General features: G+C 57.9%; 112 protein-coding genes and 1 tRNA gene (2 of these 113 only partly in view). 73 read left to right on the top strand and 40 right to left on the bottom strand.

Features of this window, described 5'->3' with window-relative positions; translation table 11 throughout:
• Positions 1-139 carry the end of a 4-hydroxythreonine-4-phosphate dehydrogenase PdxA gene (gene pdxA / locus ASB66_RS10885; RefSeq protein WP_060715853.1) on the top strand. It extends 902 nt beyond the left edge of the window, so 139 of the gene's 1,041 nt are visible here — the last part of the coding sequence; the start codon falls outside the window, past its left edge; its stop codon occupies positions 137-139.
• Entirely contained in the window at positions 139-966 is an 828-nt protein-coding gene (gene rsmA, locus ASB66_RS10880) for a 16S rRNA (adenine(1518)-N(6)/adenine(1519)-N(6))-dimethyltransferase RsmA (protein ID WP_060715854.1), read from the top strand. Before pdxA ends, rsmA begins: the two co-directional genes overlap by 1 nt.
• Before the next feature lie 28 nt (positions 967-994).
• On the opposite strand, the gene ASB66_RS10875 is transcribed toward rsmA, so the two are convergent.
• The 8 genes from ASB66_RS10875 to fabD all read right to left on the bottom strand — a co-directional run bounded on the left by ASB66_RS10875 (position 995) and on the right by fabD (position 8,763).
• Entirely contained in the window at positions 995-1,675 is a 681-nt protein-coding gene (locus ASB66_RS10875; RefSeq protein WP_060715855.1) for a class I SAM-dependent methyltransferase, read from the bottom strand.
• Between the two features lie 68 nt (positions 1,676-1,743).
• A complete protein-coding gene (gmk, locus tag ASB66_RS10870; RefSeq protein ID WP_060715856.1) occupies positions 1,744-2,406 on the bottom strand; it encodes a guanylate kinase in 663 nt (220 codons plus the stop codon).
• A 3-nt stretch (positions 2,407-2,409) separates the two neighbouring features.
• Positions 2,410-3,300 carry a YicC/YloC family endoribonuclease gene (locus ASB66_RS10865; RefSeq protein ID WP_060715857.1) on the bottom strand — a complete coding sequence of 297 codons (891 nt, stop codon included), beginning with the start codon at positions 3,298-3,300 and terminating at the stop codon, positions 2,410-2,412.
• A 55-nt stretch (positions 3,301-3,355) separates the two neighbouring features.
• Positions 3,356-4,600, bottom strand: a complete 1,245-nt coding sequence (mltG, locus tag ASB66_RS10860) for an endolytic transglycosylase MltG (RefSeq protein ID WP_411910048.1) — start codon at positions 4,598-4,600, stop codon at positions 3,356-3,358.
• 325 nt (positions 4,601-4,925) lie between these two features.
• Entirely contained in the window at positions 4,926-6,188 is a 1,263-nt protein-coding gene (gene fabF, locus ASB66_RS10855; protein WP_060715858.1) for a beta-ketoacyl-ACP synthase II, read from the bottom strand.
• Positions 6,189-6,431: 243 nt separating this feature from the next.
• A complete protein-coding gene (locus ASB66_RS10850) occupies positions 6,432-6,668 on the bottom strand; it encodes an acyl carrier protein (RefSeq protein WP_015915517.1) in 237 nt (78 codons plus the stop codon).
• Between the two features lie 295 nt (positions 6,669-6,963).
• Positions 6,964-7,701 (bottom strand): 3-oxoacyl-[acyl-carrier-protein] reductase, encoded by a 738-nt coding sequence (gene fabG / locus ASB66_RS10845; protein ID WP_015915516.1) that lies wholly within the window; start codon positions 7,699-7,701, stop codon positions 6,964-6,966.
• Positions 7,702-7,818: 117 nt separating this feature from the next.
• A complete protein-coding gene (gene fabD / locus ASB66_RS10840; protein ID WP_060715859.1) occupies positions 7,819-8,763 on the bottom strand; it encodes an ACP S-malonyltransferase in 945 nt (314 codons plus the stop codon).
• A gap of 206 nt (positions 8,764-8,969) precedes the next feature.
• On the opposite strand from fabD, the gene ASB66_RS10835 reads away from it, so the two are divergent.
• From ASB66_RS10835 to ASB66_RS10775, 12 genes are all read left to right on the top strand, one after another.
• Entirely contained in the window at positions 8,970-10,013 is a 1,044-nt protein-coding gene (locus tag ASB66_RS10835; RefSeq protein WP_060715860.1) for an aldo/keto reductase, read from the top strand.
• Between the two features lie 156 nt (positions 10,014-10,169).
• Positions 10,170-11,075, top strand: coding sequence for a hypothetical protein (locus ASB66_RS10830; RefSeq protein ID WP_060715861.1), 906 nt, complete (start codon positions 10,170-10,172; stop codon positions 11,073-11,075).
• Positions 11,076-11,230: 155 nt separating this feature from the next.
• A complete protein-coding gene (locus tag ASB66_RS10825; RefSeq protein WP_060716030.1) occupies positions 11,231-12,274 on the top strand; it encodes a M4 family metallopeptidase in 1,044 nt (347 codons plus the stop codon).
• A gap of 54 nt (positions 12,275-12,328) precedes the next feature.
• Positions 12,329-12,613 (top strand): protealysin inhibitor emfourin, encoded by a 285-nt coding sequence (locus ASB66_RS10820; RefSeq protein ID WP_060715862.1) that lies wholly within the window; start codon positions 12,329-12,331, stop codon positions 12,611-12,613.
• Positions 12,614-12,918: 305 nt separating this feature from the next.
• Entirely contained in the window at positions 12,919-13,380 is a 462-nt protein-coding gene (gene rpsF / locus ASB66_RS10810) for a 30S ribosomal protein S6 (protein ID WP_015915511.1), read from the top strand.
• Positions 13,381-13,392: 12 nt separating this feature from the next.
• Positions 13,393-13,641, top strand: coding sequence for a 30S ribosomal protein S18 (rpsR, locus tag ASB66_RS10805; RefSeq protein WP_015915510.1), 249 nt, complete (start codon positions 13,393-13,395; stop codon positions 13,639-13,641).
• Positions 13,642-13,784: 143 nt separating this feature from the next.
• Complete coding sequence (locus ASB66_RS10800) at positions 13,785-14,786, top strand: DUF2232 domain-containing protein (protein WP_114386534.1); 1,002 nt, start codon at positions 13,785-13,787, stop codon at positions 14,784-14,786.
• 45 nt (positions 14,787-14,831) lie between these two features.
• On the top strand, positions 14,832-15,407 hold the full coding sequence (rplI, locus tag ASB66_RS10795) for a 50S ribosomal protein L9 (protein ID WP_060715864.1): 576 nt from the start codon (positions 14,832-14,834) through the stop codon (positions 15,405-15,407).
• 252 nt (positions 15,408-15,659) lie between these two features.
• Complete coding sequence (locus tag ASB66_RS10790) at positions 15,660-17,156, top strand: replicative DNA helicase (protein ID WP_060715865.1); 1,497 nt, start codon at positions 15,660-15,662, stop codon at positions 17,154-17,156.
• Between the two features lie 148 nt (positions 17,157-17,304).
• Positions 17,305-18,087, top strand: a complete 783-nt coding sequence (locus ASB66_RS10785) for a transporter substrate-binding domain-containing protein (protein ID WP_060715866.1) — start codon at positions 17,305-17,307, stop codon at positions 18,085-18,087.
• A gap of 136 nt (positions 18,088-18,223) precedes the next feature.
• Positions 18,224-18,895 carry an amino acid ABC transporter permease gene (locus tag ASB66_RS10780; protein ID WP_060715867.1) on the top strand — a complete coding sequence of 224 codons (672 nt, stop codon included), beginning with the start codon at positions 18,224-18,226 and terminating at the stop codon, positions 18,893-18,895.
• Positions 18,892-19,551: an amino acid ABC transporter permease gene (locus ASB66_RS10775; protein WP_060715868.1), complete on the top strand. Its 660-nt coding sequence runs from the start codon at positions 18,892-18,894 to the stop codon at positions 19,549-19,551. Before ASB66_RS10780 ends, ASB66_RS10775 begins: the two co-directional genes overlap by 4 nt.
• 23 nt (positions 19,552-19,574) lie before the next feature.
• Here the strand turns inward: ASB66_RS10775 and ASB66_RS10770 are convergent, their stop codons facing one another.
• Positions 19,575-20,423, bottom strand: a complete 849-nt coding sequence (locus ASB66_RS10770; RefSeq protein ID WP_411910049.1) for an AraC family transcriptional regulator — start codon at positions 20,421-20,423, stop codon at positions 19,575-19,577.
• Between the two features lie 92 nt (positions 20,424-20,515).
• On the opposite strand from ASB66_RS10770, the gene alr reads away from it, so the two are divergent.
• From alr to ASB66_RS10730, 8 genes are all read left to right on the top strand, one after another.
• Complete coding sequence (gene alr, locus ASB66_RS10765; RefSeq protein WP_060715869.1) at positions 20,516-21,679, top strand: alanine racemase; 1,164 nt, start codon at positions 20,516-20,518, stop codon at positions 21,677-21,679.
• Between the two features lie 127 nt (positions 21,680-21,806).
• Complete coding sequence (gene radA, locus ASB66_RS10760; protein ID WP_015915501.1) at positions 21,807-23,207, top strand: DNA repair protein RadA; 1,401 nt, start codon at positions 21,807-21,809, stop codon at positions 23,205-23,207.
• A gap of 137 nt (positions 23,208-23,344) precedes the next feature.
• A complete protein-coding gene (locus ASB66_RS10755; protein WP_114386532.1) occupies positions 23,345-24,340 on the top strand; it encodes a UDP-glucuronic acid decarboxylase family protein in 996 nt (331 codons plus the stop codon).
• Positions 24,337-25,311: a UDP-glucose 4-epimerase GalE gene (galE, locus tag ASB66_RS10750; RefSeq protein WP_060715871.1), complete on the top strand. Its 975-nt coding sequence runs from the start codon at positions 24,337-24,339 to the stop codon at positions 25,309-25,311. Before ASB66_RS10755 ends, galE begins: the two co-directional genes overlap by 4 nt.
• 111 nt (positions 25,312-25,422) lie before the next feature.
• Positions 25,423-26,739, top strand: a complete 1,317-nt coding sequence (locus ASB66_RS10745; protein ID WP_060715872.1) for a UDP-glucose dehydrogenase family protein — start codon at positions 25,423-25,425, stop codon at positions 26,737-26,739.
• A gap of 190 nt (positions 26,740-26,929) precedes the next feature.
• A complete protein-coding gene (locus tag ASB66_RS10740; RefSeq protein ID WP_060715873.1) occupies positions 26,930-27,541 on the top strand; it encodes a CvpA family protein in 612 nt (203 codons plus the stop codon).
• A gap of 203 nt (positions 27,542-27,744) precedes the next feature.
• Entirely contained in the window at positions 27,745-29,235 is a 1,491-nt protein-coding gene (purF, locus tag ASB66_RS10735) for an amidophosphoribosyltransferase (protein ID WP_114386530.1), read from the top strand.
• Between the two features lie 187 nt (positions 29,236-29,422).
• Positions 29,423-30,163, top strand: a complete 741-nt coding sequence (locus ASB66_RS10730; RefSeq protein WP_060715875.1) for an SDR family NAD(P)-dependent oxidoreductase — start codon at positions 29,423-29,425, stop codon at positions 30,161-30,163.
• Positions 30,164-30,223: 60 nt separating this feature from the next.
• Here ASB66_RS10730 and ASB66_RS10725 read toward each other — a convergent pair whose 3' ends face one another.
• From ASB66_RS10725 to ASB66_RS10695, 7 genes are all read right to left on the bottom strand, one after another.
• On the bottom strand, positions 30,224-31,306 hold the full coding sequence (locus ASB66_RS10725) for a glycosyltransferase family protein (RefSeq protein ID WP_060715876.1): 1,083 nt from the start codon (positions 31,304-31,306) through the stop codon (positions 30,224-30,226).
• Positions 31,303-33,252: a glycosyltransferase family 2 protein gene (locus tag ASB66_RS10720; protein ID WP_147274034.1), complete on the bottom strand. Its 1,950-nt coding sequence runs from the start codon at positions 33,250-33,252 to the stop codon at positions 31,303-31,305. Before ASB66_RS10720 ends, ASB66_RS10725 begins: the two co-directional genes overlap by 4 nt.
• A 241-nt stretch (positions 33,253-33,493) precedes the next feature.
• On the bottom strand, positions 33,494-34,357 hold the full coding sequence (gene rfbA, locus ASB66_RS10715) for a glucose-1-phosphate thymidylyltransferase RfbA (protein ID WP_060715878.1): 864 nt from the start codon (positions 34,355-34,357) through the stop codon (positions 33,494-33,496).
• Between the two features lie 77 nt (positions 34,358-34,434).
• Positions 34,435-35,340, bottom strand: a complete 906-nt coding sequence (gene rfbD, locus ASB66_RS10710; RefSeq protein WP_060715879.1) for a dTDP-4-dehydrorhamnose reductase — start codon at positions 35,338-35,340, stop codon at positions 34,435-34,437.
• Entirely contained in the window at positions 35,337-36,395 is a 1,059-nt protein-coding gene (rfbB, locus tag ASB66_RS10705; protein ID WP_060715880.1) for a dTDP-glucose 4,6-dehydratase, read from the bottom strand. Before rfbB ends, rfbD begins: the two co-directional genes overlap by 4 nt.
• A 69-nt stretch (positions 36,396-36,464) precedes the next feature.
• On the bottom strand, positions 36,465-37,028 hold the full coding sequence (rfbC, locus tag ASB66_RS10700; protein WP_060715881.1) for a dTDP-4-dehydrorhamnose 3,5-epimerase: 564 nt from the start codon (positions 37,026-37,028) through the stop codon (positions 36,465-36,467).
• 183 nt (positions 37,029-37,211) lie between these two features.
• Positions 37,212-38,846, bottom strand: coding sequence for a glycoside hydrolase family 28 protein (locus ASB66_RS10695; protein WP_060716032.1), 1,635 nt, complete (start codon positions 38,844-38,846; stop codon positions 37,212-37,214).
• Between the two features lie 344 nt (positions 38,847-39,190).
• Here ASB66_RS10695 and cysS point away from each other — a divergent pair, with 344 nt between their 5' ends.
• The 10 genes from cysS (at position 39,191) to rarD (ending at position 46,988) form a co-directional block, all read left to right on the top strand.
• Positions 39,191-40,576 (top strand): cysteine--tRNA ligase, encoded by a 1,386-nt coding sequence (cysS, locus tag ASB66_RS10690; protein WP_060715882.1) that lies wholly within the window; start codon positions 39,191-39,193, stop codon positions 40,574-40,576.
• A gap of 130 nt (positions 40,577-40,706) precedes the next feature.
• Positions 40,707-41,099: a VOC family protein gene (locus ASB66_RS10685; RefSeq protein ID WP_060716033.1), complete on the top strand. Its 393-nt coding sequence runs from the start codon at positions 40,707-40,709 to the stop codon at positions 41,097-41,099.
• 81 nt (positions 41,100-41,180) lie between these two features.
• Complete coding sequence (locus ASB66_RS10680) at positions 41,181-41,438, top strand: antitoxin (protein WP_411910050.1); 258 nt, start codon at positions 41,181-41,183, stop codon at positions 41,436-41,438.
• On the top strand, positions 41,438-41,854 hold the full coding sequence (locus tag ASB66_RS10675; RefSeq protein ID WP_060715884.1) for a type II toxin-antitoxin system VapC family toxin: 417 nt from the start codon (positions 41,438-41,440) through the stop codon (positions 41,852-41,854). Before ASB66_RS10680 ends, ASB66_RS10675 begins: the two co-directional genes overlap by 1 nt.
• Positions 41,855-41,857: 3 nt before the next feature.
• The gene (locus ASB66_RS10670; RefSeq protein WP_060715885.1) at positions 41,858-42,346 is read left to right on the top strand and encodes a GFA family protein; all 489 of its coding nucleotides are present in this window, start codon (positions 41,858-41,860) and stop codon (positions 42,344-42,346) included.
• Positions 42,343-42,810 carry a GFA family protein gene (locus tag ASB66_RS10665; RefSeq protein ID WP_060715886.1) on the top strand — a complete coding sequence of 156 codons (468 nt, stop codon included), beginning with the start codon at positions 42,343-42,345 and terminating at the stop codon, positions 42,808-42,810. The genes ASB66_RS10670 and ASB66_RS10665 overlap by 4 nt, the downstream gene beginning before the upstream one ends.
• Positions 42,807-43,319, top strand: coding sequence for a GFA family protein (locus ASB66_RS10660; protein ID WP_060715887.1), 513 nt, complete (start codon positions 42,807-42,809; stop codon positions 43,317-43,319). Before ASB66_RS10665 ends, ASB66_RS10660 begins: the two co-directional genes overlap by 4 nt.
• On the top strand, positions 43,312-44,277 hold the full coding sequence (gene pip / locus ASB66_RS10655; RefSeq protein WP_060715888.1) for a prolyl aminopeptidase: 966 nt from the start codon (positions 43,312-43,314) through the stop codon (positions 44,275-44,277). The genes ASB66_RS10660 and pip overlap by 8 nt, the downstream gene beginning before the upstream one ends.
• Positions 44,278-44,300: 23 nt before the next feature.
• Positions 44,301-45,917 (top strand): citramalate synthase, encoded by a 1,617-nt coding sequence (gene cimA, locus ASB66_RS10650; protein WP_114386528.1) that lies wholly within the window; start codon positions 44,301-44,303, stop codon positions 45,915-45,917.
• 147 nt (positions 45,918-46,064) lie between these two features.
• Positions 46,065-46,988, top strand: a complete 924-nt coding sequence (gene rarD, locus ASB66_RS10645; RefSeq protein WP_156544980.1) for an EamA family transporter RarD — start codon at positions 46,065-46,067, stop codon at positions 46,986-46,988.
• On the opposite strand, the gene ASB66_RS10640 is transcribed toward rarD, so the two are convergent.
• On the bottom strand, positions 46,977-47,597 hold the full coding sequence (locus tag ASB66_RS10640; protein WP_060715891.1) for an LOG family protein: 621 nt from the start codon (positions 47,595-47,597) through the stop codon (positions 46,977-46,979). The two genes, rarD and ASB66_RS10640, sit on opposite strands and share 12 nt — an antisense overlap.
• Positions 47,598-47,945: 348 nt before the next feature.
• Between ASB66_RS10640 and ASB66_RS10635 the strand changes: the two genes are divergently transcribed.
• The 5 genes from ASB66_RS10635 (at position 47,946) to ASB66_RS26465 (ending at position 54,169) form a co-directional block, all read left to right on the top strand.
• Positions 47,946-49,937 carry an Ig-like domain-containing protein gene (locus tag ASB66_RS10635; protein ID WP_114386526.1) on the top strand — a complete coding sequence of 664 codons (1,992 nt, stop codon included), beginning with the start codon at positions 47,946-47,948 and terminating at the stop codon, positions 49,935-49,937.
• Between the two features lie 180 nt (positions 49,938-50,117).
• Positions 50,118-52,004 (top strand): ABCB family ABC transporter ATP-binding protein/permease, encoded by a 1,887-nt coding sequence (locus tag ASB66_RS10630; protein ID WP_060715893.1) that lies wholly within the window; start codon positions 50,118-50,120, stop codon positions 52,002-52,004.
• 121 nt (positions 52,005-52,125) lie between these two features.
• Positions 52,126-52,824, top strand: coding sequence for a phosphatidylserine decarboxylase (locus ASB66_RS10625; RefSeq protein WP_015915474.1), 699 nt, complete (start codon positions 52,126-52,128; stop codon positions 52,822-52,824).
• A gap of 37 nt (positions 52,825-52,861) precedes the next feature.
• Positions 52,862-53,770: a CDP-alcohol phosphatidyltransferase family protein gene (locus ASB66_RS10620; RefSeq protein WP_060715894.1), complete on the top strand. Its 909-nt coding sequence runs from the start codon at positions 52,862-52,864 to the stop codon at positions 53,768-53,770.
• A 258-nt stretch (positions 53,771-54,028) separates the two neighbouring features.
• Positions 54,029-54,169, top strand: coding sequence for a hypothetical protein (locus ASB66_RS26465; protein WP_171430955.1), 141 nt, complete (start codon positions 54,029-54,031; stop codon positions 54,167-54,169).
• A gap of 23 nt (positions 54,170-54,192) precedes the next feature.
• Here the strand turns inward: ASB66_RS26465 and ASB66_RS10615 are convergent, their stop codons facing one another.
• Positions 54,193-54,948, bottom strand: a complete 756-nt coding sequence (locus ASB66_RS10615) for an SOS response-associated peptidase (protein ID WP_060716034.1) — start codon at positions 54,946-54,948, stop codon at positions 54,193-54,195.
• Between the two features lie 90 nt (positions 54,949-55,038).
• On the opposite strand from ASB66_RS10615, the gene ASB66_RS10610 reads away from it, so the two are divergent.
• From ASB66_RS10610 to ASB66_RS10580, 7 genes are all read left to right on the top strand, one after another.
• Positions 55,039-55,479, top strand: coding sequence for an NUDIX hydrolase (locus ASB66_RS10610; RefSeq protein ID WP_060715895.1), 441 nt, complete (start codon positions 55,039-55,041; stop codon positions 55,477-55,479).
• A gap of 69 nt (positions 55,480-55,548) precedes the next feature.
• The gene (locus tag ASB66_RS10605; RefSeq protein ID WP_234612490.1) at positions 55,549-55,983 is read left to right on the top strand and encodes a TIGR02301 family protein; all 435 of its coding nucleotides are present in this window, start codon (positions 55,549-55,551) and stop codon (positions 55,981-55,983) included.
• 99 nt (positions 55,984-56,082) lie between these two features.
• The gene (locus ASB66_RS10600; RefSeq protein WP_015915468.1) at positions 56,083-56,340 is read left to right on the top strand and encodes a hypothetical protein; all 258 of its coding nucleotides are present in this window, start codon (positions 56,083-56,085) and stop codon (positions 56,338-56,340) included.
• 17 nt (positions 56,341-56,357) lie between these two features.
• The gene (locus ASB66_RS10595) at positions 56,358-57,134 is read left to right on the top strand and encodes a hypothetical protein (protein ID WP_060715897.1); all 777 of its coding nucleotides are present in this window, start codon (positions 56,358-56,360) and stop codon (positions 57,132-57,134) included.
• Between the two features lie 177 nt (positions 57,135-57,311).
• Complete coding sequence (ygfZ, locus tag ASB66_RS10590; RefSeq protein WP_060715898.1) at positions 57,312-58,151, top strand: CAF17-like 4Fe-4S cluster assembly/insertion protein YgfZ; 840 nt, start codon at positions 57,312-57,314, stop codon at positions 58,149-58,151.
• Between the two features lies 1 nt (position 58,152).
• Positions 58,153-58,800 (top strand): YfbR-like 5'-deoxynucleotidase, encoded by a 648-nt coding sequence (locus ASB66_RS10585; RefSeq protein WP_060715899.1) that lies wholly within the window; start codon positions 58,153-58,155, stop codon positions 58,798-58,800.
• Positions 58,797-59,339 carry a tyrosine phosphatase family protein gene (locus ASB66_RS10580; RefSeq protein WP_060715900.1) on the top strand — a complete coding sequence of 181 codons (543 nt, stop codon included), beginning with the start codon at positions 58,797-58,799 and terminating at the stop codon, positions 59,337-59,339. The genes ASB66_RS10585 and ASB66_RS10580 overlap by 4 nt, the downstream gene beginning before the upstream one ends.
• A gap of 249 nt (positions 59,340-59,588) precedes the next feature.
• Here the strand turns inward: ASB66_RS10580 and ASB66_RS10575 are convergent, their stop codons facing one another.
• Complete coding sequence (locus ASB66_RS10575; protein ID WP_060715901.1) at positions 59,589-60,209, bottom strand: EF-hand domain-containing protein; 621 nt, start codon at positions 60,207-60,209, stop codon at positions 59,589-59,591.
• 360 nt (positions 60,210-60,569) lie between these two features.
• Here ASB66_RS10575 and ASB66_RS10570 point away from each other — a divergent pair, with 360 nt between their 5' ends.
• Both ASB66_RS10570 and ASB66_RS10565 read left to right on the top strand, forming a co-directional pair.
• On the top strand, positions 60,570-61,214 hold the full coding sequence (locus ASB66_RS10570) for an HD domain-containing protein (protein WP_060715902.1): 645 nt from the start codon (positions 60,570-60,572) through the stop codon (positions 61,212-61,214).
• A gap of 4 nt (positions 61,215-61,218) precedes the next feature.
• Positions 61,219-62,070 (top strand): MOSC domain-containing protein, encoded by an 852-nt coding sequence (locus ASB66_RS10565; RefSeq protein ID WP_060715903.1) that lies wholly within the window; start codon positions 61,219-61,221, stop codon positions 62,068-62,070.
• A gap of 398 nt (positions 62,071-62,468) precedes the next feature.
• Here ASB66_RS10565 and ASB66_RS26215 read toward each other — a convergent pair whose 3' ends face one another.
• Together ASB66_RS26215 and recO are read right to left on the bottom strand one after the other, a co-directional pair.
• Positions 62,469-62,759, bottom strand: coding sequence for a hypothetical protein (locus ASB66_RS26215; protein ID WP_156544978.1), 291 nt, complete (start codon positions 62,757-62,759; stop codon positions 62,469-62,471).
• Positions 62,760-62,782: 23 nt separating this feature from the next.
• Positions 62,783-63,577 carry a DNA repair protein RecO gene (gene recO, locus ASB66_RS10555; RefSeq protein ID WP_060715905.1) on the bottom strand — a complete coding sequence of 265 codons (795 nt, stop codon included), beginning with the start codon at positions 63,575-63,577 and terminating at the stop codon, positions 62,783-62,785.
• Positions 63,578-63,809: 232 nt separating this feature from the next.
• On the opposite strand from recO, the gene ASB66_RS10550 reads away from it, so the two are divergent.
• Positions 63,810-64,910, top strand: coding sequence for an AbrB family transcriptional regulator (locus ASB66_RS10550; protein ID WP_234612492.1), 1,101 nt, complete (start codon positions 63,810-63,812; stop codon positions 64,908-64,910).
• 12 nt (positions 64,911-64,922) lie between these two features.
• Here the strand turns inward: ASB66_RS10550 and era are convergent, their stop codons facing one another.
• From era to rpoZ, 6 genes are all read right to left on the bottom strand, one after another.
• Entirely contained in the window at positions 64,923-65,906 is a 984-nt protein-coding gene (gene era, locus ASB66_RS10545; RefSeq protein ID WP_060716035.1) for a GTPase Era, read from the bottom strand.
• Positions 65,907-65,916: 10 nt separating this feature from the next.
• Positions 65,917-66,636, bottom strand: a complete 720-nt coding sequence (gene rnc / locus ASB66_RS10540; RefSeq protein ID WP_060715907.1) for a ribonuclease III — start codon at positions 66,634-66,636, stop codon at positions 65,917-65,919.
• A complete protein-coding gene (lepB, locus tag ASB66_RS10535) occupies positions 66,633-67,376 on the bottom strand; it encodes a signal peptidase I (RefSeq protein WP_060716036.1) in 744 nt (247 codons plus the stop codon). Before lepB ends, rnc begins: the two co-directional genes overlap by 4 nt.
• Before the next feature lie 562 nt (positions 67,377-67,938).
• Complete coding sequence (locus ASB66_RS10530; protein WP_015915454.1) at positions 67,939-68,091, bottom strand: DUF3563 family protein; 153 nt, start codon at positions 68,089-68,091, stop codon at positions 67,939-67,941.
• A gap of 301 nt (positions 68,092-68,392) precedes the next feature.
• Positions 68,393-70,633 (bottom strand): RelA/SpoT family protein, encoded by a 2,241-nt coding sequence (locus tag ASB66_RS10525; RefSeq protein WP_060715908.1) that lies wholly within the window; start codon positions 70,631-70,633, stop codon positions 68,393-68,395.
• Between the two features lie 157 nt (positions 70,634-70,790).
• On the bottom strand, positions 70,791-71,189 hold the full coding sequence (gene rpoZ / locus ASB66_RS10520) for a DNA-directed RNA polymerase subunit omega (RefSeq protein ID WP_060715909.1): 399 nt from the start codon (positions 71,187-71,189) through the stop codon (positions 70,791-70,793).
• 311 nt (positions 71,190-71,500) lie between these two features.
• On the opposite strand from rpoZ, the gene ASB66_RS10515 reads away from it, so the two are divergent.
• The 4 genes from ASB66_RS10515 to ASB66_RS10500 all read left to right on the top strand — a co-directional run bounded on the left by ASB66_RS10515 (position 71,501) and on the right by ASB66_RS10500 (position 75,927).
• Positions 71,501-72,079, top strand: coding sequence for a LabA-like NYN domain-containing protein (locus tag ASB66_RS10515; protein WP_060715910.1), 579 nt, complete (start codon positions 71,501-71,503; stop codon positions 72,077-72,079).
• Between the two features lie 638 nt (positions 72,080-72,717).
• Complete coding sequence (locus ASB66_RS10510; protein WP_060715911.1) at positions 72,718-74,232, top strand: methyl-accepting chemotaxis protein; 1,515 nt, start codon at positions 72,718-72,720, stop codon at positions 74,230-74,232.
• A gap of 110 nt (positions 74,233-74,342) precedes the next feature.
• Entirely contained in the window at positions 74,343-75,416 is a 1,074-nt protein-coding gene (locus tag ASB66_RS10505; RefSeq protein WP_060715912.1) for a bifunctional transcriptional activator/DNA repair enzyme AdaA, read from the top strand.
• A gap of 232 nt (positions 75,417-75,648) precedes the next feature.
• Positions 75,649-75,927, top strand: coding sequence for a hypothetical protein (locus ASB66_RS10500; RefSeq protein WP_060715913.1), 279 nt, complete (start codon positions 75,649-75,651; stop codon positions 75,925-75,927).
• Positions 75,928-75,987: 60 nt separating this feature from the next.
• Here ASB66_RS10500 and smpB read toward each other — a convergent pair whose 3' ends face one another.
• Both smpB and dapA read right to left on the bottom strand, forming a co-directional pair.
• On the bottom strand, positions 75,988-76,464 hold the full coding sequence (smpB, locus tag ASB66_RS10495; RefSeq protein ID WP_015915448.1) for an SsrA-binding protein SmpB: 477 nt from the start codon (positions 76,462-76,464) through the stop codon (positions 75,988-75,990).
• A 150-nt stretch (positions 76,465-76,614) separates the two neighbouring features.
• The gene (dapA, locus tag ASB66_RS10490; RefSeq protein WP_060715914.1) at positions 76,615-77,499 is read right to left on the bottom strand and encodes a 4-hydroxy-tetrahydrodipicolinate synthase; all 885 of its coding nucleotides are present in this window, start codon (positions 77,497-77,499) and stop codon (positions 76,615-76,617) included.
• 223 nt (positions 77,500-77,722) lie between these two features.
• On the opposite strand from dapA, the gene ASB66_RS10485 reads away from it, so the two are divergent.
• The gene (locus ASB66_RS10485) at positions 77,723-79,807 is read left to right on the top strand and encodes a lytic transglycosylase domain-containing protein (protein WP_060716037.1); all 2,085 of its coding nucleotides are present in this window, start codon (positions 77,723-77,725) and stop codon (positions 79,805-79,807) included.
• A 42-nt stretch (positions 79,808-79,849) separates the two neighbouring features.
• Positions 79,850-80,737 (top strand): alpha/beta fold hydrolase, encoded by an 888-nt coding sequence (locus ASB66_RS10480; protein WP_060715915.1) that lies wholly within the window; start codon positions 79,850-79,852, stop codon positions 80,735-80,737.
• A gap of 72 nt (positions 80,738-80,809) precedes the next feature.
• Here the strand turns inward: ASB66_RS10480 and ASB66_RS10475 are convergent.
• Positions 80,810-80,899: transfer RNA gene (locus ASB66_RS10475), tRNA-Ser, on the bottom strand.
• Positions 80,900-81,665: 766 nt separating this feature from the next.
• Between ASB66_RS10475 and ASB66_RS10470 the strand changes: the two genes are divergently transcribed.
• Together ASB66_RS10470 and ASB66_RS10465 are read left to right on the top strand one after the other, a co-directional pair.
• Entirely contained in the window at positions 81,666-82,715 is a 1,050-nt protein-coding gene (locus tag ASB66_RS10470; RefSeq protein WP_060715916.1) for a porin, read from the top strand.
• Between the two features lie 136 nt (positions 82,716-82,851).
• The gene (locus ASB66_RS10465) at positions 82,852-83,880 is read left to right on the top strand and encodes a porin (RefSeq protein WP_060715917.1); all 1,029 of its coding nucleotides are present in this window, start codon (positions 82,852-82,854) and stop codon (positions 83,878-83,880) included.
• 423 nt (positions 83,881-84,303) lie between these two features.
• On the opposite strand, the gene ASB66_RS10460 is transcribed toward ASB66_RS10465, so the two are convergent.
• Positions 84,304-85,521 (bottom strand): NAD(P)/FAD-dependent oxidoreductase, encoded by a 1,218-nt coding sequence (locus ASB66_RS10460; RefSeq protein WP_060715918.1) that lies wholly within the window; start codon positions 85,519-85,521, stop codon positions 84,304-84,306.
• Positions 85,503-85,676 carry a hypothetical protein gene (locus tag ASB66_RS26570; protein WP_174084567.1) on the bottom strand — a complete coding sequence of 58 codons (174 nt, stop codon included), beginning with the start codon at positions 85,674-85,676 and terminating at the stop codon, positions 85,503-85,505. Before ASB66_RS26570 ends, ASB66_RS10460 begins: the two co-directional genes overlap by 19 nt.
• 134 nt (positions 85,677-85,810) lie before the next feature.
• On the opposite strand from ASB66_RS26570, the gene ASB66_RS10455 reads away from it, so the two are divergent.
• The 3 genes from ASB66_RS10455 (at position 85,811) to ASB66_RS10445 (ending at position 88,018) form a co-directional block, all read left to right on the top strand.
• On the top strand, positions 85,811-86,164 hold the full coding sequence (locus tag ASB66_RS10455; RefSeq protein ID WP_060715919.1) for a hypothetical protein: 354 nt from the start codon (positions 85,811-85,813) through the stop codon (positions 86,162-86,164).
• 170 nt (positions 86,165-86,334) lie between these two features.
• Positions 86,335-86,748 (top strand): PilZ domain-containing protein, encoded by a 414-nt coding sequence (locus ASB66_RS10450; RefSeq protein ID WP_060715920.1) that lies wholly within the window; start codon positions 86,335-86,337, stop codon positions 86,746-86,748.
• A gap of 157 nt (positions 86,749-86,905) precedes the next feature.
• A complete protein-coding gene (locus ASB66_RS10445; protein WP_060715921.1) occupies positions 86,906-88,018 on the top strand; it encodes a pyridoxal phosphate-dependent aminotransferase in 1,113 nt (370 codons plus the stop codon).
• Between the two features lie 118 nt (positions 88,019-88,136).
• On the opposite strand, the gene ASB66_RS10440 is transcribed toward ASB66_RS10445, so the two are convergent.
• Positions 88,137-88,403 (bottom strand): SEL1-like repeat protein, encoded by a 267-nt coding sequence (locus tag ASB66_RS10440; RefSeq protein ID WP_015915438.1) that lies wholly within the window; start codon positions 88,401-88,403, stop codon positions 88,137-88,139.
• A gap of 530 nt (positions 88,404-88,933) precedes the next feature.
• Here ASB66_RS10440 and ASB66_RS10435 point away from each other — a divergent pair.
• A complete protein-coding gene (locus tag ASB66_RS10435; protein ID WP_060715922.1) occupies positions 88,934-89,272 on the top strand; it encodes a DUF2147 domain-containing protein in 339 nt (112 codons plus the stop codon).
• 57 nt (positions 89,273-89,329) lie between these two features.
• Here ASB66_RS10435 and ASB66_RS10430 read toward each other — a convergent pair whose 3' ends face one another.
• The gene (locus ASB66_RS10430) at positions 89,330-90,022 is read right to left on the bottom strand and encodes a glutathione S-transferase family protein (protein WP_060715923.1); all 693 of its coding nucleotides are present in this window, start codon (positions 90,020-90,022) and stop codon (positions 89,330-89,332) included.
• Between the two features lie 161 nt (positions 90,023-90,183).
• Between ASB66_RS10430 and ASB66_RS10425 the strand changes: the two genes are divergently transcribed.
• Together ASB66_RS10425 and ASB66_RS10420 are read left to right on the top strand one after the other, a co-directional pair.
• Complete coding sequence (locus ASB66_RS10425; protein ID WP_060715924.1) at positions 90,184-90,378, top strand: hypothetical protein; 195 nt, start codon at positions 90,184-90,186, stop codon at positions 90,376-90,378.
• Positions 90,379-90,437: 59 nt separating this feature from the next.
• A complete protein-coding gene (locus ASB66_RS10420) occupies positions 90,438-91,952 on the top strand; it encodes an AMP nucleosidase (protein ID WP_060715925.1) in 1,515 nt (504 codons plus the stop codon).
• 22 nt (positions 91,953-91,974) lie between these two features.
• Here the strand turns inward: ASB66_RS10420 and ASB66_RS10415 are convergent, their stop codons facing one another.
• Entirely contained in the window at positions 91,975-92,946 is a 972-nt protein-coding gene (locus tag ASB66_RS10415) for a lysylphosphatidylglycerol synthase domain-containing protein (RefSeq protein ID WP_060715926.1), read from the bottom strand.
• Positions 92,947-93,095: 149 nt separating this feature from the next.
• Here ASB66_RS10415 and ASB66_RS10410 point away from each other — a divergent pair, with 149 nt between their 5' ends.
• From ASB66_RS10410 to ASB66_RS10395, 4 genes are all read left to right on the top strand, one after another.
• The gene (locus ASB66_RS10410) at positions 93,096-94,058 is read left to right on the top strand and encodes a glycosyltransferase family 2 protein (protein WP_060716038.1); all 963 of its coding nucleotides are present in this window, start codon (positions 93,096-93,098) and stop codon (positions 94,056-94,058) included.
• A 1-nt stretch (position 94,059) separates the two neighbouring features.
• Positions 94,060-95,586 (top strand): glycosyltransferase family 39 protein, encoded by a 1,527-nt coding sequence (locus ASB66_RS10405; RefSeq protein ID WP_060715927.1) that lies wholly within the window; start codon positions 94,060-94,062, stop codon positions 95,584-95,586.
• A gap of 91 nt (positions 95,587-95,677) precedes the next feature.
• Positions 95,678-96,298: a PadR family transcriptional regulator gene (locus ASB66_RS10400; protein ID WP_060715928.1), complete on the top strand. Its 621-nt coding sequence runs from the start codon at positions 95,678-95,680 to the stop codon at positions 96,296-96,298.
• Between the two features lie 2 nt (positions 96,299-96,300).
• Positions 96,301-96,588: a DUF2218 domain-containing protein gene (locus tag ASB66_RS10395; RefSeq protein ID WP_060715929.1), complete on the top strand. Its 288-nt coding sequence runs from the start codon at positions 96,301-96,303 to the stop codon at positions 96,586-96,588.
• Positions 96,589-96,626: 38 nt separating this feature from the next.
• Here the strand turns inward: ASB66_RS10395 and ASB66_RS10390 are convergent, their stop codons facing one another.
• A complete protein-coding gene (locus tag ASB66_RS10390) occupies positions 96,627-97,997 on the bottom strand; it encodes an aspartate aminotransferase family protein (protein ID WP_114386520.1) in 1,371 nt (456 codons plus the stop codon).
• A gap of 125 nt (positions 97,998-98,122) precedes the next feature.
• Here ASB66_RS10390 and ASB66_RS10385 point away from each other — a divergent pair, with 125 nt between their 5' ends.
• The 5 genes from ASB66_RS10385 to ASB66_RS10365 all read left to right on the top strand — a co-directional run bounded on the left by ASB66_RS10385 (position 98,123) and on the right by ASB66_RS10365 (position 105,088).
• Entirely contained in the window at positions 98,123-99,478 is a 1,356-nt protein-coding gene (locus ASB66_RS10385; RefSeq protein WP_060716040.1) for a glutamine synthetase family protein, read from the top strand.
• 306 nt (positions 99,479-99,784) lie between these two features.
• A complete protein-coding gene (locus tag ASB66_RS10380) occupies positions 99,785-101,383 on the top strand; it encodes a peptide ABC transporter substrate-binding protein (RefSeq protein WP_060715930.1) in 1,599 nt (532 codons plus the stop codon).
• A gap of 60 nt (positions 101,384-101,443) precedes the next feature.
• Entirely contained in the window at positions 101,444-102,367 is a 924-nt protein-coding gene (gene oppB / locus ASB66_RS10375; RefSeq protein ID WP_060715931.1) for an oligopeptide ABC transporter permease OppB, read from the top strand.
• Positions 102,360-103,481, top strand: coding sequence for an ABC transporter permease (locus ASB66_RS10370; protein ID WP_060715932.1), 1,122 nt, complete (start codon positions 102,360-102,362; stop codon positions 103,479-103,481). Before oppB ends, ASB66_RS10370 begins: the two co-directional genes overlap by 8 nt.
• A 2-nt stretch (positions 103,482-103,483) precedes the next feature.
• Positions 103,484-105,088, top strand: a complete 1,605-nt coding sequence (locus ASB66_RS10365; RefSeq protein WP_060715933.1) for an ABC transporter ATP-binding protein — start codon at positions 103,484-103,486, stop codon at positions 105,086-105,088.
• 62 nt (positions 105,089-105,150) lie between these two features.
• On the opposite strand, the gene ASB66_RS10360 is transcribed toward ASB66_RS10365, so the two are convergent.
• Positions 105,151-106,059 carry a diacylglycerol/lipid kinase family protein gene (locus ASB66_RS10360; RefSeq protein ID WP_060715934.1) on the bottom strand — a complete coding sequence of 303 codons (909 nt, stop codon included), beginning with the start codon at positions 106,057-106,059 and terminating at the stop codon, positions 105,151-105,153.
• 390 nt (positions 106,060-106,449) lie between these two features.
• Here ASB66_RS10360 and ASB66_RS10355 point away from each other — a divergent pair, with 390 nt between their 5' ends.
• Positions 106,450-107,679 carry an MFS transporter gene (locus tag ASB66_RS10355; protein ID WP_081088852.1) on the top strand — a complete coding sequence of 410 codons (1,230 nt, stop codon included), beginning with the start codon at positions 106,450-106,452 and terminating at the stop codon, positions 107,677-107,679.
• 498 nt (positions 107,680-108,177) lie between these two features.
• Complete coding sequence (gene mgtE / locus ASB66_RS10350; RefSeq protein WP_060715935.1) at positions 108,178-109,554, top strand: magnesium transporter; 1,377 nt, start codon at positions 108,178-108,180, stop codon at positions 109,552-109,554.
• A 39-nt stretch (positions 109,555-109,593) separates the two neighbouring features.
• Here the strand turns inward: mgtE and ASB66_RS10345 are convergent, their stop codons facing one another.
• From ASB66_RS10345 to ASB66_RS10335, 3 genes are all read right to left on the bottom strand, one after another.
• A complete protein-coding gene (locus ASB66_RS10345) occupies positions 109,594-110,865 on the bottom strand; it encodes an SAM-dependent methyltransferase (protein ID WP_060715936.1) in 1,272 nt (423 codons plus the stop codon).
• 297 nt (positions 110,866-111,162) lie between these two features.
• Entirely contained in the window at positions 111,163-112,266 is a 1,104-nt protein-coding gene (locus ASB66_RS10340; RefSeq protein WP_114386518.1) for a branched-chain amino acid aminotransferase, read from the bottom strand.
• 177 nt (positions 112,267-112,443) lie between these two features.
• Entirely contained in the window at positions 112,444-114,105 is a 1,662-nt protein-coding gene (locus ASB66_RS10335; RefSeq protein ID WP_060715938.1) for an electron transfer flavoprotein-ubiquinone oxidoreductase, read from the bottom strand.
• A 282-nt stretch (positions 114,106-114,387) separates the two neighbouring features.
• Here ASB66_RS10335 and ASB66_RS10330 point away from each other — a divergent pair, with 282 nt between their 5' ends.
• Positions 114,388-115,018, top strand: the 5' portion of a protein-coding gene (locus tag ASB66_RS10330) for an SDR family oxidoreductase (RefSeq protein WP_060715939.1). The gene runs 155 nt beyond the window's last position; 631 of the gene's 786 nt are visible here — the first part of the coding sequence; it begins with the start codon at positions 114,388-114,390; the stop codon falls past the right edge of the window.

The following is a 115,018-nucleotide window of genomic DNA, read 5'->3' as shown; positions in this document are numbered from 1 at the left end:
GCGCACCTCGCCTGACCACGGCACCGCATTCGGCCTCGCCGGTCAGGGCATTGCCCGTGAAAACAGCCTGGTCGCAGCGCTCCGTCTGGCGGTCGATATCAGCCGCAAGGCCGCCCTCACCCACGCATTGACCGTCTGATGGCCGCTCTGGACGGATTGCCGCCGCTGCGCGACGTTATTCAGCGCCACGGGCTGGATGCGAAAAAAGCGCTCGGTCAGAATTTTCTTCTGGACCTCAACATCACCCAGAAAGTCGCCCGCACCGCTGGTGACCTGACGAATGCGACGGTGTTTGAGGTCGGCCCAGGCCCAGGCGGCCTGACGCGGGCCTTACTGGCGCTGGGCGCCAAGAAGGTCATCGCCGTAGAGCGCGACAGCCGCTGCCTGCCGGCGCTGGCCGAGATTTCCGATCATTATCCGGGCCGCCTCGAGGTGATCGAGGGCGATGCCCTGAAGACTGACTTTGAGGCCATGGTCCCGGACGGTCCGGTGAAAATCGTCGCAAACCTGCCCTATAATGTTGGCACGCAATTGCTGATCAACTGGCTGATGCCACGCCAATGGCCGCCCTTCTGGGATTCGTTGACGCTGATGTTCCAGAAGGAAGTCGGCCAGCGAATCGTGGCAGAAGCTGACGACGACCATTATGGCCGTCTCGGTGTACTCTGCGGCTGGCGGGCTGAGGCCCATATGGCGTTCGACCTCTCGCCACAGGCCTTTACACCACCGCCGAAAGTAACGTCCACAGTGGTGCATCTGACGCCGCGCCCTGCCCCGATCCCCTGCGAGATCGCCAAGCTAGAAAAATTGACCCAGGCCGCCTTTGGCCAGCGACGCAAGATGCTGCGTGCCAGCCTGAAGCCGCTCGGCGGTGAAGCGCTTCTGAACCGCGCCGAGATCGACCCGTCGCGTCGGGCCGAAACCCTGTCGGTTGAGGAATTCTGCCGGATTGCCAATCTGCTGTAGCCATTACTCAATCAAGCAAGCGCGCCGATCACACCTTCGGGACACGCAGGGTAAACAGAGCAACCCGGCCATGACGGCGGACGTCCACATCTTGAAAATGCGCACTGAGCGACTCCGCAAGGCCCTCCTGCGTGTCGTGGCGATTGCCGAAAACACCCTTGGCATTGTAGACCGACATTAGTCTTCGTCCGTACTGGTTGTGCCCCGCGCTATCGCCGAGGATTGTCGCTCCGTAGATTACCCCGCCGGGTTCAAGATAGGGCGACAGATGGGCGATGGCCGCTGACTTTTCAGCCATGCTGCCCGGCAGACAGTGATAGAGATAAAACAGCGAAATTGACGAAAAACGGCAATCCGACGGCAGCGGCTGCGGTCGCATCACGTCACCGACATAGGTGCGGCAGGGTCGGCCCAAAGACCTGCCCAAGCGCGCCTCCGCCGCCTTCAAACTGTTCTGGTTGAGGTCGAGCAGGCTGACCTTCTGATGCGGGCTGATACCTGCCTGCGCAAGGTAATAGCCCGTGCCAACTCCGACATCGAGGTGATTGTCGCTGAGATGGGCCTTGAAGAACGGGAGTAGCACCGTACGAGTCGGGCAGGTCCAGGCGAAGCGGTTGGAAAAACCGAGCACAACAAGATCGTAAAGCTTCAAGGTCAGCGGCGAATAGATCGCCGCCCCCAAACTGCTATCGAGACCATTCTCCGCCATTGGCATCTCTCTCCTCATGCCACCAGGAACAGGCTATTTGGTTCGGACCCTCCAGTCCTGACCCTATGTTAAAGCTTTGGCTCTTCCGTAATCAGCTTATTGACGAAATCGAACAGGCCCGGGCGGCGGTCGCGGCGCAGGCGCTCGGCCTTGACGATTGACTGCACAGCATCGAAGGCCGAATTCAGGTCGTCATTGACGATGACATAGTCATATTCACGCCAATGCTCGATCTCGGAGCGGGAATTGGCGAGCCGGGTCTGGATCACCTCTTCGGAATCCTCGGCGCGGCGGTGCAAGCGCGATTGCAGTTCGGTCATGGTTGGCGGCAGGATGAAGACCGAGACCACATCGGCGGCCATTTTCTCCTGCAATTGCTGGGCGCCCTGCCAGTCGATGTCGAACAGCATGTCGCGTCCCTCCGACATCGCCACCTCGACCGGCTCGCGTGGTGTACCATAGAAATTGCCATGCACTTCCGCCCATTCCAGCAGCGCATCCGAGGCCTTGAGCCGCTCGAATTCACGCTGCGAAATGAAGTGGTAATGCACGCCCTCGATTTCACTCGGACGGCGTTGGCGCGTGGTGACGCTGACCGACATGCCGATCTGCTTGTCGATATCCATCAGCGTGCGCGAAATGGTCGATTTACCCGCCCCCGAGGGTGAGGAAATCACCAGCATCAGGCCGCGCCTGGGAATGGTGGTGTTTTTGGACGCTGCGATGGACATGTTTCACTCCAGATTTTGGACCTGCTCACGGAACTGGTCGATGACGACCTTCAATTCGATCCCAGCCGCGGTAACCGCGGCGGAATTGGATTTCGAGCAGATGGTATTCGATTCGCGATTAAATTCCTGCGCCAGAAAATCGAGCTTGCGCCCGACCGGCCCGCCCGCGCGCAGCAGGGTCCGAGCCGCAGCCACATGCGCCTTCAGCCGGTCGATCTCCTCGCGCAGATCGGCCTTGGTGGCCATCAAGGCCGCCTCGGCATAGAGCCTGTCCTTGTCCAGAACAGGCGCGGACGCCAGCAACGCGCTAATCTGCGTGGCAAGCCGCCGTGCGATCTCGTCCGGGCTGCGGGATGGATCCGCTTCGATCACCAAGGCCAGTCGCTCGATTTCATCGATATGTCCGAGCAGGACAGCCTGCAAGGCATGGCCTTCGTGCGAGCGCATCTCCGCGAGCGCGGTGACGGCGGTTTCCAGTTCGCCCAGCAGCATTTGCCGCCTTGCGGCCAGCTGGGTGCCGTCCTCCTGCGCCTCGCGCAGATCGACAAGGCCACGGATAGACAGAAGCGTATCGAGCGACAATGGTTCGGCTGAGACGATGCCAGGACCCAATTGAGCGCGCAGCTCTAGCACGGCATTGAGGGCATCGCGGTTGACCACCGCTTCCATCCGGTTGTCGCTGGCTGTCAGGCTCAGGCCAACCTGTAGATTGCCACGAGATAGCTGCAAGGCAATCGCCGCCTTGACCTCGGTTTCCATGTCTTCCAGGCCCAGCGGCAGGCGAAGCCGCACATCCAGCCCCTTGCCATTGACCGAACGCAGCTCCCAGGCAAAACGATAGCGGCCGATCTGACCTTCATTGCGGGCGAACCCGGTCATCGATTGCAATGTCATCGTGTGTCTTCCATCGCCGCACTGTTTGACCGATCATCCGGCCAGCCGCGTCATGTTATTTTTTCTTCACCGGTTTCGGAGTCTGGTCAGGGTCCGCCTCCGGCTGGCCATCGACGGCCTGGCCAGGATCTGCACCTCGGTCCGCCTCCAGCTTGCGCCAGCGCCTGACATTGGCATTATGCTCATCGAGGGTCGATGCAAAGACGTGACCACCAGTGCCATCCGCGACGAAATACAGGTCGGAGGTACGCCAGGGATTGGCAACCGCCTCCAGCGCCGCACGGCCCGGATTGGCGATCGGTCCCGGTGGCAGGCCCTTGATAACATAGGTATTATAGGGTGTCTGCTTCTGCAGGTCCGACTGGTAGATCGGTCGGTCAGCAGGTTTGCCGTCACCGCCGAACAACCCGTAGACGATGGTCGGGTCCGATTGCAGCCGCATGCCCTTTTGCAGCCGGTTGAGGAACACCGAGGCCACATGGGCGCGCTCATCATCCTTGCCGGTTTCCTTCTCGACAATGGAGGCCAGAACCACGAATTGCTCCTTGGTCTTCAAGGACAGGTCGGGGGAACGATTGGCCCAGATCTGATCGACAAGACGTTTCTGTCCGTCGAGCATCTGGTCGACGACTTCCTGCCGCTTGGTGCCCCGGGTAAATTTATAGGTATCCGGGCGCAAGCTTCCCTCTGGCGGCAACGCCTTGGGCAGATCGCCTTCCAGCGTCTCATCCTTGGCCAGCCGGTCGAACATCTGTTTGACCGTCAGACCCTCCGGCAGCGTCACCGAATAGAGAATGGATTTGCCCGACCGCAGCAGCTCGAGAATATCCTTCATCGAGGCGCCAGCCTTGATCTCGTATTCGCCAGCCTTCAACGTATCGCCATCATGCAGATAGGTCGATGTCATGTAACGGAAAATCCGCGCATCGGAAATCATACCATTGCGCTCAAGGCTGGTGGCGATTTCGGACACGCCTGCGCCGTTGCGAACCAGAAAATTGGCGTTGGTGGAGAGCGGACCCGGGTCCTGAAACGCAGAAACCACGTAATAAAAGGCAGCAACTGCGGCAATGCAGGCAAAGACCAGCAAGGTCATCACGAAATTCAGGAACACCACCACCTGGCTTCGGGCGCGCCGGGAACGACGCGGCGGTTGCGGCACCCGCTCCGGCCTCAGGGCTTCCGAGGGCGATTTGGGGATGAAAGGCCCTTTCGCCGCCTGGTTTTGATTTTGGGGCTGCTGTTCGCCACCATTGCTGGAACGGTTGGCTTCCTGGTCGACGCGATCGCTCACCGGCACTCCTCTTCTGTTCGGTCATGGTGCTTTTGGGCAAGCATTACGGCAAAAGCGGGTTCCGGACACGTGTCTTCCGGCGTTGTAGCGACGGCAGGGGTTGAAACCAGACCTTCAAGCCCATCCTCTGCCCTTACCACGAGACAGCATCGGCCCGGCAGAGTTTCATACTCTACCCCTGCCCTTCAGAAAAGGCAGGGGATCTACTTTCCCACTGGCAAGGATCAGGAAGATGGCCGGGATTGAGAGCATGACCAAGGCTTGAAGCACAAAAGCGCAAATCGCTTCCCTGATTTCGGGAAAACCAATTTGCGCTTTTCCCTTCAAAACTCTAGCTTTCGAAGCGGCGCAGCACCAGCGATGCATTGGTGCCACCGAACCCGAAAGAATTCGACAGAGCCACACGCACATCGCGCTTGCGGGCCTGATGCGGCACCAGGTCGATGGCGCTGTCCACATCCGGCGTATCGAGGTTCAGCGTCGGTGGAACGATACCATCCCGAATGGCAAGCGCCGAGAAGATGGCTTCAACCGCACCGGCTGCCCCCAGAAGATGCCCGATGGCCGATTTGGTCGAGGACATCGAAATCTTTGAGGCGGAAGCACCGACCAGCCGCTCGACAGCACCAAGCTCAATCGTATCGGCCATGGTCGATGTGCCATGGGCATTGATATAGTCGATATCGGCAGCCGTCATGCCAGCGCGCTTCAATGCCATGGTCATGCAGCGGAATGCGCCGTCGCCATCTTCCGCGGGTGCCGTGATGTGGAATGCATCGCCGGACAGGCCGTAGCCGACCACTTCCGCATAGATCTTGGCACCACGCGCCTTGGCGTGTTCCAACTCCTCAAGCACCACGATCCCGGCGCCCTCACCCATCACAAAACCATCGCGGTCTCTGTCATAGGGGCGCGAGGCCTTTTGCGGATCATCGTTATGCTGGGTGGACAGAGCCTTGCAGGCGGCAAAACCGGCCAACGAAATCCGGCTGATCGGCGATTCGGCACCACCGGCCACCATCACGTCGGCATCGCCGAAAGCGATGAACCGGCTGGCATCGCCGATAGCATGGGCGCCCGTCGAACAGGCGGTGACCACAGAGTGGTTGGGACCGCGCAGCTTATGGCGGATTGAAACATGACCGGAGGCCAGGTTGATCAACCGACCAGGAATGAAGAAGGGGGAAATGCGGCGCGGACCTTTGTCGCGCAGCGTATAGCCGGCTTCGACAATGCCTTCGATGCCACCGATGCCAGAACCGATCAGCACGCCGGTGGCGATCTGGTCCTCATCGGTCTGGGGTTTCCAGTCGGCATCGGCCAGTGCCATTTCCGCAGCGGCCATCGCATAAACTATAAAAGGATCGACCTTGCGCTGTTCCTTCGGCTCCATCCAGTCATCGGCATTGAAGGTGCCGTCTGTACCGTCGCCAAAGGGAAGTCGGCAAGCGATCTTGGCCGGAAGATCCTCGACCTCGAATTCGGTTACTTTGCGGGCAGCGTTCTGGCCGGCAAGAAGCCGCGTCCAGGTGACGTCCGTACCGCAGCCAAGAGGAGATACCATGCCGGTACCGGTGATAACGACACGTCTCATTCGCCCGTTCACCCCACTCAAACAATCAAATTCTAAAGCATGCCCCTCAATCCGCCTCGATTGAAGGTGAAAACATGCAACGGATCAAAGATTCACAGCCCGCTAACCCGTCATCCAGGATGAGGTTCGGCTGTTAAATCTGAAAACAACGTCAAAAAAACAGGACCGTACTTGCATGTCTTTTGCTTGCAGGTCCTGTGAAGGGGGCGGACAGGAGCCCGCCCCTCTCAGGAAGATCAAGGATCAAGCCTGAGCCTTTTCGATGAACTTGACAGCATCGCCAACCGTGAGGATGGAGTCAGCTGCATCGTCGGGGATCTCGACGCCGAATTCTTCTTCGAACGCCATGACCAGTTCGACCGTGTCGAGCGAGTCTGCACCGAGATCGTCGATGAAGCTTGCGCCTTCAACGACCTTGTCGGCTTCAACGCCCAGATGGTCAATAACAATTTTCTTTACGCGTTCTGCGATATCGCTCATGTCGGTTTCCTCGACCTCTAATATAAAAGGGAATGCCGTGATGACGTTCCCACCCTGTTTTGCGCCCGCGGGTCCGAAGACGTCGCCGGCATTTGCGTTGAACCCGCTCTGCACACGTTCGTTCCGTGCTCACGGTCAGGCGCAAGACCTTCCATTTCGTGGCCATTTTCTGGCCATTTCCGGGACGACTGCTCACAGTCCCCGCCCGATTAACATGGTTTAAGTCTGCCGGAAAGCCCGAAAATCGATGCCCTCTGGTTGTTCCCAGGCCAATTAAGCGGGTTTTGGCTTGTCTTCAGATCATTGCCATGCCGCCATTCACATGCAGTGTCTGGCCGGTGACATAGCTCGCTTCCGAAGAGGCCAGATAGAGAACGGCAGACGCAATCTCGGCTCCCGTTCCCATACGTTTCATGGGGATTGCCCCCATAATGGTGTCTTTCTGCTTATCGTTCAGCTTGCCGGTCATGGCGCTTTCGATAAAGCCAGGCGCAATACAGTTGACCGTGACGTTGCGCGCGGCAATTTCCTGGGCCAGCGACTTGGAAAAGCCGATCATGCCGGCCTTGGAGGCGCAGTAATTGGCCTGGCCGGGATTGCCGGTCACACCAACAATCGAAGTGATGTTGATGATCCGGCCATAGCGGCGGCGCATCATCGGATGGGTCAGCTCGCGCGTCAGGCGGAATGTCGAGGTCAGGTTGACCTCCAGCACGCTGTCCCAATCGGCATCCGACATGCGTACGAACAGGCCATCCTTGGTGATGCCAGCATTGTTGACGAGAATGTCGACGCCTTCCAGTTCGGCTTCGGCCTTTTCGCCAAGCGCCTTCACTTCATCGCGGTCGGCGAGATTGGCGGGAAAAATCTTCACACGCTCGCCCAGATCGGCGGCCAGCGCCTCCAGCTTTTCGACGCGGGTGCCATGCAGACCGACGATTGCGCCTTGCGCATGCAGCATGCGGGCGATTTCCTCGCCAATGCCGCCGGTTGCGCCGGTTACCAGGGCCTTGCGGCCGGTCAAATCGAACATGTTCAATCCTCGTTGCTTGAGACCCGGTTTCGCCCTGCGAACGCCAGCCTCATGTTAGAAAATTCTGCATTGTGCATTCATAGGCTAACGGCCCCGCCAGGCCGCAAACCAGATGGCTTAAGACATCAACGCGGTCAGGGCCGCTTCGATATCAGCTGGTGAACCGACCGCCGTGCCGGTGATATTCTTGTCGATGCGCCGCACCAGGCCGCTCAGCACCTTGCCAGCGCCAATCTCATAGAGAACCGAGACGGCATTGTGGCTGAACCACTCCACCGTTTCACGCCAGCGCACCTGACCTGTCACCTGCTCCACCAACAGGCGGCGGATCTCGTTCGGGTCGCTGACCGGAACCGCAACGACATTGGCGATCAACGGCACGACAGGCGCCTTCATCTCGACCGACGCCAAAGCCTGGGCCATGGCATCGGCTGCCGGACCCATCAGCGTCGAATGGAATGGTGCCGAGACCGGCAGCATGATGGCGCGCTTGGCGCCTTTTTCCGTTGCAAGCGCCGCTGCCTTTTCTACGGCAACCTTCGCGCCGGAAATCACCAGCTGCCCACCGCCATTGTCATTGGCGATCTGTACCGGACCTTCGGCACTAGCCTCCTTGCAGACCTTTTCGACATCGCCATGCTCCAGACCGATAATTGCCGCCATGGCGCCAGCGCCAACCGGGACTGCGGCCTGCATGGCATTGCCGCGAATGCGCAACAGGCGAGCGGTATCGGCAAGGCTGAACGTACCGGCGGCACAGAGCGCCGAATATTCACCGAGCGAGTGGCCCGCGACATAGGACACTTTGCGCGCCAACGAGAAGCCACGCGCTTCCATAACCCGCAGCACCGCGATGGACACAGCCATCAGCGCCGGCTGGGCATTGGCCGTCAGGGTAAGATCCTCAGCGGACCCATTCCACATCACGTCCGACAGTTTCTGGCCGAGTGCATCGTCCACTTCGTCAAAAACCGTGCGGGCTTCCGGAAAAGCCTCAGCCAGATCCTTGCCCATTCCGACGACCTGGCTGCCCTGGCCCGGAAATGTAAATGCGACACCCATGCGGTACTCCCTGCTATTTTCCTCTCCAATTGACAAACTATCCCCGAGAGTCAAGCCTTGGAGGCCGTATCGACGCCTCAACCCCGGTGAAGTCACAGGCTTTGGAGGTGTATTGGCGGGTCTTGCGGATCGGAAAATTCCCTCTACATTCCGCCTCGATCCATCCCTGCTCGCAAAGAGCGTTTTCAAAACCGAGACCATAGACCATGAAATATAACAGGCTTGGCCGCACGGATATTTCCGTCTCCTCAATCTGCCTCGGCACCATGACCTGGGGAAGCCAGAACACGAAGGAAGACGCCTTCGCACAAATGGACTATGCCCTTGATAAGGGTGTGAATTTCTTTGACACCGCCGAGCTTTATCCCACCACGCCACTCTCTGCTGAAACCTATACGGACACCGAGAAACTGATCGGCCTGTGGTTTGAAAAAACCGGCAAACGCAAGGATGTGGTGCTGGCGACCAAGGTTGCAGGCGCCGGGCGGCCCTATATCCGAGGTGGTGCTCCGATCAATGCCGACACGATCCGCGAGGCGGTCGATGCCAGCCTGATGCGTCTGAAAACCGATTATATCGACCTCTATCAAATTCATTGGCCCAATCGCGGTCATTATCATTTCCGTGGTGTCTGGGGTTACGATCCGTCCAATCAGAACCGCGCCCAGGTGCTGGCCGAAATCACCGAAAAGCTCGAAGCGTTGCAGGATTGCGTTACCGCCGGAAAGATCCGCGCCATCGGCCTGTCAAACGAAACTACCTGGGGAACGCAGAAATTTCTGGATATCGCCGAGCAGAAATGCCTGCCACGCGTCGCCAGTGTGCAGAACGAATATAACCTTCTCTACCGTCCGCACGATCTCGACATGGCGGAACTGTCCCACCACGAGCAGGTCGGCCTTCTCTCCTATTCACCGCTGGCTGGCGGCATCTTGAGCGGCAAATATCTTGACGGCGCAAAGCCCGCCGGATCACGCGGCTCAATCAACGGCGATATCGGCGGCCGATTAACGCCAAACCAGGAACCCGCGACCCGCGCCTATATAGAGCTAGCGAAACAGAATGGCCTCGACCCGTCGCAAATGGCGCTGGCCTTCTGCCTGACCCGCCCGTTCATGGCCTCGGTCATTATCGGCGCGACCAGCATGGACCAGCTGAAAACCAATATCGGTGCTGCCAACGTCACCCTGTCCGACGAAGTGATGAAGGGCATTGCCGCGATTTATCGGCAATATCCCATGCCAATTTGAGTCAACAACCAGAGAAAACACTCAGGGGCTGGATATTTCCGGCCCCTTTGACGTTAACGACTTGCTCACCGCGTTTTGAAGCAAGGCTGGCTTTACACTCCCTTATATATAAGTGTGCTCTTATCTTGTGGCTCGTACCGGGCACGGAGAGCGCACATGAGCAGCATCAACAGTTTCTATCGCGACCCAAATGCCGTGGCCTATGCAAGCCAGCTGTTTTCCGGCAGCAGTCCAGCCAAGCCCACACCAACGGCAAACACCGGCCATAGCCCATCTGATCGTGGCACAGTCTCCGACAGCGCCGGGCAACGGGCATTGGCCCGCATCATCGAAATTCTCAGCCTTGGCGATGGCGGCAGCGCCGACCAAGCCGATGTCAGTGAAAGCCTTGGCTATATCACCAGCGTCACCGGGACGGAAAGTAATGACAGCCTGACCTTTACCGGTCGTGGTATCTATCAGGTTGAGACCGGCAATGGCGACGATAGCCTGGTGGCCAAAAGCGCTGCCATGGCGGGAATTGCACTGGGCGACGGCAAGGACAGCCTGAAGGCCAGCGCCGTCCTGCTCTCGGAGATCGACGGCGGAGCTGGCGATGACGATATCCAGTTGACGGGATCGCTGATCATGGCGGTAACGGGCGGCGACGGTAACGACAGTATCAAAGCCTCCGGCGACACGCTGGCCAATATCGACGGCGGTGCTGGCGATGATACGATGTATCTCGAAGGCAGTCGCATCTTCGCCTCTGGCGGCACCGGCAATGATACGGTGACCATCCACCAAAAACCCGGCAGCAATAGCGTTGCCGAATATGCCTTTGCCGCTGGCGATGGTCAGGACACCATGACCACGGATGGGCCACTCTCCCTTCAACTGAGCGGATTTCAGCAGAGCGATATCACCGTCACCACCGGCACCAATAGCCTGATCCTGACCTTTGCAGGGTCGTCCGACAAGATGACCGTGACCTTTGAAGGCGCGGCGGCTAAAGGCTCCACTCCGCGCTTTGCCTTTGCCAATCACGATGGCCGCCTGACCCTCCAGATCCAATCGGCCTGATCGCTTTTCCAAGATCGCACCACCTTCCTTGGCTTGCCAGCAACTTTGTCTGGCAGAGCATGGAACCTGCTGGCATCCTGATCGTTTTCCCGAATAAATTTTAACGACACTTTATACTCCCCTCGGTGGAAATCTGATCAATCATGGAGGTTGCCATGTGCCGCTATTGCCAAATCATTCCCGAAAAAGTGCTGATCGCCCTATCCCATGACCAGGATTTTCCTGCTGCCGTCCGCGAGCGGTTACAGGAAACCATGAATCACGACCATCAACTGCGTCAGTTTCGAGATAGCGCCCGCCAGCTGACCATCGCCAAGCGGCCTTTTCGGGCGTTTTCCGTGACCGTATCCCAGGCACCGGATATCCCTGTTTATACCTGCAATAACGGCATGACCCTTCCCGGCGTACAGATCGTCAATCCCGGTTCATCAAAGGATGCCCAGGTGAAAACCACATTCGACACCACGACCGGGGTCGAGGAATTCTACAGCAGCGTCTTCAAGCGCAATTCCATTGATGGCAATGGCATGACCATACTGTCGTCGGTCCATTACGGTAAGGACTATAACAACGCCTTCTGGAACGGCTCGCAAATGGCCTATGGCGATGGCGACGGTGAGATTTTCACACCCTTTTGCGAGAGCGCCGATGTGGTCGGCCATGAACTGACCCATGGCATCACCCAATATACCCTGGGTCTCGACTATGAAAACCAGCCGGGCGGGCTCAATGAAAGCCTCTCGGATGTGTTCGGCAGCATGTTCAAGCAATGGACGAAAGACCAGAGTGCCGATGAGGCCGACTGGCTGATCGGCAATGACATTCTCGGCCCGACAGCCCGGCAGAAATATACGTGCCTGCGCGACATGGCCAATCCTGAAGCATCCCATTGCATGGCCGACCAGATCAGCCATTTCAGCGATTATCGCGATGGCATGGACCCACACGAGAGCAGCGGCATCGCCAACCGCGCCTTTTATCTGGCAGCCACCCGCATCGGCGGCAAAAGCTGGGACAAGGCCGGACAGGTATGGTATGATGCACTGACAAAGAATGGTAGCAACCCGGATATGACCATGGCGGAATTTGCCGAGGCGACCAGGACCGGAGCTGCCAGGCTTTTTCCAGGAGATGGATCGCTCGCTGAAGCGCTCGACACCGCCTGGAGCGATGTGGGTTTGCAAAGTGCTTCGGTCTGATGCCTTTGCCAGGATCACGGCGGCATCGATCAGGGCCGTAAAGGTCAAGAACAGATGGATGAACTCATTCTTGAAAAAATGGGCGGCTTTGCCGGCTTCGGCGGCGCAAAATCGGCATTGCGTAGCGATGGGGTCTGCGCCGTTGAAAAACTGAGCGCCGCCGAAAAACAGCTGATCGAAGAGTTTTTCCAGCAATCGTTGCCTCAAACAGCAGCGGTGGCGGATGGTTTCCGCTACCGGATCGTCTGGCCGTCGCGGTTCGGAGACCGATCCGTGGACGTGCCTGAAAGCCTGGTGCCGGATGAAATCAAGGCCTCCGTCAAGGATCGGCTGCGATAGAGTCTCTCCCATCATAACGCCTGGGCGCACAACCACTAGGTTTCCCCAGCTTTTTGCTTGCTTTCCAGCTGAAACCAGCTATAAGCCCGCTGTTCGCAACACCCGGTCTTTTGGCTGGTGGCTGAACGGAGGGCCGGCAGACTTGTTTTGCCGTCAGAAACGAAAAGCGTTTCGGCCTCCCGTGTCTCCGCTCTCGACCGTCTCGTACAACGCTTTTCTTGCCCCGGGCCTTGCCCGATCAGGAGCAGTCGTTGAGGCTTAGCGCCAATCCGGGTGATGATCACAGCAAGAAAGGCAAAGCTATCATGGCTCTTTATGAACATGTATTCCTTGCCCGGCAGGATATGTCCGCACAGCAGGTTGATGCCCTCGTAGAACAGTACAAGGGTGTTATCGAAGCAAATGGCGGCAAAGTCGGGCGCGTAGAAAACTGGGGCCTGAAGTCCCTGACCTACCGCATCAACAAGAACCGCAAGGCTCACTACGCTCTCATGGACATCGATGCTCCGGCTGCTGCCGTGCACGAAGTCGAGCGTCAGATGCGCATCAACGAAGACGTTCTTCGTTACATGACCATCGCCGTTGAAGCCCACGAAGAAGGCCCGTCTGCCATGATGCAGAAGCGCGACCGCGACGACCGTCCGCGCCGCGATGGCGACCGTCCGGATCGTGGCGACCGCGGTGATCGTGGTGATCGTGGTCCCCGCGAAGGTGGCCGTGAAAGCTTTGGTGATCGTCCGCGCCGTCCGCGCGAAGATCGCGCATAAGGAGATTTGACTATGGCTGAAGTTTCCTCTTCCACGGTTCGTCGTCCGTTCCATCGCCGTCGCAAGACCTGCCCCTTCTCCGGCGCCAACGCTCCGAAGATCGACTACAAGGACGTGCGTCTGTTGCAGCGTTACATTTCCGAGCGCGGCAAGATCGTTCCCTCGCGGATCACGGCTGTTTCGCAGAAGAAGCAGCGCGAGCTGGCCAAGGCCATCAAGCGCGCCCGCTTCCTCGGCCTGCTGCCTTACGTTGTTGCTTAATAAGCTGACGTGACTTTGCGGCTCCCGTTTTCGGGGGCCGTCTCCCTTCCGCGATGGGCGTGGATCGGAACGGATAAATCCCATGTTGAGGTGCAGGCCGCTTGACGGTATCGCCCTCTAACTGCCAGGCGCAGGACAGCGACGTGAAACAATTGGACGGAAAATTGCTGCTGACCGGCTTTCTCGCCGGCGTGACCGCCATCTTTCTGGTGCTGGCGGCCAATGCACAGCCGTCTTTTTCATCGGTCTTCTATGCGGCATCTGCCTTGCCTGTGATGATTGTCGGTCTGCGCTGGGGCAATGTCCCCGCCATCGTCGCCATCGTCACCGCAGCCTTTGCTGGCGCGCTGGCGGTTTCGCCGCTGTTTGCCTGCGCCATGGCGGTGTTTACCCTGCTGCCAGCCGGCTGGATCAGCCATCTCGCCAATCTCGCCCGCCCGGCGTCTGAAATCGGCGGCCCGGACAAGCTGCTCGCATGGTATCCCTTGTCGGATATCCTCATGCATCTCTGCGGATTGGTCTGTATCGGCGTGATCTTTCTTGGCGTGATGATCGGTTATGATGCTGAACTGGTTGGCAACATGATCGATGCGCTGATGCAGACGCTGACCGATCGCGATCCAACCGTTGCCGCCACCATGGGCAGCACCGCCGGAATCAAATCCACCATGCTGCTGACCCTGCCGATCGTGCAGGGTGGCATGTGGGTCATCATGCTGTTTGCCGCCTATTATCTGGCAAGCCGGATCGTGGCGGCATCGGGAAACGCGCTGCGTCCGCGCGAGGATATTCCCTCGGCGCTGCGCATGAACCGCAATGCGCCGTTCATCTTCCTCGCTGGCATTGTCGCCTGCTTTATTGGCGGCGTTCCGGCGCTGATCGGCGCAACTGTCTGCGGCACGTTTGGGGCAGGCTTCCTGCTCGGCGGCTTCGCATCGCTGCATCAACGCACCCGTGGCAAGGAATGGCGCATCCCGGCGCTGATCCTGACCTATATGGTGTCTCTTCTGGCCTTTCCGGCCTTCTTCATCGTCATTCTCGGCCTTATCGACACACGGCGGACCGTTGCGCTCACTCCACCGAGGGTAGACGGCAAGTCCGGCACGGACAGCAAGTCCGATGACGATAACAAACCCGAAACATGAGCTTACAAACTTGAATTGCCCAACTTGAATTGAAAGGAACATAGCATGCAAGTCATTCTTCTCGAGCGCATCGCCAAGCTTGGCCAGATGGGCGAAGTGGTCAAGGTTCGCGACGGCTTTGCCCGTAACTACCTTCTGCCAACCGGCAAGGCACTGCGCGCCAACGCCGCCAACAAGGCCCGTTTCGACGCCGAGCGCGCCACCCTCGAAGCCCGCAACCTGGAGCGCAAGTCCGAAGCCCAGACCGTTGCTGACGTTCTGAACGGCAAGTCGTTCATCGTCGTCCGTTCGGCTGGCGAAACCGGCCAGCTCTACGGTTCGGTTGCGGCTCGCGACATCATCGAAGCTCTGGCTGCCGAAGGCTTCACCGTTTCGCGCAACCAGGTCGAGCTGAACAACCCGATCAAGACCATCGGCCTGCACAACGTTACCATGCACCTGCATGCCGAAGTTGAAATCAGCATCGAAATCAACGTTGCCCGTTCCGCTGAAGAAGCCGAGCGCCAGGCCAAGGGCGAAAGCCTCACCTCCGCTGACGCCATCTACGGCGTGGACGAAGACGCGCTGCGTCCGGAAGACTTCTTCGATCCGGATGCCGACCGCGATGGCGACGACGAATAAGATATTCGTCATCATCGATTGAAGAGACGCCCGGATTTTCCGGGCGTTTTTTTGTGCATATCGGTCTAAAATGACGTTTAAAGAACTGAGTCGCGCCATGCCACAGTCAATGGAAAAAGCAGGTTCAGCTTGTTTTTTTCTGCCCTGGCGCATCAGGCCTGTGAACTACTGTGTTTATCGCAATGCGCCCTTTAACCGCCCCGCAGGATCGATAGGAATGCAGCTTCCAGCGAGAGAGAACGGATAAAGCCCATGAACGATGTTGCGCGCAGGTTAAACCCTGCCCAGCCGGCAGAGCCCCATTACCGGGAAGCCCCGAACAATATCGAGGCCGAACAGGCTTTGCTTGGCGCCATTCTGGTCAATAACGATGCCTATTATCGTGTCTCGGATTTTCTCAAACCCCCGCATTTTCATGAGGGCCTGCATCGGAAGATCTACGAGGTAGCCTCCGACATTATCCGCATGGGCAAGACCGCCAATCCGGTGACGATCAAGACCTTCCTGCCCTCAGACCAGAAGATCGGCGATTTCACTATTGCCCAATATCTGGCGCGGCTGGCGTCGGAAGCCGTGTCGATCATCAATGCCGAGGACTATGGCCGGGCGATCTACGATCTGGCCCTGCGCCGCGCGCTGATCACCATCGGCGAAGACATGGTGAATATCGCCTTCGACGCACCGCTCGACATGCCGCCGCAGGCGCAGATCGAAGATACCGAGCGGCGTCTGTTCGATCTCGCCGAAAATGGTCGCTATGACGGCGGCTTCCAGTCCTTCAACGATGCGGTGGCCCAGGCCGTCGATATGGCAGGCGCCGCGTTTGAGCGCGATGGTCATTTGTCCGGTATTTCCACCGGCATCCATTCACTCGACAGCAAGATGGGCGGTTTGCAGCGCTCCGACTTGATCGTGCTGGCCGGACGTCCCGGCATGGGTAAGACCTCGCTTGCCACCAACATCGCCTGGAACATCGCCGCCTCTTACGAGCCGGAAGTGCAGCCGGACGGGTCGTTCAAAGCCAAAAACGGCGGCGTGGTCGGCTTCTATTCGCTCGAAATGTCGTCCGAACAGCTCGCCACCCGTATCATGTCCGAGCAGACCGAAGTGTCCTCCTCGAAAATCCGCCGTGGCGATATTACCGAGCAGGATTTCGAAAAGCTGGTCGGCTTTTCCCAGACCATGCAGAAAGTGCCGCTGTTCATCGACCAGACCGGTGGTATTTCCATCGCCCAGCTTTCCGCCCGTGCCCGCCGCCTGAAGCGCCAGCGTGGCCTCGATTGTCTTGTCGTGGACTATATTCAGCTGATGACCGGCTCGGGCAAGTCAGGCGAAAACCGCGTCCAGGAAATCACCCAGATCACAACTGGCTTGAAAGCGCTCGGTAAGGAACTGAACGTGCCAATCGTCGCGCTGTCGCAGCTGTCGCGTCAGGTGGAAAGCCGCGATGACAAGCGCCCGCAGCTCTCCGACCTTCGTGAATCAGGCTCGATCGAGCAGGACGCCGACGTGGTGATGTTCGTGTTCCGTGAGGAATACTATGTGCAGAACCTCGAACCCCGCGACCAGGGCGACCCCAAATATCCCGAATGGGAAGCCCAGATGGAAAAAGTACGCGGCACGGCGGACGTGATCATCGCCAAGCAGCGCCACGGACCGACCGGCACCGTCAAACTGGCCTTCCAGGCGCAGTTTACCCGCTTTGCCGATCTCGCTGATCCGAGCTTCACGCCTTACGAGGAAACCTGACCATGCTTTGCGCGGATCATGCTTAAACTTTGCGCAAATGCACACCGTCAATCCAGACAGAAACAAGAGCCGCCTTTTCCAGGCGGCTTTTTGCATAGTGGCATAGCAATTGCTTCAAGTTGTGCATCATATCAATCCGGAGCATCCTATGCATCGTCGTACCCTACTTGCCCTTGGCCTTTCCCTTGCCACCTTTGCCGCCGTGCTGCCGGCCCATGCCGATGCGCTGAGCGACATTACCAAGCGGGGTACGCTAAAAGTGGCGGTGCCACAGGACTTTCCACCATTTGGCAGCGTCGGCACCGACATGCAGCCCGTCGGATATGACATCGACACCGCAGCGTTGATTGCCAAGAAATTGGGCGTCAAGCTGGAACTGGTGCCGGTCACCAGCGCCAACCGCATTCCCTATTTGCAGACCAACAAGGTCGATCTGGTGATTTCCAGTCTCGGCAAAAACCCGGACCGTGAAAAGGTCGTGGATTTCTCCACCGCCTATGCGCCTTTCTACAATGGCGTGTTTGCGCCCGCCGACACCGCCATCAAGTCCGCCGCCGATCTGTCGGGCAAGTCGGTCGGCGTCACCCGTGGCGCGGTCGAGGATCTGGAACTGACCAAGGTTGCGCCGTCCGACGCCACCATCAAGCGCTACGAGGACAATAACGGCACAATTTCCGCCTTCCTGTCCGGCCAGGTCGATGCGGTTGCCACCGGCAATGTCGTCGCCGCCGCGATCCTCGCCAAGAACCCGCCGAAGCGTCCGGAGCCAAAGTTCCTGATCAAGAACTCGCCCTGCTTCATCGGCTTCAACAAGAACGAACCGGCGCTGGCGGAAAAGATCAATACCATTATTGCCGAGGCCAAGGCCGATGGCTCGCTCAGCAAGATTTCTGAGAAATGGCTAGGCGCCCCGCTCCCCGCCGATCTCTGATCGTTGATCGTTGATCGTTGATCGAACGGTATAACTATTTTCTGCACAATCACCCGCAGCCGAGACGGCTGAGGTGATTGTGCAGGCCAGATACGGCAGCAAAGCTGGCTAGTCCGCTTTGCCAGCAGGTTTCATCATGCATTATATTTTCGATTTCAGCTGGTTTGGCGAATACTACCCAATCATCCTCAAAGGGGTTGGGGTGACGGTCGAATTGACACTGGTTGGTGGCGTGGTCGGCATTGCCTTCGGCATCGCTTGCGCCTGGGCGCGGGCCTTGGGACCGAAATGGATCAAGCCGCCGGTCGCCGCCTATGTGGAGCTGATCCGCAATACGCCCTTCCTCATCCAGCTGTTCTTCATCTTTTTCGGCCTGCCCTCCACCGGGCTGAAGCTCTCCGAGATGCAAGCCGCCAATCTGGCGATGATCATCAATCTCGGCGCCTATAGCTGCGAAATCATCCGGGCCGGGATCGAGGCAACCCCGAAAGGCCAGTTCGAGGCCGGGACCGCGCTGGCGCTTCGCCCGCTGCAAACCTTCCGGCTGATCATTCTGGTCCCTGCCCTGCAACGCATCTGGCCGGCGCTGTCGTCGCAATTGGTCATCGTCATGCTCGGTTCCGCCGTCGTGTCGCAGATTGCCGCCGAAGACCTGACCTTTGCCGCCAATTTCATCCAGTCGCGCACCTTCCGGGCCTTCGAAGCCTATATGATCTCCACCGCTCTCTATCTGTTGCTGGCCATCGGCCTTCGGCAATTGCTGGCCCTGCTCGGACGGCAAATCTTTCCGAAAGGGGCGACGCGATGATTGAGTTCACCCTCTGGGATATCGCCCGCAATCTTTTGCTGGCTGCCCGCTGGACCCTGGTTTTGTCACTGGTCTCCTTCTTCTGCGGCGGGGCGCTGGGACTGCTGCTGTTGATGCTGCGCATCGCCAAACAGCGCATGCCCCGAATCTTCGCGCGCGGCTTCATCGAGTTTTTCCAAGGCACGCCGCTCTTGATGCAGCTGTTCATCGCCTTTTTTGGTCTCGGCCTGTTCGGTATCGACGTTCCCGCCTGGCTCGCCGCCGGTGTGGCACTGACCTGTTGGACCTCGGCTTTCCTGACCGAAATCTGGCGCGGCTGCGTCGAAGCCGTGCCAAAGGGCCAGTGGGAAGCAGGCACCAACCTGGCCCTCACCTATCGCCAGCAGATGCGGCTGATCATCCTGCCGCAGGCCATGCGGATCGCCATTGCCCCGACCGCCGGTTTTTCGGTTCAGGTGGTCAAAGGCACGGCCCTGACCTCGATCATCGGCTTTGTCGAATTGTCGAAGGCTGGCACCATCGTCACCAATGCCACCTTCCAGCCCTTCACCGTCTATGGCTTGGTCGCGCTGTTCTACTTCGCCATCTGCTATCCGCTGTCGCGCTATTCCAAATATCTGGAACGCCGGTTTGGCGCGGCACCAGTGGGGCATTGACTCGCGGGCATTGATCCCTCAACCTATCCCCGGCGAAATTGCGCCGGGGTCATGCCCATCCGCGCTTTGAAATTACGGGTAAAATGCGCCTGATCGGCAAAACCGCAGACAAAGGCAACGTCGGCAGGCGCAGCGTCCTTGGCCAGCATGGACTCCGCTTCTCGAATACGCCGAAGTGTCAGGTAGGCATGGGGCGTAATGTGATAGGTGGCGCGAAAGCTGCGGATCAAATGCGCTCGGCTACAGCCAACCAACCCCGCCAGATGCTCAAGGCCGATATCCTCAGCAAAATTCGCATGGAGATAGTCTCGCACCCTCGCCATCGCCGTGTCGGGGCGAGCAATAGAGGACGCAGGCGCAACAACGCCATGGCGGGTGAAAAGAGCGGTGAGTATGTCCAGCATCCCCTCTTCGGCACCAAGCATTCCATCTGCCTGCTCAATTTGCCTGTGCATCCTGTTAAAGGCATGCGCCAAGGCCGGATCTGTGACGATCTGCTGGCGAAAGGACGGCGTTCCCCACGACGGTCTCTTGCTCGTCTCTTGCAGAACGTCGCACACCATGGCGACCGACGGATAGATCATCCGATATCGATAGACCCCACCCGCAGGACTGCCATCGTGGATCTCCTCCGGATTGATCAGATAGAGATCGCCCGGTCCACAAATCTGCCGGCAGCCGCGAATAGTGGCAATTTTCTGTCCCGTCTCCATGGCGCCGATGCCGAAATGCTCATGGGCATGCGGGGAAAACCGATGGGTGACGAAGGTCGCGCTCATGCATTTCATGCCGCCAAACCGGGCATCCCGCCAGAAGCGGGTCTGCTCCCGAATGGGCACTGACGCAAGGCTGGTGGAAACCGGTGAAAGCATGTTCATCGCCAGACAATAACACCAGCCCAGCATTCCAGTCTTGAAGAAAAGTGATAGGGTCCAGCCATCGTTCCTTTGCGAAAAGCTGTTTCATGTCTGCTTCTTCCTTTTCCATCCCCCCCTCCGATGAATTCCTGACCGCACCGCTGCGCGTCATAATCGACCTCCAGGCGCTGGCCGACAATTGGCGCGAGATGGCGAAGCGATCCGGCAAGGCGCGGGCGGGTGCCGTGGTGAAGGCCGATGGCTACGGCATTGGCATCGAGGATGCAGGGCAGACGCTTTACAATGCCGGTGCGCGGGATTTTTTCGTGGCGCTGCCATCCGAGGGCGCGACCTTGCGGACCTATGCGCCGGACGCCCGGATTTTCGTGCTGTCAGGGATCTGGGAGGGAATGGAACCGCTGTTTTTCGAGCATGATCTGGTGCCGGTGATTGCCAGTGAGGAACAGCTGGCATTCTGGATGCGGGCCGTGGCCGAGCATGGCGATCACCCATGCGCCCTACATGTCGATACCGGTTTCAACCGGCTGGGCCTCAGCATGGACGATGCATTGTTTCTGGCGACTGACGTTTCTCGCCCGGCCAGCTTTTCACCGGTGCTGATTTTGAGCCATCTCGCCTGCGCAGACGATCCATCCTCGCCGATGAACCAGCAGCAATTGCAGGTTTTTCATCAGGTTAGCGCGGCTTTCGAGGGAATTGAATCAAGCCTTTCAGCCTCTGCTGGAACTTTACTCGGCCCCGATTACCACTTCGATCTCACCCGCCCCGGCATCGCGCTCTATGGCGGCGAAGCGGTCATGGGCCTGCCCAACCCGATGCGTCCCGTGGTCAAGGCCGAGGCCCGCATTCTCCAGATTCGACAAGCCAAGAACGGAGAAACCGTCAGCTACGGCGCCAAATGCCAGTTGCGGCGCGATAGCCGTCTGGCCATTGCCTCCGTCGGCTATGCCGATGGCTACCTGCGCAATCTCTCAGGCCACGGCACGGCATTGCGCGATACCGGATCGCCGGGCGCCTATGGCTCTATCGCCGGATACAAGGTGCCGGTTGTTGGCCGCATCACCATGGACATGACGATCTTCGACGTCAGTGACGTGCCGGAAAAAGCAATTGCCGCTGGCGATTATATCGAGCTGTTCGGGCCAAACATGCCCATCGATGACGTGGCGCGGGCGGCAGGTACGATCGGCTATGAAATACTGACCGGCCTTGGCCTGCGCTATGAGCGGCATTATCTGGAGGCGGAATAAGTCTTTAGCCCTCTTGCATCGGCACGGCATTTCTCTTAGGTGATAGCACGTATTCACTTTTTGTTCTCATTTCTCCATCCATATTGTGGTGGGTGGGATGGTACGATGCTCGCATGAAAGGCAATGCATGGCCAAGGCCAAGACCCAATTCATCTGCCAGAACTGCGGCACGGTTCACAGCCGCTGGGCTGGCAAATGCGATGGTTGCGCACAGTGGAACACCATTGTCGAGGAAGATCCGATGGGTGGCATCGGGTCCGGTCCCGGCAAGGTGCCAAAGAAAGGCCGGGCAGTGACGCTGACCTCGCTGTCGGGCGAGATCGAGGAAGCACCGCGCATTCCGACCGGCCTGTCGGAACTGGACCGGGCAACCGGCGGCGGTTTCGTGCGCGGCTCCGCTGTGCTGATTGGCGGCGATCCGGGCATCGGTAAATCCACCCTGCTGATGCAGGCCGCTGCCGCCTTGTCGCGGCAGGGTCATCGGGTCGTCTATGTCTCAGGCGAAGAGGCGGTGGCGCAGGTGCGGCTGCGCGCCCAGCGGCTGAATGCTGCCGATACCGATGTGCTGCTGGCGGCGGAAACCAATGTCGAGGATATTCTGGCGACAATTTCCGAAGGCAAACGGCCCGATCTTGTCATCATCGATTCGATCCAGACTCTCTGGAGCGACACCGCCGATTCGGCCCCCGGCACGGTCACGCAGGTGCGCACCGGCGTGCAGGCAATGATCCGTTTCGCCAAGCAGACCGGTGCCACCATGGTTCTGGTCGGCCATGTCACCAAGGAGGGCCAAATCGCCGGTCCCCGCGTCGTCGAGCACATGGTCGATGCGGTGCTGTATTTCGAGGGCGATCGGGGCCATCATTACCGCATCCTGCGCACCGTCAAGAACCGTTTTGGCCCGACCGACGAAATCGGCGTGTTCGAAATGTCGGATCGAGGCCTGCGCGAAGTCGCCAATCCCTCGGAACTGTTTCTGGGCGAGCGCAATGAAAAAGCGCCGGGCGCTGCGGTGTTTGCCGGCATGGAAGGCACAAGACCCGTACTGGTCGAAGTGCAGGCGCTGGTGGCCGCGACGGCGCTTGGCACGCCGCGCCGAGCCGTGGTTGGCTGGGATTCCAGCCGCCTGGCGATGATTCTGGCTGTACTGGAGGCCCATTGCGGTGTCAGGCTTGGCCAGCACGATGTCTATCTCAACGTGGCAGGCGGCTACCGAATCACCGAACCAGCCGCCGATATGGCAATTGCCTCGGCGCTGGTCTCCTCGCTGGCAGGTGTCGCCCTGCCTGCCGATTGCGTCTATTTCGGCGAAATCAGCCTTTCGGGCGCGGTGCGGCCCGTATCGCATACGGCGCAGCGATTGAAAGAGGCTGAAAAGCTTGGCTTTTCCTCCGCCGTGCTGCCCGCATCCTCCGTCGATCTGCCGAAACGCACTGGCAAATGGGGTGAAATCGAAAGCCTGCCGGATCTGGTGGCGCGCATTGCCGGATCGAAACTGAAATCGCGCCAGCAGGGCAATGAGGATTGACGGAACGGCCGCAAAGGCATCGGCAACGGGCAGGTTGCGACCCTTGTCGCTCATAACGGTTGATTGCTTGTAGCCTGGAATTGACAGGGCCGGACCCCTTCCCCTACATGAACGGCAACGGACTGCAAGAGGACGCTATGGGAAAGACACGGACGGCATTGGTGACCGGCGGCGCTGGATTTCTCGGTTCACACGTCTGCGCACGATTGCTTGACGAAGGCTGTGACGTGGTCTGCCTGGACAATCTCCAGACCGGGCGGCGCAAAAATATCGAACCTCTGCTGGTCAATCCCAAACTGTCCTTCATTAAAGCCGATGTCCGCGATCCCTTGCCGCAGGGCAATTACGACGAGATCTGGAATCTCGCCTGCCCCGCCTCGCCGCCGCAATACCAGATCGATCCTGTTGGCACGATGCTGATCAATGTGCTCGGCATGAAAAACGTGCTGGACCTGGCTGTTACTTGCGGTGCGCGGGTGTTTCAGGCCTCGACCAGCGAGATCTACGGCGATCCGCAGGTTCATCCGCAGACGGAAAGCTACCGTGGCGCGGTCAACACGATAGGGCCACGCGCCTGCTATGACGAAGGCAAGCGCGCCGCCGAAACCCTGTGTTTCGATTATCACCGCCAGCATGGCGTTGAAATCAAGGTGGTGCGGATTTTCAATACCTATGGTCCAAACATGGACCCGCAGGACGGACGGGTGGTCTCCAACTTCATCGTTCGCGCCCTGGAAGAGGCACCTTTGGAGCTTTACGGCGGCGGCACGCAGACCCGGTCCTTCTGCTATGTCGATGATCTGATCGAGGGATTTTTCCGGTTGATGCGCTCCGATGCCTCAATCACCGGTCCGGTCAATATTGGCGATCCCGGCGAGTTTACCGTGCGGGAATTGGCTGACATCATTCTGGAAATGACCGGAAGCCGGTCGGTTATCATCGACAGGCCGCTGCCGAAGGACGATCCGCTGTTGCGGCGTCCCGACATCACCCTTGCCGGGCAATTGCTGGGCTGGGCGCCGAAAGTGCGGCTGCGTGAAGGACTGAAGCGGTCGATCCCGTATTTCGCGGCGGAAACGGGACGCACCATTAACACCAGTGCTGCCAACATCAATCTGGATACCATGTCATGAAGAATATCCTTGTCGTCGGCGGCGCCGGCTATATCGGAAGCCACGCCTGCAAGGCCTTGTCCAAGGCGGGTTACACACCTGTGGTCTATGACAACCTGGTCCACGGCCACGCGGATTCGGTCAAATGGGGACCGTTTGAACAAGGTGATATTGCAGATGGCGCACGGCTCGATGCTGTTCTCAGCAAATACAAGCCGGAATGCGTGATGCATTTCGCCGCCTTCGCCGCTGTTGGCGAATCGGTGACGGACCCGGCAAAATATTACAATAACAACATCCATGGTTCGGTCTGCCTGCTGGATGCCATGCGCCGCAATGGCGTTGACACCATCGTGTTTTCCTCGACCTGCGCCACCTATGGCGAGGTGAAAAGCCTGCCAATCGTTGAGGAAGCTCCGCAGAGCCCGGTCAATCCCTATGGATTTTCCAAGCTGGTGATCGAGCAGGCGCTGAAGGATTACGGCCATGCCTATGGGTTGAAATGGGTGGCCATGCGCTATTTCAACGCCGCTGGTCTCGATCCGGAAGGCGATCTTGGCGAACGTCACGATCCGGAAACCCACGCCATTCCGCTCGCGGTTCTGGCGGCCATGCGCCAGACCGAGTTCAATGTGTTCGGCACCGATTACGATACGCCTGATGGCACTGCGGTCCGCGACTATATCCATGTCTGCGATCTCGCTGACGCCCATGTTCTGGCCATCGACTATCTGCAAAAGGGCGGCGAAAGCGGCGCCTTCAATCTTGCGACCGGCAAGGGTACGTCGGTCAAGGACTTGCTGGATGCGGTGTCTCAGGCGGTCGGCGCGGCCGTGCCGATCAAATATGCGCCAAGGCGGGCGGGCGATGCGCCGGTTCTCTACGCCTCCGGCGACAAGGCCCGCAGCCTGCTGGGCTGGACACCCCAATATACCGATATCAACCTGATCGTGAAAACGGCGGCGGACTGGTTCAAGGCACACCGTAATTAAGGACAATAAAACAGGGAATGTCGACATGGTTCGACAGGAACCGCAAGGCAATCCCGTCCACCGCACACCCCCGCCCATCCCACACCCTTTGACAGGAAAGCGGCAGAATTCATGAACGTTCGCATTACCATGGTAGGCACCGGCTATGTGGGCCTGGTCAGCGGCGCATGCTTTGCCGAGCTGGGCCATGACGTGATTTGCGTCGACAAGGACCAGCGCAAGATTGAAATGCTGCATCAGGGCAAGATGCCGATCTATGAACCGGGTCTGGATGAACTGGTGCAGCGCAATGTCGCCGCCGGGCGCATCACCTTCACAACCGACCTTGCCGCAAGCGTCAAGGATCGAGATGCCGTGTTCATCGCCGTTGGTACGCCAACCGAGGCGGGTTCGGACCGGGCCGACCTGAAATATGTGTTTGCCGCCGCCGCCGAAATTGCCAAGGCCGTCACCGGCTTTACCGTCATTGTCACCAAATCGACAGTGCCGGTTGGCACCAACCGTCAGGTCTTCGAGATTGCCAAGGCCAATGCCGCCCCGGATGCGCAGATCGCCGTGGCCTCCAATCCCGAATTTCTGCGCGAAGGCGCAGCTATCAAGGATTTCCTTGAGCCGGACCGGATCGTTGTCGGCGTCGACACCCCCCAGTCTGGCGAGGTGATGGAGCGGATTTATGCGCCGCTGCTGCTGAACGGCAATGTTCCTTTCTTCAGCACCGGGATTGAGACGGCTGAACTGATCAAATATGCCGCCAATGCCTTTCTCGCCGTCAAGATCAGCTTCATCAATGAAATGGCCAATCTGTGTGAAGCCGTTGGCGCTACAGTCGAGGACGTGGCCCATGGCATCGGTCTCGACAAGCGGATCGGCCGGGCCTTTCTCAATACCGGCCCGGGCTGGGGCGGCTCCTGCTTTCCCAAGGATACCCGTGCGCTGCTGGCAACCGCTGCCGATGCCGGGATCGATTCACGGGTCGTCTCCTCGGCGGTCGATGCCAACAACCAGCGCAAGGCCGATATGGTCACTCGGGTGATCGAGGCCGCGGGGGGTGATGTCGCGGGCAAGAAAATCGCCATACTAGGCGTCACCTTCAAAGGCCAGACCGACGATATGCGTGAAAGCACCAGCCTGGTCATGCTGCCAGCCTTGCAGGCAAAAGGCGCAAAGGTCGCCGCTTTCGATCCGTCGAACCCGCATGACGCCGCAAGCCAGTTGCCGGGCGTCGAAATGACCAGGACAGCCAAGGAGGCCGCGACCGGCGCCGATGTGCTTGTGATCCTCACCGACTGGATGGTCTTCAAGACCTATAATTTCAAGGAAATCGCCAGTGTCATGGCGTCTCCTGTGCTGGTGGACCTTCGCAATATGTTCAATGCCAATGATGCGCAGAAGAACGGCTTTTCTCACTATGTCTCGCTCGGACGGTGAGGTAGTTCCCAGGAACAGGCTGTTCGGAAGGATTTTTGGCGTAAAGTCACATTTGTGTAACAAACTCGGCAAGGATTGATCCTTCCACTGCGTGACATCGTGGTGTAAGGAGAGGCCGCCGGAACAGCCGGACCGGAAAGATCAAGAAACCTGGCGACCCCTTCGCGGCCTAGTCCTGGAGTTGAACGGAATGCCCATTACGATTTTCGACGGTATTGTCATCGGTGTCGTGCTGTTTTCAGCCGTGCTGGCGATGATCCGCGGTTTTTCACGCGAGATCCTGTCGATTGCCAGTTGGGTGGGTGCCATTGCGGCGGCCTATTATCTCTATCCCTTCATTCTTCCCTATGTGAAGAATTATACCAATGACCAGCGGATCGCCGTTGCCGCCTCTGCTGGCGGGGTGTTCCTTATTGCCTTGATCCTGATCTCATTCATTACTTCACGGATTGCCGACTTCATCATCGACAGCCGGATTGGCGCATTGGACCGTACGCTTGGCTTCCTGTTTGGGGCGGCGCGCGGCATTCTTCTCTTGGTCGTAGCCGTGGCCTTCTGGAACTGGCTGATCGATGCCAAGCAGCGGCCGGACTGGGTCAACAATGCCAAGTCGAAACCGTTCCTTGATGCGCTGGTCGTCAAGTTGGAAGCCGTGCTGCCCGACGATATCGAACCGCAATTGCGCGCCCGCATCCTCGGTAAGCAACAGACAGCACCTGCTGAAGGCCAGGCGCCTGCCGACGATGCCCCTGCACAAGCGCCAGCCCAGACACCAGGTCAGGCGCCCGCACCGGCCAACTGATATCGTCCGCCTTCTGGACGTTGATAGCAGGCTTGCTTATATAGAGCTGGCCTGTCCGAATTGCTCAAGACCATCAGACCCTGCCAGGGATTGAGCCGAGACAAAGAATGAGCGCCACCCGTGATGGAAATCGGCGCTCCTCACTGCATTTCGTCACCCGTGCCCCGTATCGGCGCGCATGTATCGAGCAAAGGCTTGCTGCAATGAAACAGTCTATTTCCTCGACTCTCCTTGAAGACCTCGATGGCGACACGCTGCATGAAGAATGCGGCGTGTTCGGCATTTTGGGCCATCAGGATGCCGCAACGCTGACCGCTCTCGGACTGCATGCGCTTCAGCATCGCGGCCAGGAGGCAGCCGGACTGGTTTCCTTTGACGGCAAGCAGTTTCACACCGAAAAGCATATGGGCCTTGTCGGCGACCACTATACCAATCCAGTGACGCTGGCGAAATTGCCGGGTTCCGCCGCCATCGGCCATACCCGCTATTCCACGACAGGAGAAACGGCGTTGCGCAATGTGCAGCCACTGTTTGCCGAGCTGGAAGAAGGCGGCATTGCCATTGCCCATAACGGCAATTTCACCAACGGCCTGACGCTGCGCCGCCAGATCATTGCCACCGGCGCCATCTGTCAATCGACCTCGGATTCGGAAGTGGTCTTGCATCTGATCGCCCGGTCACGCCACAGCTCGACAGCCGACCGTTTCATCGACGCCATGCGGCAGATGGAGGGCGGCTATGCGATGATCGCCATGACCCGGACCAAACTGATCGCTGCGCGCGACCCGATCGGCATCCGACCGCTGGTGATGGGCGATCTCGACGGCAAACCGATTTTTTGCTCGGAAACCTGTGCGCTGGACATTATCGGCGCAAAATTCGTGCGCGATGTCGAAAACGGCGAAGTGATCATCTGCGAGATCCAGCCTGACGGTTCGATTACGGTGGACAGCCGCCGCCCGGCACGTCCGCAACCGGAGCGCCCCTGCCTGTTCGAATATGTTTATTTCGCCCGCCCCGATTCGGTCGTCAGCGGTCGCAACGTCTATCAGACCCGCAAGGCCATGGGCATGAACCTGGCGAAGGAAGCCCCTTGCGACGGCGATGTCGTGGTGCCGGTTCCCGATGGCGGCACGCCGGCTGCGCTTGGCTATGCCCAGGCCAGTGGCATTCCGTTCGAATATGGCATTATCCGCAATCACTATGTCGGGCGCACCTTTATCGAGCCGACGCAGCAGATCCGCGCCTTCGGTGTCAAGCTGAAACATTCGGCCAACCGAGCGATGATTGAGGGCAAACGGGTTATCCTGGTGGACGATTCCATCGTGCGCGGCACGACGTCGCTGAAGATCGTCCAGATGATCCGCGATGCCGGTGCCAAGGAAGTGCATATCCGTGTTGCCAGCCCGATGATCTACCATCCGGATTTCTACGGCATCGACACGCCGGACGCTGAAAAACTGCTCGCCAATCAATATGCGGGTGCCGAAGCCATGGCGAAATTCATCGGCGCCGATTCGCTGGCCTTCCTGTCCATCGACGGGCTGTACATGGCCGTGGGCGGCGAGGCCCGCAATGCTGCCAATCCGCAATTTACCGATCATTACTTCACCGGTGACTACCCGACCCGCCTGATGGATAAGGAAGGCGAGAAAATGGGCCGCAAGGTGTCGGTTATGGCCAGCAATGGCTGACAGTCTATCCAAGAATCGCCGCTGGCGGGCTGCAAATGGTAATTTCTGCGCTTACCTAGGCTCACGTATTTGAATACGCTCCGCTCCGGTTCTCGAAATCACCATTTTCGCTGCGCCAGCAGCAATTCTTGAACAGACTGTAGGCCGATTATCAGCGTTGCATGAGATGATGAGGGGGGAAGCGGACATGACGGTTGATCTCAAGGGACGGATCGCACTGGTCACCGGCGCATCACGCGGCATTGGCTATTTCACCGCGCTGGAACTGGCAAAGGCAGGCGCGCATGTGATTGCCTGCGCCCGTACCGTGGGGGGCCTGGAAGATCTCGATGACGCCATTACCTCGGCTGGTGGCAGCGCGACCCTGGTGCCCTTCGATCTCGCCGACATGAGCGCTATCGATGCGCTGGGTGGATCAATTTTCGAGCGCTGGGGTAAGCTGGATATTCTGGTTGCCAATGCTGGCGTGCTCGGCACGATCTCGCCCGTTGCCCATGTCGAGGCCAAGGTGTTCGAAAAGGTGATGACCATCAATGTCACCGCCACCTGGCGGCTGATCCGCTCGATCGATCCGCTGATCACCAAATCCGATCAGGGCCGCGCCCTGATCCTGTCCTCGGCCGCACCGCATAAATGCAAGCCGTTCTGGGGTCCCTATTCCGCCTCCAAGGCTGCGGTGGAAGCACTGGCCCGCACTTGGGCTGCCGAAAACCAGCGCCTGCCGCTGCGCGTCCTTTCCATCGACCCCGGTGCCACCCGCACGGCGATGCGCGCCCAGGCCATGCCGGGCGAAGACCCTGATACATTGCCGCATCCCTCAGAGGTCGCCAAGGCGCTGTTACCGCTGGTCGGGCCACAGCAGACGGAAACAGGTAAGCTGTTTATCGTCAGGGAACAGAAGATCGTCGATTATCCGCCCTACGGCTGATCACGATTGCCGACAGCCTGCACGGCATCCTGCGATCTTGAAAAATATGGAAGTCAATCCTTACGGCAAGAGCGGCTCAAAAGTCGTGCCCATCAGGGCCACTTTGTTGCGAATCCGCTCGGCTCCTTCGGCTCTTTCCGCGGGATTATCGATCAGGCGGATGATTTCTGCGATCCAGGCAGCCTGATCATAGGGCAATCGAGGTTGTGCATCATCAGCCTCGGCGCCATAGGCCAGGCCTTCTGAGAACAGCCCTGCCGCGCCCAGCCGGGCCACATCGATGAATTTGGTGCAGGCCCGGCTGTCATTGGCCTCGGACGGCGCCAAGGGCACCAGCATGATATCGACCTGCGCCCTTCCCGCGTAAACCAGATATTGTGGCCAGGACACCGGCGCCTTCACCGTTACGCGGTTCATGTCTTTCCAGATCGCCCGCGCCTTCTTGCCCGCAAACACTTCGAACACCGCCTGGGGGCGCTGTTCCAGCACGGTCCGGATGACCGGTTTCAGGAAGTGATGTTCCGCCACATGTACGCCGGTAGCGTGATAGGCGACCACCACCTTGTCCTGGCTGGCCGCGCCATCAGCGCTCCCATCATCTTGCAAACGGCGCTCCCAAAGGCTGCTGGGGGGAGCTGGCGGCAGAATCCGCGCCTTTGGCTCGCCAATCGCCTGGAACAATTGCGGTGTGGACAACCATAGAATGTCGAGATGGCGGTTCAGGCGTCGCAGCGGATAAAGCGCCCGAAACCACAGAAACAGGCTATAGGCGATATCGGCGTCGCGGCTGGAGATCACAGCATTGATGTCGTCATCCAGCAGCAGACCGACACCGGCAAGCTTGTCGGCATGGGTTTCGATCCAGCGGAGCAAGGGCCGCGATGCATAGCGACAGATCACCACAAATGCGCCGTCGGGGTCGAGTGCGCCCGCGTCAAGCTTTCTGATATCGTGAACCTGATAGGGAGGCATGCCCTCCGCATTCAGCCGGGTAGGCAGATAATAATCGAATGTGGGGTTCGGAACGCGACCGAAGACCAGAACCGACTTGACCGGACGGCGCGGCGTTCCATCCGCTTGGTCCCGCAGCCGGGGTCGCGGTAAAGCTTGTTCCAGAACCGGCCAGTACCAGCGTTTTTTCATCGGATGCGGCCACTCCTTGCCGACAGGTCGCGCGGCGCAGCTTCCAGCACGAAATCACCAGCACTCAACGAGCAATTCGGATTGTAGCAGGGATCGTTATCGATCACGTCGGCCCAGCGTTCGAACATCACCTTCTCCTCTCCGGCAAGGCGCAACCGCTTTTCGACGGTATCGTCACGGCCACGCGATACGGATTCACGATGAACAAGGCGTGCATGAGGCGTCCAGACGATATTGAGACCGGCACGGCGGAGCTTCAAACAGTAATCGACGTCATTGAAGGCAACAGGTAAATTCGCTTCATCCATACCGCCCACCTGCAACCAATGGCTCTTTCGGGTCAAGAGGCAGGCCGCCGTGACGGCGGAAACATGGCGGCGCTGCGCAAGCAGGCCATAATCCTCGCCACCGTCAGGATCATGAAAATGGAAGCTGTGGCGGGCGATGGATCCCGCCCCCAGTGTGACACCGGCATGCTGCACAAAACCATCGGGATAGAGCAAAAAGGCGCCAACCGCACCGACCTGAGGATCGTTCAGCTCGGCATTCATCTCACCCAGCCAGTCGCGCTCCAACGGCTCGACATCATTGTTGAGCAGCAGTATCCGTTCATGCAGGGCCTGATTGATGCCGAGATTGCAGGCTCTGGAGAAATTGAAGGTGCCGGGCATCGGCAAGCGCCGCACATGGCCCTCCGCCTCAATTCTGTCGAGAAGAATGCGCGTCGCATCCTCCTTGCTGTCATTGTCGATGACGATAATGTCCAATTCACCATGATCGGTGCCGCCCAGCAGGCCATCGAGACAGGCGGAGAGAAGATCCGCCCGGTCACGGGTCGGAATGATCACTGTGACAGGGGGACGAAAGCTGCGTGGTTGAAGCAAAGGCCGCGATGGCGTGAGAGCAGGCCGTGGAGAGGACCGGTGAACCAGAACGCGGGGAAAATGAAGAATGTCCCCCGCTGCTGCTGCCTGGATAACGAGCCGGTTCGCATCGAAATTGGTGCCATCGACAGGCTGCGGCAGGCAGGCAGAACGCAAGAGAACGCAGTCCATCGGAAGCCAGCCGGTTTGCACCAGGGGCAGGTTCCAGGCCGGTTTGAAAAATGGCTCGGCTCGTCCGCCCTTGCGGGTAGCCTGGTCCTCGTCGCAATAGACCCCTGCCGCCTGCGGGTGACGGATCAGGCAATCCACCATCCATTGCAGCGCTAATGGCGACAAGGTGACACCCGCTGGCACCAGCAACCAGAACAGATCCTTCTCTGTCGTGCGGTTTGCCAGGCCACCGGCCAGGTCTTCCAGATCCACAAATTCAACTTGGCGATAAGTCTGCCGATCAAGGCTTTTGCGCGTGACAGTCTGCCCCTCACCTGCTCCGATGACACTGACCAAAACAAGGGGTGCCAAACTGCCGGCGATAGGTGGTGGCCTGTCCATATCTTCGCGTAGCCGAAGCCAATCCTGATAGCAGGGTGACGACAAGGCCTCAAAATACCGGAGAAACCGGGACGTCGCCCCTTTGACGTTTCGCGCCGTCAGCAAGCGGAGCAAGGTATGCCCGGCACGGGGCCATCGTATCAGCACCCGTAAGACAGCTTCGGCGATGGAAAGCGTACGGATCGTGACGGTCGGTTTTCGTCCCACAACGGCCCCATCCTTTGCCTGTATGGCCATGACCGTGCCAACCAGTGTGATCGCGTCCAGATCATCAGGCAGCCACCCCAGGAAGCGTCCGGCATTTTTGACGATCAACGACCGTTTGAGAATGGCAGGAACCCGACCGGCACGATGAAGCAAGAGACGCGGCGACGGTCCAAGGTAACCGTCGGGATCATCAACTGAGATCAACACCGGCTTATCGGCGAGATGGCGAGCAGCCGAACCCTGCGCGGCGCATATCTGCGCCAGCCCGGTCGAATCCTGTCCATCAAGCACACTGGTCTTCAACGCATCACACCACCGATAAGACCACTGGATGCGCTCCACAGCCGATACAATATTTCACCGGGCCTCACTTTTGAAACGCCAACACCGACCGCAACGAGACCTCAGCCCGCATTTTACCGCATAAACCTTAAATCAAAGTCGATTTGAGGAAAAAATTATGCAGTATATATAAACTGTTACAGCGCCACACCCTCTCAGGTGCGTGGCGCTGTATTGCAGATACGCGTCCGATTTAAAAGCGTCAGCGCACTTTTTTCAGCAGATATTGCCCATAAGCGCTCTTACCATATTGCAGGCCGAGCGTCTCCAACTGCTGGGCGTCGATGAAACCGAGCCGATAGGCGATCTCTTCCGGGCAAGAAATCTTGAAGCCCTGGCGGCGTTCCAGCGTGGCGACGAATTCCGAGGCGTCGAGCAGACTGTCGGGCGTCCCGGTATCCAGCCACGCATAACCACGGCTCATCTTTTCGACACTGAGTCGGCCCCGCTCGAGATAGACCCGGTTGACGTCGGTGATTTCAAGCTCGCCGCGCGCCGATGGCTTGAGGTTTGCGGCAATATCCACCACATCCTTGTCGTAGAAATACAGCCCGGTCACGGCCCAGCTCGAGCGTGGCGCCTGAGGCTTTTCCTCGATTGAAACTGCCTTCATGTCCTTGTCGAATTCCACCACGCCATAGCGTTCTGGATCGTTGACGTGATAGGCAAACACTGTTGCCCCGTCATTACGCGCCACAGCACTTCTGAACAGGTCGTTGATGCCGTGACCGTAGAAGATATTGTCCCCCAGAATGAGGCAGGACGGATTGGAGCCGACGAAATCCGCGCCGATGATATAGGCCTGGGCCAGGCCATCCGGCGTTGGCTGCTCGGCATAGGTCAGCGAAATCCCCCATTTCGACCCATCACCCAGCAGGCTTTGAAAGTTCGGCAGATCCTTTGGCGTCGAAATGATCAGGATATCGCGAATCCCGGCCAGCATCAGCGTCGACAGCGGATAATAAATCATCGGCTTGTCATAGACCGGCATGAGCTGCTTGGAGGTGACTAGCGTCATGGGATGCAGGCGGGTGCCGCTGCCACCGGCTAGAATGATACCCTTCATTTATAAAACTCCTGACACGTCATTTGTGTTCGTTGTCTTTTGAGGAAAGCTGGCGACCATCGTTGCCCGGACCAACTCTAAACTGCCGCTGGCCGCCGTAACCGGTCGATGACCAGTTGCGTCGACACGCGCCAATCGGGGATATCGATAGCATGAACTCTAGCCAGTTTGGCGCAATCCAGCCGGGAATTCGCAGGCCGTTTGGCAGGCGTCGGGTAGGCGCTGGCCGGGATCGGATTGACTTTGGCCGAGGGGCCGTTTTGGTCAGCAGAAAGCCTGAAGATTTCCGCTGCAAATTCCGCCCAGCTCGCCTCTCCCGTTCCCGTCATGTGGAACGTACCGCGCAGATCCGCGTCCTTGGACGACAGCAGGTTTTCGGCAACTTTCAGCACAGCATCGGCAATATCGAGCGCCGAGGTCGGATTGCCGATCTGGTCGGCCACTACGCCCAGTTCATCGCGGGTTTCGGCCAGCCGCAACATGGTCAGCAGAAAATTCTTGCCGAACGGGCTATAGACCCAGGCGGTACGCAGGATCACGTGGTTATCGGTTTCCGCCGCCACCCGGCGCTCGCCTTCCAGCTTGCTGCGGCCATAGACGCCAAGCGGCGCAACCGGATCGGCCTCGTTATAGGGCGAAGCCTTGCTGCCATCGAACACATAATCGGTCGAGATGTGGATAATCGGGATATCCAGCGCCTTGGCAACCCGCGCCAATTCCCCCGGCCCTTCGCCATTGACCGTGAAAGCTGCGGCCTCGTCGGTTTCGGCCTGGTCGACTGCGGTATAGGCGGCAGCAGAAATAACCAGGTCGGGTTTTGCGGCACGCACAGCCGCTTCAATCGTCGAGGGATCGGCCAAATCAAGCTGCGGACGCCCAAGAGCAATCAGGTCCAGATCCTTGCGATCGCTGGCTTTCTCAAGCAGTGATTGAACAACCTGCCCGGCCAGGCCCGTCACCAGATAGCGCTTCACGCCGCTCATTTGCTCGCGGCCTTCAGCAGGCCAAGGCGGCTGCCATCATAGCCCTGGCGCAACGGCTCCCACCACCAGCGGTTTTCGAGATACCATTTCACGGTCTTCTCGATGCCAGTCTCGAAATTTTCCTGGGCCTTCCAACCGAGTTCGGTTTCCAGCCGCGTGGCATCAATGGCATAGCGAGCATCGTGGCCGGGACGGTCGGTCACATATTGGATCAGCGTCTCATGTGGTGCACCTGAAGGATGCAGTTCATCCATCAGCGCGCAGACACGAGTGACGACGTCAATATTGCGTCGCTCATTGCGGCCGCCGACATTATAGGTTTCACCGATCTGTCCACGTTCGGCGATGATATCAAGCGCCCTTGCATGGTCTTCGACGTAAAGCCAATCGCGGATATTGGCGCCATTGCCGTAAACCGGCAAAGGCTTTCCTTCCATCGCGTTGATGATCATCAGCGGAATGAGCTTTTCCGGGAAATGGAAGGGGCCGTAATTGTTGGAGCAATTCGACACCACCACCGGCAGGCCATAGGTGCGCGCCCAGGCCTTGGCGAGATGGTCGGAGGCCGCTTTCGAGGCTGAATAGGGAGAGCTTGGATCATAGGGGGTTGTTTCGGTAAACAAACCCTCATCGCCCAGCGATCCATAGACTTCGTCGGTCGAGACATGCAGGAAGCGGAAAGCGTCCTTGCTCGCGCCTTCCAGCGCCTGCCAATAGGCGCGGGCGCATTCCAGCATGGTGAACGTGCCGAGCACATTGGTTTCAACGAAATCCTTGGCGCCAGTAATCGAGCGGTCGACATGACTTTCGGCGGCCAGATGCATGACACGATCAGGCTTGAAGCTTGCAAAAGCCGAGGCAATCGCCTGGCCGTCGCAGATATCGGCCTGAAGGAACCGATACAGCGGATTTGCCTCAACCGATTTCAGCGAGGTCAAGGTACCGGCATAGGTCAGCTTATCAACATTCAGGACGTCATAGCCTTTTTCAAGCACCAGATGCCGCACGACGGCCGATCCGATAAAGCCGGCGCCGCCGGTTACAAGTACGCGCATGATTTTCGATATCCCCTAGCGTTCATAGAACAGACTTGCATGAAGCAGATTGGCAAAAAGCAGAGGCGCTTAAGGCCGATAGACGAAATTCGTCTCAAGCTCACTCAGTTTCGGCTGCTTCTTGTCCTTGTCAGACAGGATGGCGTTGTCTTCCGTCACCGGCCAGTCGATCGCCAGCGCCGGATCGTTCCACAACAGGCCCCGGTCATGATCCGGGCTGTAATAATCCGTCACCTTGTAGCTGATCACGGTATTGGGCTGCAATGTGCAGAAGCCATGGGCAAAACCCGGCGGCACCCAAAGCTGGCAGCCGTTTTCGGCGGTCAGTTCGGCTTTCACCATCTGGCCGTAGGTCGGCGAACCCCGGCGAATGTCGACAGCGACATCCAGCAAAGCGCCAGCCGCACAGGACACGAGCTTGCCCTGCGCCCTCGGGTCCAACTGGAAATGCAGGCCGCGAACCGTACCAACCTCTGCCGAAAACGACTTATTGTCCTGAACGAAGGTGAAAGATCCCACTTCGCTTTCAAACAGGCTGGCGCGGAAGGTTTCCATGAAATAGCCGCGCGCATCCCCAAACCGCTTTGGAGTGATCAGAAAAACGCCCGACAGCTTCGTTTCTTCAAACTGCATTCTTGTCCCTTTGAATTAAGCCCTTCGGGCAGTTAACAATCTCGATCCATCAGAGCAAGTAAAATGCTAGGTGCCCACCGTCTTAACCGGAAGATTATGACGTTATTCGGACAGTCTCTACGACCGGCTGCCACCATTGCAGGCAAGCGTTTGCCATTTATGTCTTTTTACGACACGATCCGTTCAAAACGGTGCGCCCTCCAAAAAGCTCGAGAACGGCACGAAGGCCGACGAGCAATCGAGCGGCGGAACCGGATCTTCCTCACTGGCATCCACGAGATTGACAGTTTTCACCCGGCGGGCCGGATCTGCCTTCAGAAGGTCAGCAAAGCTGACCGGGCCAGGCCCTATCGTGACATGGGCATTGAGTGGCGGATCTTTTGCCGCCGGATCGGCGGAGCCGACCAGAAGCGGCTGGGGGCCGTCGAACTGAATGGTATCCAGGAAAAGGCCAAGCGGCTGATAATGCGCATCGTCCCTGATGCCACGCAAAACCACATGGCCACCGCTGCCGGTCGTGCTCCCCGTATAGCGCAGGTTGCGCACTGTGATGCCGGAAAAATCCGGGATACGGCCACCGGTTTTGTCCGAGTAGCGGGTATCGAATACCAAGGGAAAGGCGACATTGCGCATGCAGACATCTTCATACAGCACATTGGTGACCTTGCCGCCCCGCGATGTGTCCGATTTTATCCGCAGGCCATTGCCGTTCGGGCTGTCATGGCCATCCATCACCAGATCATAGACATGGATACCGTCCACGCCAGTATCGGTCTCGGAGCCAATCGACATCCCGTGGCCGTAATAGAACCGGTTATGGGCAAAAGTCATGCGCGTCGAAGGCTTGTCGCCGCCCGCCTTGATCGCCACATGATCGTCGCCAGTGCTGATCGCGCTGTAGGCGAGCACGACTTTCGAGGACTGGCCCGGGTCGAACCCATCGGTATTCTTGACCGTATCGGGCGTGAAACAGGTGGCGGGCGTCAGCTTGTCAGGCGTGGCCTCTGGCGGGCATGCGTAATTCGGGCGGGTATAGACGGCACTGGGGCTGAGGATCTTTATCCCCCAGGCAGTCAGGCCCGTCACACCATTGCTCACCACATGAAAATTCGGGCTGTTCAACAGCGTTATCCGGTGCAGGGTAAAATCCTCGCCGCCATCGATTTCCACCAGCCGGAACACATGCTGGATCAATCCCTGCTTGGATTGCCACGCCACATCCCACCAGGACCGCTTGCCAGCATTGTCGCCCGACAACAGCAGCGAACCACCGCGCCCATCGATCTTTCCTTCGCCAACGATGCCGCTGCCTTTGGTGTCCTTGGCCGCAATCAGCGGCTTGCAGGTCTTGGCGGATGAGGTATTGGCCGTACCGCAATCGCCAGCACCACTGTCGTAATCCTTGGGATCGCGGGAGGCAAACAGCGTCACGCCCTTGTCGATCCACAGCACAACGCCGCTCTTCAAGTTCAGCGGTCCGCTCAAAAACGCATCCTGCCCCTCAGCGCCGGGAACGAGCTTGACGGCACCGCCTGCGCAGCCGTCAATGGCAGCCTGCAAGCGCATCTGGTCTGGATGGGGAGCCTTGCCATCGGCGTCGGCATGATCGAGGGAACCATCCTTGGCCGTCAGGCCAGCCGTCAATGTCGCGCAGAGGTTGGAGGGAGCCTCCGGCGCGGTCACCGACCCCCATTGGGTGGCTACAGCTGGCTCCGCCGCCGAAACCGCAACCGGTGCCAGGGCGCAAAAGGCAACCGCGCCAAGCATCCGACCTAAAGCAGACCGTTGAAACAGGTGGGCAAAAACAGGTCCGGGCATAGGCTTATCCTTCAGCGGCGGCATGTAAAACAACAGTTCGCGCCCATCTTCAAACCGGTGAATGGCCCGAAATCAAGGCTGGAGCGTGCGCTTGTCGATTGGATAAAGCAAAAATTTTTCATCACGGCGTAAAAACCGGCAGTGACCGACCAGAAGACGCAAAAATCCGTTGACCAAAAACCGGGGTCGCGTCATAAAGCCAACCATGAAAACGAGCACCTGCACTATCTGCTGGATCATTATTCGCTAGCGCATTCGCTGGCCCGGCCGTTTTCGTCTCTTGCAAAAGTCCCAGATGACAAACGCTCCGGTCCAGCCGGTTATCATTACGTCTGGAGACTGCCATGGCCGAAGGCCTCAAGCTTTACAACACACTGACGCGCAGCAAGGTCGATTTCACCCCGATCGACCCTAAAAATGTGCGCATGTATGTCTGCGGCCCAACGGTTTATGATTTTGCCCATATCGGCAATGCCCGGCCCGTTATTGTGTTCGACGTGCTCTACCGGCTGCTGCGGCATATTTACGGCGAAAATCACGTTACCTATGCCCGCAACATCACCGACGTTGATGACAAGATCAATGCACGGGCGCTTCGGGATTTTCCCGATCTGCCGCTGAATGAGGCGATTGCCAAGGTGACGCAAAAGACGGCGGATCAGTTCCAGGCCGATGTGGCCGCACTGGGTAACTTGCCGCCGACCATCGAGCCGCGCGCCACCGACAATATCAGCCAGATGATCGACATCATCAGGACGCTGATCGCCAAGGGCCATGCCTATGTGGCGGAAGGCGAAGTGCTATTCGATACCAAATCCATGGCGGCTTACGGCCAGCTTTCCAAGCGCAATCTGGATGAGCAACAGGCAGGCGCACGCATCGCCGTAGAGGCCCATAAAAAGCATCCCGGCGACTTCGTGCTGTGGAAGCTCTCGAGCCATAACGAACCTGGCTGGGACAGCCCCTGGGGCCGAGGCCGTCCCGGCTGGCATATCGAATGCTCGGCAATGTCGAAGCGCTATCTGGGCGAGGTTTTCGACATTCACGGCGGCGGACTGGACCTGATCTTCCCGCACCATGAAAACGAAATCGCCCAATCCTGCTGCGCCAACGACACCAGCATGATGGCCAATGTGTGGATGCACAATGGCTTCGTGCAGGTGGAAGGCCGCAAGATGTCGAAATCAGATGGCAACTTCTTCACCATCAACGAATTGCTGGACACAGAGAATTTCGGCGGTCGCAAATGGCCGGGCGAAGTGCTGCGGCTGGCGATGCTGATGACCCATTACCGTGAGCCGATTGATTTTTCGGTGAAGCGGCTGGAAGAAGCTGAGCGGCTGGTTTCCAAATGGCCAACCGGTGAGGCAGGCGATGCCGCGCCAGATCAAAGCGTGCTGGATGCACTGGCGGATGACCTGAATACGGTGGCCGCCGTGCAGGCCCTTCATGCGCTTGCATCTGCGGCCAATAGCGACCCATCCAAGCTTCCGTCCTTCGTTGCCAGCGCTGCTTTGCTTGGGCTCACACCAAAGAAGGCAGAGGTCAATGAGGATCTATCTGCCGCTATCGACGCCCTTGTCGAGATGCGCCTTGAAATGCTGAAGACCAAGAACTTTGCCGAGGCCGACAAGATCCGCGACGATCTTTTGGCCAAGGGCATTCAGCTCAAGGACGGAAAGAACAAGGACACCGGCGAGCGCGTGACCACGTGGGAGGTCAAGCGGTAGAAGGCTTGCGGCTCTCGCTCTCTTCTCCCCAGCGGGGAGAAGGTCGCGGCAGAGGCAAGAGGGGGGCGAAGCCAAAACGTCCCTCAAAACGGTTTTGGTATATCTTTACGACGGTATGGGAGCGACATCCATGATCGATCACATGAATATCAAGGTTGCCGATTTTGAACGTGCAAGGGCTTTCTATGACGCAGCCTTTGCGCCGCTTGGCGCGTCGCTGCTCTACATGGTGCCGGCGGAATATTCCAACGGCGTGAAAATGGGCGGCTACGGGCGCGATAGACCCGTCTATTGGCTTCATGAAGGAGCGCCGGCCGTTGGCTATCATCAGCACATTGCGTTTACGGCCAACAGCCGCGCCGAGGTGGATGCTTTCTATCAAGCCGCAATCGCCGCCGGTGGAAAAGACAACGGCCCACCCGGCCTGCGCCCGCACTACCATCCAAACTATTACGGTGCGTTTGTGTTTGATCTGGATGGCAACAATATCGAGGCCGTTTGTCACGCGAGGGTAGATGTCTGACCAAGTGGGCGGTTAAGTGTTGATTTGCATAGGACATCCGCTTGGCATATGCTAAGGCCTATGCCAGCGATGGAGGCACATATGAGTATGGAGCAGGAAAGACATGTGCGGGTGTTCAAGAACGGTCGTAATCGCGCCGTTCGCATCCCCGTGGAATTCGAGTTTCCGGGTGATGAAGTGATCATGCGCAAGGAAGGCGATCGGATCATTATCGAGCCTGTTGGCAATGCTCGAAAGAAGGAAAATCTTGTCGCTTTTCTGAGAAGACAGGGGAAAATAGAGGAGGATTTTCCCGATGTGGATGAAGGACTGCTTCCTTTGAAGGATGTCATCCTGTGATGGGATTTATGTTGGATACCAATATCGTCTCCGACATGGTTCGAAATCCTGATGGGCCTGCCATGGAACGCTGGAAACAAACGGGCTATGCGGACCTGCATCTCAGCGCCATCGTCGTCTCCGAACTTTACTTTGGCATTCAAAAGCGTGAGTCGGAACGATTGCGACGGGGTGTTGAGACATTTCTGAACAATGTTGAGATCGCAGCTTTCGAAGGACACGCCGCGCATCATTATGCCAGCATTCGCAATGCTCTGGCAAAGGCTGGTGAGATGATTGGCCCCAACGGCCTGTTTATCGCCGCCCATGCACTGTCGCTGGATATGATTCTGGTCACCAACAATACCCGCGAATTTGCCCGCGTACCTGGGCTGAAACTGGAAAACTGGCTCGAAATCACAACAGAGGGACAATAGGCCATGGCAGAAACAGTTTATACGGGCGGCTGCCAATGCGGTGCCATTCGTTTTCGGGTTGAGGGCGTGCTGAAAGATAGCTCCATCTGCCATTGCCGCATGTGCCAGAAGGCGTTTGGGGCCTATTATGCCCCGTTGGTGTCCACCCGTGGCGCGCAATTGAACTGGACGCGCGGTGCGCTCAAACATTTTCAATCATCCAATATGGTCAAGCGCGGCTTTTGCGATGCCTGCGGCACACCACTGACCTATGAAGCGCCCGATGGCATTGCGGTGTCGGCTGGCGCGTTTGATGATCCATCTACCCTGCCCCCGACTATTCAATACGGTATTGAGGGCAAGGTTGGCTTTGTCGATAAACTGCATGAATTGCCAAACCGCAATACCGAAGAGGATTTGCAAAGCGCTGCCTTTCTGGCGCAACTGATCTCCTACCAGCACCCCGACTTTGATACCGAAAGCTGGCCAACCGAAAGCGAAGCAAAGGCATGAGCGAGATTTTTTCCGGCGGTTGCCAATGTGGTGCTGTGCGGTTTCAAGCGGCAAAGCTGGGGCGGCCTTCCATCTGTCATTGCCGCATGTGCCAGAAACAATTCGGTGGCTTTTTTGGCGCTTTTGTCACCGCCGATCAGGCCCATCTGACCTGGACACGCGGCCAGCCAAAGCTTTTCCGCTCATCCGCGAAGGTTAAGCGTGGCTTTTGCGACAAATGCGGTACGCCGCTAACCTATCAGCATCCCACCGGCGTAGAGATTGCCATCGGTGCCTTTGACAATCCCGGTGCCTTTGAGCCCGCCATTCAGGTCAATCACCACAAGCGCCTGCCGTGGATCGACACGCTGTTTGAAAAGCCGATCTATACCAGCCCGGAATACGAAGCCTTCTTCGATTCCGTCGAATCCTGGCAGCACCCGGATTTCGACACCCAAGTCTGGCCGGTGGAGGATGACGCATGAAAGCTCAAACCCTGCATGGCGGCTGCCAGTGCGGCGCGGTGCGTTATACAGTCAAACCGTCGATGAGCAGCAAGCCAGCAATCGGCAATCCGCATATCTGTCATTGCCGCATGTGCCAGAAGGCGTCGGGCAATTATTTCCTCCCGCTCGGCTCGGTCAATCGTGAGCTGTTTCAGCTGACACGAGGCACGCCGCAGTGGTTTCAGTCATCCGATCTGGTGCGGCGCGGCTTTTGCGCTGCCTGCGGTACGCCGCTGTTTTTCGACATTCCCGAGGCGGATTTCATCAACATCACACTCGGCTCGCTGGATGATCCGGCCAGCGTCAAGCCCATTGAACAGGCCAATCTGGACAGCAAGATGCCATGGTTTGCAGCCCTCGACACCTTGCCGGTCGAGGCCAGCGAAGCCAATGCAGATTGGCTGGCGAAAGTGGCAGGTGCCACCCATCAGCACCCGGACCATGACACGAGCGATTGGCCAACTCATATGGGATCTCCCCATGACTGAGTTACGCACCCTCTACCCTGAGATTGAACCCTTCGAGACCGGCTTTCTCGATGTTGGCGATGGCCATGTCATCCATTGGGAGCGGGTCGGCACCAGGGGTGCCAAGCCTGCGGTGTTTCTGCATGGCGGACCGGGTGGCGGCATCACTGCCAACCAGAGGCGCGTGTTCGATCCCGCCCTGTATGATGTGATCCTGTTCGATCAACGCGGCTGCGGTAAGTCCACACCGCATGCCCATCTGGAGGCCAATACCACCTGGCATCTGGTCGCCGATATCGAGCGCTTGCGTGATATGATCGGCGTCGAAAAATGGCTGGTGTTTGGTGGCTCCTGGGGCTCGACGCTGGCGCTGGCCTATGCGCAGACCCATCCCGAGCGGGTCAGCGAACTGGTGCTGCGCGGCATCTACACGCTGACCAAGGCCGAGCTTGACTGGTATTATCAGTTTGGCGTCTCCGAGATGTATCCAGACCGTTGGGAGCATTTCATCGCGCCCATTCCTGTTGAAGAGCGTCATGACATGATTTCCGCCTATCATCGCCGCCTGACCGGTGAGGACAAGGCAGTACAGCTCGCCTGCGCCCGCGCCTGGAGCCAGTGGGAAGGCGCGACGATTTCGTTGATCCCTGATATCCAGCAGATCGAAAATTTCGGCGAGGACCATTACGCCATCGCTTTTGCCCGGCTGGAAAACCATTTTTTCATGAACCGGATCTGGATGGAAGACGGGCAGTTGCTGCGTGACGCCGACAAGCTGAAAGGCATTCCGGGCGTGATCGTGCATGGGCGCTATGACATGCCCTGCCCGCTACGCTATGCCTGGGAATTGTCCAAACTCTGGCCGGATGCCGATCTGCACATTGTCGAGGCCGCAGGCCATGCCATGAGCGAGCCCGGTATTCTCGACCAATTGATCCGCGCCACCGACCGTTTTGCCGGAAAAAATCAAAACACATAAAAATTTGCCTTTGGGAGGCACCCATGACACGCGAAAAAATCACCCTGTTTGACACCACGCTGCGCGACGGTCAGCAGACGCCCGGCATCGATTTTTCCGTGGAAGACAAGATTGCCATTGCCGCCATGCTGGATGATTTCGGGTTGGACTATGTCGAGGGTGGCTATCCCGGTGCCAATCCGACCGACACGGCTTTTTTCTCAAAGAAACGCACCAGCCGCGCCCGGTTCACGGCGTTTGGCATGACCAAACGCGCCGGGATCTCCGCCTCCAACGATCCGGGCCTGAGCCAGCTTTTACAATCGAAAAGCGATGCTATCTGTTTGGTGGCGAAGAGCTGGGATTACCATGTGAAAGTTGCGCTTGGCTGCACCAATGATGAAAACCTCGACTCGATCCGCGACAGCGTCAAGGCCGTGGTGGATGCGGGCAAGGAAGCACTGGTGGATTGTGAGCATTTCTTCGACGGCTACAAGGCCAATGCCGATTATGCCGTGGCCTGTGCCAAAACCGCCTATGACGCCGGTGCGCGCTGGGTGGTGCTGTGCGACACGAATGGCGGAACCCAGCCGCCGGAAATCCGCAGTATCATTGCCAGCCTGATTGAGGCAGGTGTTCCCGGCGCAGCCCTGGGTATCCATGCCCATAACGATACCGGCCAGGCCGTTGCCAATTCGCTGGCCGCCGTGGAAGCCGGTGTGCGCCAGATTCAAGGCACATTGAACGGCATTGGCGAGCGCTGCGGAAATGCCGACCTGACCACTATCATTCCCACGCTCTGTCTGAAGAAGACCTATGCCGACCGGTTCGAGACGGCAATCGATCTCGAAAAACTGGTGGAATTGACCCGCCTCTCCCATGCCTTTGACGAGCTGTTGAACCGCTCCCCCAACCATCAGGCTCCCTATGTCGGTGCTTCCGCCTTTGCCACCAAGGCCGGCATCCATGCCTCGGCGCTGTTGAAGGACCCGAAAACCTATGAGCATGTGGAGCCGGGCCTTGTGGGCAATTTCCGCAAGGTCATGGTGTCCGATCAGGGCGGCAAGGCCAATTTCATCAACGAGTTGAAACGCCGTGGCATCATGGTTGCCAAAGACGATCCGAAGCTGGACCGGCTGATCGAGATCGTCAAACAGCGTGAAGCCTCCGGCTATGCCTATGAAGGCGCCGATGGCAGTTTCGAGCTCTTGGCACATCGCACCCTCGGCACCGTGCCGGAGTTTTTCGCTGTCGAGAGCTTCCGGGTGATGATCGAACGCCGCTTCGACAGCAATGGCAACCTGAAAACCGTGTCGGAAGCGGTAGTGAAAATGGTGATTGACGGGCAAACGGTGATGTCGGTCGCCGAAGGTGACGGCCCGGTCAATGCACTGGATATTGCGCTGCGCAAGGATCTCGGCAAATTCCAGAATGAAATAAAGGATCTGGAACTGGCCGACTACAAGGTCCGTATCCTCAACGGCGGCACCGAGGCCATCACCCGCGTGCTGATCGAATCCACCGATGCCAGCGGCGCCCGCTGGTGGACGGTGGGCGTATCGGAAAACATAATCGATGCCTCGTTCCAAGCCTTGATGGACGCGATTGTCTACAAGCTGATGAAAAATCGGGAACTGGCTGGTCGGATTGCGGCGGAATAAGCCAAAACCGTCTTGATCTACTTTCCAATCTTCGAACATTGACATAGTCGCATTCACCAAACTCACTGATCCTTCAATGGAATGAATTTGCCGTTTGCGCCCTGAAGGCGTATCGGCAGGAAAAACAGCAATGGGATCGGAAACATCATGAGCGAAGTTGCAGCGCCAGTGGCTGAAAACCGCGATAGCCTGCGCGGCTTTCTTTTTGCGCTTTCTGCCTACCTGCTCTGGGGATTTCTGCCTCTTTACATGAAGGCCGTGGCGCATATCCCGCCCATGGAAGTCATCGCCCATCGGGTGCTGTGGTCCATTCCGGTGGCCGGTCTCGTTCTTCTGGTTCTGCGGCGCACCGATGATCTGAAGCGGGCGCTGCGCAATCCGAAAATGCTCGGCATGGCGGCAATCACCGCCTGCCTGATCAGCATCAACTGGGGCATTTATGTCTGGGCCATCGGCGCGGGCCACGCGCTGGATACCGCACTCGGCTATTTCATCAACCCGCTGTTTTCCATTCTACTTGGTGCTGTGCTTTTGAAGGAAAAGTTGAAGCCCGCGCAAATGGCGGCGCTGGCTTTGGTGGTGGTCGCCGTCGTCATCCTGACGGTCGATGCCGGACGCCTGCCGCTGATCGCGCTTAGCCTCACCTTTTCCTGGGGATTCTATGCGTTTTTCCGCAAGACGCTGCCGATTGGCCCCAATCAGGGCTTTCTGCTGGAAGTGCTGCTGCTTGCACCGTTTGCCCTGGCCTACCTGATCTATCTCGGCGTCACCGGCCAGTCGCATTTCCTGGGTTCGCCGGATGCCAGCATGTTCAATAATACCGTGCTACTGGCCTCAAGCGGGTTGGTCACGGCCGTGCCGCTGATCCTCTACGCCAATGGCGCCAAGCTCCTGCGTCTCTCCACCATCGGCATTATGCAATATATCGCCCCGACGATGATTTTCCTGATCGCCGTCTTCCTGTTTCGCGAAGAATTCAGCACTGCCAAGGCCATTGCCTTCCCGCTGATCTGGGTGGCCCTGGTCATCTATACCTTACCGATGCTGAAACGACGCCGATCAGAGCTTTGACAACAGCTCCGCATCGCCGGAGATGCGACCGAGTTCTTCCCAGCGATCGACAATCGTCGGCACGATAGCCTCGATCTCGTCAATCACCAGCGGCTGCACCTTATGGCCGGTATGGACGAAGCCCTCCTGGCGCATATGGGTGATCAGCTCCAGCATCGGGTCCCAGAAACCGTTGACATTGGCAAAGACCATCGGCTTTTCATGACGGCCAAGCTGGCCCCAGGTCATGATCTCGACGATTTCTTCCAGCGTGCCGATACCGCCCGGCAGGGTCACAAAGGCATCGGCGCGCTCGAACATCTTGTGCTTGCGCTGATGCATGTCCTCAGTAATGATCAATTCATTCAACTGACCGAGAGAATGACGTGTGGCCTCCATATCGACCAGGAATTCGGGTATGATGCCCGTCACCTGGCCACCCGCGTCCAACACGCCGCTGGCAACGGCACCCATGATGCCCTTGGTGCCGCCGCCATAGACGAGGCGCAGGCCATGGGCGGCAATCGAGTGGCCAAGTGTGCGGCCCGCAGCCATGTAATCGGGATCACGCCCGGGCCGTGAGCCACAATAAACGCAGATGGATCGAATCGAAGAATGGTTTTCTGTCATACGTTTAGAATGGCCATCGCGGCCCGCTGACGTCAATAAAATTAACGAAAACTCCAGGAAGCCTATGAACAAACCGGGTTCATCGCTTGTGCAGCGATTAAGGAAACGTTACTGCATAAAGTCTTAAATCCCAATGGATGTAAGAGATCGGACCAAAATGCGGGACGCGATTTTTGGAAAATCCGATGGAAACGCCAAGCCCGTAGCACCGTACCGGTCTGCGGTTTTGAGCTGGGTCATGCAGTGGGGACAAAACTTTTGAGCGTCCTTCATGGGGTATTCATACCCCATGGCGCTCTATCAGTTTCAAGGGATATGGCGGAATAATCCGCCCGGAGACGTTGGACTATGAAAAACCGTGCCGGTTGGCTGGCTCTCGGCGTGCTTGCCATTGCGACAGTATTGATGGTGTTTTTCGTGCTTCCGCAAATTGGCGGCACAAAGAAGACGGCAGAAACACCTGCTGCCCCGGCTGAACAGGCGGCAGCGCCCGAAGCGTCCGGGCCTTCCTCACCCACGCCTGCCCCCGATGGCCAGGCCGCCGCCAAGATGCAGCGCCTGACCAAGGCCGCAGAGCAATCCGTGGCCGCCTTGGAAAATCTGTTTGCCGATCAGAAAACCCCGGCACCTGAACTTTACGCCACAGCCCGCATTGCTGCATTGACAGCCCTGAAAGCCCTCTCGGACGCCGATCTCCCCGCCGGGATCGAATCTGGTCTTGTCGACAGCCTCTCCAAGGCCAAGGCCTCGGCAGCCCATGCTCTTCAATTGATCGCCAAATTGCCAGCTTCGCCGCAGGATGCCGCCGCCATGATCGCCAATATCGGTCGGGCCATGCGCGGCGAACCGGAAGTGGCTATCGATCCGGACATGCCGCGTTTTGACGTGCTCCGCGTTGAAAAAGACGGCTCGACTGTCATCGCCGGCAGCGCGGCACCCGGCGCCAAGGTCGAGGTCCATGACGGTTCCAACAATATTGCCAGCGCCACCGCTTCTCCCAACGGTGACTTCGCCATCGTGCTCGACAAGCCCTTGTCTCCCGGCGATCATTCCCTGGATTTGAAGGCCACGACCAAGGAAGGCAAGACAATCGGGTCTGAGGAGCAGGCTACGGTTTCCGTCCCGGCCGATCCATCCGGTGACGTGCTGGCCATGGTGACCAAGCCCGGCGAAGCCAGCCGGCTGATCAGTGGCCCGCAACAGGATCAAGTCTCACCAAAGGATCAGAGCCAGCCACAAGCTCCTGAACAGATCAATGGTGTCGACAAGCAAGGCCGCGTCGCCGCAGCCACGCCGTCTACGCCCACGGCATCCCTCGGGTCTGCACCCTCCCCCTCCCTGTCCGCTGCCGATTTGCAGATCACCGCCGTCGAGCTTGAAGGCGACAAGATTTTCGTGGCAGGCAATGCCCAGAAGGGTCGCACCGTGACCGCCTATGCCGATGGCAAGCATATCGGCTCGGCGGATGTCGACCAGAAGGGGCATTTCGTGGTCGAAGGCCAGATGCCGCTGACGGTTGGCCAGCATATCATCAGTGTCGATCTGAAGGATGCCAATGGCAAAGTGACGTTGCGTGCGTCCGTGCCGTTCAACCGTCCGGAAGGTGATCAGGTTGCGGTTGTCGCACCGGAAGCCCAGCCCGGCGTTGCCAGCAGCACCGTCAGCCCGGCCACCGTCGATAGCAACCTGTTCGATCGGCAGCGTGATACGCTGGCCAAGTCCTTCGCCCTGCTCAGCAATCTGTTTGCCGATGGCAAGACACCGACGCTGGAAAGCCTGGCGGCATCACGCTCGGCGCTGGAATTTGCCCTGAAGGCGGTTGCCGATTTCCGCCCGACCCCCAGCACGGACCAGACCGCCAGCACGTTCATGGCGGGCATGGCAGACCAGGCCGACAAGGCCCTGGTCGTCCTCAAGCAAGTGCCGACCGCTTCGGTCACGGCAATGGCCAATGCCTTGCCGACCCTCAAGTCACTTGTCGATGCAGCGTTGGAGCCGATGCCAGCCAAAATTGCCGCCGCGCAAGCCGCTGCGACGCAAAACCCGGCACCGACCCTGACACCAACCGACGGCACATCGCCACCGGTACTGAGCCAGGCGCCGCTGACCGAGAGCAAGAATGCGGTGATCATCCGCCGGGGCGATACGCTCTGGCAGATTTCCCGGCGGGTCTATGGCCAGGGCGTGCGTTACACGACGATCTATGTCGCCAACGCCGAACAGATCAGCAATCCCGACCTGATCGAGCCCGGCCAGACCTTCACCGTGCCGGATCAATCCATGCCGGATGACGAGGCCGAAAAAATCCATCGCAAATGGATGCTGGAGCACAAGCGATAGACGCAAACACCGGCAAGGACGGGGCTAAACCCGTCCGGTCCTTGCCTGTCTCGCTCATATTGCCTATATCAGCGACGACCAAAGGCGGCCCCAGGGGCGCCTTTTTCTTGCCTCCTCTTTTTTGCCGCCCATTCCGGGAACCGACCGCGCTTCCACCAGCCCGCGCGCAGGACATAAAGCATGCACCAGAAAGCTAAAACGGTTTCGGCCGAAAGCAGCAATCCGTGGCGCACCATCGTCAATCTCTGGCCCTATATGTGGCCAGCCGAGCGCCTCGATCTGAAAATGCGGGTGGTCTGGGCAAGCCTGTTCCTGGTGATCGCCAAGCTGGTGCTGATGCTGGTGCCCTATTATTTCAAATGGGCCACCGATGCGCTCAATGGCAAGATGGATGCGACCGGCCTGTTGCCTGCCTTCATGCTGTCGGCGGTGATGCTGGTTATCGCCTATAATCTGGCCCGCATCGTGCAGATGGGCATCAACCAGTTCCGTGACGCATTGTTTGCCAGCGTCGGCCAGTATGCCGTGCGGCGGCTGGCCCATATAACCTTTCTGCACATGCACCAGTTGTCGCTGCGCTTCCATCTGGAGCGCAAGACCGGCGGGCTGTCGCGGATCATCGAGCGCGGCACCAAGGGCATCGAGACCATCGTCCGCTTCACCATTCTCAACTCCATTCCGACGCTGATCGAATTTGCCCTGACAGCGGTGATTTTCTGGTGGGGCTATGGCCTCTCCTATCTGGCGATCACCGCCGTCACCGTCGCCGTCTATGTCTGGTTCACGGTCAAGGCTTCGGACTGGCGCATCGCCATCCGCCGCTCGATGAATGACAGCGATACCGACGCCAATGTCAAAGCAATCGACTCGCTATTGAATTTCGAAACGGTCAAATATTTTGGCAATGAAGACATGGAAGCCCGCCGCTTCGATGCCTCCATGGCCCGCTACGAGAAGGCCGCCACCCAGGTCTGGACCTCGCTCGGCTGGCTGAACTTCGGCCAGGGGCTGATCTTCGGTGTGGGCATGACGGTCATGCTGGTGTTTTCGGCGCTGGCCGTACAGCGCGGTGAGCAGACCATCGGCGATTTCGTATTCGTCAACGCGCTGCTGTTGCAGCTTTCCGTGCCGCTGAATTTCATTGGCATGCTCTACCGCGAAATCCGCCAGGGGTTGACCGATATCGAGCAGATGTTCGACCTTCTGGCGGTAGAGCCGGAAGTGCGCGACGCCCCCGATGCGAAGCCACTTGCCATCGCCAAGGGCGCCATCACCTTCGAAAACGTGCATTTCGCCTACGACCCCGCAAGGCCGATCCTGAAGGGGATTTCCTTCACCGTGCCGGAGGGCAAGACGGTTGCCGTCGTCGGCCCATCGGGCGCTGGAAAGTCTACGATTTCACGGCTGCTCTACAGGTTTTACGATGTGCAGCAGGGCGCGATCCGCATTGACGGGCAGGATGTCCGCGACATCACGCAGACCTCGCTGCGCGCCGCCATCGGCATGGTGCCGCAGGATACGGTGCTGTTCAACGACACCATTGCCTATAATATCCGGTATGGCAGGCCAGGTGCCAGTGATGCCGAGATGGAAGCCGCCGCCGACATTGCCCAGATCAGCCGCTCGATCCGCGAACTGCCGCAGGGTTACAAAACCATGGTCGGCGAGCGCGGGCTGAAACTGTCAGGCGGCGAAAAGCAGCGCGTCGCCATCGCCCGCACCGTGCTGAAATCCCCGCCGATCCTTATTCTCGACGAGGCAACCTCGGCGCTGGACACCACGACCGAGCAGGATATCCAGGCGGCCCTCGACATTGTTTCGCAAAATCGCACCACTCTGGTCATCGCCCATCGACTGTCGACCGTGATCGGCGCCGACGAAATCATCGTTTTGAAAGCGGGCGAAATCGCCGAACGCGGCACCCATGCGGAACTTCTCGCCCAAAACGGCCTTTATGCCTCGATGTGGAACCGGCAACGGGAGGCGACCCAGGCAGAAGAGCATTTGCGCCAGGTGCGCGAAAGCGACGATCTGGGCGTGGTCACGCGCCTGCCGCCTGCTGTGTGATCGGCATGTATAAAAGTGCGGCGGCTTTCCCGTGAAAGGCCTCAATCAGGCCCGGCATTGCCCCTGAACACGTTTCGCGGTAGTCACGTCATCAATAGAGTTTTCAGGAGAAGTCCTACCGATGTCCTTGTTCGATACGATCCGCAATACCCTCGTTCCCGTGCATAAGGAAGGCTATATTTTTGTCGGCGCTTTCTTCGTCGGGTCGCTGGTGCTCGGATGGATCTGGGAGCCGCTGTTCTGGGTCGGCCTGCTGCTGACCCTATGGTGCGCCTATTTCTTCCGCGACCCGGAGCGCCTCACCCCGCAGGATGACGATCTGGTGGTCAGCCCGGCCGATGGCCGCGTGTCGATGATCCAGATGGTCATCCCGCCGGAAGAATTGCAGCTATCGAGCGATCCGATGCTGCGCATCTCGATCTTCATGAATGTCTTCGATGTCCATATCAATCGCGCGCCGGTGCGCGGCGCAATCCGCCAGGTTGTCTACCGGGAAGGTAGTTTCCTGAATGCTGAACTGGACAAGGCCAGCACCGACAATGAGCGCAACTCGCTGGTCATCGATGGCCCGCGCGGCGCTATCGGCGTGGTGCAGATCGCAGGCCTCGTAGCCCGTCGCATCCTTTGCTGGTCGGTGCCGGGCCAGGCACTCGGCGTTGGCGAACGTTTCGGCCTGATCCGCTTCGGTTCGCGACTGGATGTCTACCTCCCAGCCGGTGCCGAGCCTCGCGTTGCGGTTGGCCAGCGTTCGATCGGTGGCGAAACCGTGATCGCGGAATATGGTTCGGCAAAGGGCCCAGTCATCAGCCGCCGCAGCTGAGACGATTTTTGTAGGCCATGACGGAGACAGGTCAACCATGAACAGCGACACGCCGCAGCATCAGGCACACCCCTCGGAAGAGAATGAGGGGCCGAGCAATCCGGCGGATGAGAATCAGGCAGGCCAGCAGGAGGTCAACGAGGCTTCACGCGGGCCTAGGCTGCGGGAAATTCCCCTGCGGCTCATGATTCCGAACCTGATCACCGTTCTGGCAATCTGCGCCGGTCTGACCGGCGTACGCCTGGCATTCGAAGGACGTTTCGAGCTTGCGGTCGGCATGGTGCTGGTCGCCGCTTTTCTCGATGGAATCGACGGACGCATCGCCCGCCTGATGAAAGCCACATCGAAATTTGGCGCGCAAATGGATTCGCTCGCCGATATCGTCAATTTCGGCGTGGCACCCGGTCTGGTTTTGTATATCTACGTTTTGGACCAGGCCCGGTCCTTCGGCTGGATCGCGGCGCTGATCTTTGCGATATCCGCAGGTCTGCGGCTGGCCCGTTTCAATGTGATGGACGAGCGTGCCATCAAGGCCCCTTGGCAAAATGCCTATTTCGTCGGCGTTCCCGCGCCTGCTGGTGCGCTTCTGGTCATGCTGCCGATCTATCTCGGCTTTCTGGGCGTGGAAGCCACGCCTGGTTTTGCCTTTGCGTCCTCGGCCTATACGATGCTGATCGCCTTCCTGCTGATCAGCCGCCTGCCGGTCTGGTCCGGCAAATCCGAAAAGAAGGTCCGCCGCGATCTGGTTCTGCCACTGACGATCGCCGTGGTGCTCTATGTCGCCCTGCTGATGAGCTTCACCTGGGAAGTGCTGTCGGTTACGGTCATCGTCTATCTCCTCTCCCTTCCCTTTGGGGCCCGTGCCTGGAAGCGGAAATACGGCACCTTGACCGTCATGGAAGACCACGACGACCATCACGGCGCCGGAATGGATCGAGGCCTTTGAAACAGGCCTTTAAAACCGGAAATTGTAAAACAGACTCACGAAAAGTAGCAGTCTTTGATTTAAATTAATTTGCATTGTTCACGAAAGTGTCATGATCTCTAAACCTGAACAGTCAGGAAAACGACTGTTCGGAAGTTTGTCACGGGAAAAACGCACCCCGATTTTCTCGATAAGGACAGACTGAAACAAGGGAAATGCGTGTCCCTCAGGTTGCAAGCAAACCTGACAGGCCGCCATGGAAACACTTTGGAGAACATCATGCCCGCCCCCCTGCAAACAAAAGAAGCCCAGCAACCGGCCAAGCCGGAATTGAGCGACAATTACCGCCCAATCGGCCTGAAAGCGGTGATTGCCGCCGCTCTGATGTTGAAGCGAGCGCCGATCAAGAAAGTCGCGTGAGGACGCCCTTTTTCCAATACCGTTCAAAACAGCGATAGCTGTTGCGAAGGCGGCTTAGGCTCGGCTTTAGGCGTCGGGTTTTCGACACGGACCTGTACATCCGAGCCGGTATTGGCGACCTTGTTGACCTTGTCGGAAACCGGAATGGCTTCGAACACGTCCTCGCCTGCCGGTTTCAACAGGTCAGAGACATGGCGCGGCTCCTGGCGTTTGCAATCCAGCCAACGCTCGAAATCCTCCGGAGCGATCACGACAGGCATGCGGTCGTGGATCGCTCGAATGGAACGATTCGCACGGGTGGTCAGGATTGCGCCGGTATCGATTTCAGATCCATCGGCAGCGGCAAAGGTTTCGACCAGACCACCGAACGCGACAATACCGCCCTGGGCGGGGCGGATCCAGTAAGCCTGCGGTTTTTCACCGCTTTCTTTTGCTGGCCGATACCATTCATAGAAACCGGAGGCCGGTATCAAAACACGGCGATGGCGCATGGCGCCGCGAAAGGACGCCTTCGTTTCCGCCGTCTCAGAACGCGCATTGATCAGCAATGGAAAATCACTTGGATCTTTCACCCAGCCGGGCAGAAAACCCCAGCGCACCAGCAGCGCCCGCCTGCTCGGCAGGTTGCTGCCCACCATCGGCACCTCCCCATTGCCAACCGTCAGAATCGGCTGGGTCGGAGCAATGTTGAACCGGGGCGGAAAGGCCTCGAGTTCATGCAGACCAAAGGCCTCCACGATCTCATCCGGTGTCACGGTCAGGGCAAAACGTCCACACATGGACTTGTCTTCGCAGTCACAGAGCCTATCGTCAAGCGAGCTTATAACCGCTGCCTGATGCGTCAGACCTGCAAACAGAACGAGCACCGTATGACCGAGCAACCCGTCCCGGTTTTTTTCGCCCCCGCCTCCTCCGCCATCGTCATCCGGCAGGGCAAGCTGCTGCTGGTCAAGCGGTCGAAACCGCCCGCCGCCGATCTCTATGCCTTTCCCGGCGGGCGTGGCGAACCGGGCGAAACACCGGAAGAGACCGCCTTGCGCGAACTGAAAGAGGAGACCGGGCTATCGGCCCATGCGCCCGATCTGTTTGTCAGCTACGACCTCTACCCGGACCCGGGCGGCCCTAGTCACCATCACTTCCGGCTTTCCGTTTTCCTCGTCACTCTGGACGATCCGGCAGCGGCAGCGGTCGCCCAAAGCGATGCCGCAGCGCTGGGCTGGTATAGCCCGGCGGAAATCTTGGATCAGCCCGTGCCACCGAGCGTGCGCGACTGCGTGGAAAAGCTGGTGGCTTGCGGTAAAGCAGCGTAAACGAAGGCGGGAATCGTGATAAGGTTCAAGTTAATCCCGGCGCATCCGCCGGATATGCCATGGATATGCATGACCCGACCAATACTGCTTTTTCCTGCCGTCTGTACCGTGTCCGTCCTTCTGGCGGGACTTGCGGCAGCGGCAAATGTCGCGCCTCCAGCAAAGCTGCCCAGCGAGGCTGCACCATCTGTGCAACAGGCAACGCCCTATGACGGGCAGTTGAATCGGCTCTCCGAAATCCTGGGGACCGTGACCTATCTGCGCAATCTCTGCGCAGGCCAGCCGGAGCAGCAATGGCGGGCTGCGGCCGAAAAACTCATCGCGCTCGATGCAGGCACTGAACCGGCCCGCAAACAGATGCTGACAGCCGCCTATAACCGTGGTTATCGGGCTTTTGCCGCAGTGCATCCCTCTTGCACTTCCGCCGCTCGGGTGGCAGAAAGCCAGTATCGTGCTGAAGGCGCAACACTTGTTCGGGAAATGACGGCGCGCTTTGGAAATTAACCAATAATTCATCCGATTTAGCATTCGCCCGTGTCGTTTTGATAAAACACTGATAGAGTCGTTAACAGCTGAGTAAGTATCGCTTCGAGGACATGCAGAATGGAACCACGCCGCAACGAGATTGACGACATGATCGTTCATGAAAAGATGCAGGCTGCCCTCGAATATCAGAACGAGGCCTGGGCCGACGGCATGGCTGATGGCATCGAACCGGAAATCATCGCCGATGCAGCCATTGCTTTGGCCATGCGCGAAACCATCCGCATTCATGGCGAAGATGGTGCGGAAGCCATGTTGGAGTCTTTGCGCGCCCGTATGCTGGCCGGTGAGTTTTCTCCCAAGCGAAGTGTTCAGTAAGTTTCAGAGGCAATAAGATGCGCAAGGCATGCCAGACCGGAGCAAAGACAACCGGTCTCAAGAACAATGTAAAAACAATTCTGGTCTGCGGCTGGATGGCAAGCGTTGCCGTTCTGGCTCTTCCGGGGAGCAGTTTCGCCCTGTCGGAATTGCAGGGCGGCGCCAAGGAGGCGGCGCAACAGGGACAGCAACCGCAAGCCGGCCAGCAGCCCGGCCTGCCAACCGATAGTACGTCTGACCCGAAGAGCGCCCCCAGCGCCGAACCACAGCAGGCCACACCCGCCGATAAGGCGAAGGGCGCGGCTGCCGAAGCGGCACCCCACGCGCCTGTTGAGGTGATCTACGATATCAGTAAGGCTCCCGAACCGGTGCGCAAACTGCGCGAAAAACTGGTGGAAGCCGCAGCTTCCGGCGATCCGGAACGCTTGCGCGCGCTTCTGGCGGGCGGCAATGATCCGACGGCTCTGGCGCTTGGCAATGACAATGGCGACCCGATCCAGACGATCAAGAGCGTTTCTGGCGATCCAGACGGCCTCGAAGTCCTGGCCATCATGCTGGACGTGCTGTCGACCGGCTTCGTGCATGTCAATGCCGGGACCCCGGAGGAAGCCTATGTCTGGCCCTATTTCGCCGAAAAGCCGCTGACAACGCTGACCCCACCGGAAAAGGTGGAATTGCTTCGGCTGGTGACAGCCGGCGATTTTGAAAACATGCTGGAAGTTGGCAATTACAATTTCTTCCGCATCGGCATTGCACCCGATGGCAAATGGAAATTCTTCACGGCAGGCGATTGATGGACGTGTGTTTGCCTTAGAGTTATCAGGGAAAAGCCCAACCCGCTTTTCCCGACAAGGCAACCGGCGTCAAAGTATGTCACCTCGCGGCAATCGATTTTGCTGAAGAGAAAAATGTGCAATCCACGGATTTAGTAAACGAAGCCGTGGGCACGTAAGATGTGATTGGATCGTCTCATGCCAGCCGTTTTTCTTGAAAACCGGGCTTTTCTAAAGGTCGCTGGAGCAGAGGCCACGCATTTTCTCAACAATTTGCTGACCGCAGATCTCGGCCTTATCGTGTCTGGGCAAGCCGCGCCCTCGGCGTTGCTGACACCGCAGGGCAAGATCCTGTTTGACATGCTGGTCTATCCGCTGAGCGATGGTTATCTGCTGGAGGTGGAATCTGACGAACAAGAGGCCCTGCTGCGCCGCCTGACGCTCTACAAGCTGCGCGCCGCCGTGACCCTGACCCCCGCTGAATTTTCCGGAGTCACGGTGATCTGGGACAACGTGCCGGCCGAAGCTTTTCAGGATCGTCGTTTCGCTGCTGCCGGTGAAACTGTCTGGCGCGTGCCGGGTCGCGTCAACTCGGCTGGGGATGATGTCCGGCTTTATACAGCGTTGCGAATCAAGGCCGGGGTGGCCGAAGCGGGGCTCGACTATCCGCTTCAGGATGCCTATCCGCACGACGTGCTGCTTGATCTCAATGGCGGCGTCTCCTTCAAGAAGGGCTGTTATGTCGGGCAGGAAGTGGTGTCGCGCATGCATCACCGTAAAATGGCCCGCCGCCGGATCGCCATCGTTTCCGCCGACACTGCTCTGCCCGCAACCGGAACCGAGCTTCGTGCCGATGGTAAGCCGCTTGGTACACTCGGCACGATTTTGGACAACATCGGATTGGCGATCCTGCGCATCGACCGCACTGGCGATGCGATAACAAACGGCACGCCTATTCTGGCCGGTGACCAGGCCGTGCAGCTGCAACTGCCCACCTGGACCGGTCTGGATTTTCCTGCCGCGTCAGACGAGGACTGACATGCCCGCCGCCCCTCCTCCAACATCGGCGCGGGCCTGGCAGCGGATGCTGTCGGGCCGTCGCCTCGATCTTCTCGATCCTTCGCCGCTTGATGTCGAGCTTTCCGATATTGCCCATGGCCTTGCCCGCGTCGCCCGCTGGAATGGCCAGACCGTTGGCGACCATGCGTTTTCCGTGGCCCAGCATAGCCTTGTGGTCGAAGAGGTCTTTCGCCGCTGCAATAGCAAATACAGCGCCAACGACCTGCAAATGGCCTTGCTACACGATGCGCCGGAATATGTGATCGGCGATATGATTTCGCCCTTCAAGGCGGTGGTGGGCGGCGGCTATAAGCTGGTCGAAAAGCGGCTGGAGGCGGCCATCCATCTGCGATTTGGCTTGCCATCGCATCCCACGGCCAGCCTGAAAAGCCTGATCAAGAAAGCCGATAGCATCGCCGCCTATTTCGAGGCCACTGAACTTGCAGGCTTTTCCCGCGCCGAAGCGATCCGGATTTTCGGTCAGCCACGCCATATTACCGCCGACATGCTGCCGCTTGGCCCTATGCCAGCCATTGAAGCGCAGCGGCAGTTTGCGGAGCGTTTCGACGCCATCGAGCGGCTGCGTGAGGCGGAAAACCATAAAAAATCCGGTACGGCTGCGCCATGAGCTATTTCATCGTCAGTCCGCTGGCCCGCCTTGCCGAAATGGCCGTGCGCCACAAGGCGAAAGAAATGATCAGCCTGCTGGCCAAGGGCCAGGATTTTCATCGCCCCGCAGTGATTTCTCCGGGCCGGCACATGACGCTTGCGCTGAACGATATTACCTTTGCCGGTAGAGGCGACCTCATCGCTCCGCAAGATGTGCATGTGGAACAGATTATTCATTTCGTGAAGGATTGGGACCAGACTGCGCCGCTGCTGATCCATTGCTGGATGGGGGTATCACGCTCTCCAGCTGCGGCTTTGATTGCCAGCCTCGCGCTTCATCCCGAACAGGACGAGGAGGCGTTGGCACAGGGCTTGCGGGCCGCGTCGCCGTTTGCAACGCCCAATATCAGGATGGTGGAGATTGCCGATACCTTGCTTTCACGCGGGGGGCGCTTCGTTACGGCGGTGAAAAAACTAGGCCGCGGCCAGGACGCCGATGGCAATGCGCCATTTGTGCTGCCAATTCTAGCAGCCGATCCGGTCTCCAGCTCCGCTTGATACGGATAGGCGCTCGATCCGAGGGATCAGTAAATCAGCGTTGAGGTGGAGACATAAGGGATAGATTGGTAAAGCTTGATGCGGGTTCAATCGGCATAGGCATCATGTCTCCATGCCGTTTGTTCGCAAGTAGCGGCCCCTCAGGGCAGCATTCAGCCTCATGGCTGCTATAATGATCTCCCAGTCTCAGTCCTAGAACGATGAGCTCTAAAATCCTGTACCGGGGTAGTCGGGTGCGATAGCGACCCGTCAGGCAGCGGCAGTTTGTCCGGTCGTATCGGTTTCGTCGGCAGTGCCGCCAGCGGAACGATAGGCATTGATAACCGAGCTCATCTGGCTGAACACGTCATCCATGGACATGCTGTCTTCACTACCACTGCTGTCACCGGACATCATACTGCTAAGGCTCTGCATGTCGCCCATACCGCCCATACCGCCCATCATCATCGGAGGGGGCATTTTACCGTCAGGCTGCATCTGGTCTTCGGTCACATAGCCAGCATCTTCCGAGTCAATGGCCTCGAACATCTTGGTCGAATCTTCCTCAGACACATCCTCCGGACGTGCATTGACAAATTCTTCCTTGGTTACTTTTCCATCGCTATCAGTGTCGATGGACTTGGTTGCATTCTGGTCGGTGGACGTCGTGTCGCCACGGGACAGTTCCATCGCCATCAGGTCACTGGAAAGCTGCGAGGATGTGCTGTTGGCGGCACTGTCGCTCAGAACGGTCGGATCCTGAGTTCTGGTAGAGCCTGAAGATTGCTCTTCCGCAGAAACGACACCATCACCATTGGTGTCCAGGCTGGATGTCGAGCCGACGTTGTAAGACGACACCGACGAAAGAGACGCTGAAGAAACGCTCGTCATTGAAAACCCCTGTCTAGGTTGTTTCTATTTTTATAGCGCCATTTAAACGCGAGACAGGACGGCGCTGCGCGATGACTATCGTGATTTGGGGATCTTAGTCAAAAGGCAATTGTTATAGGTGATAATTTGTATGGGCCGAATAATTCCCTTGAAAATCCTGGGTTTTCTAGAGGTTGAGTTAAAAAGAGCTCAGGTATGGTGACACAGAATCACGGAAAATTGCTTATTTTTGTACGACTTTGCCCACTGCTAACACCATCGCAAAATCATGCGATTTGAGGGTGGATTTATCCTTCAATCTCAGTGGATTTGGGCAATGATACAGCAGAACCGAGTGATTCCCTCCGAGAAGATGCCCCGATGATCACCACAGCCTTCGCCCCTCATGACGATCTTGCCAAATGGCTCCTTCCGCATGCCACTGAGGGCAATGACGGCTCGCATGACGCTGCCCATATTTTGCGTGTGTTCAAAAACGCCATGCGCATCCACGCGATCGAAGGCGGCGACCGTCAGGTTCTTGCCGCTGCCGTGCTGCTGCATGATTGCGTCTCCATGGAAAAGAGCGCACCCAACCGTGCGGATGCGTCCCGCCTTGCCGCAAAAAAAGCTGAAACGATCCTGACGGAAGGCGGTCAGTGGCCAGCGAGCAGCATCCAAGCGGTCTCCCACGCAATCCTCACCCATAGTTTTTCGGCCAATCTTGCCCCCGAAACGCTGGAAGCAAAAATTCTGCAAGACGCCGACCGGCTGGATGCCATCGGGGTGGTCGGTGCAGCGCGCTGCTTCTACATTGCCGGGCGGCTCGGTTCCGGTCTTTACGATCCAGCCGATCCGAAGGCTTTGCAACGCCCACTGGACGATAAGCGCTTTGCCATCGACCATTTTCAGACCAAGCTTTTCAAGCTGGCGGATGGCTTCCAGACTCAAGCCGGACAACAGATGGCGCTTGAGCGCCATGCACGCCTCCAGGCGATTTTCAGTGATTTTCTTGAGGAGATCTGATCCGATGTTTCTCTCCGCCCTTTGCATCTATCCTTTAAAAAGCGCACGGGGCATTGCCCTGACACAAGCCGACATTCGCCCGCAGGGTCTTCTCGGCGATCGCCAGTTCATGTTGGTTGAGCCTTCGGGGCGTTTCGTCACTCAGAGGGAGCTGCCGGACTTGGCCCGGCTTGAGGTGAGGCTGGACGGCGCGTTATTACATCTGCAACTCGATGATGGCAGCAACATCAGCATGCCCCTGGAGAGTTTTAGCGCCCGCAAGCCGGTCACGGTGTGGCGGTCATTGGTTGATTCGGCCCTGGCTGATCCCGCCGTCAACGACACCTTGTCTCAATGGTTCGGCAGGCCGCTCGAACTGGTGCTCTTCGATGAGCAGGCCTCGCGCTTGGCCAATGCAAATTGGGCCGGACCGGAAACCCCCGTCACCTTTGCCGATGGCTATCAGGTATTGATCACCACGACAGCCTCGCTCGACGCGCTGAACGCCGATATGGAATCCCATGGGGAGGGCATGGTTGCCGTGGACCGCTTCCGGCCCAATATCGTCATCGACGGCGCATTGCCCTGGGAGGAGGACCAATGGGCCAGCATCGCCATTGGTGGATTGCGCTTCGATCTCGTCAAGCCCTGCGCCCGCTGTATCATGACAACACAAGATCAGAAGACTGGATCGCGCTCCGGCCCCTCGCCGCTTGCCGCCATGGGACGGCTTCGAATGTCAGGCGATAAGCGCGTTCCCGGTCCGCTGTTCGGCTGGAACACTGTTCCCCGCGCCATCGGCACGCTGCGCCTTGGCGATACTGTCGAGGTGCTGGAAAGGCGCCCGGACGGCATAGAACTCAGGAAACGCCGGTAAACGGTTCTCCTAACCGACAGATATTTTGCATAAAAATCCAGAATTTCAATTTTAACGGGAATTTTTTCTGGCTTTTTGCGACTGCGCAGATTTTGCCGCAATGCGAACGCTATTTTCCGAAATGGGGCATGTGGGATTCATTTTGCCACGAAACCTTCATATTCAATCGATCACAAAAATATATTTTGTTTTTGATTGGAGCGCCATTGACGGATCGACCCATTGATCTTACCTTCAACGCTGTCGACAAGGTGGTGATACACGCTACCAGGATCTGTCAATCGGACAGGACATCGATCGACACGTGTTCAATCTAGAGCCGGTTCCATAATCGGCTCCCTGGCAAGGAGGTAAAGCATATGCGTAGACTATCGCACCGTGCGGCGCGCTCCTCGCACCTATGCCCGCTTGGCGTGAGAGGCGTTATGATGATGTCTTTCATTTGCTGTCGAATGTGACGCGTTCTTAAAACAAGACACCACAATTGATCGACTATTGGCCTGCGTATCAAAGCGGGCGGGGATATGACTATGGAAAAACAAGTTATCGAATATGCCGGTGTGCCGGTTGGAATCAGCGTCCCGGAAGGCAACCGGGTCAAATTCATCGCCGTGAAATTTCCAGTCATTGATCTGGATGGCGGCGTTTATAGCAATGTCACCGAACTGCAACGCGCCATCCGCACGCATATGAAAAAATCCAATGAGAATGCCTATGGTACCCTCACCGGTTTCGGGGCCGCTCCACCGAGCGCGATCTCCTCAGGTGTCTCCAAGGCTTTCAGCGCCGCCTGACAGAAACCATCGCGCGCGGCTCCAGCCGTGAGCCCGCGCGGTTCATACACATGTCTTTGTAGAAAATAACCAGTCAGCCGGAAGGCCTGTTGCAGGGCTTGGGCATCGGCTTGCTTGCCTTTTCCCGCGAGCGGCTCCGGCTGTAGAAAAACCGGAAGGGATAGAAGGCGGTCCGCGTAGGGCAGACCGGCGGCATGAGAAACCGCCCTTCCCGTCTTCGGCGAGACGAAAACCAGATCCTGACGCCCGCCGGTGGCCGCGCATGCCGTCAGGTCCAGACCGAAACCAAGGTCATTCAAGATTGCCAGTTCAAACCGGATAAACAATTCCCCCGCCGACGCTGGCTCATGCAGGTGATCGAGAATGATATTCATCGCTTCATACAGATGCCCGTGCGGCTCGCGCTCCGGCAGCAACCGCAGCAGGGCCGCCAACGCCTGCACACCATAGACCGCCGTGGCCGAGCTCATCAGATGGCCAGCCCGCAACTGCAATGGCTCGACGCGAAAATCGCCCAGATGCTCTTCCAGCCGCGCCCGCCAGGTGACTTCCACGACATTGCCCGGCTGCAACACCGGCTGCATGGTGCGTGATCGCCCACCCCGCACCAGACCGAGATGTCGGCCCCGCGCCAGCGTCATCATTTCGGCAATGACGCTGGTTTCGCCATGCCTGCGCACACCCAACACAATTGCCTGATCGGTCCATTCCATAGATTGTTTTTATACCAGAGCGATGATTTTCGCCCGTAAAAAATCGGGATATTCCCTATATACGCGTCCGAGCCAGCATGTCTTTTGGCGATCAGGCAGCATAGCTGGCATGCCAGAATTTTGCATGGCGCAAACAGGAAGATGGCCCTATACAGCAACCAGGCCTTTCAACCTGCGGCATGCTTCACTTCAGCGCCGTATCCCTGGTTCAGATCCCGCAAGACGGCATGACATGACCCCAATGGACACGAAAAACACCGAACCCGCCTTGGGCGATGGCCGGCTGACAGCGCTTCCATCCGCGCTCAAATGGATACTACTGCTGCTCTTGTCGCTGCTGGTGGCTGGGGCTTTGGAATATGTCCGCTTCCCGGCAGCGCTTCTGCTTGGGCCGATGATTGCCGCGATCGTGTTTGCCACCAATGGCGCAAGACTTGCCCTGCCGCGCCCACCCTATATTGCCGCCCAGGCGCTGGTGGGCTGCATGATCGCCGAATCGCTGAATGGCGATATCCTGCGGCGGTTCTTGCAGGATTGGCCGCTGTTTATCGGCGCCACCCTGTCGGTAATCGCGCTCAGCTCGCTGCTCGGCTATATCATGGCGAAGCGCCAGGTTCTGCCGGGAACCACAGCGGTTTGGGGCAGTTCGGCCGGAGCCGCCTCGGCTATGGTGCTGATGGCGGAAGCTTACGGCGCCGATACGCGGCTGGTTGCCTTCATGCAATATCTGCGAGTCGTCTGCGTGGCCTCGGCGGCTGCGGCCATGGCAGCCTTCGTCTTCAACATCGCCGGTGCCGAGCCGCCGCCCCTAGTGTTTTTTCCTGATATTGACGGCCAAGCCCTGGCCCTGACGCTGGCGGTGACCGCTGCGTCCACTGCCGCCGGTCACTATCTGAAAATCCCGGCAGGCACGATGCTGGTGCCAATGCTGGTCATGGCCGTGCTGAATTCATTCGGGCTGGTGAAGATCGAACTGCCGCTCTGGCTGCTGGCCGTGGCCTATGCCATGGTCGGGTGGCGTATCGGGCTGGCCTTCAGCCGCCGTCTTTTGCTGCATGCTGCAAAAGCGGCACCACAGGTCGCCCTCTCGATCCTGATCCTGATTTCCTTCGGCGGCTGTCTGGCTTTTCTGCTGTGGTATCTGCTGGGCGTCGATCCGCTGACCGCCTATCTCGCCACCAGCCCGGGCGGGCTGGATTCGGTGGCGATCATTGCCGCCACCACCCATGTGGACCTGCCCTTCGTGCTGGCCCTGCAAACGGCACGCTTCCTGATGATCCTGGCGCTCGGCCCGTCGATTTCAAAGTTCATCGCCAACCGGATCAAGGTATAGAACGAAAAGCGCTTAGTCCCTTGGAAACTCAAGGCCCATTTCGCGGAATCGCTCGGGATCGTTGCCCCAGTTTTCACGGACTTTCACGAACAGGAACAGGTGAACCGTCTGTTCGAGAATCTCGGACATTTCCTTGCGCGAACTGGTGGAGATCGACTTGATGGCATCGCCATTCTTGCCGAGCACGATCTTCTTCTGGCTGTCGCGCTCGACATAGATCACCTGCTCGATCCTGACCGAGCCGTCCTTGCGCTCTTCCCATTTCTCGGTTTCGACATGGGAGGAATAGGGCAATTCCTGATGCAGGCGCAGGAACAGTTTTTCACGGGTGATTTCAGCCGCCAGCTGGCGCATCGGCAGATCGGAAATCTGATCCTCCGGATAATACCAGGGGCCTTCCGGCAGGTAATCTGCCAGATAATCCATCACGTCCTGACAACCGGAGCCGTTGGTTGCTGAGATCATGAAGGTACGCTCAAACTTCACCGACTCGTTGGCGGTGGAGGCCAATTTCAGCAGATCCTCGTGACGCACCTGGTCGATCTTGTTCAGCACTAGGATTTTTGGCTGATGCACATCCTTCAGTGCTTCCAGAATGGCTTCGCCATCGCCGCGCAATCCGCGTTCACTGTCGATCAAGAGCAGGATCACGTCAGCATCCTTGGCCCCGCCCCAGGCGGATGTCACCATGGCGCGGTCCAGCTTGCGGCGCGGCTTGAAAATGCCGGGCGTGTCCATGAAGACGATCTGTGCGTTGTTATGGATGGCGATGCCGCGCATGACGGCGCGTGTCGTCTGCACCTTGTGGCTGACGATCGACACCTTGGCACCGACGAAACGGTTGACCAGGGTCGATTTGCCGGCGTTGGTGGGACCAATCAGGGCAACGAAGCCGGAATGGGTCGGACGAACAGCAGCCGCATCTTCGGCCACGGTACCCGCAACAGTGTCAGCGATCTGGCCATCGCCAGTCGGTTGGTTTTCATGCTCGGTCATTGTCATCCAATCAATCTGAGGCGGCGGATCTCGTCCACACGCCTTCTCTTTCCAGCAACCGGGTCGCTGCCGCCTGTTCTGCGGCGCGCTTCGACCGGTCAATTCCGGTTTCCGGCTTCAGCTTGCCGATTTCCACCGTGACCGTGAAGCTCGGATCATGATCCGGTCCAGAGCGGTCTGCAACCCGATAGACCGGTGTCGCTGCAAATTTTGCGTGCGCCCATTCCTGTAGCTCGGTCTTGGCGTCACGTCGACCGGCATCCTGCCGGGAGGCACGCTCAGCCCAGAACTTCAACACAAAGGCACGCGCCGCTTCCAGTCCAGCATCGAGATAAATGGCGGCAATCAAGCTCTCCACCACATCGGCCCGCACATTCAGCATGTTCTTATCGGTCAGCTTTTTGACGTCGGCGCCGGTGCGGATATAGCGATGCAGCTGGATTTCATCGGCCACCGCCGCACAGGTCTCCGCGCTGACCAATTGGTTCAGCCGCACCGACAACTCGCCTTCAGTGGCAGATCGAAACACCCTAAACAAATGCTCGGCCACGCAAAGGCCAAGCACCCTGTCACCCAGGAATTCAAGGCGCTCATAATCGCTCCCCTTGGCGGGCCGGGCACTGGAATGGGTCAGCGCCTTGTCCAGCCGTTCCTTGCCAATAAAGTGGTAGCCGATCACGGCCTCCACTTTTTCGCGTTCTTCAGCAGTCAGGGCCTTGGGAGCCTTCATTGAACGACCTTGAACAAACGGTCCCACCGCATATTGGACGGCCATTTCCAAATTTCGCGGAAGGACGTGTTATTGCCAAGCGAGAAGAAGATCACCGAGGCGCGACCGATCAGGTTTTCAGCCGGAACCATGCCCACATCGAAGCGGCTATCGGCGGAATTATCGCGGTTGTCGCCCATCATGAAGTAATGACCGGCGGGAACGGTGAATTCACGGGTATTATCGCCAGCCGAATTCTGGGTTTCATCCAGCGTGTCGTAATTGACGCCATTATCAAGCGTTTCGCGGAAGACGGGCACGTCGAGCCCAGCATCCATCCGGTAATCGGAGGTGAAGGTTCCGTCCGGCACTTTCGGTACTGGCTTGCCGTTCACCAGCAACACGCCATCGGTCACCTGGATACGATCGCCCGGCAGGCCGACAAGGCGCTTGATATAATCGATGTCAGGATTGGGCGGAAAGCGGAAGACCACGACATCGCCACGCTTGGGCTCACTCTCCAGAATGCGACCGGAAAACAGATCGAGGGAAAAAGGCAGCGAATATTTTGAATAGCCGTAGGAGAACTTGTTGACGAAGATATAATCACCCACCAGCAGCGTCGGCATCATCGAGCCGGACGGAATGGTGAAAGGCTGGAACAGCACGGTGCGGATCACCATGGCAAGCACCAGCGCCTGAATGATGACCTTGATGTTCTCCCAGAGGGCATTCTGCTTCTTTTCGACTTTATCCGTCACGCCGGTCTCTTTCATAATTCGTCAGTCTGACGTTTCTCTAGTCGTTTCACGCCGAACCGGCAACGGCAAAACCGTTGCATCACGCGCTTGCGTCCGGATAACACGACAGGAGAGCGCGCGGATCAGACAATTATCGTTGAGAAACGAGCTTTAACGGGAAAGAGGTGGCATAGGTGGGGATCTTGGCCTTGATAACAAGGCAGCCGATAGACCAGGCAATCCCAGATAAAAAGCCAGCCAAGATAAATAATGGACATGGATGCAGACGCATGCGCCGGAAAACATCAGGCCAGGAAACATCCCGAGTGTAATTTTGAGATTGGCCAGCGCCCGAACGCATCGCGCTCGTCAGCGAGACCACCCAAAGATGATGGTCCCATATCAAGAAGACCATTCATGATGGCCATCATTACACGACGTGGCTGGATTTGCCCCGTCTTTCATTCACAAGTCTTTCATTCACAAGCCCCGGCATGACCGCGACCTTCTTGCTCGACATCCGATTGCGCCTCACCCGGCATAGCTGATTTCACAGGTCAGCCATGCGCCCGGCGTATAGCGATTAACGGATGCGACGGAACAGGCCACCATCGATTTCGCGCTGGCGATATTCCAGGTCGAGGCGGTCATGGGCAGCGTTCAGGTAAGCCATTTCACGTTCCTGGGCAGTCGGGACGCGCAGGGCGCGGGCAAATTTGCGAATAGGACCAAACATTGTCTTATCTCTCTGTGTTTGTTTCGATGACCTCAATATACGAGTGCACTGCACAAAGAACCAGAGACAAGGCGCGTTTCCAGCCATGCGTATAATGCATGGCATCGTTAAAAACCGTGGAATTTAGCCATAAACTGCACGAAATTTGATCAGAAACAAGGCTCCGATGTCAAAACATTGGCAGCACCGCCAAAGCGGATAGTAAGCATTTACAGCGCCGTGCGTGTCATAAAACGCACCTATGACGCTGTACCGCTTTGTATCGGCAGGATAATTTCAATCGAAGTCGGCAATCCAAGCCTCAGTCATAGACCCGCTTGGCGGTTGCCACGCAATCCAGCTCCTTCAACTGCGACAAAAGCTGGTTGAGCTGACGCAGATCCCAGACATCCAGATCGAAGGCCATTTCGGTAAAATCCGCAGCGACGCGCATCATGGACAGAAGCCGGATATTGATGTCCAGCCCGGCAATCAGTTGCGCCACCTTGGCCAGCGTACCCGGCTCGTTGATGGCGTTGATCAGAATGCGGGAATGGAAGCGCGACTTGTTCGCCTCGTCCAGATCCCAGCGGACATCGATCCAGCGTTCCGGCTCGTCATCGTATTTCTGCAAGGCAGACGCCTGGATCGGATAGATGATGATCCCCTTGCCGTCTTCCATAATGCCGACAATCCGGTCGCCGGGAACGGCACCGGCTGCGGAGAAATGCACTTCGAGATTACCGGCCAGCCCGCGGATCGGCAGCGGATCCAGCTCCTCCGCAAGACTGCCATCAGCAGGTTTTGCGGCGTCAGACGCCTTCTTGCCTTGCGGCAGCTTGAACATCATGCCGCTGGCCGAGCGCATGTTGAACCAGCCATCGTCCATGGCAGGCTTTACCGTAACGCGCTCGTCCTGGTAATCAGGGAAAACGGCGCGCAGCACGTCGAGTGACGACACTTCGCCGCGACCGACTGCCGCGATGGCATCCTCGACATCCTTATGCCCCAGCCTGTGCAGAACCGGTTTCAGGATCTCGCGAGAAAAGGTCTTGGCGGCGCGCTCGAAGGTCCGTTCGAGGATTCGGTAGCCGAGGCCGGAATATTGCTTGCGGATCGCCATGCGGGTGGCGCGGCGGATGGCAGCACGGGCCTTGCCGGTGACGACAATCTCTTCCCAGGCCGCTGGCGGCACCTGCACGCCAGAGCGGATGATCTCCACCTCGTCGCCATTGGCAAGGCGAGTGACCAGCGGCATGATCCGGCCATTGATCTTGGCGCCGACGGTGGTATCGCCGATATTGGTATGGACGGCATAGGCAAAGTCGATCGGCGTGGCGCCGCGCGGCAGGGCGATCAGCTTGCCCTTCGGGGTGAAGCAGAACACCTGGTCCTGGAACAGTTCCAGCTTGGTATGTTCGAGAAATTCTTCCGGATTGTTGGCTTCCGCAAGCGCCTCAATAGTGTGGCGCAGCCAGGAATAGGCATTGCTCTCGCGCGACAGCAGCTCGCCTTCGCCACCGCCCTCGCCGTCCTTGTAAAGCGCGTGGGCGGCGATGCCGTATTCGGCGATTTCATGCATGCGGTGGGTGCGGATCTGCAACTCGATACGCTGGCGTGACGGGCCGACGATGGTGGTGTGCAGCGACCGGTAATCATTCTGCTTCGGCGTCGAAATATAGTCCTTGAACCGGCCAGGTACCACCCGCCAGCGGGTGTGGACAATGCCAAGCGCCCGGTAGCAAGCGGCAACGCCATCGACCAGGATGCGAAAGCCATAAACATCCGAAAGCTGCTCAAAGGACAGCGATTTGGACTGCATCTTGCGAAACACTGAATAGGGTTTCTTCTGGCGCCCCTTCACCGAGGCCTGGAGCAGACCATTGGCGACCAGAAGATCGCTCAACTCGTCTTCGATCTTCTTGATCAGCCCTTCGTTGCGTCGGGAAAGCTCTTCAAGCCGCTTTGTAACAGTCTCGTAAGCTTCGGGATTGATATAGCGAAAGGATAGGTCTTCCAGCTCGTCGCGCATGTCCTGCATGCCCATGCGGCCGGCCAGCGGCGCATAGATTTCCATGGTTTCCTCGGAAATCCGGGCGCGTTTGTCGGGGCGCATATGCTCCAGCGTGCGCATATTGTGCAGGCGGTCGGCCAGCTTGACCAGCAGAACCCGCACATCGTCGGAAATCGCCAGCAGCAGCTTGCGCAGGTTTTCGGCCTGCTTGGCTTTCTTGGTAACGAGGTCGAGTTTCTTGAGCTTGGTCAGGCCCTCGACCAACCGGCCGATATCCTCGCCAAACAATTCGTCGATTTCGGCCCTGGTCGCCGTGGTATCCTCGATCGTGTCATGCAGGAGGGCAACCGCGATGGTCGACTCGTCCAGATGCATTTCGGTGAGGATGGCAGCCACTTCCAGCGGATGGGAAATATAGGGATCGCCGCTGGCTCGCTTCTGCTGGCCATGTTTCTGCATGGCATAGACATAGGCCTTGTTGAGCAATGCTTCGTTGGCGTCGGGCTTGTATTTCTGTACCCGCTCCACGAGCTCATACTGCCGCATCATGCCCAGGCTACTCCATCAATCGAAAATCAGGCCACAGAACGCTGGTCCAAGACGCACTCTCAAAAGAAAAAGCGCGCCAACCTTCCGATTGACGCACAGAGAGTTTGAAAGATCGGACCACCTCAAGACCGGTACGCCGATCTTGAGCCTTCGGCAATCAGTAATCGTCGCTCTTTTCCGGCGGGACAAGGCCCTCGATGCCAGCCAGCAGCTCTTCTTCCGACATCTGGTCGAAGGCAACGGTTTCCGGCATTTCGTCCTCGTCTTGCGAGCCGCTGGTCAGCTGGCCTTCGGCAACGGAGGCAGCGTCCTGTTCGGGCTCGTCGACTTCGACATGCTTTTGCAGGGAATGGATCAGATCTTCCTTCAGATCGTCCGGCGACAGGGTCTCATCGGCGATTTCGCGCAGGGCAACGACGGGATTCTTGTCATTGTCGCGGTCGATGGTGATCTGGGCTCCCTGGGAGATCTGACGGGCGCGATGGCTTGCCAGCAGAACCAGTTCGAAACGGTTATCGACCTTGTCGATGCAATCTTCCACGGTGACGCGTGCCATGGTCTGTCCTTCTTTTTACTATTTAGTCCTGGGGCTTTTAATATTTATTCCTGAGGGATTGACAGACCGGATACATGTATTATCGCCGGAGTTCAAGTTTTTCCTGAGCGTCGTTTCAGCCAGACTCAACCTAGAAATTGTAAAAAAAAATGGAAACTCATAAAGATTCAATCAACAGGCGGTTGGAATATGCTCTATCGCTGGATACATAATTCATATATGATTAAATCATAATACATTGAGTCGGGTTGGAACCCGAGGCTGGCCGTACGTGATGCCGCGCTAATGTATATAACAAAGGATGTTGAAGGATGTTTGATCCGAGAGAAAAAATAGCGCTTTTCATAGATGGCGCAAATTTATATGCGGCTTCCAAAAGCCTTGGTTTTGATATCGATTACCGCAAGCTGCTCAAAGCCTTTCAGAAGCGTGGCTATCTGCTGCGCGCTTACTATTACACAGCATTGATCGAAGACCAGGAATATTCGTCGATCCGTCCGCTGATCGATTGGCTGGACTATAACGGCTACAAGGTCATTACCAAGCCGGCCAAGGAATTCACTGATTCCATGGGCCGTCGCAAGGTCAAGGGCAATATGGATATCGAACTGGCCATCGATGCGATGGAACAGTCCGAAACTGTGGATCATTTGGTGATCTTCTCCGGCGACGGCGATTTTACCACGCTGGTTGAAGCCCTTCAGCGCAAGGGCCGCAAGGTTTCCGTGGTTTCCACCATGTCGACCCAGCCGCCGATGATTGCCGACGACCTTCGCCGCCAGGCCGATCATTTCATCGATCTTGTATCGCTGAAGGCTGAAATCGGTCGCGATCCAAGCGAACGGCCAATACGCCAGGTTGAACCCATGCTGGCAGAACCGCAGATCTGATCGCTGACAGCGCGCCGTGCACCAAATACGGCGCACTCAGTTTTGCTGTAGCGCTTTATATCTGCTGCACCTTTATATCTGATGCACAATGGGACGATCCTGGGGCAACCAGGGTCCCCCCTCCCACGTTGGGCTCATACTCTTTTGTGTTCTGCGCTGGGAAATACCCTTAGGTTGCCGCGCAATCGTCCTGCTGTTTGTTTTTTTGATAAAAATAAAGTTCCGGCTCGGACCGGATACGCCACCCGGCAGGTGGGTCATGGCATGACTGTATCTGTTATCTATTCTGCATCGCAAGCTCAGCATATTCTGAGGGTTTTTGCGATAATGTCATGGTTTACCCGATCCTGGCGGATGAGCGCTTGAGCTCGCCTCATTATCCTATTGTTAAATTTCTGAGCGTTACCTTTCCCATGGAAGATGAGATCTTAACGGATCCACGACTGGGAGAATGATAACCGAGACCACAACCATTGCGCGCTTTAACTGAGTTTTGCCTCAGCTCGCGACCTGGACACCGTGGGAGACACCATGGGATGCAACGGAGACGTCGCGTTATGACCTGCGTCGTGCAAATCTTCGTTTTCAATGGCTGGTGATCATACGTTTCAAAACAGGATAAATGATCAGGGTGTTTCATGACTAATGCAACCGAAGACAATGGCGACCTCCACAAGCGAATGGCTTTCCTGAAGCTGACGGCAAGCGATCTTGGGATCATCGCCAGCTTGCAGCCGATCATTGCCCATTCCATCGGTCCGACGCTGGACATCTTCTACCAGATCGCGAAACAGCACCCGGAAGCAGCCAAGTTTTTTTCCAGCGACAGCCATATCGAACACGCCAAACAGAAACAGATCCAGCATTGGAGCCACCTGCTGTCCGGTCATCTGGACGGCGCTTATGTTGCCTCGGCAACCACGATTGGCCGCACCCATGCCAGGCTGGGCCTCGACCCGCGCTGGTATATCGACGGTTATGGCCTGATTCTTTCGGGCCTGGTCACCGGCGTGCTGGAAGCAGAGATGCGTGGAACGCTGTTCGGCAGCCGCTTGAAAGGCGCCATTCCAAAAATCTCCGCGCTGATCCGCGCCACGATGCTGGATATGGATTTCGCCATTTCCACCTATGGCGAAGCTTTGGGCGAGGAGCGCAGCAAAATTGCCGCGGAACGCGCCAGGATCGAAGAAGAACAGCAACAGGCCCTGCGTGCCCTGGACAATGCACTGGCCGCGTTGAGTAACGGCAATTTGACGGCACAGATCACGACGCCGCTTGCGCCACAATACGAGGCCTTGCGCGGCAATTTCAACAAGGCCGTCGCCACCCTGGCGGGCGCTTTCGACGAAATCAGCCACGAGGCAGGCCAGGTCAATGCCAATACCCGGGAACTGACCCGGGCGACCGACGACATGGCAAAACGCACGGAACAACAGGCCGCCGCCCTTGAAGAGACGGCTGCGGCGCTGGAGGAAATCAGCGTGATTGCCAAGCAATCGGCGTTGCGCAGCCGCGAAGCCCAGACGGTGGCCAGCCATGCAGCAGAGGCTGCCGGCAAATCGGGCGAGATCGTCGGCAATGCGGTCGCGGCCATGAGCGCCATCGAGGACAGTTCGACGAAGATTTCCTCGATCATCAGCGTCATCGACGAAATTTCCTTCCAAACCAACCTGCTGGCGCTGAATGCCGGGGTGGAAGCCGCACGGGCGGGCGAGGCAGGCAAAGGTTTCGCAGTCGTGGCCCAGGAAGTGCGTGAACTGGCACAGCGCTCCGCCAATGCCGCCAAGGAAATCAAAACGCTGATCGACCGCTCGTCGAAAGACGTCGCCAATGGCGTGGCCCTGGTCAACCAGACCGGCGACGTCTTGCGCACCATCAGCGATCAGGTTCGTGAAGTGGACGGACATATCGCAGCCATAGCCCAGGCCGCCCAGGAACAGGCATCCGGCATGAATGAAATCAATGCCGCTATTTCCAGCATGGACCAGTTGACCCAGCAGAATGCCTCGATGGTGGAGGAAACCAACGCCTCCACCCATACGCTACAAGGTGTATCCGACCATCTGGCATCGCTGCTGGCCCGTTTCCAGACGCAAGGGACGAAGGCGCATACGCCACGGTCCGGGGCCTATCACCAGAGTTATGCGGCCTGATGGTCGGATAAAAATAAAATTGGTTATCCTGCCAAAACATTTTTGAAAACGGGCATATCCATGCCCGTTTTTCGGCGGCAGCATCCGGTGGAATGACGTAAAACCTGCTCATGCTGTTCAAACACCCTTCCGACGATACCCTCTATGCCGCACTGGTCGCCAAAGATGCGTCCTATGACGGCTTCGCCTATGTCTGCGTCACCTCGACCCGGATTTTCTGCCGGTTCACCTGTACGGCGCGCAAACCCAAACCGGAAAATTGCCGGTTTACGGAGACCATTGCCGCCTGTCTTGAAGGTGGCTTTCGCCCCTGCAAGCGCTGCCGCCCGCTTCTTGCCTATGGCCACGCCGATCCCCTGGTGAAAACCCTGCTGGATCTTCTGGAGGCCGATCCTGGCCGTCGCTGGCGGGAGGACGATGTGATCGCGCTTGGCCACGACCCATCCACAGTCCGGCGCGCCTTCAAACGCCGGTTCGGAGTGAGCTTCATTGAAATGGCGCGGCTACGCCGGATCAGTCTTGGCACCGAAGTCCTTGCCGCTGGCGAGGCGGTGATCGAAGCGCAGATGGAGGCCGGATATGCATCCGGCAGCGGCTTTCGTACCGCTATCACTCAATTGCTTGGCAATGCTCCGGCACGGATGAAGGACCTCGGCCTGCTCAAGGCTGACTGGATCGACACACCGATCGGGCCGATGCTTGCCATCGCCGATGACCATGCGCTGCATCTGCTCGAATTTGCCGACCGGCCTGCCCTGCCCACGGAACTGAACCGCCTGAAGGCAAGGCAGGGCTGCGGGGTGGCAATCGGGCGAACCGCCGTGACCGAACAAATCGCAGCAGAACTGGCGCGCTATTTCAGCGGCGATTTCAATGGAGTCGGAACCCAGGGTTTCGAAACCCGGCTGGCCGGACATGGCACGCCATTCGAGCGCGATGTGTGGCAGGCGCTGCGGCAAATTCCAGTGGGGGAAACCTGTAGCTATTCAAAGCTGGCCACATCCATCGGCCGTCCAAGCGCCGTGCGGGCAGTGGCACGGGCAAATGGAGCAAATCAGATCGCTATCGTCATACCATGCCACCGGGTCATCGGCGCGGATGGCAGCCTCACCGGCTATGGCGGCGGACTGTGGCGCAAACAGTGGTTGCTCAATCACGAACGGCGCATAAAACACAACCCATAAGCGTTGCTGATCGTTGTCATTCAAAACATTCGCTGGACGATTTGACGCATCTCGGTCATTTTCCGCGCGTCCACTGGCAGCCAGAGTATTTCCAGGAAAAGGGAGAATTTCCCTGTTTCCATGACGGATAACAAGGTTCTCGGTCTGCCACCTTTTCACCCCTCACCCATCGCTTGTCTGCGTCGTCGAGACGTAGGCTCCTGTCCTCGTGCCCGCTTGAAAGGAAAAGATCATGCGCACGACAGATCCGACGAAAAACAGTGTTGTCCTGGCCCCCAGAGGCGGTTTCACCCGTCGCTTTGCGACGGCCTATCGCTGGATCGCTTCGGTTCTGGCGCGCTGTTTCTTGCGCCGGGGCGGGACAACACCCAGCAATCATGTGGGAGATCTGAATGCGCATCAATTGCGCGATATCGGTCTTGACCATTGGGAAATCTCATCCCGGCAGGAACAGGAGCGGCACGCTCGGCTGGCGGCCTATGCCTTTCTGATCGGGATGCACGGGCGGTAAAACTCGCGCCATACCTGTCAAAGCGCCGTACTAAGCGGCGCTTTGACAACCCACCGCATCTCAGCCCGTTTTCAGCAACCGGCTTTTCTGCCGGTTCCAGTCGCGTTCCTTTTCGGTCTCGCGCTTGTCATGCAATTTTTTGCCCTTGGCCAAGGCCAGTTCCAGTTTGGCGCGGCCTTTTTCGTTGAAATAGATCTTCAACGGCACCAGCGTCATGCCTTCGCGATTGATGGCAACGCGCAACCGATTGATCTCGCGCTTGTTGAGCAGCAATTTGCGGCGGCGGCGCGGTTCATGGTTGAAACGGTTGGCCTGAAGATATTCCGGCAGATGCGAATTGATCAGCCAAATTTCCTCACCCTCGTCTGAAGCATAGGATTCGGCAATATTGGCCTTGCCTTCGCGCAGAGACTTGACCTCCGTGCCGGTCAGCATGATGCCCGCCTCGTAGGTATCGATGATCTCATAGTTAAACCGCGCCTTGCGGTTTTCCGCGACGATCTTGTTTACGGTGCGCTGGCTGCCTCTGGGTGCCATAACTCTGTCCAATCCGACCTATGCTTTTTGTTTTTCTAAACGCCGGCGGGTTACTGCTCCGGTCTGTCAGGCCTTATGTAATACAGCAGTACCCGTAATGGAAGAAGCCGGAGCCAATGTGGACTCCGGCCCATCCGTCAATTGATGATCTCAGTTCGTCAGTCCCGCATGTTGAAGAGCGGCATCGATAGCCGCTTCAGTCGAGGCTTCTAGTGTCGACAACAACGGCAGGCGTGCGGTTCGGCCCATCCGACCGAGCTGCGACAGGGCATATTTCGCTCCGCAAAGCCCAGGCTCCAGGAAGATCGCCTTGTGCAGCGGCATCAGCCGGTCCTGGTAATCAAGAGCCTTGGCGAAATCCCCGGCCAGCGTCGCAGCCTGGAACTCGGCGCACAGGCGCGGCGCGACATTGGCTGTCACCGAGATGCAGCCGACCCCACCATGGGCGTTGAAGCCCAGCGCGGTCGCATCCTCGCCGGACAGCTGGATAAAATCGCGCCCGCAGGTGATCCGCTGTTCGGAAACCCGCTCCAGCTTGCCGGTGGCGTCCTTGACGCCCACGATGGTCTTGTGGGCCTGGGCCAGCTTGCCCATGGTTTCCGGGCTCATGTCGATCACCGAGCGCGGCGGAATATTGTAGATGATGATCGGCAGGGAGACCGCCTGGGCAATCGCCGAGAAATGCGCGATCAGCCCCTTTTGGGTCGGCTTGTTATAATAAGGTGTCACCACCAGCACGGCATCGGCCCCGGCCTTTTCGGCATGCTGGGCGAGATCGATGGCTTCCATCGTATTGTTGGATCCAGCGCCGGCAATCACCGGAACCCGCTTGGCGGCCACTTCGACGCACAGTTCCACCACCCGTTTGTGCTCGGCATGGGTCAGGGTTGGCGATTCGCCTGTCGTGCCAACCGGCACCAGGCCGGAACTGCCTTCGGCGATCTGCCATTCGACATGAGCGGCAAAGGCTTTCTCGTCAATCGCCCCGGTTTCGGTGAACGGCGTGACGAGCGCGGGCATGGAACCCTGGAACATGCATAGAACTCCCAACGGCCGCCAATCCCTGGTCAGCCGTAAATGTGCAATCAAACGCGGGCACATTACTGCTAGGCCCGCACCGGTACAAGCACGGTTCGTCCGGTTTTATGACAGTTTTTCAATGCGGAATTTTCGTCGCATTGACGCCATTTCATTAAGCATTCATTAATCGGGGTCAGAGTTAATGGGAGCTATGCGCATTTTCCGGACGAGTTTGCCGATGAAACGGACCATTTTGCTCAAGCTTGCCCTGTCCATAGGTGTGGCGGCGCTGGCCCCTGCCGGTGTGTCTTGGTCCCAGCCGCTCCTGGGTGGTGGAGATGTGCCAGCACCCGCCAACCGTCCAGCGGCGCTTTCGGCCTCTTCCGCCTCCTCTGTCTCCGGCGACATTACCGGCTCCATCCCGGTTGTCGCGCCGATGCCGGTCGAACGGTCCCCGCTGAAATCCGGCCTCGACGCCCTGTCGGATCGCAACGGAGCGCTGGCGCTGTCGATTCGCGATGCCATGCCCCAGGGGCTGGACCGGCATATGCTGACATGGTCGATTGCCATGTCGGGCCTTGCCGGTATTCCTTCCTCGGAAATTGCCAATGCCCAGCGCGAGCTGAAAGGATGGCCGGGGCTTTCCGCATTCCGCGCCAATTCGGAAAAGGCGCTATTGCGCGAAAACCCACCAGCCCCGGATGTATTGGCAGCCTTCGGAGAGACCAAGCCGGAAACGGCGGAAGGCACGATCATCCTGACCCGCGCCCTGGTGGCAAGCGGCAACCGCAGTCGCGCCGTTTTTATCCTGAAAGACCTGTGGCGCAGCCAGCCGCTGGAAATTGCCACCGAAGACCGCATCCTGAGCGAATTCGGCGGCCTGCTGACTCGCGCCGATCACAAGGTACGGATGGATTATCTGATGTATCGTGGCCGCACCGCCCAGGCCAAGCGATTCGCGTCGCTTGGCGATGCGCAAGCTCTTTATGCCGCCTGGATGGCGGTCAACAGCCGTTCGCCCAAGGCTGTGGCGCTGATTCAGGCCGCCAGCGCACGGTTTGGCAATGACCCCGCGTTGCTGTTCGTCAAGATCGAGTATCAGCGCCGCCAGGACAATTACCAGGACGCGGCAAAGCTGCTAGCGCTTGTGCCCAGAGACGCGTCACGTTTGGTCAATCCGGGCGAATGGTGGAATGAGCGGCGTATTGTGGCGCGCGGCCTTGCCGATGACGGCAAATACCGGCTGGCCTATCAGGTTGCCGCTGGCTACACTGCCACCGACCCGGTCGATATCGTCGATGCCGAGTTTCATGCGGGCTGGTATGCTCTGCGCGGCCTTAATGATCCAAAAACCGCAGCCCAGCATTTTCGCCGGATTGTCGAGGCGTCGAATCGACCACTATCCGCCTCGCGCGCCTATTATTGGCTGGGGCGTGCCGATGAAGCGCAAGGCAATCCAACCGCAGCCAGGCAGGATTTTGTCCGGGCAGCCGATTATCCCGGCACCTTCTATGGACAATTGGCAGGCGCCCGCCTGAAGCAAACGCGACTCGACATTCGCTACCCCACACCGACTGAGGAAGACCGCCGTCGTTTCGCCAGCCGGGAAGCCATTATCGCTATTGATCGCTACAAGGCCGCCGGCCACGAATGGCGCGGCGCAAGCCTTTACCGGGCCTTGGCCGAACAATTGCAAAGCCCTGGAGAATTGGCACTTCTCGCCTCCAAGGCCGAGCGCGCCGGCAATCACCAATTGTCGTTGCAAGTGGGCAAGACCGCCTATGGCCGTGGCATAAACGTACCGGCCCTGGCCTTCCCCATTGGCGTCATTCCGGCCTCCGCCAATATTGCCGGCTCCGGCAAGGCACTGGCCTATGCCATTGCCCGCCAGGAAAGCGCATTCAACCCGGCAGCCGTGTCCGCCGCCGATGCCAAAGGCCTGTTGCAACTGATGCCGGCCACGGCAAAGGCCGTCGCCAAGCGTCATGACATGGCATTTTCACCGGATCGATTGACCCAGGACGCTGCTTATAATGCCACGCTCGGCGCCCATTATCTGGGCGAACAGATCGACGCTTTCGGCGGCTCCTATATATTGACGTTCATTGCCTATAATGCCGGACCGAAGCGGGTGCCGGAATGGATCAACCGCTATGGCGATCCACGCGGCATGCCAATCGATGACGTCGTCGACTGGATCGAGCGCATCCCCTTCCCCGAAACGCGCGGCTATGTACAGCGCGTCATGGAAAACTACCAGATCTACAAGACCCGGCTGGGGCAGACCGCAGATATCGAGCACGATCTTCGCTATGGCCGCTGACGGCGGATAGTGGATAAGGTGACGACAACAGGAGTTCACGGCATGCAACACCTGGAGAATGGGACCTTTCAAGACCGGACGATTACAGCCGCCGACGGTATCCAACTGTTCGTGCGCGATTACCAAGCCAGCGGCGATACTCATCTGGCTTCCCTGCCCCCGGTCGTCTGCCTGCCCGGCCTGACTCGCAATCACCGCGATTTCACGCCACTGGCCCAACGGCTTGCTGCGGGCGGAAGACGGGTGATCTGCATCGATTCGCGCGGCCGTGGCGGCTCTGAGCGAGACCCGGACCCGAAAAACTACAATCTTTTGACGGAAATGGCCGACGTGGGCACGGTGCTGGATGAGCTTGCGGTTGCTCAGGCGGATTTTATCGGCACATCCAGAGGCGGACTTCTGCTGCATTTCCTGGCCGTCATGCATTCCAGCCGTATTCGCCGCGTGATTCTCAACGATGTGGGACCGGTTCTGGAAAAAGAGGGGCTGATCGCCATCAGGGATTATCTGAGCAGAGGTGGCGCACCAAAGACCTGGGCAGATTGCCCCGCCTATCTCAGATCCATGCATGGTTCGACGTTTCCGGTGCTGGACCAGCAGGACTGGGAAGACATGGCGCAGGCGCTCTACCGCGACGAAAACGGTATTCCCGTCGCCGATTACGATCCCGCGATTGCCGCACAAATCTCCAGCATCGATTTCAGCAAGCCAATCCCGGATCTATGGGTGCAATACGAGGCGCTGGCCCCCTTCCCCCTGCTGATCATTCGCGGTGAGCATTCGCAACTGCTATCCAGGCAGGCAAGCGAATCAATGATCGCTCGCCATCCCTCGGCCAGCTTGGTCATTGCCGAGGGCCAGGGCCACGCGCCCTTGCTGCATCTCATGCCGCTTGCAGCCGAGATCGAGCAATTCCTCAGCGGCAGGTAAACAATCAGGGTTTCAACGAAAGCAGCGCGCCGTTGTGATTGTTATGACAGGATTGAATGGAAGTTTGTTTGATGGCGGAGAGGATGGGATTCGAACCCACGATACCATCTCTGGTATACTCCCTTAGCAGGGGAGCGCCTTCGACCACTCGGCCACCTCTCCGGTGCGGTCTGATTATGTCGTCGTAGATTCGATTGCAAGCGCTTTTCGCCAACTTCCACGATAAAGGCGGCATTTCCTTATTGAGAACAAAGGAAACTCCGTATCGCTCTGCTGGCTTAGGCAAATCCCGCATGTTCATTCGAGGCGCCCCCACCGCCCTGTTTCGTCTTGATTGCCCTTATAAGAAGACGTGCGCGCACTTCCTTTAACAATAAGAACGCACGCACGAACCTCCCCGGGCAACGAACGACACGGCGATTGCATGAGAGAATCGCTAGGGTCTAAAATAGAATCGCCATCGATTCTGGCTGTCCTCAGTCCAATTTTGCTACACTGCGTGCCGGAGAGGCTGTTGAAAACATCGTCTCACCTTGAAGCGACTTTGCCTGAGATCGCCTTCAAACAGCACTCGTGGGCATCGAATCGCCCGAATTTGCCGCATTTCGGATGAGGTCGGAATTCAAGCCGGTTTTCAGGTGGTTGGCGTTAGCCTTTGTTTTTCAAAGCGTTTCTTAACAAAGAGTAAACAAATGCCCCGGTTCGGCCATAGCTTTGTGTCCTTTCAGCAACATCAAACGGGGAAGGCTATGGCGAAACCGCCCCGTTTGCCGTTTGTCGATTGCAAGCGCAGCAGCGTTTTGTATTTTCAAATCCAGAAGCGAGGCGGTGGATCGTCCGTTTCATACGTTAACGGGAATGGGGGCAGGAAATACTGTCCTTCAGCCAAACAAGCCCAGACCCTAATGAAACTTGACTGGAGGTCATTATGAACATCAAGAGCCTTCTTCTCGGCTCCGCTGCGGCTCTCGCAGCAGTATCCGGCGCCCAGGCAGCTGACGCTATCGTTGCTGCTGCACCGGAACCCGCTGAATACGTCCGCGTTTGCGACGCCTTCGGCACTGGCTACTTCTACATCCCCGGCACCGAAACCTGCCTTCGCGTTAAGGGCTACGTCCGTTTCGAAGTTCAGGGCAACAGCAACACCAATGACACTGGTCGTGGTACCTCATGGCGTGGCGATGAGCGCGACTGGAACGCTCGTACCCGTGGCCTCGTAACTTTCGACGCCAAGAACGACTCCGAACTCGGCACGATCGGCTCCACCATCACAGTCCGCACATGGGCTGATGAAGACGGCGGCAGCCTCGAACTCGACGAAGCCTTCATCACTGTTGCTGGCTTCCAGATCGGTTCCTTCTACAACTACTTCGATACGGGCCTCTCCGGCGAAACCGATGACCTCGGCTCGAACCGTCTGAACTCGATCGCTTACAACTACAAGTCCGACACCTTCTTCGCTGGCGTAGCTGTCGATGAACTGACCGGCTTTTATTCTCGTGGCTCGGCAGCTGTTTACAACGAAAACAAGCGCGTTGGTGTTGAAGGTCAGGTTGGCGGTTCGTTCGGTCCGGTAACAGCAACCCTGCTGGGTGGCTGGGATGCTGCTGCCAACGACGGCGCTGTTCGTCTGCTCGCAACCGCAAACCTCGGTCCTGGTGTTCTCGGCGTCGCTGGCTTGTACTCGACCGGCGCTTCCGCTTACTACGACAAGGCTGAGTGGACGATTGCTGCTGAATACGCCGCAAAGATCACTGACAAGCTGACACTGACCCCTGGCGTTCAGTACTTCGCTAACACCGAGACTGATGGCGCTGGCGAATACACCGGTCGTGACATCTGGAAGGGTGGCTTGACGCTGGACTATAAGCTGGCTGAAGGCCTGACCACCAAGGTTTCCGCTCAGTACCAGGATCATTCCTGGAGCAACAGCGACGAAGTCTGGTCTGGTTTCGTTCGCTTGCAGCGTTCGTTCTAATTATCTCTTAAGAGATAAGACTAAGGCTAGGCCCCGTTTAAATACGGGGCCTAGTCAGTATGCCGGGGGGCAAACAACAAGAGCGGTTCATAGAGAGAATATCTCTATTTCCTAAACGTTAAACTGGAGATCAAAAATGAATATTAAGGGCCTTCTTCTCGGCTCCGCTGCTGCTCTCGCAGCAGTATCTGGCGCACAGGCTGCTGATGCTATTGTTGCAGCTGCCCCCGAACCTGCTGAATATGTCCGCGTTTGCGATGCTTTCGGCACTGGCTACTTCTACATCCCCGGCACTGAAACCTGCTTGAAGATGAGCGGCTACGTTCGTTTTGAAGTTCAGGGCGCAAGCAACAACAGCTTGGGCGATGATCGTAACTGGAATGCTCGTACGCGTGGCCTCGTCACTTTCGACGCCAAGAACGACTCCGAACTCGGCACGATCGGCTCGACCATCACGGTCCGTACTTGGGCTGATGAAGACGGCGGCAGCCTCGAACTCGACGAAGCCTTCATCACTGTTGCTGGCTTCCAGATCGGTTCCTTCTACAATCCTTGGGATAGCGATCTGTCCGGCGAAACCGACGATATCGGTTCGAACCGTCTGAACTCGATTGCTTACAAGTACAAGGCCGATAATTTCTTCGTATACGGTTCGGTTGACGAATTGACCGGTTTGTATTCTCGTGACCTGGCTGACAATCCTTACAACAAGAATTCTCGCGTTGGTCTCGAAGCTCAGGTCGGCACCACCTATGGACCTATCACAGCTAACTTGCTCGGCTCCTGGGATTTTGCAGCGAATGACGGCGCAATTCGTGGCTTGGCAACGGCTGAAGTCGGTCCTGGCGAATTCGGTATCGCTGCGATCTACTCGACCGGCGCAAGCGCCTATTACGACCTCAGCAAGTGGACTGTTGCTGCTCAGTATGCAGCAAAGATCACCGACAAGCTGAGCCTGACGCCTGGCGTTCAGTACTGGGGTGAAACCGAAACCGACGCTTCTGGCGATTACTTTGGTCGCGACATCTGGAGAGCTGGTCTGACGGTTGACTACAAGCTGGCAGAAGGCCTGACCACCAAGGTTTCGGCTCAGTACCAGGACCACGACTGGGATGGCAACGACGACGTTTGGACGGGCTTTGTTCGTCTGGAACGCAAGTTCTGATCTGATTGTTGATCTTCAGTTGACAATAGCCTCCGGGTTTACGCCCGGAGGTTTTTTATTGCCTTATCGCGATGCGTAATGGCGTAAGCTGGGTTGGATATAATTCGCGATTGCGCCTATCCCATATAATGCTCTCTTAAAGGGGGCTGGGATCGAAAGATTGAGCTTTAGGATCGTTGGGTTTTTCTGCTTCGATTGAACCAGACAAACTCTCCCGTCTTGTGTTGTCGTTTGTCTTGTCGGGAAAAACGGGGTTCCCTCTTCCCAAGGTAGGCTCTCACTCTGAAAAAGTCTGGATGGCCTTCTATCAAGGCGTGAAGATGCTCACGCATTGTCGCGTTGAACGAGATGCAAATGTCTCACACGCCTCATGGACTTGAGGTACGTTAAATGGCCCAGAAAGCTATTTCGTCAGTGCGTGAATCAGGCCAGCAACTGCTTTAAATCTTCCTGCGGATTACCAATAATTGCCTTATCGGCGAACCGACCGGCTTCCAGAAGCTTTTTGGCCGTGACATAGGCCTTGGCATCATTGATGGCATCGACCGCAAGGAAACGGTCCTCACGATAATACCAGACGGACAGGCTACCCTCGCGCATGCCCGGCCTTACAATCGTCTCGTCATAGCCCAGGTTAAGACCGGCGATTTGCAATTTCAGATCGTATTGATCCGACCAAAACCATGGTTTTGGCGTGTAGGGCGTTGTCCCACCCCCGAGCACCATGGCGATGGCTTCCCCCTGATCGACGGCATTCTGAACAGATTCCAGCCGGACAGCCCCCTCGCCCCAAGGAAGCAACGCGCAGTCGCCTGCAGCGAAGATGTCAGGATCGGATGTCCGGGCATAGTTGTCGACAATAATGCCATTCTGTACGTGCAGTCCGGCATTGCGTGCCAATCCGTCATTGGCCGTAGCGCCGATCCCGACGATCACCAGATCGACATCAAGCCTGCTGCCATCTGATAGCTCGGCGGCGGTCACGGCACCATTTTCGCCGAGAAGGCGTTTCAAGCCCATGCTTTCGCGAATCATCACACCATGGCTCTGGTGAACGGCGCGGATAAAATCGGCGGTCTCTCTCGCGGCAACACGCGCTAGAATGCGGTCGGCCATTTCGATCACTGTGACCTCAAGGCCGAGATGGCGCGCCACGGCAGCAGCCTCCAGGCCAATATAGCCGCCCCCTATGATCAACAGCCGCCGCCCTGGCTTCATCACCTCAGCCAGGCGGTCGGCATCCGCCTTGTTGCGGATCGTGTAGACACCCGCTAGGTCGCCGCCAATTTCCTGCGGCAATCCTCGCGGCGTCGAACCGGTGGCAAGCACCAGCGCGTCATAGGAAAGTGATGAGCCGTCCTGAAGCCGAAGCAGCTTTTTTGACCGATCAATTTCCTCCACCCAACTGGAAAGACGCAGTGTGATCGCGTTTTCATCATACCATTGGGAGGGTCGCAACAGCAGTCGATCAAAACTCATTTCGCCGATCAGGTATTTTTTTGAAAGCGGTGGGCGCTGATAGGGCAATTCTGGCGCAAGGCCAATCATGGTGATCGGTCTTTGGTCGTTCAGCGCCCGTAGTTTTGACGCAACAGAAAAACCGGCCTGCCCTGCACCGACAATCACCAATGAATTTTCCACGCCGTGCCTCCAGAAAAATCGCGAACTCTCTGCCGGAAAAATATGGCGTTCAGCGCGATAACCATTCTCATCAACGGGTAAATACCAGATGCAAACCCGTCAAGTTCGGTGGCCACGCCTGGATGCAATAATGCCAGGTTTCGAAGATCGGCCACCTCCTCACCTTGGGACGGATCAGAAGAGTTGCCGCAGTTCGTCACGCTCGACAATTTTACCGATAAGATGAGGCAAACAATTAGGAAAACTGCGTTAAACTGGGATACCAAGAAGGAGAAGAAGGACCGGTGTCATGCCGCTGCAGAACATTCCCGATGCAAAAAAGGACATTCCGCGGGACCTTGTCTATAAGAAGTTCGGCATTGACCGACCTGGCAAAATCATCTTTGTGGGCCATCATCTCAGCACCAAAACCACGGTACGCTGCCTGATCCGCAAAATCTCTCTGCAAGGTGCTGAACTCGAAGTCAGCCGCATGCTACCCGTGCCAAAAAACTTCTTTCTGGAAATTCTAGGCATCCGCGACGAGATCGGCTGTACCTTGATGCGTCGCGAACAAGAGACGGCAGTGGTGAGCTTCAACATGCTGATCGATCCCGAATTCCTTCATCACGTCGTAAAGCTCTCATTCGAATTTGGGCCGTAATGGCACAGACTAACATCGGTTGAACTTGAGATTGAGTTGCGTTTCTTTAAAATCTCTCGTTTTGGTTTTAAAATTAGTCCAATCGCTCAAATTTGATGGAATAGATTCAACGCTCTGAAATGCCATTGCGGCAAACTTCTCCTGACAACATGGACAACCGAGGAGAAATCATGCTGCAAGGAACCCATCTAGCGACCGTCACTTCAGAAATGTATGAGCGGCGCTGGGACCGTTACCAGGTTCGTCGTCCGGCTCGTATCATGGCGGTCCGTGCCGGTTTGAGCGGCGTGACCATGCGCAGCGCCACGGTGCTGGATATTTCTCGCGGTGGCGCTGGTATAGAACTGGATACCGGGATCGGCCTTGGCAGTCACTATTATCTGGAGGTGCTAGGAATTGCTACGCGCATTGGCTGTGCCGAGGCTTATCGAAACGGCACAAGGGCTGGTGTTAAATTTCTAATGCCGATTTCAGAAGTCTTGTTGCAACGGATTATCCGTACCGACTTCGTCATGAGTGCCGACCGCACCAAGGACAATGCTGGAAAAACCGTTGCGCCGGGTACAGGCAGACTTGCCCGGTGAGCAGGCGCTCAAACCTTGTCGCGCACCATTTATTTTCAATCAACTGCCGTCCGCCGCAATAAAGAGGGCTAGCCACTGTTGTTTGATCTCATGCCCCTTGGCGGCTCCTTGCAGCCTTTCTATTCTCAGCGACACCGATTCGCCAGGAATAGCGTTCATGTCATCCTTTTCGCGGTTTACACCGCTTATCTCCCGCCTGCCCGCGACCGTTCCCTTTGTCGGCCCCGAGGCTATCGAGCGCCAGCGTAGTCTGCCGGTCAAAGCCAGGATCGGCGCCAATGAAAGCGGCTTCGGCCCCTCGCCCAAAGTTCACCTGGCATTGCAGGCCGCGTCATCCGACATCTGGAAATATGCCGATCCCGAAAATTTCGATCTGAAGGTCGCCCTGGCTGCCCATTATGGCCTTGCAGCCGATAATTTTGCGGTTGGCGAAGGGGTCGATGATCTTCTGGGCCTAACCGTGCGGCTGGTGATCGAGCAGGGTTTGCCAGTCGTCACTTCGCTTGGTGGCTATCCGACCTTCAATTTTCACGTCAACGGGTTTGGTGGGCGACTGGTGACGGTGCCCTATCGGCAGGACCGCGAGGATCTCGACGGTTTGCTGGAGGCGGTGCGGCGCGAAAATGCGCCGCTGGCCTATCTCGCCAATCCAGACAATCCGATGGGAAGCTGGCACGAGAGCCACGACGTGGTTGCCTTTGCCCGCGCCCTGCCCGAGACATGCCTGCTCATTCTGGACGAAGCCTATAGCGAAACTGCCCCGGCTGGCAGCATCCCTGCGGTCGATGCGCTGATCGATCTGCCGAATGTGCTGCGGATGCGCACCTTTTCCAAGGCTTACGGCTTGGCGGGAGCGCGGATCGGCTATGCGATCGGTACACCTGGAACGGTGTCTGCCTTTGACAAGATCCGCAATCATTTCGGCATGGTGCGGACCTCCGTTGCCGCGGCTCTGGCCGCCCTCGGGGACCAGGATTATCTGACCGCAACCGTCGAGCGGATCATCGCGGCACGGGAGCGAATTTCCTCAATTGCTCGCCAGAATGGGCTGCAACCGCTGGCCTCAGCGACCAATTTCGTGGCGGTGGACTGCGGCCGCGACCATGCCTATGCCCGCGCTATTGTCGATGGATTGATGCAGCATGGCGTGTTTATCCGCATGCCGGGCGTGGCGCCGCTCAATCGTTGTATCCGCATCAGCGCTGGCTTGCCGGAAGATCTCGATTTGCTGGAGCAAGTGCTGCCAGTCGTGCTGCGCGATATCGGCTGAAGCGGCTTCAATACCGTTTGAAAACAAAAACCGCGCCAGCCTTGTTCCTGCTGGTCGCGGTTGAATAGTTTGGCATTACCATGTTTCATGGATGCCCTATTTCATGGATGGCGGTGGATCAGTGGGACGTCATCCATTCACGGGCGTCACGCAGCGCTTCGGCCAGCTGGCTTTTGGTCATGGTCGAGGCCAGATCCGAGCGGAGGCCGACAGAGCGGTCACAGCCTTTGATCGCGGCGATATTCAGCCATTTATGGGCAGACACCAGATCCTGCTCGCAGCCACGACCGGTGGCATACATCAGGCCCATGATCCGAAAGATATCAGCCTGTGGCTGACCACCAATCGTGGCCATATCGTCTGCCTGCATATCGAAACGTGCCATGGTCTAGTTCCTGTCCAATTTGGCTTCGGTTGGTCTTTTTTCAGTGTCATGGCGGGTTTCCGGCTTATCATTGCGCCGGAATACCCCGCCAGGCTAAGTCCCTGTTTTTATGTCTGAACCGTCAACATCCTGGCGATCTTGCGTCGCTTTTCGGTGCTTGCGGTGCGGCAGGTTTTCCCTGCTCGTTTGATGGGTTCATTATGTCGGACGGGTTTCAAAATGCGCTTAAAATGCTTGCTTAACGGGTGGCAAACGGGCTCGAAACCCTTTGTCAACTTGTCTTTCCGTTAAGCATTACAGGGGCTGGTTTACCGGCAAATAGAGGTTAATTTTACCGATCTTTTACAGTTGTGATTTTACTCTTTGTTCACCATGATCGAGAGAGATGCGGAAAGGCTTCGAAACTCTTCCCTTGCGATAGCGCCTTTCACATCGCATCAGAGCCCTATTTACGTTTACGTGCGCGTCATTTAATTTGACGGTCTTGTTACCCGAAACCATATCGGGGGCGGAGGATCGTGGAGGAAAGAATGAGAACTATTTTGCTAGCAGCCGGACTATTGGCCTTGAGCCTGACAAGTGTCAGCGCAGCGGAACCGATCGAAGGCAAATGGAAGACGGCGAGCGGTGAAACTGCCGAGATCGCCAGCTGTGGCACAGCCTTTTGCATCACCCTGAAGACGGGCAAGCATGCTGGCAAACAAATCGGCAAGCTGAGTGGCTCAAGTGCCAGCTATACCGGCGAAGTCACCGATCCGGATAATGACAAGACCTATTCCGGCTCGGCAAATGTTCAGGGCAAATCCCTCAACTTGAAGGGCTGCGTTCTGGCCGTACTGTGCAAGAGCCAGACCTGGACCAGACTGTAATATTTCGCCGCGCCGGATCAAACCGGCGCGGTATTCCCTGATTTTGAAGAGGCCTGCTTATCGCGCCTTCTGGCCAAACAGGACTTTCTTGGCTTCCTCATCGGTGGCGACATTGCTGCGCCGCTCGGCGCCAACAGCAATACCGGCCTTGACCGCTGGGCGTTCCATCATCGCCTCAAACCAGCGCTTCAGATGAGGGAAATCGTTGAGGTCCTGCCCCTGATTGGCATGGGGTACCACCCAGCCGACGCAGGCCATGTCGGCAATGGAATAATCGCCCGCCAGAAACTCCCGATCCGCCAGCCGCTTATTCATCACACCATAGAGACGGTTGACTTCATTGGTGTAGCGGTTGATGCCGTATTCGATCTTTTCCGGCGCATATTGGCGGAAATGATGCGCTTGTCCGGCCATCGGACCAAGGCCGCCCATCTGCCAGAACAGCCATTGATCCACCTCAACGCGGGCGCGCTCGTCCGTGGGATAAAATTTGCCGGTCTTGCGTCCCAGATATTGCAGGATGGCACCGGATTCGAACACAGATATCGGCTCCCCGCCAGGACCATCCGGATCGATGATCGCTGGCATACGGTTATTGGGCGAAATCTTCAGGAAATCCGGCGCGAATTGCTCGCCCTTGCCAATGTTGATGTATTTCACCTCATAGGGCAGGCCGAGTTCTTCCAACAGAATGGAAATCTTCCAGCCATTCGGGGTGGGCCAGTAATAAAGCTCGATAGGTGCGGTCATGGACTCTCTCCTTTACGGCATCATTGCAGGGGCTGCCTGCCTCTGAGGTAAAGATCATGGCGCCAAGTTCAAGGGACAAACGCAAAAGCGCCAGTCGGAATTCCAGCCTCGGGATAGCTTGATCGTTTCATATCAAAACCATCAAGCTATCGGGGGATATCATGAGAGACATTACACTACGGCTGACGGCGGTAACGGTTATCATGGCGGTGTTCGCGGCGCTATTTTCCATACTGGTCATCAATTCTACCCGGATACCGCAAAACCTGCGCACGGGCCTGACAGGAGAGCGGCTCTATTCGCTGCAAGACAGGTCTGCCCCTTCAGCTCCCCGCATCGCGGCGCGCAGGGGATAAATTCAGCGGAAATGCACGCCTGTCGTTTGCTTGTTATTCAGACCGATATATAACGTCTCATGAGCAATAGAATCGTCAATTCCATACCTGGGCCTATCCCTGTCACCATCATCAGCCCACCCGCTTACGAGGCAAGGCTGTTTGCCGATGCCCGCGAGGCTGTCGATGCGATTACAGAGATTTATGAGCGCAATACGGCGTTTCTCATCGATGCGTTTACCGCCCTTGCCAATGGCGCGCCGATAGAGGGCCGTTACCGAGCCTTCTATCCACAGGTCAGTATTGAGACCAATAGTTTCGGCCATCTCGACACCCGGCTTTCCTACGGGCATGTCACTTCGCCTGGCATCTATACGACGACGCTGACCAATCCGAAATTGTTTCGCCACTATCTGAAGGAACAGCTGTCTCTGTTGATGCGCAATCATCAAGTGCCGGTGCGGGTGAGCGAGTCGACCACGCCGATCCCGCTGCATTTTGCTTTTGGTGAAGGCGCGCATGTCGAGGCTTCGGCCACCGGCTTTTCCGATATCCAGCTGCGCGATATTTTCGACACGCCTGATCTGTCGACCACGGACGACGAGATCGCCAATGGCGAATATGAGCCGCCAGCCGGTGAGCCGTTCCCCTTAGCACCGTTCACTGCGCAGCGGATCGATTATTCGCTGGCGCGGCTGTCGCATTATACCGCGACCAGCGCCAAGCATTTCCAGAACTTCGTGCTGTTCACCAACTACCAGTTCTATGTCGATGAATTCTGCGCCTATGCCCGCACCCTGATGGCCAATGGCGGCGAAGGCTATACGGCTTTTGTCGAACCGGGCAATATCACCACGCTGGCCGGCGAAAATGCGCCCTCCTCCGGCGCGCCGCTTGGCCGCCTGCCGCAAATGCCAGCCTATCATCTGAAAATGAAGGGGCATGCTGGCATTACCATGGTCAATATTGGCGTTGGCCCGTCCAACGCCAAGACAATCACCGACCACGTGGCCGTGCTGCGCCCCCATGCCTGGCTGATGCTTGGCCACTGCGCCGGTCTGCGCAACAGCCAGCGGCTGGGCGATTATGTGCTGGCTCATGCCTATATGCGCGAAGACCACGTGCTGGACGACGACCTGCCCGTCTGGGTGCCGATCCCGGCGCTGGCCGAAGTGCAACTGGCACTGGAAGATGCCGTCGAGGAAATCACCGGTTATGAAGGCTTCGAGCTGAAGCGCATCATGCGCACCGGCACGGTGGCCACCATCGACAATCGCAACTGGGAACTGCGCGACCAGCGCGGTCCGGTGAAACGCCTGTCGCAATCGCGCGCCATTGCGCTCGATATGGAATCGGCGACGATTGCCGCCAATGGCTTCCGCTTCCGCGTTCCCTACGGCACCTTGCTCTGCGTGTCCGACAAGCCGCTGCATGGCGAATTGAAACTACCGGGCATGGCGACTGCTTTCTACAAGACCCAGGTCAGCCAGCATTTGCAGATCGGTATCCGCGCCTTGCAGAAGCTGGGTGCGATGCCGACGGAAAAACTGCATTCACGCAAGCTGAGAAGCTTTTTCGAAACCGCCTTCCAGTAAGCATCTTCGATGCCTTGCGGTTTCAGAGCTTTCGCGCAGGTGAAGGGAAAACCGCGTGCAGCGCCAGCGAGAGCGCTGCACTGAGCAAGGCCGAGACAATGACGATCAAATGCAGGTTGACGGCGGCCTTGGCCAAGCCGTCCATATCCTGCACTCCCGCTCCAAGAGCCGCCGCACCGGCAACGATGCCAGCCGGATAGGTGCCGACGCCAGCAGGCGCATGAAACGGCAGGACGGAGGAAAGCTCCCCGCCCAATGCTCCGCCAAAAGCCGCCGATAGTGGTGTCACCTGCATCAGGCTTAACACCCAGGCAAACACCAGAACCTTGGTCCCCCAGGTGACGATGGTCATGGCCCAGGCCCGGAAAAAGGCCGCCTTATGCGCAGGCAGGCCTGCCTCCACCCCTTCGACCATCTTGAGCACCCTGCCGGAAAACCGCGCCCTTGCGAAAACTAAAGCAGGGCGTTTCAACGCAAAGCCGATCAGCGGCAGGATCAGAAACAGCAGCCAAGCCATTCCCCATACTTGGGGCTGCGGCTTTCCCACCACCAGGCCAAGACCGGCAGCGGCCAGAAGCGCATGCAGATCCAGGAGCCGCATCACCAGCAGCGCCGAGGTCCCCGACAACAGCGGCACGGAAAATTCCGAGCGCATCAGCAGCGGAAAGCTGGTTTCCCCGCTTCGAAACGGCAAAAGGATATTGAGGAGATTATGAACCTGCGCCAGATGAAACAGCGCGGTAAACCGGCCCGCGGTTTGGCGCGGGAAATAATCGTAAATCCGCCAGGCCCGCACCAGAGAGGTGGACACCAACAGGCTCAACGCCAGCAGCACTGTTGAAAGGCCCAGTGCCTGCCACTCTCGCAGCACCATGCCCCAGCCCCAGACGGCCTCGACAAAAACCACATAGGCGGCAATAGCGATAAAGGCGATGAGTGAAACGCCATGGCGCTTTATCCACGATTTGCGGTGACTTTGATCGATTGAGGTCATTGCCCTGTCAGTTCCGAATTGCGTGGCCGCGCCGGTTCCTATAACACCCGGACTTATAAAGGCCAGCAATTTTCGGAGTTCCTCCCTTGCCGACAGACCGTTTCGCCGCCGTAACCGGCCCTGCCTCCTCCGATAATGCCGCATCCGCGATCGAACTGTCGGTCGTTGTGCCCTTCATGAACGAGGAAGACAATATTGGTCGGATGATCGAGCGGGTGATGGAAGCGCTGAAGGATTTCGGCAAGCCCTGGGAACTGATTGTCATCGATGACGGCTCCACCGACCGGACATTGAGCCGGGCGCAGACCTATCTCGGCCGTGAAGGCCTCGACCTGAAAATCATCGAGTTCCAGCGCAATTTCGGCCAGGCGGCAGGCCTTCAGGCCGGTTTCGACGCCGCACGCGGACGGCTGATCGCCTCGCTGGACGGCGACCTGCAAAACGACCCGCACGATATTCCCGGGATGATCGCCGAGTTGGAAAGCCGCGATCTCGACCTGCTTTGCGGCTGGCGCAAGGCCAGGCAGGATGCACTGGTGCTGCGCAAGATCCCCTCCTGGTGTGCCAACCGGCTGATCGGCAAGGTCACAGGCGTACGCATCCACGATTATGGCTGCGGCCTGAAACTCTACCGCGCCCAGATCATCAAGCAGATCAGCATCATGGGCGGCATGCACCGCTTCATCCCGGCCTGGGTCGCCAGCGTCATTCCATCGTCGCGGATCGGCGAGACCGTTGTCAATCACCATGCCCGCCAGTTCGGCACCTCGAAATACGGTATTTCGCGCACCGCACGCGTCGTGCTCGATCTGCTGGCCGTGCTGTTTTTCATGCGCTTTCGCCAAAGGCCTGGCCATTTCTTCGGGATGATCGGCTTTTTCATCGGCACGCTCAGCGCGCTGATCCTGTTCTATCTGTTCGTCATCAAGCTGATGGGCGAGGATATCGGCACGCGGCCGCTGCTGCTGGTCGGCGTTATGCTGTTCCTGGCCTCGATCCAGATGATCACCACTGGCATTGTCGCGGAAATGCTGACCCGTTCCTACGATACACCGCGTGCCTATGTGATCCGCAAGACCTACGACCAAGCACCGGATACCAGGGACATCTGAGATGATTTCGACGCTCCGGCAGAAGCCCGCTTCCCTCTTCCTTCTCCTGGGCGTCTATTTTCTCGTTCAGGTGCTGGTGCGTCTGGCCTTACCCGCGTCGCTCGAACTAGACGAAGGCCAGCAGCTTTATTATGCGCAATGGCTGTCGATCGGCTACGACAGCCAGCCGCCGTTCTACAACTGGATCCAGTATGGGGTGGTGGAACTGCTCGGCCCTAACCGGCTGGCGCTGGCGCTATTGAAAAACCTGATGCTGTTTGCCAGCTACGCGCTGATCGCGCTGGCTGCGGCGCAGGTGCTGAAAAGCCGGGATCTCGTCATCATCGCCTGCCTGAGCCTGTTGACCATGCCGCAGATCAGCTTTGAGGCACAGCGAGACCTGACCCATACCGTCGCGCTGATTTTCTGCACCGCGCTGTTGTTGTTCGGGGTGTTGCGGACTCTGAAATCGCCCAGCATCTGGAGCTATGCCCTGACCGGGGCTGCCATTGGCTGTGGGTTTATTTCCAAATACAACTTCGTTCTATTGGTCAGCGCCGCCTTCCTCGCCATCCTGGCGGAGCCGAAGTTTCGCAGGCGCGTGCTGGACTGGCGCATCCTGCTGACGGCTGGCGTGGCACTGGCCATCGCGCTGCCGCATGCCCTGTGGTTTTTCCAGCATATGCAGGAAGCGACCCGCAATACGCTGGGTAAAATGACCGATGACAACATTACCAGCCTGCCACAGCAGATCTTCAAGGGGCTGACATCGCTCAGCACTGCCGTTCTGGCCAGCGCCGCCCCCACCATGGCGCTGCTATTGATACCCTTCGCCCGTACCTTGCCCTTCCCTCATCTGCCGCGTCCAGCCGCCTCCGTTTTGTCCGCCAGCAATGAATGGACCCGGCTGCTGGGCCGGATGATGCTGCTGGTGGTCGCGGTTCTGGCGCTGATGGTAATCTTCGGCGGAGTGAGCGCCATCAAGGACCGTTGGCTTGCGCCCTGTTTCCTGATGCTGCCGCTTTATCTTTGCCTGAAAGTCGAAGCGGCGGGCCTGGGCGAAGAAGGACAGTTGCGTCGCTTTCTGGTCGTCGCGCTTGCTATCATGGTGCTGGTGCCGATGATCCTCTATGGTCGCGTAGTAGGCGCCGGCATTATCGGCCATTACCAGAAGCAGAATGTCCCCTATGGCCAGGCCGTTTCCACAGCACTGGCCTCTGCGCCAAGCCGTCCGGTTCTGGTGCTGACCAGCGATCAGCAAATGGCTGGCAACATCCGCCTGCATGCACCCGATATTGCCGTTACCGTCCCCCCGACCAGCGGCGTACCTGTACCGGCGCGTTTCGATGCACAGCATCCGCTGCTGGTGATTTGGCGCAATTTCGGCAGGCCCAATCCGGAAATGCCAAAGGCCATGAAGGATTGGATCGCCACCTATCCAGGCCTACAGGCACAATCGGTCGGCGAAATCGCCCTGCCCTTCCTGCATGGACGGCCGCATTCGCTCTATTCCTTCGGCTACGCCCTCTATTATTCCGCTACGCCCTGACATTTCGATCTGGCAAAAAAATCGCAACGCCTCTTGATAGATTTTATCTAAGATATATCTTAGACCTATAAAAACGTATCGGAGATACACAATGCGATTTTCTCATTCACATGACTATCAAGGCGAACATGGTGGCCGAGGGGGAGGCAGAGGTGGTCATCCGCTTGCCGACCTGATGCACGCGATGCGCGGCGGCCCCTTTGGGCATAAAGGGCCGGACGGCAAGCATGGGCGCGGACGCGATGGCGAACGCCGCCGGATGTTTGAGACCGGCGAATTGCGGCTGGTGCTGCTGAAGCTGATTTCGGAACTGCCGCGCCATGGCTATGACCTGATCCGCGAAATCGAGCGGCTCTCGGGCGGTGCCTATGCGCCCAGCCCCGGCGTGATCTATCCGACCATGACCCTGTTGCTGGATATGGGCCTGGCCGAAGAACAGCAGACCGAGGGTGCCCGCAAATTACTGGGCATTACCGAGGCCGGAAAAATCCACCTCGACGACAATGCCGAGGCGGTAGAGATCGCCATCGCCCGGCTGACCGCCCTTGCCAAATTGACCGAACGCACCGATGCCGGGCCGGTGCGCCGGGCAATCCATAATCTACGGGCCGTGATCCATGACCGGCTCGCCCAGGACGACGTATCGCGCGAGACGCAATTGGATGTCGCCCGCATTCTCGATGAAGCAGCCAGCAAGATTGAAAGGCTTTGACCATGACCAAAACCATTGCCATCGTCCCCACTGAACACGGTTGGAAATATGTCCAGCAGCTCTGCAAGCACTGGAGCCATAAACTGACCGTCGAGCTTGGCGAAAACCAAGGCACAGTGACGTTCGACACGGCCACCGCCGTGATGACCTGCGACGAGGCAGGACTGACCGTCACTATCGAAGCGGAAAACGACGAGTTGCTGGAGCGCTACAAAGGCGTGGTCTCCAGCCATCTCGACCGCTTCGCCTTCCGCGAAGCGCCCCTGCCCTTTGATTGGAAACCCGCCTGATACCAAGGTCATTGAAAATGACCTTGGTATAACGTGACCTATTCGCGATAAGTGTCGCGCAGCCAGTCCAGCGCCTTGCCTAAAACCTCCACCGCCTCATCGACCTCGGCGCGGGAGATAATAAACGGCGGCGAAAACAGCATGCGGTCGCCGGTGGCGCGGACAATCACGCCATTGGCAACGCACTGATTGCGCACTTGCGCGCCGACATCGTCGGGCTTGGCAAAACGACGGCGCGACGCCTTGTCAGCCGTCAGTTGCACTGCGCCGATCAGCCCAAGGCTGACGACCTCGCCCACGCAAGGATGATCGGCAAGCGAAGCCAGCGCTTTGGCGAAATACGGGCCGATATCGTCGCGTACCCGTTCCACCAATTTTTCTTCTTCCAGAATGCGGATATTTTCCAATGCCGCTGCTGCGCAGACCGGATGGCCGGAATAGGTATAGCCATGATTGAAATCGCCGACCTCATTGATCAGCACCTCGGCCACCCGATCCGAGACCAGCACGCCACCGACCGGCAGATAGCCTGATGATAGGCCCTTAGCAATCGGAGCCAGATCTGGCTCGAAACCGAAATGCTGATAGCCGAACCAGCTGCCCAACCGGCCAAAGCCGCAGATCACTTCATCCGAGACCAGCAGAACGTCATAGTGCTTGCAGATCCGGACGATCTCCGGCCAATAGGTCTGCGGCGGAATGATAACCCCGCCCGCCCCTTGCACGGGTTCGGCCACGAAAGCCGCAACGTTTTCCGCGCCAAGTTCCAGAATTTTCGCTTCCAGCTCCTGCGCGGCCTTCAGGCCAAACTCGTCAGGTGACAGGGTGCCGCTCTCGCCATACCAATAGGGCTGATTGATGTGATGAATGCCCTCAATCGGCAGATTGCCCTGTTCATGCATATATTTCATACCGCCCAGCGAAGCGCCCGCCACAGTCGAGCCGTGATAGCCATTCTTGCGGGCAATAACCTGGGTCTTGGTGGGATGACCGAGTGCCTTCCAATAAACCCGCGCCAGGCGAAACCAGGTATCCGTGGCCTCGGAACCCGAATTGGTGAAGAACACATGGTTCATCTGCGGCCCGGCCAGGCTGGTAACCTTCTGCGCCAGCAACGTCGCTGGTGGCGTGGTGGAGCCGAAAAACGTGTTGTAATAGGGTAATTCCTGCATTTGCGCATAGGCCGCATCGGCAATCGACTTGCGGCCATAGCCGACATTGACGCACCACAGCCCGCCAAACGCATCCAGATATTTCTTGCCCGTCGCATCCCAGATATGGACGCCTTCGGCGCGCTCGATAATACGGACACCCGCCTCGTTCAGCTTTTTTGTGTCGTTGAACGGGTGCAGATGATGGGCGGCATCGATGGCGGCAAGATTGGAAAGGGTGGCAGGTTTCTCGTTCATGGCAGGCATCCTTAGGCGGCGGTGTCGCATTGAAAGGCGACAATTTATCCGCTACGACCATGACGATATGCCCCAGCTTTGGCAAGAACCGCCAAGGGCTGGCAGACCTCTTTCGAAAGCCCGCCATGACCCAGATCGACGCCTCCACCAGCACCGCTCCCGACCCGCAGGCCCGGATCGAAATCCTGCTGGTGGGCATGAACGGCGATCTGCGCGGCAAGATGATCCCGCTCAGTGCCGAGGATAAGGTCTGGAAAAACAGCGTCCGCCTGCCCGCTTCCACCCAGTCGCTGGATATCTGGGGCGATGATAATGACGACCTGACCGGCATTTCGCTGACCTTGGGCGATCCCGATGGCCTGTGCATTCCCGACAAGCGTTCGCTTAGCCCCATGCCCTGGGCACCATCAGGCTCCAGACAGGTGCTTGCCACTATGCATACCCTGGAGGGCCAGCCGCACTTCGTCTGCCCGCGCGCCATTTTGGCCCGGGTGCTGGAGCGGTTTTCGACCTTGGGTCTGACCCCGGTCGTAGCGACCGAGCTGGAATTTTACGTGATGGAGGATGATTGGCGCGAAACCGGGCGGCCCATGCCGCCCAAGGCGCTGACCTATCGCGGCGAGCCGAACGGCTTTCAGCTGTATGACATGCGGGCAACCGGAGCGATGGAGGATTATCTCGCCACCGTGCGTGCCTATGCCGATGCCATGGGCCTGCCCGCCGATGCGACGACGGCAGAATTCGGCCCCGGCCAGTTCGAGGTCAATCTTCTGCACCGGCCCGACGCCATGGCGGCGGCGGATGACTGTATCTATCTGAAGCGCGTCGCCGAATTTGCCGCCCGTCGCCACGGGTTGAAATCCACCTGCATGGCCAAGCCCTATGGCGACCAGGCAGGCTCCGGCCTGCATGTGCATGTCAGCATTATTGATGCCGAGGGTCGCAATATTCTCGACGCCAAGGGTGGCGAACCGGTCAAGCTGAAATCGGTGACGGCGGGCCTGTTGCAGACCATGCGGGAAGCACAGCTGATTTTTGCGCCTTTTGCCAATTCCTACCGCCGTTTCCAGCCCGGCTCCTTTGCGCCCGACCGGATCGACTGGGGTTTTGGCCATCGCGGCACCGCGATTCGCATTCCAGATAAAGACGGTCCGGCAGCACGGATCGAGCACCGGGTGGCAGGCGCCGACGCCAATCCGCATCTGCTGCTCGCCGCCATTCTCGGCGGCATGTTGAAGGGGCTGGAGGCCGATCTCGATCCCGGCCCAGTCACCATGCCTGATGCGCCAGCCACCAGCCCGGACCTGCTAACCCATGACTTCCTGACCGCAGTCGATGCCTTCCGCACGTCTGATTTCATCGCGGATATGTTTGGTCGTGAGTATCGCCAGCTCTATGGTGACACCAAGCGCAAGGAAGCGATCACATACCTGCGCACCGTGTCGGATTTCGATTACCGGACCTATCTGCCGCGCCTGTAAAAGGCGCGGCCCGTCCTCTTTGGACCTCGCGTCAGCAGAATCGCTCAGCGAAATGTGATCCCACTGAGATCGCAATCCCTATAATAAAATACTAAAATACTGCTAACACACAGAATGGAGCACCAACTTCCCCTGAAATCCTGGGGAGGCCGGGCTAGACTGTGGAAAACATTTTGCCTTTTGAGCACAAAGTGCCTGTTGTCAGAAACCGACAATGTTTTTTTGAAGGCAGGGCTTGTTTTTTGGGCAATTTTACCATTTGGTCAACAACCGAACGAATTCCCCACGGGCGCGGAGACAACAAGAATGACCCAGATGAAAATCAGATTGGCAACGGCAGTGCTGGCAGGTTCCCTGCTGTTTGGTGCAAGCAGTGCATTGGCGGAAGCGGTGCTTCGGCGCGGCAATGGTGCCGAACCCAAGTCGCTCGATCCGGCCCATATCTCGATAGACATCGAAGGTCACATCATGCAGGACCTCTACGAAGGTCTCGTTGTGTTTGACAATGCGGGCAAAATCCAGCCAGGCGTGGCCGAAAGCTGGAAAATCTCGACGGATGGCACGGTCTATACATTCAACCTCCGCAAGGATGCCAAGTGGTCTGACGGCTCTGCGCTAACGGCTGGCGATTTCGTCTTCTCGCTTCAGCGTGAGGAAAATCCGAAGACAGCCGCCGAATATGCCAATATTCTCTATCCGATCAAAAATGCCCAGAAGGTCAACAAGGGTGAATTGCCGCCCGAACATCTCGGCGTCAAAGCCGTCGACGATCACACGCTGGAAATCACGCTGGAACAGTCGACCCCCTTCTTCCTGCAGCTGATGACGCACTACACCTCGCTGCCGATCAGCAAGGCCAATTACGAAAAGTTCGGCGAGCAGTTCGTCAAGCCCGGCAACATGGTTTCGAACGGCGCCTTCAAGCTGCAAGCCCATGTGCCGAATGACAGCCTGACCGTCGTCAAGAATGAAAATTACTGGGATGCGAAAAACGTCAAGCTCGACAAGGTGATCTTTTACCCGATCGACGACCAGGCCGCAGCGCAGCGTCGCTATGAAGCCAAGGAACTGGATGTCAGCTATGGCCTGCCACTCGACCAGTTGAAACGCCTCAAGGCGTCCTTCGGCTCTCAGGTTCATGCAACGCCGTCGCTCGCGACAGAATACTATGCTTTCGACACCCGCGAAGCCCCCTATAGCGACGTGCGGGTCCGCCAGGCTCTGTCCATGGCCGTTGATCGTGATTTCGTTGCCAATGACATTCGCTCTGGCGCCGTGATCCCGGCCTATAGCTTTGTGCCGCCGGGCATGGAAGGCTATGGTGCCGGCCCACAGCCTGAATTTGCCAAGCTTTCGCAGATCGACCGCGAGGACAAGGCCGTTGAATTGATGAAAGAGGCCGGTTACGGCAAGGGCGGCAAGCCCCTCAACATCGAAATTCGCTATAACACCAATGCGGACCACGAACGGCTGGCAACCGCCATTGCCGATATGTGGAAGACCACCTTTGGCGCCACGGTCAAGCTGACCAATCTCGATGTGGCCTCGCATTACTCCTACTTGCAGGAAGGCGGCAAGTTCAACGTTGCCCGTGCGGCCTGGGCTGCCGACTACGCCGACCCGGAAAACTTCCTGGCGCTGCAAATCAGCGACAACAAGACCTTCAATTATCCGCATTGGAACAACCCGGAATTCGACGCGCTGATGGCGAAATCCTATAAGGAAACAGATCCGGCCAAGCGCATGGAGCTGATGAAACAGGCTGAAGCCATTCAGGTGAAGGACCAGCCGATCATGCCGCTTTATTTCCGGTCCAATCTGTGGATGGTTTCTGAAAAGGTACAGGGCTGGGGCGACAGCGGTGTTGATTGGCACCTCTCCAAGTATCTGAGCCTGTCCAAGTAACCTCAAAGGAGAGCGACGCGCGGGGACCGAAAGGTCTGGCCGCGCGTCTGCTATTTGACCATGATCAACTTTGTTCTGCGCCGACTGATGAGCGCGATACCGACGATCTTTATCGTCGTGACCATTTCATTTTTCCTGATGCGCTTTGCGCCGGGTGGACCGTTCAGCCTTGAACGGCCATTGCCGCCGCAAACCATGGAAAATATCATCGCGACATTCCACCTCAACGATCCCTTGTGGAAGCAATATCTGCATTATCTCGCCAATGCCTTCCAAGGGGATTTTGGTCCGAGCTTCGTCTACAAGGACAATACCGTTGCCCAGTTGATTTCGCAGGCGCTTCCCTATTCTATCAAGCTTGGCGGCACCGCGCTGATTATCGCGCTGATTTTAGGCGTCATTCTGGGAACAATCGCCGCGCTTCGCCAAAACGGCTGGATCGATTTTACGGTCATGTCCTTTGCGACGATTGGCATTACCGTGCCGAATTTCGTGGTCGGGCCAGTGTTGACGCTGATTTTCGCCCTCATGCTGTCATGGCTTCCCGCCGGTGGCTGGGGTGATGGCTCGCTCTATTATCTGGCGCTGCCGATTACCGTACTGGCCCTGCCACAAGTCGCCATTATCGCCCGCCTTACCCGCGGCTCGATGATCGAAGCCTTGCATACCGACCATATCCGCACGGCCCGCGCCTACGGCCTGCCATCGCGCACGGTCATCATAACCCATGCCATGCGCGGCGCGCTGCTGCCGGTTATTTCCTATCTCGCGCCGGCAGCCGCGGCTCTTTTAACCGGCTCAGCCGTGGTCGAGAGCATTTTCACCATCCCGGGCGTCGGACGTTTCTTTGTCATCGGCGCCCTGAACCGGGACTATCCGCTGGTGATGGCAACCGTTCTGCTGGTTTCGATCTTCGTGATCGTCTTCAATCTGCTTGTTGACATCGCCTACGGCCTGCTCGATCCGAGGGTCCGCCATGACTGATACTACCATCACCTCCCCTTCGATTGAAGGCCGCAGCCTGGGCCAGTTGGCACTCCTGCGGTTCCGCCGCAACAAAGCAGCCATGGGCGGCTGTGTGATCCTGTTGCTCATTGCCCTGTTCTCTTTTGCCGGGCCTTTGTTCAGCAGCCACAGCTATGACCAGGTGTTTTCCTCCTATGTTTCGGTGCCTCCGAGCCTAAAACCCTTTCCCGACCCTGCTTCTCTTCAACAGGTAGCGGAAAGTGCTGCGACACGGGCGCGGCTGAAACTGGACAGTTTTACGGTGGAAAGCGGCACGTTTACTGCCAAAATCTCCTCTGACAAGCCCGTCGATCCACGGACAATCCGCTATTTCGACCGGGTCAACGAATTTCATGACACCCGCGTCACTGAGACCACGCCCGACCAGCTTTCCATGACGTTAAGCGGACGTGTCAGCCAAGAATATTTCTTCTTCGGCACCGACAGCAATGGCCGCGATCTGATGGTTCGTGTCATGCTGGGCGGACAGATCTCGATTGCCGTCGGTATTGCCGCCAGCCTCGTTTCCCTCGGTATCGGGGTGATCTATGGGGCAACCTCCGGCTATCTTGGCGGACGAGTTGACAATGTGATGATGCGCATCGTCGAAATCCTTTACTCGCTGCCCTTCGTGTTTCTCGTCGTGGTGATGGTGGTGTTTTTCGGCCGCTCCATCCTGCTGATGTTCCTGGTGATCGGCGCCGTACAATGGCTGGAAATGGCCCGGATCGTCCGCGGTCAGACCCTGTCGTTGAAACGGCGTGAATTCGTCGGCGCGGCAGAGGCTCTGGGCTTGACGGATTGGCAGATCATTCGCCGCCATATCATTCCCAACACCATTGGCCCGGTTATCGTCTTCGTCACCGTGGTGGTGCCGCAGGTGATCCTCACCGAAAGCTTCCTTTCCTTCCTCGGCCTTGGTGTACAGGCCCCATTGGCCAGCTGGGGAACCTTGATTTCGGATGGCGCGCAAAACATTCAAAACACGCCATGGCTGCTGATATTCCCGGCCACTTTCTTCGTCGTCACCCTGTTTTCGCTCAATTTCGTAGGCGACGGGCTGCGCGATGCGCTTGATCCCAAGGACCGATAAGCATGGACAAGACCGAAAACCAGACGGTACTGACCGTCAAGGACCTGAAGGTCACCTTCACCACGCCCGATGGCGAGGTGAATGCCGTCAAAGGCATCTCCTTCGATGTCAAGAAAGGCGAGACGCTGGCCATCGTCGGTGAATCCGGCTCCGGCAAAAGCCAGACGATGATGGGCATTATGGGACTGCTGGCCTCGAATGGACAGGTCGCCGGTTCAGCCCGCTACGGCGAAACAGAGCTGGCAGGCGCCAGCATCTCGACGCTGAACGACGTGCGCGGCTCGAAGATCACCATGATCTTTCAGGAACCGATGACCTCGCTCGATCCGCTCTACACGGTCGGCAAGCAGATTTCCGAGCCGTTGATTTTTCACCGCCGCATGAGCCGGTCGAAGGCGCGCGCCCGCGTGCTGGAACTGCTGAAGCTGGTCGGCATCCCGGAACCGGAGCGGCGGATCGACAGCTATCCGCATGAATTGTCCGGTGGCCAGCGCCAGCGCGTGATGATCGCCATGGCGCTCGCCAACGAGCCGGACCTGCTGATCGCCGACGAGCCAACCACGGCGCTGGACGTAACGATCCAGGCGCAGATCCTCGATCTTCTCGCCGATCTGCAAAAACGCTTCGGCATGGCCATCGTGCTGATCACCCACGACCTCGGTGTGGTCAAGCATGTTGCCGACCGAGTGGCGGTGATGCGGCGCGGCGAAATTGTCGAACAGGGCAGCCGTGACGATATTTTTGAGCGCCCCCAGGCTGATTACACCAAGATGCTGCTGGCCGCCGAGCCCTCAGGCTCCAAAGTGGCACCGCCCTCCGATGCGCCGGTCATTCTCGAAGGCCGCAATGTCGTGGTGGATTTCAACATCAGCTCCGGCATCCTATTCAAGGGCAATCGAAAGTTCCGCGCCGTCGATCATGTCAATCTGAAGCTTCGTCAGGGCCAGACCATCGGCATCGTCGGTGAATCCGGTTCGGGCAAATCAACGTTGGGTCGGGCGCTGCTGAAGCTGCTCTCCGCCGATGGCCGGTTCAGCTTCGAAACAACGGATATTTCCGGCCTCGACCGCGCCGGGATGCGTCCCTTCCGCCGACAATTGCAGTTGGTTTTCCAAGACCCCTACGGCTCGCTCTCGCCACGCCAGACGGTTGGCGAGATCATCACCGAAGGGCTTTACGTGCACGAGCCTGATCTTAGCAAGGCGGAGCGCGACAAGCGCGCCATTGCCGCCTTGAAGGAAGTTGGCCTCGATCCGGCCTCGCGCAACCGCTATCCGCATGAATTTTCCGGCGGCCAGCGTCAGCGCATCGCCATCGCCCGCTCGATGATCCTCAAGCCGAAAGTGGTGATCCTAGATGAACCGACCTCGGCGCTGGACCGCTCCGTGCAGCGGCAAGTGATTGAGCTATTGCGCGACCTGCAACAGAAGCATGACCTGTCCTACGTGTTCATCAGCCACGATCTGTCGGTGATCAAGGCGATTTCCGACCATGTGATCGTGATGAAAAACGGCAAAATCGTTGAGGAAGGGCCGACGGACGACATTTTCGAAAGCCCGGCGGAAGATTACACCAAGGCCCTGATTGCGGCTGCGTTTACGCATTAAAGCTTTGATAAAAGTATGACAGTTTCAACGCCCGGCTCGTCCGGGGGTTTCTATGAGGTGCACTAGGCCGGAAGGGCTGGTGCCAAGACCTTCAGTTCGCCTGGATGGATTTTGATCTCCACGTCTCGGGGCATGTGCAGCAGTTCTCCATCAATCACGCAGGCGACACCGTGGCGATGTTTTGGGAAATGCAACTTGACGATTTGTGAGGTGGCCGACGTGACGGCCTGGTTTTCCGTGAGCTTGCCGCGCAGAATATCAATCGCCAACCCCACCAATCCGACCGAATCGAGTGGGGCAGCAAGATAAATGCCGAGTTGCCCGGTGGTGATATCATCGGCATAAAACAATGGATTTGTTCCAACCGGGTTGTTGCAGACCGAAACGGCGGACACTTCCTTGCTATCCTGGCGTCCATCGGCGTCGATATCGAAGACGACGTCGAAGCGAGGCGGATTGAACATCACGCTGATCGCCGCACTGGTACTGGCCCGCATTTTGCCAAAGCGCGAGGCATAGTCCATCCGGTTGCGAAGGCGGACCATGCGGGCGTGCAGACCAGCGGAGAACTGGTGGACATACGGCTGCCCATTGGCGGTGGCGATGTCAACGGATTGAACCTGCGCCGATGCCAGCACCTCCAGAACCTGCCAGATATCGAGTGGCAGTTTCAGCGAGCGTGCAAACAGGTTCATCGTTCCAGCGGGCACGACGCCGAGCGGCAGACCGGCTTTCCAAGCAATGCCGGCGGCCGCCGATATGGTCCCGTCGCCGCCACCGGCGATCAGCGCGTCATACCCCTGCTGTGCAGCGGCCTCGAGGGTTTTGACGATATCACGGCCATCAACGGCCATGGTTTCGATCTCATGACCGGCATCGCGAAAGATTTGCTCAGCGCGCGTGCAGTAGGCATCCATGTCGGTGGTGCGAAAGGTCCCACCCTCCCGATTGAAAACGGCCTTGATTTTCATTCCCGCGCTGCTCCTTTTGACCGACGCCCAGTTTCAGACTGGTGTGCCTTACGTTGAAACCGCACGACAACGCATTTTAACGGTCCGCCGCCGATTATGTTGCATGCGTGTGTTGCAAATCGGGTGTGCACCCGAAAAGATCAAGATGATCATTATCATTCTACCGCAATGCACACATGCATGTTAAAGGTAAGGTCATAACGTTTGACTATCCCGTCCGCAGGTTTGCGACCTTCGCCGTCTTGCTTCGCGCATGAACGCCACAAGGTTAGCAACTTCATGATGGGTACGCCAAATGCGTTACTTCGCGACTCAGCTGCTTCGAGCAGTCTTCCCTGCTGCCTTTTCTATTGAACAGCACCAGCCTTGCTCCGGTGCCGGGATGATTTTATGAACGATACGATCCGCTTTGCCCCCTCGCCTGTCAGGCCAAGTCCGGTCCGGACCGAAGCTGCCCTGTCGCCGCGCACCGTCCTGTTGATTGAATTTGCGCTGGCCGTTGGTGGGTTTGGCATCGGCACCGGCGAGTTCGCCATCATGGGCCTCCTGCCTGAAGTGGCGCAGACCTATTCCGTCAGCGTACCCGAGGCGGGACGCGTGATCAGCGCCTATGCATTGGGCGTGGTCGTCGGAGCGCCGATCATTGCCGCGCTGGCGGCAAAGCTGCCACGCAAGACATTGCTACTGATGCTGATGGGCCTGTTTGCTCTTGGCAATATCACCAGTGCAATGGCCCCGGGCTTTCTGAGTTTCACTGTCCTGCGTTTCATCACCGGCCTGCCGCATGGCGCCTATTTCGGCGTTGCCGCCCTGGTGGCCGCATCGATGGTCGAGCCGCACAAGCGGGCGCGCGCCGTTGGCCGCGTCATGCTGGGCCTGACCATTGCGACGCTGATCGGCACGCCATTTGCCACCTTCCTTGGCCAGATGATGAGCTGGCGGGCCGCCTTCATGCTGGTCGGGGCAATTGCCGCGCTGACGGCGGTGCTGATCGCGTTCAACCTGCGTAAGGACACGGTAGCAGAAGGTGCCAGCATTCGCCGCGAACTCGGCGCTTTCGGTCGGTTGCAAGTCTGGTTGTCGCTTGCTGTCGCCGCGGTCGGCTTTGGTGGCATGTTCTCGATCTTCAGCTATATCGCCAAGACCACCACCGACACCGCCGGGATGCCCGCATCGATGATTGCCGTCGTGCTGGCGCTGTTCGGCATCGGCATGAATGTCGGCAATGTCGTCGGCTCACGCATGGCCGATTACTCGCTGAACGGCACAATCGGCGGCATGCTGGCCTTCAACGTCGTGCTGATGACGATCTTTTCGCTGACAGCCGCCAATCCGGTTATGCTGTGCATCTGCGTCTTCCTGACCGGCTGCGGTTTCGCCGCCTGTCCCGCCGTGCAGACGAGACTGATGGATGTCGCAGCCGACGCCCAGACGCTGGCGGCGGCATCGAACCACTCGGCCTTCAATATTGCCAATGCGCTGGGCGCCTGGCTGGGTGGCATGGTGATTTCCGCCGGTTATGGCTATGGCGCAACGGGCTATGTCGGCGCAGTCCTGTCGCTCCTCGGCCTCGTGGTCTTCCTGATCTCGGTTGCGCTACAGCGCCGATCAGCGTCCTGACCGCTCCTTAAACAAGCACAGAAAGCACGTTACCGGCCCGTGCCAGCAGCGGGTCTTGAGTGTGTTTTGTATGCATGGTTAACTGAGCGTGAGTGCTGCGCCCACCGGTTTTCCCCTTCGAAAGCCACGGTGAAATTTATTGAGCAAGTCCTTGCATCACCTCAGAAATTTCTGCACGCGCCGGACAACGGGATAGCGAAATAAACATCGAGATGACGCCTATATCCAGACAGAGCCGGCAATCACCGATTTGTGTAGTACGTCGCACGCTTTCGCCCCGGTTTGAGCCACCATCCCCCTCTTGACTTTGCGCAGGCAGAGGCGCAGCTAATATCAACGGGCGGGAGCTTTCCGCACGGATTTCAACGGAGTCATCGATAAGATGCCAAGCGACAGTAGCAGTCGATTGTCCATGCCGTACGCGGTCGCCCTGCTCTGACGGTTCCGTCAGCTTGCCGGTCGGTTGCGCTACGGCGGATCGACGGAAAGGCAAGCACAATGAATATCCAACGCCTTCCTCTGCGGGCCGGTCATGCTGCCCGCCACCTTCTCAACGACAGCCTTAATGTCGTGACCGTTACGGACCGGATTGAACAGCTCAACGCGCTCGACAATTCCGAAGCCGCCGCCATGCTGGCAAGCCTGCCGCAGCCAAAGGCGCTGCGCGTCATTGCCCGCCCCGAACTGGTGCATGCTGCCGACATCATTGCGGCCCTGCCGGTCGATACCGCCGTGCGCCTGCTGAAAGCCACTGCCCACGACCGGGTCGCCGACATTTTCCAGGCGATGGACGACCGCTGCCGCATGGTGATCTTCTCGCGGCTTGATGCGGCCACGGCCCATGCCGTCGAACATCTGATGGCCTATCCGCAGCGCACCGCTGGATCGATCATGACAACGGAATTCGTCAGCGTTCCCGATGATTTCACGGTGGCCGAAACACTGGCGCATGTAAGGATGGTCGAAAATGCTAGCGAGACCGTCTATGCGATTTATGTGCTGGACCGTATCACCCGGACGCTTATTGCCGTGGTCACGCTGCGGCGGCTGATCACCGTAGAGCCAGAAGCCTCCATTCTGTCGGTCGCCCAATGTCATGGCGTTGTGCATGCAGGCCCGTTGATGACGCAGGAAGAAGTGGCTCGCCTGATCCGCCGCAACAATCTGCTGGCCCTGCCCGTCACCAACGATACAGGTCAGATGCTGGGCATTGTCACCGTCGATGACGTGATCGATACGATGATTGCCGACACGACCGAAGACGCCCAGAAATTCGGCGGCATGGAAGCACTCGGCAAGCCCTATATGCAGATCGGCTTTGCCGGGATGATCAAGAAGCGGGCCGGCTGGCTCGCTGCCCTGTTCCTCGGCGAAATGCTGACGGCCAGCGCCATGCAATATTTTGAAGGCGAGCTGGAAAAGGCCGTGGTGCTGACCCTGTTCATCCCGCTGATCATGAGCTCAGGCGGCAATTCCGGTTCACAAGCAACGTCGCTGATTATCCGGGCGCTGGCGGTGGGCGAATTGAAGCTTTCCGACTGGTGGCGGGTTGCCATCCGGGAATTGCCCACGGGCATGACGCTGGGGGCCATTCTCGGTCTGGTTGGTTTCGTTCGCATTGCGCTGTGGCAGCACATGGGTCTCTATAATTACGGCGATCACTGGCTGCTGGTCGGCTTCACCGTGTTTTCAGCCCTGATCGGCATCGTCACGTTCGGCTCGATGGCGGGCTCGATGCTTCCCTTCCTGCTGCAACGCCTGCGCCTCGACCCTGCCAGCGCCTCGGCTCCTGCCGTGGCGACGCTGGTGGATGTCAGCGGACTGGTGATTTATTTCACCGTCGCGTTGGTGATCTTGAGCGGGACGCTGTTGTAAGCAATCAAGTGTCGCCCATACCCACGATGGGCGACGCCCTTATCTTTCCGTCAGAATATAATCCCGGGTCAGCGGCAGGACGTTGTTTTTCTTGGTTATCTGGATCTGGAAGACAACGAGATCCTCGTGATAGAAGGCGGCTTCGGCGGTTGATAGATAATAGTCCCACATCCGGCAGAAGCGGTCGTCGTAGAGAGCGGCTGCGTCTGCCCATCGGGCGGTGAAGCGGTCGCGCCAATGGCGCAAGGTTTTGGCATAGTGGATGCGCAGCACCTCGACATCGGTGATCGTCAGGCCAGCCTTTTCAATTTCAGGAACAATCTCTGACAGTGCCGGAATATAGCCGCCGGGGAAGATATATTTGTCGAGCCATGGCGTGGTAAAGCCTGGCGTTGCGGAACAGCCGATCGTGTGCAGCACCATCACGCCGTCATTGGCCAGCAGCGCGCTGCATTTGCTGAAAAACGTCCTGTAAGCCGCAAGGCCGACATGCTCGAACATGCCGACCGAGACGATGCGGTCGAACGACCCTTCCAGGCTGCGATAATCCATCAGCCGGAAATCGACATTGGCCGCTTCTGTGGCAGGCTTGCGGGGCCGCTTCACCGCATAGGCTAGCTGCTCTTCGGACAAGGTGACGCCCACGACCTCTCCGCCGACAGCCCTATCGGCCAAATGCAGGGCGAGACCACCCCAGCCGCAGCCGATATCGAGCACACGGTTTCCCGGCTTGAGGCGCAGCTTGGCGGCAAGATGGTCTTTCTTGGCGCGCTGGGCGTCGTCCAGGCTCTGGGTATCATGCTCGAAATAGGCGCAGGAATACTGGCGGTCTTCATCTAGGAAGAGTTCGTAAAGCCGTGCATCCAGATCGTAATGGTGCGCGACATTCTGTTTGGATCTGGCTGGAAGATTGCGATGGCGAAAGATCCTGAACCGGGTCCTCACATCGTCGATAATCCGGGCGATCAGTGGATGGGTAGCGTTTTGCGCCTCCCGCAACACCATGGATACGAAATCGAACATGGTTCCCTGATCGACAAAGAACCGCTCATCCATATAGAACTCGCCCAGCCGCATATCAGCATCGATCAAAAAAGCCCATTGGGCAGCCGTATCGGCGAAGCGAACGGTGACAGGGTCACCCGTACGGTCACCAAATGATAGCGTCTTGCCACTAGCCGTCACAATATCAAGACACCCAATGGTGACAATGCGCGACAGCGCCGAGGCCAAGGCCCAATCCGAAATGGCGTTAAAAATGGATCTTGGTGGTTGTTTCAAGCGGTCTGCATTTCCGGGATGCACTGCCATGATCTTCAACAGCCTTTAAGGTCTGTCGGGGAAAAGTGAATGCGATTTTCCCGAAAGACAAACGAGAACAAAGGAAGCGTGAGTTTGTTTGGCTTGCAAGGGAAACCTGCGTACCTAACCAAGTAAACCATAAAAACAAATTATGCGCAAAATGTGAAAAGCTACAGACAACCGTAGAATGCGTAGCGATTTATATTACACGTCACGCAGTAAATCATGCCAAAGCATAGAAAAGAAAATCATATTTACTATTGAGAATATAATTAAAAAGACCGGGATCACTCCCGGCCTTTTGTATCAGACGCCTTCGATCCGCCGCACCCATCCATGCGGATCGTTGCTCTTGCCGCGCTGGATATTGACCAGTTGCTCGCGGATTTTCAGGGTGGTCGGACCAGTCTCGCCATTGCCGATCACAAAGCCACCGTCGGTGAATTTGACTTCGCCGATGCCGGCCACCACAGCCGCCGTGCCGCAAGCGAAGGCTTCCTTCAGCTTGCCACTTTTGGCATCCGCCTGCCACTCATCGAAGGAATACGGGCGTTCATGCACTGTCATGCCCTGGTCTTTGAGGAGAGAGATCAATGAATTGCGGGTAATCCCCGGCAGGATCGTGCCCCCCAGAGGCGGCGTCACCAGCGAACCATCGTCCATAACGAAAAACACGTTCATGCCACCCAGTTCTTCCAGCCACTTGTGCTCGGCAGCATCCAGGAAGGCCACCTGATCGCAGCCATGCTCGACCGCTTCCTGCTGGGCAATCAGGCTTGCGGCATAATTGCCGCCGCATTTGGCGGCACCGGTGCCGCCGGGCGCGGCGCGGGTGTAGTTTTCCGAAACCCAGATCTTCACCGCCTTGGCGCCGCCCTTGAAATAGGGACCAACCGGCGAAGCGATGACGCAGAAAATATAGTCACGTGCCGGGCGCACGCCCAGAAACGCTTCGCTGGCGAACATGAAAGGCCGCAGGTAGAGGCTACCCTCACCCTCCGGAATCCACTTCGCATCGGCCTTGACCAGTTTATCAATGGCTTCGAGAAACAGCTCCTCAGGAATTTCCGGCATCGCCATGCGCCGTGCAGACTCGTTAAAACGGCGGGCATTTTCGTCCGGGCGAAACAGCACGACACGACCTTCAGCCGTCCGATACGCCTTCATGCCCTCGAAAATTTCCTGGGCGTAATGCAGCACCGCGGCTGCCGGATCGATGGCAAATGGCCCGCGCGCGGTAATCTCCGCCGAATGCCAGCCCTTCACCACATTCCACTGGATCACCGCCATATGGTCGCTGAACAGCGTTCCAAAGCCCAGGCTCTGGAACGCCTCAAGGCGCTCTGCTTCCGGCATGGGGTTCGCATTCGGCTTGACGATGAATTCCGGCTTTGCGGTTGCGGCAGACATGACAGGTGATCTCCTCAAATCAGTCAATAGGTCAATATTGCTGACCTATTGACGTTTCGTATAGACGATCACCAGCTTTCGCAAGTCATTTCAAGTGCAAACCGGTACGGTTGAAAAAAATATCCAACCAACGGCCTGATCAGGATATCACGGACGCGCAGACTGCCCCACCAAACATTACATGTTTGGATAAACCGGTCCTTCGCTTCCTTGTGGCGGCACCCAGGTGATGTTCTGGTTCGGGTCCTTGATGTCGCAGGTCTTGCAGTGGACGCAGTTCTGGGCATTGATGACGAAGCTCGGCTCGCCCTCCTTCTCCACCCATTCATAAACCCCGGCGGGACAGTAGCGGCTGGACGGACCGGCATAAACGCCAAGCTCGGAGCTCTTCTGCAGGGCCATGTCCTTGACCTTCAGATGCACCGGCTGGTCTTCCTCGTGATTGGTGTTCGACAGGAACACCGAGGACAGGCGGTCGAAGGTCAATACACCATCGGGCCTGGGGTAGTCGATCTTCTTATGCTGTGCAGCCGGTTCAAGGCTCTCAGCATCGGTCTTGCCATGTTTCAGCGTGCCGAAGACAGAAAAGCCGAGGAGCTGGTTGGTCCACATATCCAGCCCGCCCAGCGCCACGCCGAGTACCGTGCCGAGTTTCGACCACAGTGGCTTGACGTTTCGCACCCGTCGCAAATCCGTGCCGATTTCGCTGCCACGCCAGCTGTTTTCAATCTCGACCGGTTCATCATTGGCGCGACCTGCGGCAATTGCCTCGGCAATCTTTTCCGCCGCCATCATCCCCGACAGCACAGCATTATGGCTACCCTTGATGCGCGGTACATTGACCATGCCCGCCGAACAGCCCAGCAGCGCCCCACCGGGGAAGGACAATTTCGGCACCGATTGATAGCCGCCTTCAGTAATCGCCCGTGCGCCATAGGAAATCCGCTTGGCGCCCTCAAAAGTGTTGCGGATGGCGGGATGGGTCTTGAAGCGCTGGAACTCCTCGAACGGATAGAGATAGGGATTCTTGTAGTTCAGATGCACGACGAAGCCGACCGCGACCAGATTGTCCTCCAGATGATAGAGGAAAGAGCCGCCACCGGTTTTCATGTCCAGTGGCCAGCCGAACGAGTGCTGCACCAGACCGGGCTTATGGTGCTCAGGCTTGACCTGCCACAGTTCCTTGATGCCAAGGCCGAACTTCTGCACATCGCTATCGCGTGACAGATCAAACTTGGCGATCAACTGCTTAGCAAGCGAGCCCCGAACCCCTTCGCCGATCAGCACATATTTGCCCAGCAATTCCATGCCGCGCGTGTAACTGGATCCGGGTTCGCCGTTCTTTTCGATCCCCATATCGCCTGTGGCAACACCAATCACCGCACCAGCCTCATTATAAAGCAGTTCGGTGGCGGCAAAGCCCGGATAGATCTCGACGCCGAGCGCCTCGGCATGGCCCGCGAGCCAGCGACAGACATTACCAAGCGAGACGATGTAATTGCCGTGATTGTTCATCAGCGGCGGCATCAGCGCGTTTGGCAGGCGTATAGAGCCTGCGGGACCGAGAAACAGGAAATGATCGGCGGTGACTTCGGTCTTGAACGGATGATCGGCTTCCTTGCGCCAATCGGGAAGAAGCTTATCGACTCCAACCGGATCGACCACGGCCCCGGAGAGGATATGGGCGCCGACTTCCGCACCCTTTTCCAGCACAACAACCGTCAGATCGGGATTGACCTGTTTAAGGCGAATGGCAGCCGAAAGACCCGCAGGCCCCGCACCGACAATCACCACGTCGAATTCCATGCTCTCGCGCTCGGGCAGCTCTTGTTCGCTCATCGTTTTTCTCCGCTCGGCTTTTTCCCCATATGGACCTCTTCCTTGTCAAATCAAACCGGGCTTGTCGAGCCAGGTTGCGACAGGGCAAGGCGTGAAATCCCTGCGAGGTGCTATGAGGCTCAAGAATATCTTCCGTTTACGTACACGTCAATTACTGTGACGTCAGGAAATGCATGATGCACTGGGCATCTGACCTTATCGCTTTCTGTGCCTTTGATTTTGCAGCCCTCCTTGTTAGGTTCGCGTGAAAATCGCATCTTCATTCACAAAAAGGAATTCACAATGGATCTCGGCATTTCCGGCAAGCGGGCGGTTGTTCTCGCCGCATCCCGCGGACTTGGGCAAGGCATCGCCAATGCACTGGCCGCCGAAGGCGCGCATGTGCTGATCTGCGGACGCACAAAAGACAAGCTTGAGGCCAATTGCGCTGCCATCGTCAAAGCTGGTGGCAAAGCGGATTATGTGGTGGCGGATCTCTCGGATACTGATTTCGTCGCCACGCTCGTTGAAGCCATCGCCGCAAAACTTGGCGGCATCGATATCCTCGTCAACAATACGGGCGGGCCGACCCCGGGCACGGTGGAAGACATGGACGATGAAAAGCTCCACACCTTCTTTCAGTCCATGGTGGTGCGGATCATTACGCTGACCAACGCTCTGGTTCCCCAGATGAAGGCGCAGGGCTTCGGGCGCATTCTCACCGTTGCTTCGTCTGGCGTTATTGAGCCGATTGCCAATCTGGCACTGTCCAATACGTTGCGCGGCGCGTTGGTCGGCTGGAACAAGACGCTGTCTTCCGAAATTGCCTCCTTCGGCATCACCACCAATCTTCTCCTGCCCGGAAGAATTCACACCGACCGGATCGACGAGCTGGACGGTGCCAATGCCAAACGCCAAGGTAAAACACTGGAAG

It is taken from the genome of Gillisella vitis (assembly GCF_001541345.2).
Classification (GTDB): Bacteria; Pseudomonadota; Alphaproteobacteria; order Rhizobiales; family Rhizobiaceae; genus Allorhizobium; species Allorhizobium vitis.
The sequence above is the reverse complement of the archived record's forward strand: the minus strand, read 5'-3'. Positions and strand labels throughout refer to the sequence as shown.

Coding starts and splice junctions, on each gene's coding strand:
- rfbC (WP_060715881.1), bottom strand. CDS start 37,028: ATGCAGTTTGAAGAAACGAAGCTGTCGGGCGTTTTTCTGATCACTCCA.
- fabF (WP_060715858.1), bottom strand. CDS start 6,188: ATGAGACGTGTCGTTATCACCGGTACCGGCATGGTATCTCCTCTTGGC.
- ASB66_RS10345 (WP_060715936.1), bottom strand. CDS start 110,865: ATGGCAGTGCATCCCGGAAATGCAGACCGCTTGAAACAACCACCAAGA.
- ASB66_RS10420 (WP_060715925.1), top strand. CDS start 90,438: ATGAGCAATAGAATCGTCAATTCCATACCTGGGCCTATCCCTGTCACC.
- ASB66_RS10875 (WP_060715855.1), bottom strand. CDS start 1,675: ATGGCGGAGAATGGTCTCGATAGCAGTTTGGGGGCGGCGATCTATTCG.
- ASB66_RS10725 (WP_060715876.1), bottom strand. CDS start 31,306: ATGAAAAAACGCTGGTACTGGCCGGTTCTGGAACAAGCTTTACCGCGA.
- ASB66_RS10730 (WP_060715875.1), top strand. CDS start 29,423: ATGACGGTTGATCTCAAGGGACGGATCGCACTGGTCACCGGCGCATCA.
- ASB66_RS10640 (WP_060715891.1), bottom strand. CDS start 47,597: ATGACAGAAAACCATTCTTCGATTCGATCCATCTGCGTTTATTGTGGC.
- pip (WP_060715888.1), top strand. CDS start 43,312: ATGACTGAGTTACGCACCCTCTACCCTGAGATTGAACCCTTCGAGACC.
- ASB66_RS10780 (WP_060715867.1), top strand. CDS start 18,224: ATGCATTATATTTTCGATTTCAGCTGGTTTGGCGAATACTACCCAATC.
- ASB66_RS10470 (WP_060715916.1), top strand. CDS start 81,666: ATGAACATCAAGAGCCTTCTTCTCGGCTCCGCTGCGGCTCTCGCAGCA.
- rpsF (WP_015915511.1), top strand. CDS start 12,919: ATGGCTCTTTATGAACATGTATTCCTTGCCCGGCAGGATATGTCCGCA.
- ASB66_RS10585 (WP_060715899.1), top strand. CDS start 58,153: ATGCCCGCCGCCCCTCCTCCAACATCGGCGCGGGCCTGGCAGCGGATG.
- alr (WP_060715869.1), top strand. CDS start 20,516: ATGTCTGCTTCTTCCTTTTCCATCCCCCCCTCCGATGAATTCCTGACC.
- ASB66_RS10430 (WP_060715923.1), bottom strand. CDS start 90,022: ATGACCGCACCTATCGAGCTTTATTACTGGCCCACCCCGAATGGCTGG.
- ASB66_RS10390 (WP_114386520.1), bottom strand. CDS start 97,997: ATGAACGAGAAACCTGCCACCCTTTCCAATCTTGCCGCCATCGATGCC.
- ASB66_RS10595 (WP_060715897.1), top strand. CDS start 56,358: ATGCGCAAGGCATGCCAGACCGGAGCAAAGACAACCGGTCTCAAGAAC.
- smpB (WP_015915448.1), bottom strand. CDS start 76,464: ATGGCACCCAGAGGCAGCCAGCGCACCGTAAACAAGATCGTCGCGGAA.
- ASB66_RS10745 (WP_060715872.1), top strand. CDS start 25,423: ATGAACGTTCGCATTACCATGGTAGGCACCGGCTATGTGGGCCTGGTC.
- ASB66_RS10445 (WP_060715921.1), top strand. CDS start 86,906: ATGTCATCCTTTTCGCGGTTTACACCGCTTATCTCCCGCCTGCCCGCG.
- ASB66_RS26215 (WP_156544978.1), bottom strand. CDS start 62,759: ATGCGTGCGGATGGCGCGTTGCAGTTCGGTGACATTGCTATAAACGCC.
- ASB66_RS10630 (WP_060715893.1), top strand. CDS start 50,118: ATGCACCAGAAAGCTAAAACGGTTTCGGCCGAAAGCAGCAATCCGTGG.
- dapA (WP_060715914.1), bottom strand. CDS start 77,499: ATGTTCCAGGGTTCCATGCCCGCGCTCGTCACGCCGTTCACCGAAACC.
- ASB66_RS10605 (WP_234612490.1), top strand. CDS start 55,549: ATGACCCGACCAATACTGCTTTTTCCTGCCGTCTGTACCGTGTCCGTC.
- ASB66_RS10425 (WP_060715924.1), top strand. CDS start 90,184: ATGAGAGACATTACACTACGGCTGACGGCGGTAACGGTTATCATGGCG.
- rpsR (WP_015915510.1), top strand. CDS start 13,393: ATGGCTGAAGTTTCCTCTTCCACGGTTCGTCGTCCGTTCCATCGCCGT.
- ASB66_RS10510 (WP_060715911.1), top strand. CDS start 72,718: ATGACTAATGCAACCGAAGACAATGGCGACCTCCACAAGCGAATGGCT.
- ASB66_RS10355 (WP_081088852.1), top strand. CDS start 106,450: ATGAACGATACGATCCGCTTTGCCCCCTCGCCTGTCAGGCCAAGTCCG.
- ASB66_RS10865 (WP_060715857.1), bottom strand. CDS start 3,300: ATGACATTGCAATCGATGACCGGGTTCGCCCGCAATGAAGGTCAGATC.
- ASB66_RS10740 (WP_060715873.1), top strand. CDS start 26,930: ATGCCCATTACGATTTTCGACGGTATTGTCATCGGTGTCGTGCTGTTT.
- fabD (WP_060715859.1), bottom strand. CDS start 8,763: ATGGGTGTCGCATTTACATTTCCGGGCCAGGGCAGCCAGGTCGTCGGA.
- ASB66_RS10505 (WP_060715912.1), top strand. CDS start 74,343: ATGCTGTTCAAACACCCTTCCGACGATACCCTCTATGCCGCACTGGTC.
- ASB66_RS10405 (WP_060715927.1), top strand. CDS start 94,060: ATGATTTCGACGCTCCGGCAGAAGCCCGCTTCCCTCTTCCTTCTCCTG.
- ASB66_RS10575 (WP_060715901.1), bottom strand. CDS start 60,209: ATGACGAGCGTTTCTTCAGCGTCTCTTTCGTCGGTGTCGTCTTACAAC.
- ASB66_RS10785 (WP_060715866.1), top strand. CDS start 17,305: ATGCATCGTCGTACCCTACTTGCCCTTGGCCTTTCCCTTGCCACCTTT.
- ASB66_RS10755 (WP_114386532.1), top strand. CDS start 23,345: ATGGGAAAGACACGGACGGCATTGGTGACCGGCGGCGCTGGATTTCTC.
- ASB66_RS10775 (WP_060715868.1), top strand. CDS start 18,892: ATGATTGAGTTCACCCTCTGGGATATCGCCCGCAATCTTTTGCTGGCT.
- galE (WP_060715871.1), top strand. CDS start 24,337: ATGAAGAATATCCTTGTCGTCGGCGGCGCCGGCTATATCGGAAGCCAC.
- rplI (WP_060715864.1), top strand. CDS start 14,832: ATGCAAGTCATTCTTCTCGAGCGCATCGCCAAGCTTGGCCAGATGGGC.
- ASB66_RS26465 (WP_171430955.1), top strand. CDS start 54,029: ATGCCCGCCCCCCTGCAAACAAAAGAAGCCCAGCAACCGGCCAAGCCG.
- ASB66_RS10485 (WP_060716037.1), top strand. CDS start 77,723: ATGAAACGGACCATTTTGCTCAAGCTTGCCCTGTCCATAGGTGTGGCG.
- ASB66_RS10675 (WP_060715884.1), top strand. CDS start 41,438: ATGGGATTTATGTTGGATACCAATATCGTCTCCGACATGGTTCGAAAT.
- rfbA (WP_060715878.1), bottom strand. CDS start 34,357: ATGAAGGGTATCATTCTAGCCGGTGGCAGCGGCACCCGCCTGCATCCC.
- ASB66_RS10525 (WP_060715908.1), bottom strand. CDS start 70,633: ATGATGCGGCAGTATGAGCTCGTGGAGCGGGTACAGAAATACAAGCCC.
- ASB66_RS10835 (WP_060715860.1), top strand. CDS start 8,970: ATGAAATATAACAGGCTTGGCCGCACGGATATTTCCGTCTCCTCAATC.
- ASB66_RS10360 (WP_060715934.1), bottom strand. CDS start 106,059: ATGAAAATCAAGGCCGTTTTCAATCGGGAGGGTGGGACCTTTCGCACC.
- ASB66_RS10480 (WP_060715915.1), top strand. CDS start 79,850: ATGCAACACCTGGAGAATGGGACCTTTCAAGACCGGACGATTACAGCC.
- ASB66_RS10670 (WP_060715885.1), top strand. CDS start 41,858: ATGGCAGAAACAGTTTATACGGGCGGCTGCCAATGCGGTGCCATTCGT.
- ASB66_RS10340 (WP_114386518.1), bottom strand. CDS start 112,266: ATGTCTGCCGCAACCGCAAAGCCGGAATTCATCGTCAAGCCGAATGCG.
- ASB66_RS10660 (WP_060715887.1), top strand. CDS start 42,807: ATGAAAGCTCAAACCCTGCATGGCGGCTGCCAGTGCGGCGCGGTGCGT.
- ASB66_RS10565 (WP_060715903.1), top strand. CDS start 61,219: ATGTTTCTCTCCGCCCTTTGCATCTATCCTTTAAAAAGCGCACGGGGC.
- ASB66_RS10380 (WP_060715930.1), top strand. CDS start 99,785: ATGACCCAGATGAAAATCAGATTGGCAACGGCAGTGCTGGCAGGTTCC.
- ASB66_RS10625 (WP_015915474.1), top strand. CDS start 52,126: ATGTCCTTGTTCGATACGATCCGCAATACCCTCGTTCCCGTGCATAAG.
- ASB66_RS10850 (WP_015915517.1), bottom strand. CDS start 6,668: ATGAGCGATATCGCAGAACGCGTAAAGAAAATTGTTATTGACCATCTG.
- rarD (WP_156544980.1), top strand. CDS start 46,065: ATGAGCGAAGTTGCAGCGCCAGTGGCTGAAAACCGCGATAGCCTGCGC.
- ASB66_RS10515 (WP_060715910.1), top strand. CDS start 71,501: ATGTTTGATCCGAGAGAAAAAATAGCGCTTTTCATAGATGGCGCAAAT.
- rsmA (WP_060715854.1), top strand. CDS start 139: ATGGCCGCTCTGGACGGATTGCCGCCGCTGCGCGACGTTATTCAGCGC.
- rnc (WP_060715907.1), bottom strand. CDS start 66,636: ATGAAGGCTCCCAAGGCCCTGACTGCTGAAGAACGCGAAAAAGTGGAG.
- ASB66_RS10395 (WP_060715929.1), top strand. CDS start 96,301: ATGACCAAAACCATTGCCATCGTCCCCACTGAACACGGTTGGAAATAT.
- oppB (WP_060715931.1), top strand. CDS start 101,444: ATGATCAACTTTGTTCTGCGCCGACTGATGAGCGCGATACCGACGATC.
- ASB66_RS10770 (WP_411910049.1), bottom strand. CDS start 20,423: ATGCTTTCACCGGTTTCCACCAGCCTTGCGTCAGTGCCCATTCGGGAG.
- mgtE (WP_060715935.1), top strand. CDS start 108,178: ATGAATATCCAACGCCTTCCTCTGCGGGCCGGTCATGCTGCCCGCCAC.
- ASB66_RS10400 (WP_060715928.1), top strand. CDS start 95,678: ATGCGATTTTCTCATTCACATGACTATCAAGGCGAACATGGTGGCCGA.
- ASB66_RS10570 (WP_060715902.1), top strand. CDS start 60,570: ATGATCACCACAGCCTTCGCCCCTCATGACGATCTTGCCAAATGGCTC.
- ASB66_RS10365 (WP_060715933.1), top strand. CDS start 103,484: ATGGACAAGACCGAAAACCAGACGGTACTGACCGTCAAGGACCTGAAG.
- ASB66_RS10530 (WP_015915454.1), bottom strand. CDS start 68,091: ATGTTTGGTCCTATTCGCAAATTTGCCCGCGCCCTGCGCGTCCCGACT.
- ASB66_RS10610 (WP_060715895.1), top strand. CDS start 55,039: ATGACCGAGCAACCCGTCCCGGTTTTTTTCGCCCCCGCCTCCTCCGCC.
- ASB66_RS10790 (WP_060715865.1), top strand. CDS start 15,660: ATGAACGATGTTGCGCGCAGGTTAAACCCTGCCCAGCCGGCAGAGCCC.
- recO (WP_060715905.1), bottom strand. CDS start 63,577: ATGGAATGGACCGATCAGGCAATTGTGTTGGGTGTGCGCAGGCATGGC.
- ASB66_RS10435 (WP_060715922.1), top strand. CDS start 88,934: ATGAGAACTATTTTGCTAGCAGCCGGACTATTGGCCTTGAGCCTGACA.
- ASB66_RS10825 (WP_060716030.1), top strand. CDS start 11,231: ATGTGCCGCTATTGCCAAATCATTCCCGAAAAAGTGCTGATCGCCCTA.
- ASB66_RS10370 (WP_060715932.1), top strand. CDS start 102,360: ATGACTGATACTACCATCACCTCCCCTTCGATTGAAGGCCGCAGCCTG.
- purF (WP_114386530.1), top strand. CDS start 27,745: ATGAAACAGTCTATTTCCTCGACTCTCCTTGAAGACCTCGATGGCGAC.
- gmk (WP_060715856.1), bottom strand. CDS start 2,406: ATGTCCATCGCAGCGTCCAAAAACACCACCATTCCCAGGCGCGGCCTG.
- ASB66_RS10440 (WP_015915438.1), bottom strand. CDS start 88,403: ATGGCACGTTTCGATATGCAGGCAGACGATATGGCCACGATTGGTGGT.
- ASB66_RS10685 (WP_060716033.1), top strand. CDS start 40,707: ATGATCGATCACATGAATATCAAGGTTGCCGATTTTGAACGTGCAAGG.
- cysS (WP_060715882.1), top strand. CDS start 39,191: ATGGCCGAAGGCCTCAAGCTTTACAACACACTGACGCGCAGCAAGGTC.
- ASB66_RS10635 (WP_114386526.1), top strand. CDS start 47,946: ATGAAAAACCGTGCCGGTTGGCTGGCTCTCGGCGTGCTTGCCATTGCG.
- ASB66_RS10450 (WP_060715920.1), top strand. CDS start 86,335: ATGCTGCAAGGAACCCATCTAGCGACCGTCACTTCAGAAATGTATGAG.
- ASB66_RS10550 (WP_234612492.1), top strand. CDS start 63,810: ATGACCCCAATGGACACGAAAAACACCGAACCCGCCTTGGGCGATGGC.
- fabG (WP_015915516.1), bottom strand. CDS start 7,701: ATGTTCGATTTGACCGGCCGCAAGGCCCTGGTAACCGGCGCAACCGGC.
- ASB66_RS10580 (WP_060715900.1), top strand. CDS start 58,797: ATGAGCTATTTCATCGTCAGTCCGCTGGCCCGCCTTGCCGAAATGGCC.
- ASB66_RS10385 (WP_060716040.1), top strand. CDS start 98,123: ATGACCCAGATCGACGCCTCCACCAGCACCGCTCCCGACCCGCAGGCC.
- ASB66_RS10335 (WP_060715938.1), bottom strand. CDS start 114,105: ATGAGCGAACAAGAGCTGCCCGAGCGCGAGAGCATGGAATTCGACGTG.
- ASB66_RS10830 (WP_060715861.1), top strand. CDS start 10,170: ATGAGCAGCATCAACAGTTTCTATCGCGACCCAAATGCCGTGGCCTAT.
- rpoZ (WP_060715909.1), bottom strand. CDS start 71,189: ATGGCACGCGTCACCGTGGAAGATTGCATCGACAAGGTCGATAACCGT.
- ASB66_RS10620 (WP_060715894.1), top strand. CDS start 52,862: ATGAACAGCGACACGCCGCAGCATCAGGCACACCCCTCGGAAGAGAAT.
- ASB66_RS10680 (WP_411910050.1), top strand. CDS start 41,181: ATGAGTATGGAGCAGGAAAGACATGTGCGGGTGTTCAAGAACGGTCGT.
- ASB66_RS10415 (WP_060715926.1), bottom strand. CDS start 92,946: ATGACCTCAATCGATCAAAGTCACCGCAAATCGTGGATAAAGCGCCAT.
- radA (WP_015915501.1), top strand. CDS start 21,807: ATGGCCAAGGCCAAGACCCAATTCATCTGCCAGAACTGCGGCACGGTT.
- ASB66_RS10615 (WP_060716034.1), bottom strand. CDS start 54,948: ATGTGTGGACGTTTTGCCCTGACCGTGACACCGGATGAGATCGTGGAG.
- ASB66_RS10465 (WP_060715917.1), top strand. CDS start 82,852: ATGAATATTAAGGGCCTTCTTCTCGGCTCCGCTGCTGCTCTCGCAGCA.
- ASB66_RS10600 (WP_015915468.1), top strand. CDS start 56,083: ATGGAACCACGCCGCAACGAGATTGACGACATGATCGTTCATGAAAAG.
- ASB66_RS10455 (WP_060715919.1), top strand. CDS start 85,811: ATGCCGCTGCAGAACATTCCCGATGCAAAAAAGGACATTCCGCGGGAC.
- ASB66_RS10820 (WP_060715862.1), top strand. CDS start 12,329: ATGGATGAACTCATTCTTGAAAAAATGGGCGGCTTTGCCGGCTTCGGC.
- cimA (WP_114386528.1), top strand. CDS start 44,301: ATGACACGCGAAAAAATCACCCTGTTTGACACCACGCTGCGCGACGGT.
- ASB66_RS10665 (WP_060715886.1), top strand. CDS start 42,343: ATGAGCGAGATTTTTTCCGGCGGTTGCCAATGTGGTGCTGTGCGGTTT.
- ygfZ (WP_060715898.1), top strand. CDS start 57,312: ATGCCAGCCGTTTTTCTTGAAAACCGGGCTTTTCTAAAGGTCGCTGGA.
- rfbD (WP_060715879.1), bottom strand. CDS start 35,340: ATGAGCGGCGTGAAGCGCTATCTGGTGACGGGCCTGGCCGGGCAGGTT.
- ASB66_RS10500 (WP_060715913.1), top strand. CDS start 75,649: ATGCGCACGACAGATCCGACGAAAAACAGTGTTGTCCTGGCCCCCAGA.
- ASB66_RS10695 (WP_060716032.1), bottom strand. CDS start 38,846: ATGCCCGGACCTGTTTTTGCCCACCTGTTTCAACGGTCTGCTTTAGGT.
- rfbB (WP_060715880.1), bottom strand. CDS start 36,395: ATGCGCGTACTTGTAACCGGCGGCGCCGGCTTTATCGGATCGGCCGTC.
- era (WP_060716035.1), bottom strand. CDS start 65,906: ATGACCGAGCATGAAAACCAACCGACTGGCGATGGCCAGATCGCTGAC.